Annotated in this window: 99 protein-coding genes and 5 pseudogenes (2 of these 104 cut by a window edge); 55 read left to right on the top strand and 49 right to left on the bottom strand. The window is 42.7% G+C overall.

Annotated elements, in window-relative coordinates:
• On the top strand, positions 1-53 hold the 3' end of the coding sequence (gene nifJ, locus V7K46_RS21470; protein WP_335116614.1) for a pyruvate:ferredoxin (flavodoxin) oxidoreductase. It extends 3,577 nt beyond the left edge of the window; 53 of the gene's 3,630 nt are visible here — the last part of the coding sequence; its start codon lies off the left edge, out of view; it ends in the stop codon at positions 51-53.
• Between the two features lie 1,097 nt (positions 54-1,150).
• Complete coding sequence (locus V7K46_RS21465) at positions 1,151-3,631, top strand: beta strand repeat-containing protein (RefSeq protein WP_335116612.1); 2,481 nt, start codon at positions 1,151-1,153, stop codon at positions 3,629-3,631.
• 228 nt (positions 3,632-3,859) lie between these two features.
• On the opposite strand, the gene V7K46_RS21460 is transcribed toward V7K46_RS21465, so the two are convergent.
• On the bottom strand, positions 3,860-4,144 hold the full coding sequence (locus V7K46_RS21460) for a hypothetical protein (RefSeq protein WP_335116609.1): 285 nt from the start codon (positions 4,142-4,144) through the stop codon (positions 3,860-3,862).
• Positions 4,145-4,266: 122 nt separating this feature from the next.
• Here V7K46_RS21460 and V7K46_RS21455 point away from each other — a divergent pair, with 122 nt between their 5' ends.
• Complete coding sequence (locus V7K46_RS21455; RefSeq protein ID WP_335116607.1) at positions 4,267-4,968, top strand: DUF1003 domain-containing protein; 702 nt, start codon at positions 4,267-4,269, stop codon at positions 4,966-4,968.
• 75 nt (positions 4,969-5,043) lie between these two features.
• On the opposite strand, the pseudogene V7K46_RS32130 reads toward V7K46_RS21455, so the two are convergent.
• Both V7K46_RS32130 and V7K46_RS21450 read right to left on the bottom strand, forming a co-directional pair.
• Positions 5,044-5,175 (bottom strand): annotated as a pseudogene (locus V7K46_RS32130) (IS701 family transposase); the annotation flags it as partial.
• Positions 5,176-5,217: 42 nt separating this feature from the next.
• Complete coding sequence (locus V7K46_RS21450; protein WP_335116604.1) at positions 5,218-6,435, bottom strand: M20 family metallopeptidase; 1,218 nt, start codon at positions 6,433-6,435, stop codon at positions 5,218-5,220.
• A 169-nt stretch (positions 6,436-6,604) separates the two neighbouring features.
• On the opposite strand from V7K46_RS21450, the gene V7K46_RS21445 reads away from it, so the two are divergent.
• On the top strand, positions 6,605-8,140 hold the full coding sequence (locus tag V7K46_RS21445; RefSeq protein ID WP_335116602.1) for an FAD-dependent monooxygenase: 1,536 nt from the start codon (positions 6,605-6,607) through the stop codon (positions 8,138-8,140).
• 183 nt (positions 8,141-8,323) lie between these two features.
• Here the strand turns inward: V7K46_RS21445 and bioD are convergent, their stop codons facing one another.
• Positions 8,324-9,004 (bottom strand): dethiobiotin synthase, encoded by a 681-nt coding sequence (bioD, locus tag V7K46_RS21440; protein WP_335116600.1) that lies wholly within the window; start codon positions 9,002-9,004, stop codon positions 8,324-8,326.
• Positions 9,004-10,767: a protein kinase domain-containing protein gene (locus V7K46_RS21435; protein WP_335116598.1), complete on the bottom strand. Its 1,764-nt coding sequence runs from the start codon at positions 10,765-10,767 to the stop codon at positions 9,004-9,006. The genes bioD and V7K46_RS21435 overlap by 1 nt, the downstream gene beginning before the upstream one ends.
• A gap of 990 nt (positions 10,768-11,757) precedes the next feature.
• Here V7K46_RS21435 and V7K46_RS21430 point away from each other — a divergent pair.
• Both V7K46_RS21430 and V7K46_RS21425 read left to right on the top strand, forming a co-directional pair.
• A complete protein-coding gene (locus tag V7K46_RS21430) occupies positions 11,758-12,774 on the top strand; it encodes a ribose-phosphate pyrophosphokinase (protein ID WP_335116596.1) in 1,017 nt (338 codons plus the stop codon).
• A 206-nt stretch (positions 12,775-12,980) separates the two neighbouring features.
• The gene (locus tag V7K46_RS21425; protein ID WP_335116594.1) at positions 12,981-13,289 is read left to right on the top strand and encodes a hypothetical protein; all 309 of its coding nucleotides are present in this window, start codon (positions 12,981-12,983) and stop codon (positions 13,287-13,289) included.
• A 134-nt stretch (positions 13,290-13,423) separates the two neighbouring features.
• On the opposite strand, the gene V7K46_RS21420 is transcribed toward V7K46_RS21425, so the two are convergent.
• The 4 genes from V7K46_RS21420 to rsmI all read right to left on the bottom strand — a co-directional run bounded on the left by V7K46_RS21420 (position 13,424) and on the right by rsmI (position 20,819).
• Positions 13,424-17,065, bottom strand: a complete 3,642-nt coding sequence (locus V7K46_RS21420; RefSeq protein ID WP_335116592.1) for a response regulator — start codon at positions 17,063-17,065, stop codon at positions 13,424-13,426.
• 1,197 nt (positions 17,066-18,262) lie between these two features.
• On the bottom strand, positions 18,263-19,174 hold the full coding sequence (locus tag V7K46_RS21415; RefSeq protein WP_335116590.1) for a general stress protein: 912 nt from the start codon (positions 19,172-19,174) through the stop codon (positions 18,263-18,265).
• A 72-nt stretch (positions 19,175-19,246) separates the two neighbouring features.
• On the bottom strand, positions 19,247-19,528 hold the full coding sequence (locus V7K46_RS21410) for a GlsB/YeaQ/YmgE family stress response membrane protein (RefSeq protein ID WP_335116588.1): 282 nt from the start codon (positions 19,526-19,528) through the stop codon (positions 19,247-19,249).
• Between the two features lie 430 nt (positions 19,529-19,958).
• A complete protein-coding gene (gene rsmI, locus V7K46_RS21405) occupies positions 19,959-20,819 on the bottom strand; it encodes a 16S rRNA (cytidine(1402)-2'-O)-methyltransferase (RefSeq protein WP_335116586.1) in 861 nt (286 codons plus the stop codon).
• An 85-nt stretch (positions 20,820-20,904) separates the two neighbouring features.
• Between rsmI and V7K46_RS21400 the strand changes: the two genes are divergently transcribed.
• The 6 genes from V7K46_RS21400 to V7K46_RS21375 all read left to right on the top strand — a co-directional run bounded on the left by V7K46_RS21400 (position 20,905) and on the right by V7K46_RS21375 (position 28,480).
• Positions 20,905-21,798 (top strand): sugar kinase, encoded by an 894-nt coding sequence (locus V7K46_RS21400; protein ID WP_335116584.1) that lies wholly within the window; start codon positions 20,905-20,907, stop codon positions 21,796-21,798.
• Positions 21,799-22,151: 353 nt separating this feature from the next.
• Positions 22,152-23,012: a 3'(2'),5'-bisphosphate nucleotidase CysQ family protein gene (locus tag V7K46_RS21395; RefSeq protein ID WP_335116582.1), complete on the top strand. Its 861-nt coding sequence runs from the start codon at positions 22,152-22,154 to the stop codon at positions 23,010-23,012.
• Between the two features lie 196 nt (positions 23,013-23,208).
• The gene (gene rpsU / locus V7K46_RS21390) at positions 23,209-23,403 is read left to right on the top strand and encodes a 30S ribosomal protein S21 (RefSeq protein ID WP_335116580.1); all 195 of its coding nucleotides are present in this window, start codon (positions 23,209-23,211) and stop codon (positions 23,401-23,403) included.
• Between the two features lie 624 nt (positions 23,404-24,027).
• On the top strand, positions 24,028-25,092 hold the full coding sequence (locus tag V7K46_RS21385) for an alpha/beta hydrolase (protein ID WP_335116578.1): 1,065 nt from the start codon (positions 24,028-24,030) through the stop codon (positions 25,090-25,092).
• 231 nt (positions 25,093-25,323) lie between these two features.
• Positions 25,324-27,441: a catalase gene (locus tag V7K46_RS21380; RefSeq protein ID WP_335116576.1), complete on the top strand. Its 2,118-nt coding sequence runs from the start codon at positions 25,324-25,326 to the stop codon at positions 27,439-27,441.
• Between the two features lie 319 nt (positions 27,442-27,760).
• Positions 27,761-28,480, top strand: a complete 720-nt coding sequence (locus V7K46_RS21375; RefSeq protein WP_335116574.1) for a hypothetical protein — start codon at positions 27,761-27,763, stop codon at positions 28,478-28,480.
• A 112-nt stretch (positions 28,481-28,592) separates the two neighbouring features.
• On the opposite strand, the gene V7K46_RS21370 is transcribed toward V7K46_RS21375, so the two are convergent.
• The 3 genes from V7K46_RS21370 to psbA all read right to left on the bottom strand — a co-directional run bounded on the left by V7K46_RS21370 (position 28,593) and on the right by psbA (position 31,397).
• The gene (locus V7K46_RS21370; RefSeq protein ID WP_335116572.1) at positions 28,593-29,480 is read right to left on the bottom strand and encodes a hypothetical protein; all 888 of its coding nucleotides are present in this window, start codon (positions 29,478-29,480) and stop codon (positions 28,593-28,595) included.
• Between the two features lie 49 nt (positions 29,481-29,529).
• The gene (locus tag V7K46_RS21365; protein WP_335116570.1) at positions 29,530-30,039 is read right to left on the bottom strand and encodes a hypothetical protein; all 510 of its coding nucleotides are present in this window, start codon (positions 30,037-30,039) and stop codon (positions 29,530-29,532) included.
• A gap of 275 nt (positions 30,040-30,314) precedes the next feature.
• A complete protein-coding gene (psbA, locus tag V7K46_RS21360) occupies positions 30,315-31,397 on the bottom strand; it encodes a photosystem II q(b) protein (protein ID WP_335111128.1) in 1,083 nt (360 codons plus the stop codon).
• A gap of 252 nt (positions 31,398-31,649) precedes the next feature.
• Here psbA and V7K46_RS21355 point away from each other — a divergent pair, with 252 nt between their 5' ends.
• Positions 31,650-32,015 (top strand): VOC family protein, encoded by a 366-nt coding sequence (locus V7K46_RS21355; RefSeq protein ID WP_335116568.1) that lies wholly within the window; start codon positions 31,650-31,652, stop codon positions 32,013-32,015.
• 23 nt (positions 32,016-32,038) lie between these two features.
• Here V7K46_RS21355 and V7K46_RS21350 read toward each other — a convergent pair whose 3' ends face one another.
• Together V7K46_RS21350 and murG are read right to left on the bottom strand one after the other, a co-directional pair.
• Entirely contained in the window at positions 32,039-33,355 is a 1,317-nt protein-coding gene (locus V7K46_RS21350) for a hypothetical protein (protein WP_335116566.1), read from the bottom strand.
• Positions 33,356-33,393: 38 nt separating this feature from the next.
• Positions 33,394-34,467, bottom strand: a complete 1,074-nt coding sequence (gene murG, locus V7K46_RS21345; RefSeq protein WP_335116564.1) for an undecaprenyldiphospho-muramoylpentapeptide beta-N-acetylglucosaminyltransferase — start codon at positions 34,465-34,467, stop codon at positions 33,394-33,396.
• An 84-nt stretch (positions 34,468-34,551) separates the two neighbouring features.
• On the opposite strand from murG, the gene V7K46_RS21340 reads away from it, so the two are divergent.
• From V7K46_RS21340 to V7K46_RS21320, 5 genes are all read left to right on the top strand, one after another.
• Entirely contained in the window at positions 34,552-35,391 is an 840-nt protein-coding gene (locus tag V7K46_RS21340; RefSeq protein WP_335116562.1) for a nuclear transport factor 2 family protein, read from the top strand.
• Positions 35,392-35,543: 152 nt separating this feature from the next.
• Entirely contained in the window at positions 35,544-35,813 is a 270-nt protein-coding gene (locus V7K46_RS21335) for a hypothetical protein (RefSeq protein WP_335116560.1), read from the top strand.
• On the top strand, positions 35,806-36,225 hold the full coding sequence (locus V7K46_RS21330; protein ID WP_335116558.1) for a retroviral-like aspartic protease: 420 nt from the start codon (positions 35,806-35,808) through the stop codon (positions 36,223-36,225). The genes V7K46_RS21335 and V7K46_RS21330 overlap by 8 nt, the downstream gene beginning before the upstream one ends.
• A gap of 68 nt (positions 36,226-36,293) precedes the next feature.
• Positions 36,294-36,629, top strand: coding sequence for a hypothetical protein (locus V7K46_RS21325; RefSeq protein ID WP_335116556.1), 336 nt, complete (start codon positions 36,294-36,296; stop codon positions 36,627-36,629).
• A gap of 113 nt (positions 36,630-36,742) precedes the next feature.
• A complete protein-coding gene (locus tag V7K46_RS21320) occupies positions 36,743-37,516 on the top strand; it encodes an SDR family oxidoreductase (RefSeq protein ID WP_335116554.1) in 774 nt (257 codons plus the stop codon).
• A gap of 42 nt (positions 37,517-37,558) precedes the next feature.
• Here the strand turns inward: V7K46_RS21320 and V7K46_RS21315 are convergent, their stop codons facing one another.
• The 4 genes from V7K46_RS21315 to V7K46_RS21300 form a co-directional block, all read right to left on the bottom strand.
• On the bottom strand, positions 37,559-38,164 hold the full coding sequence (locus tag V7K46_RS21315; RefSeq protein ID WP_335116552.1) for a Uma2 family endonuclease: 606 nt from the start codon (positions 38,162-38,164) through the stop codon (positions 37,559-37,561).
• A gap of 33 nt (positions 38,165-38,197) precedes the next feature.
• Complete coding sequence (locus V7K46_RS21310; RefSeq protein ID WP_335116550.1) at positions 38,198-40,144, bottom strand: amino acid transporter; 1,947 nt, start codon at positions 40,142-40,144, stop codon at positions 38,198-38,200.
• Positions 40,145-40,685: 541 nt separating this feature from the next.
• Positions 40,686-40,811, bottom strand: a complete 126-nt coding sequence (locus V7K46_RS21305) for a hypothetical protein (protein WP_335116548.1) — start codon at positions 40,809-40,811, stop codon at positions 40,686-40,688.
• A gap of 52 nt (positions 40,812-40,863) precedes the next feature.
• Positions 40,864-42,450 (bottom strand): glycosyltransferase family 39 protein, encoded by a 1,587-nt coding sequence (locus V7K46_RS21300; RefSeq protein WP_335116546.1) that lies wholly within the window; start codon positions 42,448-42,450, stop codon positions 40,864-40,866.
• A gap of 324 nt (positions 42,451-42,774) precedes the next feature.
• On the opposite strand from V7K46_RS21300, the gene V7K46_RS21295 reads away from it, so the two are divergent.
• The 7 genes and pseudogenes from V7K46_RS21295 (at position 42,775) to V7K46_RS21265 (ending at position 48,833) form a co-directional block, all read left to right on the top strand.
• Positions 42,775-43,125 carry a histidine triad nucleotide-binding protein gene (locus V7K46_RS21295; RefSeq protein WP_298912072.1) on the top strand — a complete coding sequence of 117 codons (351 nt, stop codon included), beginning with the start codon at positions 42,775-42,777 and terminating at the stop codon, positions 43,123-43,125.
• 406 nt (positions 43,126-43,531) lie between these two features.
• Positions 43,532-43,655, top strand: a pseudogene (locus V7K46_RS21290) (photosystem II q(b) protein); the annotation flags it as partial.
• 284 nt (positions 43,656-43,939) lie between these two features.
• Entirely contained in the window at positions 43,940-45,028 is a 1,089-nt protein-coding gene (aroC, locus tag V7K46_RS21285; protein WP_335116544.1) for a chorismate synthase, read from the top strand.
• Between the two features lie 1,190 nt (positions 45,029-46,218).
• Positions 46,219-46,416: a hypothetical protein gene (locus V7K46_RS21280; RefSeq protein ID WP_335116542.1), complete on the top strand. Its 198-nt coding sequence runs from the start codon at positions 46,219-46,221 to the stop codon at positions 46,414-46,416.
• A gap of 89 nt (positions 46,417-46,505) precedes the next feature.
• Positions 46,506-46,874, top strand: coding sequence for a hypothetical protein (locus tag V7K46_RS21275; protein ID WP_335116540.1), 369 nt, complete (start codon positions 46,506-46,508; stop codon positions 46,872-46,874).
• Positions 46,826-47,362 carry a sensor histidine kinase gene (locus V7K46_RS21270; protein WP_335116538.1) on the top strand — a complete coding sequence of 179 codons (537 nt, stop codon included), beginning with the start codon at positions 46,826-46,828 and terminating at the stop codon, positions 47,360-47,362. Before V7K46_RS21275 ends, V7K46_RS21270 begins: the two co-directional genes overlap by 49 nt.
• A gap of 34 nt (positions 47,363-47,396) precedes the next feature.
• Positions 47,397-48,833 (top strand): hybrid sensor histidine kinase/response regulator, encoded by a 1,437-nt coding sequence (locus V7K46_RS21265; RefSeq protein WP_335116536.1) that lies wholly within the window; start codon positions 47,397-47,399, stop codon positions 48,831-48,833.
• A gap of 158 nt (positions 48,834-48,991) precedes the next feature.
• On the opposite strand, the gene V7K46_RS21260 is transcribed toward V7K46_RS21265, so the two are convergent.
• Complete coding sequence (locus V7K46_RS21260; protein ID WP_335116643.1) at positions 48,992-49,288, bottom strand: DUF3288 family protein; 297 nt, start codon at positions 49,286-49,288, stop codon at positions 48,992-48,994.
• 370 nt (positions 49,289-49,658) lie between these two features.
• Between V7K46_RS21260 and V7K46_RS21255 the strand changes: the two genes are divergently transcribed.
• A complete protein-coding gene (locus tag V7K46_RS21255; RefSeq protein ID WP_335116534.1) occupies positions 49,659-52,112 on the top strand; it encodes an ATP-dependent Clp protease ATP-binding subunit in 2,454 nt (817 codons plus the stop codon).
• Positions 52,113-52,311: 199 nt separating this feature from the next.
• Here V7K46_RS21255 and V7K46_RS21250 read toward each other — a convergent pair whose 3' ends face one another.
• The 5 genes from V7K46_RS21250 to V7K46_RS21230 form a co-directional block, all read right to left on the bottom strand.
• On the bottom strand, positions 52,312-53,412 hold the full coding sequence (locus V7K46_RS21250; protein ID WP_335116641.1) for an AI-2E family transporter: 1,101 nt from the start codon (positions 53,410-53,412) through the stop codon (positions 52,312-52,314).
• 119 nt (positions 53,413-53,531) lie between these two features.
• Positions 53,532-54,965: a bifunctional orotidine-5'-phosphate decarboxylase/orotate phosphoribosyltransferase gene (locus V7K46_RS21245; protein ID WP_335116533.1), complete on the bottom strand. Its 1,434-nt coding sequence runs from the start codon at positions 54,963-54,965 to the stop codon at positions 53,532-53,534.
• Positions 54,966-55,028: 63 nt separating this feature from the next.
• Positions 55,029-55,628 carry a cytochrome b/b6 domain-containing protein gene (locus tag V7K46_RS21240; RefSeq protein ID WP_335076965.1) on the bottom strand — a complete coding sequence of 200 codons (600 nt, stop codon included), beginning with the start codon at positions 55,626-55,628 and terminating at the stop codon, positions 55,029-55,031.
• A gap of 541 nt (positions 55,629-56,169) precedes the next feature.
• Positions 56,170-57,717 (bottom strand): PAS domain-containing sensor histidine kinase, encoded by a 1,548-nt coding sequence (locus V7K46_RS21235; RefSeq protein ID WP_335116530.1) that lies wholly within the window; start codon positions 57,715-57,717, stop codon positions 56,170-56,172.
• 502 nt (positions 57,718-58,219) lie between these two features.
• The gene (locus tag V7K46_RS21230) at positions 58,220-58,495 is read right to left on the bottom strand and encodes a hypothetical protein (protein WP_335116528.1); all 276 of its coding nucleotides are present in this window, start codon (positions 58,493-58,495) and stop codon (positions 58,220-58,222) included.
• A 296-nt stretch (positions 58,496-58,791) separates the two neighbouring features.
• Here V7K46_RS21230 and V7K46_RS21225 point away from each other — a divergent pair, with 296 nt between their 5' ends.
• Positions 58,792-59,508 (top strand): transposase, encoded by a 717-nt coding sequence (locus V7K46_RS21225; RefSeq protein ID WP_335116526.1) that lies wholly within the window; start codon positions 58,792-58,794, stop codon positions 59,506-59,508.
• Between the two features lie 127 nt (positions 59,509-59,635).
• Here the strand turns inward: V7K46_RS21225 and V7K46_RS21220 are convergent, their stop codons facing one another.
• From V7K46_RS21220 to V7K46_RS21210, 3 genes are all read right to left on the bottom strand, one after another.
• On the bottom strand, positions 59,636-61,921 hold the full coding sequence (locus V7K46_RS21220) for an FUSC family protein (RefSeq protein ID WP_335116524.1): 2,286 nt from the start codon (positions 61,919-61,921) through the stop codon (positions 59,636-59,638).
• Positions 61,922-62,228: 307 nt separating this feature from the next.
• The gene (locus V7K46_RS21215) at positions 62,229-62,771 is read right to left on the bottom strand and encodes a DoxX family protein (RefSeq protein WP_335116523.1); all 543 of its coding nucleotides are present in this window, start codon (positions 62,769-62,771) and stop codon (positions 62,229-62,231) included.
• The gene (locus tag V7K46_RS21210; RefSeq protein WP_335116521.1) at positions 62,768-63,673 is read right to left on the bottom strand and encodes an SMP-30/gluconolactonase/LRE family protein; all 906 of its coding nucleotides are present in this window, start codon (positions 63,671-63,673) and stop codon (positions 62,768-62,770) included. Before V7K46_RS21210 ends, V7K46_RS21215 begins: the two co-directional genes overlap by 4 nt.
• Positions 63,674-64,158: 485 nt before the next feature.
• On the opposite strand from V7K46_RS21210, the gene V7K46_RS21205 reads away from it, so the two are divergent.
• The 4 genes from V7K46_RS21205 to V7K46_RS21190 are packed head-to-tail and all read left to right on the top strand — an operon-like array spanning position 64,159 to position 68,027.
• Complete coding sequence (locus V7K46_RS21205) at positions 64,159-64,371, top strand: SDR family NAD(P)-dependent oxidoreductase (protein ID WP_335116519.1); 213 nt, start codon at positions 64,159-64,161, stop codon at positions 64,369-64,371.
• A gap of 36 nt (positions 64,372-64,407) precedes the next feature.
• Entirely contained in the window at positions 64,408-66,024 is a 1,617-nt protein-coding gene (locus V7K46_RS21200) for an FAD-dependent oxidoreductase (RefSeq protein ID WP_335116517.1), read from the top strand.
• A 36-nt stretch (positions 66,025-66,060) separates the two neighbouring features.
• Positions 66,061-67,650, top strand: a complete 1,590-nt coding sequence (locus V7K46_RS21195) for a GMC family oxidoreductase (RefSeq protein ID WP_335116515.1) — start codon at positions 66,061-66,063, stop codon at positions 67,648-67,650.
• Positions 67,647-68,027: a hypothetical protein gene (locus tag V7K46_RS21190; RefSeq protein ID WP_335116513.1), complete on the top strand. Its 381-nt coding sequence runs from the start codon at positions 67,647-67,649 to the stop codon at positions 68,025-68,027. The genes V7K46_RS21195 and V7K46_RS21190 overlap by 4 nt, the downstream gene beginning before the upstream one ends.
• 164 nt (positions 68,028-68,191) lie before the next feature.
• Here V7K46_RS21190 and glgX read toward each other — a convergent pair whose 3' ends face one another.
• Positions 68,192-70,318 (bottom strand): glycogen debranching protein GlgX, encoded by a 2,127-nt coding sequence (glgX, locus tag V7K46_RS21185; RefSeq protein ID WP_335116511.1) that lies wholly within the window; start codon positions 70,316-70,318, stop codon positions 68,192-68,194.
• A gap of 670 nt (positions 70,319-70,988) precedes the next feature.
• On the opposite strand from glgX, the gene V7K46_RS21180 reads away from it, so the two are divergent.
• Both V7K46_RS21180 and V7K46_RS21175 read left to right on the top strand, forming a co-directional pair.
• Positions 70,989-72,329 (top strand): hemolysin family protein, encoded by a 1,341-nt coding sequence (locus V7K46_RS21180; protein ID WP_335116509.1) that lies wholly within the window; start codon positions 70,989-70,991, stop codon positions 72,327-72,329.
• 129 nt (positions 72,330-72,458) lie between these two features.
• Entirely contained in the window at positions 72,459-72,611 is a 153-nt protein-coding gene (locus V7K46_RS21175) for a lmo0937 family membrane protein (protein WP_335116507.1), read from the top strand.
• Positions 72,612-73,000: 389 nt separating this feature from the next.
• Here the strand turns inward: V7K46_RS21175 and V7K46_RS21170 are convergent, their stop codons facing one another.
• The 6 genes from V7K46_RS21170 to V7K46_RS21145 all read right to left on the bottom strand — a co-directional run bounded on the left by V7K46_RS21170 (position 73,001) and on the right by V7K46_RS21145 (position 78,792).
• The gene (locus tag V7K46_RS21170) at positions 73,001-73,993 is read right to left on the bottom strand and encodes an ABC transporter substrate-binding protein (protein ID WP_335116505.1); all 993 of its coding nucleotides are present in this window, start codon (positions 73,991-73,993) and stop codon (positions 73,001-73,003) included.
• A gap of 25 nt (positions 73,994-74,018) precedes the next feature.
• Positions 74,019-74,612, bottom strand: coding sequence for an HD domain-containing protein (locus tag V7K46_RS21165; protein WP_335116503.1), 594 nt, complete (start codon positions 74,610-74,612; stop codon positions 74,019-74,021).
• A 408-nt stretch (positions 74,613-75,020) separates the two neighbouring features.
• Positions 75,021-75,662, bottom strand: coding sequence for an HAD family hydrolase (locus tag V7K46_RS21160; protein ID WP_335116501.1), 642 nt, complete (start codon positions 75,660-75,662; stop codon positions 75,021-75,023).
• Positions 75,663-76,039: 377 nt separating this feature from the next.
• Positions 76,040-77,050, bottom strand: a complete 1,011-nt coding sequence (locus V7K46_RS21155) for an aldo/keto reductase (RefSeq protein WP_273764200.1) — start codon at positions 77,048-77,050, stop codon at positions 76,040-76,042.
• A complete protein-coding gene (locus V7K46_RS21150) occupies positions 77,047-78,444 on the bottom strand; it encodes a tetratricopeptide repeat protein (protein ID WP_335116499.1) in 1,398 nt (465 codons plus the stop codon). Before V7K46_RS21150 ends, V7K46_RS21155 begins: the two co-directional genes overlap by 4 nt.
• A 216-nt stretch (positions 78,445-78,660) precedes the next feature.
• Positions 78,661-78,792 carry a hypothetical protein gene (locus V7K46_RS21145; protein WP_335116497.1) on the bottom strand — a complete coding sequence of 44 codons (132 nt, stop codon included), beginning with the start codon at positions 78,790-78,792 and terminating at the stop codon, positions 78,661-78,663.
• A 367-nt stretch (positions 78,793-79,159) separates the two neighbouring features.
• Between V7K46_RS21145 and V7K46_RS21140 the strand changes: the two are divergent.
• Positions 79,160-79,732: pseudogene (locus V7K46_RS21140) on the top strand (ABC transporter permease).
• A 122-nt stretch (positions 79,733-79,854) separates the two neighbouring features.
• Here the strand turns inward: V7K46_RS21140 and V7K46_RS21135 are convergent.
• The 7 genes from V7K46_RS21135 to V7K46_RS21105 all read right to left on the bottom strand — a co-directional run bounded on the left by V7K46_RS21135 (position 79,855) and on the right by V7K46_RS21105 (position 85,434).
• Complete coding sequence (locus tag V7K46_RS21135; protein ID WP_335116495.1) at positions 79,855-81,174, bottom strand: MFS transporter; 1,320 nt, start codon at positions 81,172-81,174, stop codon at positions 79,855-79,857.
• Between the two features lie 603 nt (positions 81,175-81,777).
• The gene (gene namA, locus V7K46_RS21130; protein WP_335116493.1) at positions 81,778-82,845 is read right to left on the bottom strand and encodes an NADPH dehydrogenase NamA; all 1,068 of its coding nucleotides are present in this window, start codon (positions 82,843-82,845) and stop codon (positions 81,778-81,780) included.
• 71 nt (positions 82,846-82,916) lie between these two features.
• A complete protein-coding gene (locus V7K46_RS21125; protein ID WP_335116491.1) occupies positions 82,917-83,198 on the bottom strand; it encodes a hypothetical protein in 282 nt (93 codons plus the stop codon).
• 59 nt (positions 83,199-83,257) lie between these two features.
• On the bottom strand, positions 83,258-83,476 hold the full coding sequence (locus V7K46_RS21120; protein WP_335116489.1) for a hypothetical protein: 219 nt from the start codon (positions 83,474-83,476) through the stop codon (positions 83,258-83,260).
• Positions 83,477-83,526: 50 nt separating this feature from the next.
• The gene (locus tag V7K46_RS21115; protein ID WP_334722940.1) at positions 83,527-83,733 is read right to left on the bottom strand and encodes a hypothetical protein; all 207 of its coding nucleotides are present in this window, start codon (positions 83,731-83,733) and stop codon (positions 83,527-83,529) included.
• A gap of 128 nt (positions 83,734-83,861) precedes the next feature.
• Entirely contained in the window at positions 83,862-84,608 is a 747-nt protein-coding gene (locus tag V7K46_RS21110) for a MetQ/NlpA family ABC transporter substrate-binding protein (RefSeq protein WP_335116487.1), read from the bottom strand.
• A gap of 610 nt (positions 84,609-85,218) precedes the next feature.
• Entirely contained in the window at positions 85,219-85,434 is a 216-nt protein-coding gene (locus tag V7K46_RS21105) for an NIL domain-containing protein (protein WP_335116485.1), read from the bottom strand.
• Between the two features lie 15 nt (positions 85,435-85,449).
• On the opposite strand from V7K46_RS21105, the gene V7K46_RS21100 reads away from it, so the two are divergent.
• Positions 85,450-86,307: a DUF72 domain-containing protein gene (locus tag V7K46_RS21100; RefSeq protein ID WP_335116483.1), complete on the top strand. Its 858-nt coding sequence runs from the start codon at positions 85,450-85,452 to the stop codon at positions 86,305-86,307.
• 300 nt (positions 86,308-86,607) lie between these two features.
• On the top strand, positions 86,608-87,054 hold the full coding sequence (locus V7K46_RS21095) for a hypothetical protein (RefSeq protein WP_335116481.1): 447 nt from the start codon (positions 86,608-86,610) through the stop codon (positions 87,052-87,054).
• Between the two features lie 1,254 nt (positions 87,055-88,308).
• Here V7K46_RS21095 and V7K46_RS21090 read toward each other — a convergent pair.
• Positions 88,309-88,503 (bottom strand): hypothetical protein, encoded by a 195-nt coding sequence (locus V7K46_RS21090; RefSeq protein WP_335116479.1) that lies wholly within the window; start codon positions 88,501-88,503, stop codon positions 88,309-88,311.
• Between the two features lie 227 nt (positions 88,504-88,730).
• Between V7K46_RS21090 and nifH the strand changes: the two genes are divergently transcribed.
• Both nifH and V7K46_RS21080 read left to right on the top strand, forming a co-directional pair.
• Positions 88,731-89,621 (top strand): nitrogenase iron protein, encoded by an 891-nt coding sequence (gene nifH / locus V7K46_RS21085; protein ID WP_334817217.1) that lies wholly within the window; start codon positions 88,731-88,733, stop codon positions 89,619-89,621.
• A 119-nt stretch (positions 89,622-89,740) separates the two neighbouring features.
• Positions 89,741-89,958: pseudogene (locus tag V7K46_RS21080) on the top strand (hypothetical protein); the annotation flags it as partial.
• Positions 89,959-90,308: 350 nt separating this feature from the next.
• Here V7K46_RS21080 and V7K46_RS21075 read toward each other — a convergent pair.
• Positions 90,309-90,499: pseudogene (locus V7K46_RS21075) on the bottom strand (CRISPR-associated endonuclease Cas2); the annotation flags it as partial.
• A 144-nt stretch (positions 90,500-90,643) separates the two neighbouring features.
• Here V7K46_RS21075 and der point away from each other — a divergent pair.
• The 3 genes from der (at position 90,644) to V7K46_RS21060 (ending at position 94,773) form a co-directional block, all read left to right on the top strand.
• Positions 90,644-92,014, top strand: coding sequence for a ribosome biogenesis GTPase Der (gene der, locus V7K46_RS21070; RefSeq protein ID WP_335116477.1), 1,371 nt, complete (start codon positions 90,644-90,646; stop codon positions 92,012-92,014).
• Between the two features lie 175 nt (positions 92,015-92,189).
• Positions 92,190-93,110: an energy-coupling factor transporter transmembrane component T family protein gene (locus V7K46_RS21065; protein WP_335116475.1), complete on the top strand. Its 921-nt coding sequence runs from the start codon at positions 92,190-92,192 to the stop codon at positions 93,108-93,110.
• Between the two features lie 124 nt (positions 93,111-93,234).
• Entirely contained in the window at positions 93,235-94,773 is a 1,539-nt protein-coding gene (locus V7K46_RS21060) for an anthranilate synthase component I (protein WP_335116473.1), read from the top strand.
• A 238-nt stretch (positions 94,774-95,011) separates the two neighbouring features.
• On the opposite strand, the gene V7K46_RS21055 is transcribed toward V7K46_RS21060, so the two are convergent.
• Positions 95,012-95,137 carry a hypothetical protein gene (locus V7K46_RS21055; RefSeq protein WP_334793841.1) on the bottom strand — a complete coding sequence of 42 codons (126 nt, stop codon included), beginning with the start codon at positions 95,135-95,137 and terminating at the stop codon, positions 95,012-95,014.
• Positions 95,138-95,230: 93 nt separating this feature from the next.
• Here V7K46_RS21055 and pipX point away from each other — a divergent pair, with 93 nt between their 5' ends.
• From pipX to V7K46_RS21030, 5 genes are all read left to right on the top strand, one after another.
• Entirely contained in the window at positions 95,231-95,509 is a 279-nt protein-coding gene (gene pipX / locus V7K46_RS21050; protein ID WP_109010971.1) for a transcriptional coactivator PipX, read from the top strand.
• On the top strand, positions 95,506-96,174 hold the full coding sequence (locus V7K46_RS21045) for a YggS family pyridoxal phosphate-dependent enzyme (RefSeq protein ID WP_335116471.1): 669 nt from the start codon (positions 95,506-95,508) through the stop codon (positions 96,172-96,174). Before pipX ends, V7K46_RS21045 begins: the two co-directional genes overlap by 4 nt.
• 384 nt (positions 96,175-96,558) lie before the next feature.
• On the top strand, positions 96,559-97,161 hold the full coding sequence (locus tag V7K46_RS21040; protein ID WP_335116469.1) for a cell division protein SepF: 603 nt from the start codon (positions 96,559-96,561) through the stop codon (positions 97,159-97,161).
• Positions 97,162-97,427: 266 nt separating this feature from the next.
• Positions 97,428-98,276 (top strand): pyrroline-5-carboxylate reductase, encoded by an 849-nt coding sequence (gene proC, locus V7K46_RS21035; protein ID WP_335116467.1) that lies wholly within the window; start codon positions 97,428-97,430, stop codon positions 98,274-98,276.
• Between the two features lie 134 nt (positions 98,277-98,410).
• Positions 98,411-101,086, top strand: a complete 2,676-nt coding sequence (locus V7K46_RS21030; protein ID WP_335116465.1) for a DEAD/DEAH box helicase — start codon at positions 98,411-98,413, stop codon at positions 101,084-101,086.
• 278 nt (positions 101,087-101,364) lie between these two features.
• On the opposite strand, the gene V7K46_RS21025 is transcribed toward V7K46_RS21030, so the two are convergent.
• Positions 101,365-101,748 carry a hypothetical protein gene (locus V7K46_RS21025; protein ID WP_335116463.1) on the bottom strand — a complete coding sequence of 128 codons (384 nt, stop codon included), beginning with the start codon at positions 101,746-101,748 and terminating at the stop codon, positions 101,365-101,367.
• A 757-nt stretch (positions 101,749-102,505) separates the two neighbouring features.
• Between V7K46_RS21025 and V7K46_RS21020 the strand changes: the two genes are divergently transcribed.
• The 7 genes from V7K46_RS21020 (at position 102,506) to V7K46_RS20990 (ending at position 108,662) form a co-directional block, all read left to right on the top strand.
• The gene (locus V7K46_RS21020; protein WP_335116461.1) at positions 102,506-104,491 is read left to right on the top strand and encodes a heavy metal translocating P-type ATPase; all 1,986 of its coding nucleotides are present in this window, start codon (positions 102,506-102,508) and stop codon (positions 104,489-104,491) included.
• Positions 104,492-104,606: 115 nt separating this feature from the next.
• A complete protein-coding gene (locus tag V7K46_RS21015) occupies positions 104,607-105,311 on the top strand; it encodes a hypothetical protein (RefSeq protein WP_335116459.1) in 705 nt (234 codons plus the stop codon).
• Positions 105,312-105,617: 306 nt separating this feature from the next.
• Positions 105,618-105,761 (top strand): hypothetical protein, encoded by a 144-nt coding sequence (locus V7K46_RS21010; RefSeq protein WP_335116457.1) that lies wholly within the window; start codon positions 105,618-105,620, stop codon positions 105,759-105,761.
• 97 nt (positions 105,762-105,858) lie between these two features.
• Complete coding sequence (locus V7K46_RS21005; protein WP_335116455.1) at positions 105,859-106,053, top strand: hypothetical protein; 195 nt, start codon at positions 105,859-105,861, stop codon at positions 106,051-106,053.
• Between the two features lie 173 nt (positions 106,054-106,226).
• The gene (locus V7K46_RS21000) at positions 106,227-107,417 is read left to right on the top strand and encodes a sensor histidine kinase (protein ID WP_335116453.1); all 1,191 of its coding nucleotides are present in this window, start codon (positions 106,227-106,229) and stop codon (positions 107,415-107,417) included.
• A gap of 200 nt (positions 107,418-107,617) precedes the next feature.
• On the top strand, positions 107,618-107,929 hold the full coding sequence (locus V7K46_RS20995; protein ID WP_335116451.1) for a caspase family protein: 312 nt from the start codon (positions 107,618-107,620) through the stop codon (positions 107,927-107,929).
• Complete coding sequence (locus V7K46_RS20990; protein WP_335116449.1) at positions 107,898-108,662, top strand: caspase family protein; 765 nt, start codon at positions 107,898-107,900, stop codon at positions 108,660-108,662. The genes V7K46_RS20995 and V7K46_RS20990 overlap by 32 nt, the downstream gene beginning before the upstream one ends.
• Before the next feature lie 356 nt (positions 108,663-109,018).
• Here the strand turns inward: V7K46_RS20990 and V7K46_RS20985 are convergent, their stop codons facing one another.
• A complete protein-coding gene (locus tag V7K46_RS20985; protein WP_335116447.1) occupies positions 109,019-110,107 on the bottom strand; it encodes an aromatic ring-hydroxylating dioxygenase subunit alpha in 1,089 nt (362 codons plus the stop codon).
• A 321-nt stretch (positions 110,108-110,428) separates the two neighbouring features.
• Here V7K46_RS20985 and V7K46_RS20980 point away from each other — a divergent pair, with 321 nt between their 5' ends.
• Positions 110,429-110,854 (top strand): heavy metal-responsive transcriptional regulator, encoded by a 426-nt coding sequence (locus V7K46_RS20980; protein WP_335116445.1) that lies wholly within the window; start codon positions 110,429-110,431, stop codon positions 110,852-110,854.
• Between the two features lie 291 nt (positions 110,855-111,145).
• Here the strand turns inward: V7K46_RS20980 and V7K46_RS20975 are convergent, their stop codons facing one another.
• The 3 genes from V7K46_RS20975 to V7K46_RS20965 are packed head-to-tail and all read right to left on the bottom strand — an operon-like array spanning position 111,146 to position 113,928.
• Positions 111,146-111,373 (bottom strand): hypothetical protein, encoded by a 228-nt coding sequence (locus tag V7K46_RS20975; protein WP_335116443.1) that lies wholly within the window; start codon positions 111,371-111,373, stop codon positions 111,146-111,148.
• A gap of 19 nt (positions 111,374-111,392) precedes the next feature.
• Positions 111,393-113,690, bottom strand: coding sequence for a heavy metal translocating P-type ATPase (locus V7K46_RS20970; RefSeq protein ID WP_335116441.1), 2,298 nt, complete (start codon positions 113,688-113,690; stop codon positions 111,393-111,395).
• 43 nt (positions 113,691-113,733) lie between these two features.
• Positions 113,734-113,928 (bottom strand): heavy-metal-associated domain-containing protein, encoded by a 195-nt coding sequence (locus tag V7K46_RS20965; RefSeq protein ID WP_273764231.1) that lies wholly within the window; start codon positions 113,926-113,928, stop codon positions 113,734-113,736.
• Between the two features lie 387 nt (positions 113,929-114,315).
• On the opposite strand from V7K46_RS20965, the gene V7K46_RS20960 reads away from it, so the two are divergent.
• A protein-coding gene (locus tag V7K46_RS20960) for an RtcB family protein (RefSeq protein WP_335116439.1) crosses the window boundary here: on the top strand, positions 114,316-115,343 show its 5' portion. It continues 412 nt past the right edge of the window; only the first 1,028 of its 1,440 coding nucleotides appear in the window; the start codon lies at positions 114,316-114,318; its stop codon lies off the right edge, out of view.

Here is a 115,343-nt window from a genome sequence, read left to right as displayed (position 1 = left end):
AAGTAGATGCACGTTGGCAAATGTATCAATATTTGGCAAAGCGCGACATCTGAACATCTACTCTGGTTTTGGTGACAAACATCGCGATGTTTGTCACCAATATTGCAATTTTCCTTACTAAATACAGCATTTCATTAATTCGTATTAAATTAGCTAATACCTTACAATGCCAATGCGTCGGCTGCAATGTTAATGCATCGCTTTACAATGCCAATGCGTCGGCTGCAATGTTAATGCATCGCTTTACAATGCCAATGCGTTGGCTGCAATGTTAATGCATCGCTTTACAATGCCAATGCGTCGGCTGCAATGTTAATGTGTTTCTCTTCACTAAAAACGCTACGTTTTTACGCAAAACTGTACTAAGGCTGTAGTTTAAATTGTGTAGAACGCAAACTTTAGCCAACAAACCCACAGCAGCAAGAAGGGTTTTGGTGCTAACCTCAACCTCTCCACCCTTAATAGCACTAACGGTTTTGCCACCAACGGCATCAATGCATTTGACTATTCATGCACCTCTTTTGGCAGTGCAGGAGACATCAACGGCAATGGTTTTGACGATGATTTTGTGTTGCAAGCGTAGTTGTCCAAAAAACTGAGTTCCAAGCTTGGAACACGAAAATTAATCCTTATTGTAAGCTTTGTAATTCGTGATTGAATTTTCTAATTACAAGTTACGAATTATGAATTATGAAATTTCGCGCATCAAAGAAAATAAGTAAGTGAGAAAATTTTAATAAATATGTAGTTCAATTTTAAAAGAGAGCAGGAGCGACGCCGAATAGCCCGTCGTAAACATCGCCCGCTCTACAACGCAGTCAGCGATTAGTAATCTAATGGTAGTGCCGGGGAGGCTGAGGGAGCAAATTAGATTAGGATTTTTGTGAAAAATTCTGACCGAGTAGCTTGATATTCATCCTCCTAGTACAGTGGGCGCGTAAATATGCCACCCATTTGAAATCTCTAAAACCCTTAGGCGATCGTAATTACAAATTATGAATTACGCCTTGCGGCATTAGTGTCTTTGCTAATGACTAACGACAACAGGACTTACGCAAAAACTCTCTGAAACTCCTATTCCTCCGTGTCCTCTGCGACCTCTGTGGTTCGATTTTCCGTTACCTTTGCGTAAGTCCTGGACAAGTAACTCATGAAAACTAACACCGGAAAAATGATGGCAAAATCAACTTTTAACCTTTCGGATCTCAATGGCGCTAACGGCTTTGCCATCAACGGCATCAATGCATCTGACTTTTCAGGCAATGTCAGCAGTGCCGGAGATATCAACTCAGATGGCATCGACGACCTGATTATCGGCACCTCATCAGAGCAGAGCTACGTAGTGTTTGGCAGCAAAGGAGGTTTTGGTGCCCAACTAAACCTCTCGACTCTCAAGGGCAGTAATGGCTTTGCCATCAACGGCATCATCAATTCAAGCGCATCTGTGAGCAGTGCCGGAGACATCAACTCAGACGGCATCGACGACCTGATTATCGGGGCATTGGGTGCCTCCCCCAACGGTATCGTCGAATCAGGGCAGAGTTACGTGGTGTTTGGCAGCAAGGGGGGTTTTGCTGCTCAACTAAACGTCTCCACACTCAACGGCAGTAATGGCTTTGCCATCAACGGCATCAATACATATGACAGATCAGGCATCTCTGTGAGCAGTACGGGAGATATCAACTCAGACGGCATCGACGACCTGATTATCGGCACCTTATCAGGGCCGAGCTACGTGGTGTTTGGCAGCAAGGGGGGTTTTAGTGCCCAATTTAACCTCTCCACCCTCAATGGCAGTAATGGCTTTGCCATCAACGGCGGCGGCAATCCTGTCAGCAGTGCCGGAGATATCAACTCAGACGGCATCGACGACCTGATTATCGGGGCATTCGGTGACAAGCGCGGCTACGTGGTGTTTGGCAGCAAGGGGGGTTTTGGTGCCCAATTCAACCTCTCCACCCTCAACGGCAGTAATGGCTTTGCCATCAACAGCATCAATCCATATCAGTTAGGAAGTTCTGTCAGCAGTGCAGGAGATATCAACGGCGACGGCATTGACGACCTGATTATCGCCGGGGCACCTTATGCCGAACCCAACTCCAATGTTTCAGGGCAGAGCTACGTGGTGTTTGGCAGCAAGGGGGGTTTTAATTCCCAATTCAACCTCTCTACCCTTAACGGCACTAACGGCTTTGCCATCAACAGTATCATTGATGGATCTGTCGGTTTAGGCAACTCTGTCAGCAGTGCGGGAGATATCAACGGCGATGGCATCGGCGACCTGATTATTGGGGCACCTTATGCCGAACCCAACGGCTTTAGTTCAGGGCAGAGCTACGTGCTGTTTGGTAGCAAGGGAGGTTTTGCTGCTCAATTCAACCTTTCCACCCTCAACGGCAGTAATGGCTTTGCCATCAACGGGATTAATGAATTTGATCAATCAGGCACGTCTGTCAGCAGTGCAGGAGATATTAACGACGACGGCATCGACGACCTGATTATTGGGGCACCTTTTGCCTCCCCCAACGGCAACAGTTCAGGGCAGAGCTACGTGCTGTTTGGTGGAAAAAATATCGGCAGTGGCACCACCCCGATTTTAACGGGAACAGCTGGTACAGATACTCTTTTCGGCACAATTAGCAACAATATCATCGATGGCAAAGCTGGTAATGATATCCTCACGGGTAACGGTGGTCAAGATAAGTTTATTATTCGCTCTGGCGATGGCAATGATATCATCACCGATTTTAGTGGCGTAGGAGGTAAAGGCTCAAATCCTTCAGCAGCAGTGATTGCCAATGTTGATACACTGCAATTTATCGGTTCGGGACTAACTGCCCGAAATTTGCAACTAACTGAAAATGGCAACAACTTGGAAGTCACCTTTGAAAATGTGGCATCCACCAAAGTAACTCTGCAAAACTTCAAATTACCAAACCTGGATAACCTGCCAGCAAGTTCTTCAACACCTGCACTCGGCAATATAGAGTTTGATGGGCAAAGCAGCATCACCGACAGCTTTGATGTGATTACTGCCAACTCCACTCAAACTAACATTTTTAATAAAAACACTGTCACCTTCTTGAATGACTTAAACAATAACATCGCTGGTTTTGACAACTCCAATGATGTGATTAATGGTCAAGGGGGTAACGACATTATTAATGGCAACAGTGGCAATGACCTGTTGCGGGGCGGGTCAGGCGATGATATTCTCATCGGTGGAGAAGGTAATGATACTCTTGTGGGTGGATTCGGCAATGATGTTCTCGTTAGTGGTGTAGGTGCTGACAGATTCCTTTACAACACCGATGCAGCCTTTGACCTGACTGCTGTTGGTGTAGATGCCATTAGTGACTTCAATAGTTCTGAAGGTGACAAGATTATCCTAGATAAAACTACCTTTAATGCAATTACTTCAGCTGCGGGAACTAGTTTTAGTAACAAGAGTGATTTTCAAATCACGAATTCAGCAGGGACTAGCACGGCGAAAATTGTGTACGATCCTGTGAGTGGGCAGTTGTTCTACAACCCTAATGGCAGCACGACTGGTTTTGGCAGTGGTGGTCTATTTGCGACTCTAACTGGTGCGCCAACTCTCACGGCATCTGATTTTGTGTTGCAAGCATAATTCGTCCAAAACACAGAGTTTCAAGCTTGGAACACGAAACTTCAAGCTTGAAACACTGGTTTTGGCAGGGGTAGTCAATTTGCAACTTTATCTCTGTGCCTCTGCGATTCGTAATTCCGTAACTTGTGCGTAAGTCCTATATTTTTTGGAACACTTTAAGATAATCAACCAATGACTTGGGCATCTGGACAAAAGTTACACCGCGATCAGATAGGTAGTAGGCTACGTCTACGCAAAAGTTAGTTTTAAAGTCGCATTTGTTGCTTTTGCAACTCCAAAAGTTAATTTTAAAGTCGCATTTGTTGCTTTTGCGACTCCAAAAGTTAATTTTAAAGTCGCATTTGTTGCTTTTGCGACTCCAAAAGTTAGTTTTAAAGTCACATTTGTTGCTTTTGCGACTCCAAAAGTTAGTTTTAAAGTCACATTTGTTGCTTTTGCGACTTCAATAGTTAGTTTAGCAGTAGCCAGAAGACCGTAAATAAACTCCAAAAACCTTGTTTGATTCAGTAGCAATAGCAATCTGCTAAAATCTATCTGTAGGTACTTTCATGCATTTTTTCTTTTTTCAAGTATCGCCTTCCAGTCAAAATTGAAGTTAGTCAGTTGAAGGAATCATTCATAACGTTAGACTACCAATGCAAACCAACAATCAACCAAATCCAAGTGATTCACCCTCCGGGTTCGGCAGTTCGGACTCGACGGGAGACGCCAAGGGCGATGGCGTCTCCCCTTGGGAGAAGACTCCGACTGCCTCACCGCAAGCATCGCAAAAAATTCTGCCCACTGCCCCATTACCAGAATCTATTAGTCAAAATATCGAGACTATCATCGCATTGCACAGACGTTCTGAAAAAAATGTCCCAAAACACCAGCGCTTTGTAGAAACGATAACCATCTTTTTTGGTCGTCCTATATTCCTGTATAGCATTGTGCTTGGGATTATTCTCTGGGTAACACCCAATGCCTTACCACGACGTTTAGGTGTACCTAAATTTGAGGAAGTTCCATTTCCTTGGTTACAATTTTCACTGACTGCGGGTTCATTGTTGGTGACAACAGGGGTATTGATTAAACAAGAGCGACAAGAAAAGTTAGCAGAGCAACGGGCGCAACTTAGTCTTCAACTCAACCTACTCTCTGAGCAGAAAATCGCCAAACTCATCGCTTTGATTGAGGAATTACGCCAAGATCTTCCCAATGTCAAAAATCGCTCTGACCCGGAGGCTGAAATAATGAAGTCCCCTACTGATGCACACGCAATTGTAGACTTATTGGAAGAAACCTTAGCATCAGAGTTAGAAAATTTATCGCAGCAAGAAATATCAACTCAGGAGTAACAAAGTAAGCGTAGTCAGGACTTACGCAACTGTCACAAGCGATGGCGCGGTGCAGATGCGCCATGTGCCAAACAACTAGGCGAGTAACATGGGAATAGCCGAACCTTTTAGTTGCTGAACTAAATAATTTGATAACAATCTATGCTTAATTTGATAGATTGTTAGCCCAGTTTGATCAGCTAAATCTTTGAGCCTAAGCCAGAGTAAAAAATTGTAATTATTAAAAACAGCTAATTTACACCCATTCAATTAATTTAAAAAGTTCTCCACGCATCTGACAAATATTTCCACACCCATTCCCAACGCCGTTTCATCAAAATCAAAGCGGGGATGATGATGAGGATAGGCCAAGTCTTTCTCAGGGTTAGCAGAACCTAAGAAGAAATAGCAACCAGGAACCTCTTGCAAGAAAAATGACATATCCTCAGCAGCCATCGTTTGGCATTCTGGCACAATACCCATCGGGGTTTCTACCACTTCTTCTGCTACAGTTCGCACCAATTCTGCCATCTCAATATCATTAATTACTGGTGGATAAAGTGACCAGTATTCTAAGTCATAACTCGCACCATGACTTTGACAAATTCCAGCAATAATCTGCTCGACACGCTGGTTGAAAAAGCCTTTCAAACTAGGATTAAAATACCTGACAGTGGCACTCATTCTCGCTGTATCAGCAATCACATTCCGCTTGGTTCCAGCATGAAGTTCGCCTACTGTCACCACAGCTGAATCAATGGGATTAACATTCCGAGCGACAATGGTTTGCAAAGCATTCACAATTTGAGCAGCAACTACAACAGAGTCAACAGTTTGATGGGGTAGTGCGCCGTGTCCACCTTTACCCAAAATTGTGCAGTTAAAGCACTCCACAGCTGCCATCAACGCCCCAGCCCGCACACCCACTGTTCCCAAGGGCAAATTATTCCATAAGTGCAAACCAATAATCGCGTCAACATCAGGATTTTTCAGAACTCCAGCTTCAATCATCGGCTTTGCGCCTCCTGGTGATTCTTCCGCTGGCTGAAAGATAATTTTCACGGTACCGGAGAAATCTTGGCGATGCTGCTGGAGATAATAAGCTGTACCTAAAGCGATCGCTGTATGTCCATCATGTCCACAAGCGTGCATCACTCCATCATGCTGCGATTTATACGGCACTTCGTTGAGTTCTTGGATTGGCAAAGCATCCATATCTGCCCGAATCGCTAAAACTTTCTCTGTGCCTAATTTGTTACCCTTGATGGTAGCAACAATACCAGTGTGAGCAATGCCAGTTTGATGCTCAATTCCCCATTCTTGTAACTTTTGTGATACAAACTCGGCGGTCAGTTTTTCTTTAAAACCTAACTCTGGTTGTTGATGCAATCGCCGCCGCCACTCGATCAATTGTGGTTGCAATGAGCGGATTGAAAGTCGGATGCGAGATAGGTCAACAGAAGAGGGATTGGGAAAGGTAGAAACCATTATGAAGACAAGCTAGTTTAAGTACAGCTAACTTAGTTTATCGTAGGGAATGGCGAAGAATCATTATTAGAATTCTTCTTCAGGACTTATGCAACTGGCACAAGCAATGGCTTATGAGGGAACGCAAGTCATCTCTGCCGACCAATAAGTGGTAAAAATGGAAACACTGATGAATAACAATAAAAATCAATCAGTTTACGATGTAATCATTTCTGGGGCTGGCCCAGTAGGACTTTTCCTAGCCTGTGAACTGGCCTTGACCAAATGTTCAGTCCTAATACTGGAAAAGGCGGAGAATCCGCACTCGCCATTGAAGCAGCTTCCTTTCGGGATACGGGGGCTTTCTGCGCTTTCTGTTGAAGCACTTTACCGCCGTGGGTTGCTAAAAGAACTTGAGGTACCAAAACGCCTTAAAGACCCCCATAGCAACCCAATCAAAGTGCAAGGGCCACAACCCCAACGTCAGGGAGGGCACTTCGCCGGCATTCCATTTCATTACGACAATATTGACACCTCACAGTGGAGGTATCGCCTGCCAAGCTCGACCGACACCAATTTGTTGTCTGAAATGGAGGAGCTTGAATCTGTGCTGGCCCGCCGCGCAGAAGCCTTGGGCGTAGAAATCAAGCGCGGGCTTGCCATTACTGACTTTCATCAAACCGAGGACGGGGTAACTGTTCAGTCAGGTGATCAATCTTTTCAAAGTAAATGGCTCGTGGGTTGCGATGGAAGCCGTAGTGTTGTTCGCAAGGGGGGCGGTTTTGAATTCGCCGGTACGGAGCCAGAATTTACCGGCTACTCTGCTCAGGTTGACATCGCCAACCCGGAGAAGCTCAGTCCGGGCCGAAACGTTACACCAACAGGCATGTACTTGCAATCGCAACCAGGTTACCTAATAATGCAGGATTTTGATGGCGGGGCATTTCATAATGCAGAAAAGCCAATCACGCTTGAACACGTGCAGGAGGTTCTACGCCGCATCTCGAACACCGACGTTACCATCAGCGCCCTGCATATCGCAACCACGTGGACTGACCGAGCACGGCAGGCTACAACCTACCGCAACGGACGTGTACTTTTAGCCGGCGATGCCGCGCACATTCATTCGCCGTTGGGAGGCCAAGGGCTTAACCTTGGACTGGGCGATGCCATGAACTTGGGCTGGAAGCTCGCCGCAACCATCCATAATATTGCGCCGGAAGGCTTGTTGGAGAGTTATCATACTGAACGACACCCAATTGGTGCACAGATTCTGGATTGGTCACGCGCCCAGGTTGCAATCATGAGACCAGTCCCACATGCCCGCGCGCTGAATGCAATTATCCGCGACCTTATGAATACGCGCGATGGTGCCACCTATATTGCAGGAAGGGTGTGGGGCGTTTTCACACATTACAATCTCGGTGGCGACCACCCTTTAGTAGGCCACAGCGTTCCCAACTTTGAGTTCAAAGACGATACAAGGATTGGCGAGCTAATGCACGATGGCCACGGGATACTGCTTGATTTCGATATGAATGCTTCACTTAAAACTTTGGCGAGTGAATACGGCGACCGAATGAAGTATGTTTCGGGCCGGGCGAAAGAACAATTAGGTTTGAGTACTGTACTGATACGTCCTGATGGGATTATCGCCTGGGCTTCTTACAGCGAACCTGATAAGCAATCAATCAGACAAGCGGTTGCTCTCTGGTTTGCTCGATAGCCTGGAGTTCCAATATCATCTAACCGCGCATCATCCGGTTCAAATTGTGCTAACGGGAAAATCAACTTTGGTGCAGATGCTCCATAAGTTGCTCAGACAGGAAGGCTTGACTGCATCAGTTGTAAACAGGGATTGAACGTTCACTACGATCAGTTACTCAAGTCTTTTTCTCCAATGCCCTATTTAAAGTGTCAGTGTTTCCCAATCTAAATCTGATGCTACTTGAGCAAGTTTATCTAAATCAGTCAGGTTATCTAAATAAGGCAAGCAGCCTAAAACTGGCGTGTTAGTGAGTGATTGAATCAATTGGTGTGGTGTCCAGTCGGCTATTTCTGCATCCGTTCGAGGTTGTACGCAGTTTAGAACAATGCCTTTGAGATTGATGCGCGATTGTCTAGCTAATGCTACGTTCGCCACTGCTTGAGCGATCGCACCCAATCTAACTGGCACTACCAATACCGTTGGTAAACGCCATTCCCCGGCTAAATCGGCTACCGTTAATTCCTCACTTACTGGCGAACCTAACCCTCCCAAAGCTTCTACAAGCACAAAATCACGATGCGATCGCAATTTAGACAAAGCTTGCCACACAACTGCTAAATCTACTCGGCGATTTTCCCGTGCTGCTGCTATGGGAGGGGCTAAAGGTGCTTGAAAGTACAAAGGTGTAATTTCTTCAGCAGATTGTTCTAGTGCAAATAGCTTTTGATACCACTCGCGATCGCCAATTCCCGATTGAATCGGTTTCATAATTCCCCAGCTACGCTGCGGGTAATATTTTTGCCAATAGGCTGCTAATGCTGTTGTTAAAACAGTTTTACCAGCTTCTGTATCAGTTCCAGTAATCAGTAGTGTGTTTAACATTAATTTCTTTGGCCAGAAAATGGTTGTGTTCCATCAGCCGGCGGAAAAGTTGGCGTTTCACCAGTTGTAGGAAATGGGTTAGGTGTTTCTGTCGGAATTGGCAAGGGTGTCTCTGTCGGAAATGGCAGGGGTGTTTGTGTTGGAATTGGCAGGGGTGTCTCTGTCGGAATTGGCAGGGGTGTCTCTGTCGGAATTGGGTTAGGTGTTTCTGTCGGAATTGGGTTAGGTGTTTCTGTCGGAATTGGCAGAGGTGTCTCTGTAGGTGTTGGTTTTACTGGTTTTTCTAATGCAACATTCAGGTTGTAATTGCTTTCGGCAACTCCTGAAAGCAGTGTTAATTCAATAGTATATCTACCACTAACCAGCAATGTACCTGCATAAGATGTTACTTGCTGGATATTCGGATCAATTGGTTGTTGATTGGGACTGAAGACTGTTAGCAAAACGCTGCTTCCTGGGTCAAGAAAAGCAGTTAACTTGTCACCTTCCTGCCCAAAAAAAGTGTAGCGGATTATTTGATTTGTTTTGAGAGTATCTTTAACCGTGGCTGTGTTATTTGCTTCTAGATTGAGCCGCCTACTAGATACAACAGGTTGATCGTTGGTGGGTGTGGATGTGAATGTACTACCACCAGAAATCACTGGTGAAGGGAAATTTTGTGGAAGTGTCTCACTTGGTGATGGTTTTGACTGACTGCGGATGGAACTTACTAATGCCCAAGAACCAAATCCGGCGATGATCACTACAGCAATGGCAATTGCTGCGATCGCTAACGGATTATCCAAGATTGAGCTAGTATTACTTGGTGGAATCACAGGAGTGGGTTGTTTCTTCTTGGGGGAAGCTGCTGATGATACTAAGTTAGGCCGGCGACCAACAGCCATTGTTTGCAAGTTCGATACATTATTAGGGCTAGGGACACTGGGTTGAGCCAATTGCAGTGCTTGGGATACATTAGCAGCACTTTGGTAGCGATCGCTCGGTATATGATTCAACATTCGATTTAAAACCTGAGCAAATCGTGGATTCACTCTTACCCACCGCTGCCAATTCCAAGTTAGTTGGTTTTCGTCAAATAGATCCCTTGGTTCTTTACCAGTCAGCAAAACAATCGCACTCACCGCTAATGCATACAAGTCACTACTAGGATAAGCTCCCCCTGTTTGCATTTGTTCACTAGGAGAGTAGCCTAATTTTCCCACAGTGGTTGCTGGCATTGGGCTATTTGGCGATCGTAAACGCTCTGCCAGTTCTTTTACCACCCCAAAGTCAATTAGCACAGGTTTAGCGTCACTATCTCGCAAAATAATATTTTCTGGGGAGATATCTCGGTGAATAATCCCTCGACTGTGAATATGCTCTAAAACAGGCAACAACAACTGTATTAGCTGCAATACTTCAGCCTCTGTAAAGGTTTTACCCACAGCTTGACGTTCAGCCAGTAGAGTTCGGTACGTCTGACCTGCAACGTAGTCCTCCACCAAAAATAAGCGTTGGTCTTGCTCAAATCTTTCCCGGAATTTAGGCACTTGTGGGTGTTCGATTTGATATAAAATGGCAGCTTCTCGGTTAAAAAGCTCTTGTGCCTTCTTCCAAGCCAAAGCCTCCGTTGCTGTTGAAATCAATTCCTTGATCGCGCAAAGTTCGTTAAAGCGCCTCTGGTCTTCTGCCAAATAGGTTCTACCAAATCCTCCTTGTCCCAGAATTTGAATTATGCGGTAACGGTTTTGCAAAACAGTGCCAACTTTAATCGGTGGTTGCATGATCGATTGATTGAGTGTACTAGCAACTGAGGAGGAAGTCACCCACAAAGATTAAGTCCAAGAGGCGACACAGTTACATGCAGCGATATTTTACCTTACATAATAGTTAGGAGTATACGCAAAGTCACACTTCAAGTGTCTTATGCAACTCTCTTAACTGTCTACAGTAATTTATGTATGGGGTCTTCTCCCCTGCCCCCTGGCCCTTTTCTTCTTTTCTGAACGCTTGGAACTGCTGTCAGCCCTGCGCCAGAACCCACGCAAGTGAGATGTTAATACCAATTCTATGTGAGCCTACATAGAATAGTCCCTTTATCTAGCAAGGATTTCATAAAAAATTGGTATAAATACCAATGTGATCTGAGAATTTATTGGGTTAATTAAAACTAAAAATTAAGTCTGCTAGTTTATTTATTTACCGCTAGTATCATAGAATATAAACCTTATCTATGTTGAGAACTGTAGTTTTTGCCCTCACCCTAAATCCCTCTCCCAAGTAGGGAGAGGGACTTATTTTTGGCTCCCCTTCTCCCAATATTGGGAGAAGGGGCTGGGGGATGAGGGTTTTTTCTGTTAATCCGGAAAGAACTACAGTTTTCAAGGTGGACGCGGTTTAATCAGATACCTGTTTAACACTTAGTCGCAAGTGTTCTGTTGTCTAAAAACAAAGTTCAATATTACTTAAGTTGTAAATGCTTTACTGTCAGTTATAAATGAGGTAGTTAGAAGAAGCAATCTATCACACCAATCTTTAGAAAGTATTAGGGTCATTTACCTCAACCTAAAAAACTTGAAGTATAGACCTAGTGGACGGACTTGATGTCCGTTAAGCTATCAATAGTTTGCTTGCCAAGAAAATTAGACAGTTAGCAAATGATAATTGTATGGAAAAATGTTTAAATTTTGTATGAAATCTTCAACAAAACTCACAAATGTTTTTTTAGGCGATTTCCTGATTAAATCTACTAAATCTCTAATGATAATATTGCTATGAATGCACATAGAGGATCTGCTGTGCTCAGTTCTGCAACTTTCAAAATGCAACCATCTGCAACAGGACTGACTGATAATCATCGCCTGCGGTTGTTTTCTGGCTCTGCCAATGTACAACTGTCTCAAGAAGTCGCTCGTTATCTGGGCATGGACTTGGGGCCAATGATTCGCAAAAGATTTGCGGATGGAGAACTTTACATTCAAATCCAAGAATCAATTCGGGGTTGTGATGTCTATTTAATCCAGCCATCTTGTCAACCCGTAAACGATCATTTGATGGAATTACTGATTATGGTTGACGCCTGTCGTCGAGCTTCTGCGCGACAGGTGACGGCAGTAATTCCCTACTATGGCTATGCCCGTGCCGATCGCAAAACGGCAGGACGAGAGTCAATAACCGCCAAGCTGGTTGCTAACTTGGTTACCGAAGCAGGTGCCAACCGCGTTCTAGCAATGGATTTACACTCGGCTCAAATTCAAGGCTATTTCGATATCCCCTTTGACCATGTTTACGGTTCGCCAGTATTGCTGGATTATCTAACAAGCAAAGAACTGCCCGATCTTGTGGTTGTTTCCCCTGATGTTGGCGGTGTAGCACGAGCCAGAGCATTTGCAAAAAAACTGAATGATGCTCCACTGGCAATTATTGACAAACGTCGTCAGGCACATAATGTTGCAGAAGTGTTAAATGTCATCGGCGATGTTAAAGGCAAAACGGCAGTGTTGGTGGATGACATGATCGACACTGGGGGGACGATCGCTGAAGGAGCGCGATTACTGCGTGAAGAAGGAGCGCGTCAGGTATACGCCTGTGCAACTCATGCAGTGTTCTCTCCACCAGCGATGGAGCGGTTGTCCAGTGGCTTGTTTGAGGAAGTCATTGTCACCAATACGATTCCCATACCAGAAAACAATCGTTTTCCACAACTAGTGGTGCTGTCAGTAGCTAATCTCTTAGGAGAAACTATCTGGCGGATTCATGAAGATACTTCAGTCAGTAGTATGTTCCGCTAACCGATAAAAGACTGTCATTTGTCTTATAGGCATAAATTACCCACACTCACCCCTTCATCGGGTAAAGTGTGGGTTTTTAGCATCTCTAAAATTTCTATACTGAGATTACAACATAAACAGTTCGAGCTTCCAAACTGGGTTATAGAAAACTTTTTCTCCCCTTGCCCCCTACGAGACTTTCCTTGTTCTCATAATAATTTAAAAATATGAAAGCTAAAAAAGTTAAAATTAAGACTAGACCTGGGATCACTGATGAGCTTATTCATGATTATCTTACGCAGTTCGGTTTAATAGAAAATCATTATATTTGCGGTACACCCAAATTAAACATTGGGATAATATATTATTTATCATATGATAATAAAATTGTCATGTTTATAGTTGAAGATGATCAACTTAATGGAATATACATAAGGTATCTTGAAAAAATGGGAGTTCCTGTTTTTGAGAATTCTTTAGAATCTGATGAGTATGGAAAAGCCCTCTTGGAAAAGACCAATAAAAAAGATGACTAAGAGTATTCAAGATCGGTTAAAGCAATTCGCCAAGTTTCCTTAATAACTTTTAATTAAATTTAATTAAATTAGCCTCAGCTATTCTAATCAGCCGTTCCCATGCAGAGCATGGGAACGAGAGACTCCCTACTACCTTAGCGATACAGCCAAACCCGGAGTAATGAAAGCAGTTGCTCAGTATCTACAGGTTTGGTGATGTAGTCAGAGGCTCCAGCCTCAATGCACTTTTCGCGATCGCCTGGCATGGCTTTAGCAGTTAAAGCAATTATTGGTAGTGAGCGAAACTGTTGTTGCTGGTGGATGGCGCGGGTGGTTTCGTAACCATCCATTTCTGGCATCATGATATCCATCAAAACTATATTAATGTCAGGATTAGCTTGCAGCTTCTCTATGCCATCTCTGCCATTTTCGGCAAACAGCACTTGCATTTGATAGCTTTCTAAAAAGCTGGTGAGGGCAAAAATATTTCGCAGGTCATCATCCACAATCAAAATTTTCCGATTAGCTAGCACCGGATCAGTTTGGTGTAGTTGCTCTAGCATTTGACGCTTTGGTGGGGGCAAATTTGCTTGCACCCGATGCAAAAACAGAGCCGTTTCGTCTAACAACCGCTCTGGCGATCGCACATTTTTAATGATAATTGTCTCTGCTAGTCCCCGCAGTTGGGTTTCTTCTCGTCGGCTGAGTTCTTTGCCGGTGTAGATAATGATCGGCAGTTTCAAAAGTCTGGGTTCAAGCTTTATCTGCTCAATTAGTGCAAACCCGCTCATATCGGGCAGACCGAGATCCAGTACCATACAATCAAAGTGATGCGATCGCAAAATCAAAAGTGCTTCTGCCCCCGTACCCACTGCTGTACTCTGGACATCACTATTACCAATCAGTTCGATAATGCTTTGGGCTTGTACGGGGTCATCTTCTACAATTAGGAGATTTTTTACCTGACGCTCAATAAAGCCTTTAATCTCGGTCAATACCTGAGTTAGCGCTTCTGGAGAGACGGGTTTTTGGAGATAGGTAATCGCTCCTAGCTGTAATCCCCGTTGCTGTCTTTCATCAACAGAAAGGATATGTACTGGGATGTGTCTGGTGTCTGGCTTATGTTTCAGACGATCCAGCACCGTCCAACCATCCATCTCTGGCATATGGATATCTAGCATAATCGCATCGGGCTTAAACTGTTGCGCTAGTGCTAGCCCTTGTTTGCTCTGTAAAGCAACAATGGTTTTAAAGCCCTGCTCACGGGCCATATCTAGTAAGATGCGGGCAAATTTATCGTCATCTTCAATAATCAACAAAATGCGATCGCCCGGTTGAATTATTTCCCGGTCATCTGGGATTTCGTTAGCAAAGGTGGTAAGTACTTTCGCGGATGGAGAAGTGTCCACAGTCGATCTGTTTTCGACCATTGGCACTTCTTTTATGGTCGATGCTGTGCGGATAGAGGGGGTTGGCTCAGAGGGTGCTGTGGTGAGAGGATTTTTATCATTATTTTCCTGTCGCTTGGGTAAGTAAAGCGTGAAGGTGCTTCCCTGTCCTGGTTGGCTGACTAGTTCAATTCTCCCCCCCAAAAGTTGAGCCAGTTCGCGGCTGATGGACAAGCCCAAGCCAGTTCCCCCGTACTTGCGGCTGGTTGTGCCATCTGCCTGCTGAAAGGCCTCGAAAACAATCTTCTGCTTCTCGACTGGAATGCCTATGCCCGTGTCACTAACTACAAAAGCAATCATCGGATTATCAAATTGAGCTGCCTCAGAAGACATACTAATTTGTAACTTCACGCCTCCCTTTTCAGTAAATTTAAAGGCGTTAGCCAGGAGATTTTTCAGCACTTGTTGCAGACGTTTGGAGTCGTTAGAAATTGTCGGGGGTAACTTGTTATCCAGTTCAATAGTAAAACTGAGTTCTTTATTGTGGGCAACTTGCCGAAAAGTGTGCTCTATAGATGTCTCTAAATCTGCAAAAGCAATTTGCTCAATATCGAGTACCATAGTACCCGACTCAATTTTTGCCAAATCTAGAATGTCATTGATCAACACCAGCAAATCAGTTCCAGCCGAGTAAATAGTCCGGCTGTACTCTACCTGTTTGTCGGTCAAGTTGCTAAGAGAGTTATCTGCTAACAGCCTTGCTAAAATTAACAGGCTATTTAGCGGTGTCCGTAGCTCGTGGGACATATTTGCGAGAAATTCAGACTTATATTTGGAAGACAACGCCAGTTGTTCAGCTTTTTCTTCCAAAGACTGCCTCGCCCGCTCAACTTCCTGGTTCTTACGGGCAACTTCCCTATTTTGAACTTCTAACAATTCTGCCTTTCCTTCTAACTCCTCATTTAGTTGTTTTAATTCCTCGTTAGACTGCTTGACAATAAATTGTGATTCTTCCAACTCGTGCGCCTGCTCTTCCAGGCGTTGATTGCTCTGCTGTAGTTCTTCTTGCTGGCTTTGCAGTTCCTCTGTTAAAGTAACAGACTCTTCAAGTAGTTGCTGAGTTTGCAATTGTGAGGCGATGTTATTCAAAAATACACCCAGATTTTCACTCAATTGCTCTAGAAATCTCAGATGCAACTCGTTAAAAGGCCCAAAAGAGGCAAGTTCAATTACAGCACTCACCTGCGTCTCAAACAGTATAGGCAACACAATAATATTTAGCGGTGGCGCTTCTCCCAAGCCGGAAGTGATGCGGATATAGTCACTAGGAACTTCCGTTAGAAGGATTCTTTGTTTTTCTAGGGCAGATTGTCCTACCAGTCCCTCACCCAAACGAAACTGATTTGCCAGATTTTTACGCTCTTTATAAGCATAACTACTCAACAACTTCAATACAGGCTCGTCGTCTATTGAGTCCATAAAATAAAAAACGCCCTGCGATGCCCCAACCATTGGTGCTAAATTCGACAAGATCAGGCGAGACACACTTTCTAGATTTCGATGCCCTTGGAGCATCTGGGTAAATTCAGCCAAATTAGACTTTAGCCAATTTTGCTCGTCATTTTTTCGAGTTGTGTTTCGCAGATTAACGATCATCTGGTTGAAGGTGCGCGTCAACACGCCAATCTCATCCTGGCGATCGCTATGTGGTAAACTTACCGATAAATCCCCATCCGCTAACTTTTCTGCCGATACCGAAACTCGCTTCAGCGGTACTGAGATATGTCTTGTGAGGATAAATCCGATCAAAACCAAGATCAAAGAAAATAGGGGAATACTATAGACAATGCCAGCGAGTGTTTTTTTAGCAGCTGCTTGTGCCCTTTGAGAGCGCTGCTTCAGGAGTACATTCTCCTCATTTTCCATTGCCAAGATGACTTTGCGGATTTCACCCATCAATTGCTTACCCTGGTCTGTCAGCACAACCTTCTGGGAAGCTTCAAAGCTTTGATTTTGGCGCAAGTCAATGGTTTCTTTAAGTTCAGCTAGCTTTTTAGCGATTAATGGCTGTAAAACATCCAGTCGCCGCTGCTGGTTGGGGTTATCTTCCGTTAATCTCTGAAGTTCGTTGACTTTTTGATCCAATACATTAATGGCAGCATTATAAGGTTCCAGATAGCTCTGTTTTCCAGTAATTACGTAACCACGTTGGCCAGTCTCAGCATTGGTCAGTTGCAAGTTCAGGTCTTCGAGTTGACTTAGCACCTGGTAAGTATGGTTTTCATTGACCGAAGTTTCAATTAGGTCATTGGTGCTTTGGTAGGAGATTAGACCAATGGTGGTGAGAGTTGCCAAACTCAGGGCAAAACTTACTCCAATCTTGGTTCCAATCTTCAAACGGTTAAACATTATTCCAGGCAGTTATTCCAATTATTTATATTTTTGGCACTCTTCGGATTATGTTTTAGTTATAGAAATTTATAATATTTCGTTAACGTGGTATATGTCTAATTTTTTACACGTTAAACAATATTAATTGTATCCTAAACCTGATCTATGTTGAGAACCGTAGTTTTTGCCCTCACCCTAAATCCCTCTCCCAGTAAGGAGAGGGACTTTTTTCCGGCTCCGCTTCTGGCAATATTGGGAGAAGGGGCTGGGGGATGAGGGTTTTTTCTTTTCATACAGAAAGAACTACAGTTTTCAAGGTGGACGCGGTTTATATCATTTAATAACATTTTGATATCTTTAGCAGTCTTAAATCAAACACGCAGAATTTAAAATTATTGCGACCCCAATCCCACACCAGATGCAACATAGAGTGGCTCGCCGGATGACGCCAGTCGCTCACGGGAAGCTACTGCGGTGGACGGGTTCTCCGTCATAAAGGAGCCAGCGCTGTGGTGTTAGCGCAGCGAAAAGCCTGCGGCATGGCAACTCTTAGAGAGGCTTTTGCGTTCGCTTAGAGCGACGTAGGAGCGTCGGCAGTCCGGTCTTCTCCCTACAGCCCTTTGGGCATCCTACGGCAGGCGCTAGCCTCTCCCAATGTGAGAAGGGGAGACGATGCCGCGCATAGCGCAGCGTTAGCGAGGTACGAGCGTCTGGGGATTTCCCCCAGGAGGAACTGCCGTGCATGGTTTCCCGACTTGAGGTGACTGGCGTCAAGTCGGGAAACCTCCTAGACCGCACTGGCTCCCCAAAGCATCGGGGGGTGAATTTTCCTATAACTATATTTAAGATTGCTATAGCTGAAGATCAAACTTTGAAACAGGATGACTTTTTTCATTCAAAAAAAGTAGTCACTTGGTTTTTTAATTGAATCTGGCAGTGGATAATTGATTAATAAATTAGAAATTTAACAACAGACTTTAACTAAAAAATAGTGATTTTTATGAGTGCAATAATTAGCCTAGCAAGACCAAAATTCTGCACAAGGTAAGTTATCACAAGTAGTATTTTAGTGGTGAGTTAAGGTTACAAAAGGTAATCTATATCTATAAAAATATGTAATTTATAAAACAATAAATATACTTATACTATAAACTTTCCGAAATATCCACAATCACAATATGCCATCAAACCTTTTGAGATTAACTTGAGGTTTAACTAGAAGTTAGTAGTAATCTGGCGATCGCTTCTAGCTCCATCAAGCTCAGATTGGCTATAGATACTAAAATCTTGGATGTTGTTACTCTCTAAAATAGCTCTTGCACCTGCTATATAAATATCAGTGCCTTTTATAACTACTACGTAATGGCTAAGGGACACCTGATGCTCATAATATTTGGCTAGCTCATCAGAAATTCCTAAAGTGGTGTAGTTATCTTGAAAACCGCTGATATTTACTTCCAAAATATCACTTAAGTTGCTTGTATTTTTAGCAACTATAGATATTTGACTCATCGGAAAGCCAGCTGATCTTAGTTCAGTAAGCGCTTTTTGTGCATCTTGGCGCGTATAAAAAACACCAACTGCTTGTTTATAGCGACTATTTGGGGTCGAGTATGGCTGATAAACACCCCACTGTTGAATATCACGGCGATTAAAAATCCTTTTAGCAAGACGAATTTCTATATCTATACCGGTTACTATCACCAAATAGTAACCTTTACAGACAAGATCGCTGTAACCCTGTGCTTGCTCTTTAGGAATTCCTAAACTTAGCAAGATACCAGGCAAACCACCAACTAAAGTGGTAGCGATCGCTGTTGCTTCTGCTCCGGCTAAGATGACTCGGCCTATACCAGGAATTACCCAGAGGACTAAACCGACTAATAAGCCAGTAAGACCGCTTAAAGCACTACCAGTAATGGCTTTAGTAGCATCTTTTGAGGATATATTGCCAGTGCGCTCTTTAACTTCAACACCAGCAATATCACTTTGTTCTTCTGCATTCCGTGCAATAACAGAAACATTATGCATTGGAAAATTAGAAGCTTTTAGTTCTTGAAGTGCCAATTGTGCATCGGAACATTTAGCGAAAACTCCTATGGTTCTTCGCTCATTTTCTAATGTCATTTTATCGGTTGATTGCAACTAGAAGTGATTCCCAAAACTGTTTACTAATTTGATGTGATAGACATCAGGTAATTACACAGCTCGACGAGTAAATAAACCCCAAAGGAAAATTAGTAACATCGCACCAAGAACAGCAAATAAAATGCTTCCAAAGGAAAAAGCTCCTACAGATGCGGCGGCTGCCGAACTACTTCCTAGCAAAGTTTGACCCAAATAACCGCCGACTACAGCTCCAAGGATTCCTAAGACAATGGTGGAGAGAATACCGCCACCTTGGGTTCCAGGATAAAATAACTTAGCTAAAGCACCTGCAATTAAACCCAAAACCAGCCAAGCAATAATGTTAGTAATCATATAATTTTTCCTTCGGAAGAATGTGGTTCGTTTGCTCTTGACTATTCAATCTTAAAGTTTTTCGACAAATTTTCTAATCTATCTAGAGAACTAATTATTAAAAATCTTTAGATATCATTTGTATATTCACCAGGTAGCCTTTGAGGATTAATGTAAAAATTAGTAACAATAATGTATTTGGTATAGTATTCATACTTTCTTTACTTTAACTATATAATCCAAATTTTGGTGCTTTGTAATCGTTAATTCAGGCGATGCCTGGGTTTTTGCTAGCCTATACATATGAAAATTTGACTAGAAGTTACGCACAACCATAACTTCTAGTCGGAAGCATCTTAACCTTTGCAAATATTGTGATTTTCTCAAAGCGATAAGTAGGGAAACATAATCACATATTATATTTATTTACACCCATCCACTTATTAGCTGTTCAAGACTCAGGAGTAAGGACTATAGAAAGAGCTAGTTGATAGAGTTGGCGACGGGGAAGGAAAGTGGCTTTTGCTAACTGACGGCTAGCTTGCGATCGCGATATTCCCTGACTAATTAACTGTTTCAATTCGGCTTTCAATTGCTCTTCTGTCAATTGGGGCTGACTGGGTGGAATTCCTGCCACTACTAATGTATATTCACCTTGGGGTTCTCGTTCCCTGTAGTGAGCGATCGCTTCAGCAATTGTCCCCCGCCAAAATTCCTCATACAATTTAGTTAACTCCCGCCCTAGCACGATTTGGCGATCGCTTCCCCAAACGTCTGCTAAGTCTTGCAAAGTTTCTCGTAAGCGGTGGGGCGATTCGTAGAAAATCAATGTGCGAGATTCTGTTTGCAGAGATTCTAAATGTTCTTGTCTGTGTTGACTTTTCGCTGGCAGAAAGCCTTCAAAGACAAACCGATCCGTTGGTAATCCAGCTGCACTCAAAGCAGTAATTGCTGCACTAGCACCAGGAATAGGAACTACTGGAATTCCTGCCTCAATACAGGCTTTTACCAGTTCATATCCAGGATCGGAAATACCTGGCATCCCAGCATCGCTCACAAGGGCGATCGCTTTATTGTTAACTAAATGCTCTAATAATTCTGAGATGCGGCTAGTACGATTATGTTCGTGGTAACTCACCTGGGGTGTTTTAACTTGAAAATGCTGTAGCAGTTTCCCTGTGTGACGCGTGTCTTCCGCCGCAATGATATCCACGGTTTGCAAAATTCGCACCGCCCGAAAGGTAATATCTTCTAGATTGCCAATTGGTGTGCCGACGACGTAAAGTGTTCCTGGTTTTGGATCGGTTTGCATGAGTAAAAGAGACGCGATTAATCGCGTCTGTACAGTTAGGAGTTAAAAATAATAATTTATGTACCTATACGAAAATATATGATAAATGGATAATCTAAAATCCGAAGTCCAAAATTCAAAATCGGCTCGTGGGTTATTTGTAGGTTTAGTAACCTTGGATTTGATTTACCTTGCTGATGCCCCTAAGAATAATCAGAAGATTGTTGCTACTGACTATACTGTAGCAGCAGGTGGCCCAGCCACAAACGCGGCTGTGACTTTCAATTATTTAGGAAATCAGGCTACAGTCTTGAGTGTAGTAGGTTCTCATCCCATGACGCAGCTAATTCGAGGTGATTTGGCAAATTACAAAGTTGCGATCGCAGACCTTGAGCCTACCACTGATTTCGCACCGCCTGTCTCTTCGATCATTGTCACCCAAGCCACGGGTGAACGAGCTGTAGTTTCTATCAATGCTGTCAAAACTCAAGCCAGCAGCGCATCTATCCCGCCAGATATTTTGCAAAATGTCGATATAGTACTGATTGATGGACATCAGATGGCGGTTAGTTATTCCATAGCCCAAATGGCTAAAGCCAAGAATATCCCAATAGTAATTGATGGTGGTAGTTGGAAAGCAGGATTTGAGCAAGTTCTGCCATTTGTAGATTATGCCATTTGTTCAGCTAATTTTTATCCCCCCAATTGCCAGACTGGAGAAGAGGTTTTCGCCTATCTGGGCGGATTTTACATTCGTGACATCGCCATTACCCACGGACAAAAACCAATTGAATACTTAAGTTGCACTAAAACTGGTTTCGTAGATGTGCCACAGGTGCAAGCGGTTGATACATTAGGGGCTGGAGATATTTTTCACGGAGCCTTTTGTGATTATATTTTAAGGGAAAGTTTTACTGATGCCCTGGCACTGGCGGCTAATATTGCTGCTGATTCGTGCAAATTTTTTGGTAGTCGGCGCTGGATGGATTTAAAGGGCTGAGTAGTTGGCTTAATACAGCATTTCATTAATTCGTAGCGAATTAAATTTGGTAATTCGTTGCAATGCCAATGTATGCCGATGCATTCTGAATGCGTCCCCTGACAACGCCAATGCATCGCCTGCATTGTGAATGCGTCCCGATACAATGTTAATGCGTTCCTCTGCATTGTTAATGCGTCCCCTGACAACGCCAATGTATGCCGATGCATTGTGAATGCGTCCCGATACAATGTTAATGCGTCCCCTGACAATGCCAATGCATCCCGATGCAATGTTAATGCCTTCCTCTGCATTAAAAACACTACGCTTTTACGCAAAACTGTACTTAGTAAAGTTATATCAGGTCAAATTTAATGAAAGACTTACAAGAAATATTAGCGATCGCTCGTGAGGTAGGTTGGGGCGCAGCAGATATCCTGCGATCGTATTACCACGGTACTGCAAAAGACCCTAACTTAGAAGTACAATATAAACAGAATGAGCCTGTTACCGTTGCCGATATAGCTGTGAGTCAATACATTTTGCAGAGGCTACAAGCAACTTTGGGTAATGAAGATTTTGCTTACATCAGCGAAGAAACCTATCAATCGCCAAGTACGGGCGCACACCCTTCTCCCCCTTGGGTATGGATAATTGACCCTTTGGATGGCACACGAGACTTTATCAAAAAAACTGGGGACTATGCGGTTCACATTGCTTTAGTCAAGGAAACACGCCCAGTGTTGGCAGTGGTGGCAGTACCAGAGGCTCAAAAGTTATATTACGCGATCAAAGGTGGGGGTACATTTGTAGAAACCCGTGATCGATCTATTCCTTTACAAGTGTCGTCAGGCAAACGAGTTGAGGATTTAACCTTAGTCGTTACTCGCTCTCACCGTAACCAACGCTTAGATTACTTACTACAAAACTTACCCTGTCAAAACCAGAAAGCTGTGGGTAGTGTAGGCTGCAAAATCGCCACCATTGTCGAGCAACAGGCAGATATCTACATTTCACTTTCCGGTAAGTCTGCGCCCAAAGACTGGGATATGGCAGCACCAGAACTGATTTTAACAGAAGCTGGTGGTAAATTTACCCACTTCGACGGCACTGCATTGCAGTATAACACCGGTGATATCAATCAATGGGGAGGTTTGCTGGCTAGTAACGGTGAATATCACGAGGTACTGTGTCAGGAAGCAGAAAGGATTTTAGTACAGTTTGAGCATAGCTAATGGGGCGAGGATGAATATTTTTTAATTTGCTTTTAAAACACTCAGTCATGGTATAATTAGCCCCACTACCAATAATAATCTTTACTCCTTAGTCCACAGCTTAATTTTCAAAACACTAAATAACTTAGCGATCACTAGTTAATACCGATTTGCTTTTAAACCTTAAACTATTCATTCACATTAAAGAGGAATGAGAATGACACAAGTAGTTTTAGGGCAAAATAAAGGTATTGAATCAGCCTTGAGAAGATTTAAGCGGGAAGTTTCTAAAGCCGGAATTTTCCAAGATATGAGAAAAAAGCGTCACTTCGAGACACCGATAGAAAAACAGAAGCGGAAAGCAATTGCTAGGCACAAGCAACGTCGTAATCAACATTCTCGCTTCAGTTAACAAGTCCAAGCAAATTTGCCTTTCAATTTGACATCTAGCCAGCATCTCTTCATTGTTGCCATCCCTCCAGCAAGCCATAAGTAATTAGACATACATAAATAAACAACATTGTTCGTAGTAACGCTGTATTTGTTTTCAGCCCTACTAGCCGTATATATTTTTAATTACGTAAGGATTATTATACCAAAGGCGTATGTAATTATTTTCTAACATTTGAGTGAAATTAATAGCCAAGCAGCCAAAACAGAGCAAATACCATGTTGCTTCAATGCCAACGCTTCGCTTAACTCTTTTGTATTCATAATCACATCTGCATTTAGCAGTAGTTTATTCCGGTTGAATAACTTAGGCATTACTGACCAACGCTAGAGGCAGGATTGTTTCTAGCTTTTTAAGATTAATACTGATGAGGTACTTTTAGAGGTTGAGTAAGTCTCTTCAATGCCATCCAGAAGTAAGCTTACTGCGATCTGAGCCACTTATATCAGACGGGCAATAATGCAGTACTTCAGATGATGTCGCCAGCGATGTCTACGACGGGCTATTCGGCGTCGCGTGGAATTGGATAGAAAAACCAGTCAGACTTAAATAGTACTTCTGCTGTGGTACTTTTTTGAGGAGTTTATGAATCAAAAGATATCAAGAAGAGAGTTTGCGACACTGGCTGGGTCGGGGGTGGTGGCGATCGCCTTAAGTAGCCCACTTTTGGCAAAGTCAGCAGGAACTGTATCTACACCTGATACCCAGATGAAAGCCGTGTTAGATGAACTTACCTCTTTTAACGCACCGCCCATTGAAAAATTGTCGCCCATGAATGCTCGCAACACCCCGACTGTGGCAGATGCAGTCATGGGCGTGCTTGCCAAACGTCGCAAAGCTGCGGTGGAAATGGTCGGGGATGTCAACCATCAACTTATACCAGGTCCGGGGGGCGATCTTCTAGCGCGTATTTATCTACCAAAGGGAAAGGGGCCCTTCCCTGTGCTGGTCTACTTCCACGGTGGCGGCTGGGTAATCGCCAATTTAGATACCTATGATTCATCATGCCGCGCTTTGACTAATGCAGCTAACTGTATAGTTGTATCTGTCGCCTATCGCCAAGCCCCAGAACATAAGTTTCCCGCAGCGGCGGAAGATGCTTATGCTGCAACTCAATGGGTTATGGCGAATGCTGCCCGAATCAACGGCGACCCCAAGCAGGTTGCAGTCGGCGGCGAGAGCGCAGGTGGCAACTTGGCAACTGTCACCTGCTTAATGGCGCGTGACAGAGGTGGTAAGATACCTGTACATCAGATGCTAATCTACCCTGTTACCAATTACGCCTTTGACACACCCTCCTACCAGGAGAATGCCAACGCCAAACCGCTTAACAAAGCAATGATGATGTGGTTCTGGAGGCAATATCTAAACAGTGAATCTGATGGGAGTAATCCCTATGCTTCACCACTGCGAGCAGAAAACCTGCGTGGTCTGCCACCTGCGACCGTAATTACGGCAGAAATTGACCCACTGCGTAGTGAAGGAGAAGCCTACGCCAAGCGTTTGCGTGAGGCGGGTTCCTCTGTAAAGGCAACCAACTATAACGGCGTGACTCATGAATTCTTTGGCACTGGAGCAGTTGTAGATAAGGGGAAGCAGGCGGTTAGTGAAGCAGCAGCCGGACTGCGCTCTGGATCTACAGGAAAGTAATCCACTTCGCAACTAGCAAATGAGATAGGCACCGCTTCTCTCCGTCTTGAGTGAGAGGAACTATTGTACTATATTGTTTAAAATAGTAGAGTCGCTTTTAATGACTCGCCCAAAAAGGGATCAGGAGCGGCGACGACCTATCCCGGCAGACTCATTTACCTGCTAAACAAAATTAATTAATTTGGGTAGCGCATTAATTCAACTATTAAATAGCACTTCACAGCACCAAACATGAGTGAACACAATCCGATCGACGAGCAAAGCAAGCAGAAGGATCTAGACTCTTTTCGTCAAGAAGCTGGGGAATATCTGACCACCAATCAGGGAGTGCGGGTTAACAGCACAAATGATTCGCTCAAAGCTGGATCGCGTGGCCCCACATTGATAGAAGACTTTCACTTCCGTGAGAAACTGGCACACTTTGACCGAGAGCGCATTCCAGAGAGGGTGGTTCATGCGCGAGGAGCAGGTGTTCATGGGTACTTCCAGCCTTACGAATCCCTGGCAGAGTATACAAAGGCAAAATTTCTCCAAGATCCCTCCGTTAAAACTCCCGTCTTCGTTCGATTTTCAACGGTTGCTGGATTCCGGGGTTCAGCTGATACCGCCCGCGATGTGCGCGGATTTGCTGTCAGATTCTACACAGAAGATGGCAACTACGATATAGTCGGCAACAATATTCCGGTGTTTTTTATCCAAGATGCGATCAAGTTTCCTGACTTGATTCATGCCGTGAAACCCGAACCGCACAACGAGATGCCCCAAGCGGGAACCGCTCATGATAACTTCTGGGACTTCATCTCGTTGATGCCGGAATCAATGCACATGATTATGTGGATACTGTCCGATCGCACCCTTCCCAGAAGTTACCGGATGATGCAAGGGTTTGGTATTCATACTTTCCGTTTTGTCAATGAACAAGGCAAAGCAAGGTTTGTGAAATTTCACTGGAAGCCGATTCTGGGCGTGCATTCAATAGTATGGGATGAGGCGCAGAAAGCAGGCGGAAAAGACCCTGATTTTCATCGCCGCGATTTAGGGGACGCGATCGAAATGGGCGATTATCCTGAATTTGAACTCGGTGTGCAGATTATTGAGGAAGAGGACGAATTTAAATTTGATTTTGATATCCTTGATTCCACCAAGCTGATTCCTGAAGAACTGGTTCCGGTGAAGCCAATCGGCAAGATGGTACTCAACCGCAACCCAGACAACTACTTTGCCGAAACCGAACAAGTTGCTTTTCAACCTGCCAATATTGTACCAGGCATTGACTTCTCGGATGACCCACTACTGCAAGGTCGGATCTTCTCCTACGCTGATACGCAAGTACACCGTTTGGGAAGTGCAAATTATACCAATCTACCAATTAACCGCCCCGTTTGTCCGTTCGATAATAACCAACGGGACGGCGTTATGCAGTACAACATTCCCACTTCAAAGGTAAACTACTTCCCGAATTCCCTCGGTAATGGTTGCCCGATGACGGCTCCAGAAAATCTCGGCGGCTTTGTCAGCTATAAAGAGCGGATGGAAGGTAATAAAATCCGAGAACGCAGCCCCAGTTTCCAAGACCACTTCAGTCAGGCGACCTTATTCTGGAACAGTTTGTCTGAACCGGAGAAAGAACACTTAGTCAAAGCCGCACATTTTGAGTTGGGCAAAGTGATGAACCCCACCGTCAAAGAGCGGGTGCTGGAGTTATTTAACTCTGTGGATCATCAGTTAGTAACCCGCATTGCTGAGGGACTTGGCTTACCTGTTCCTACAGAAGTCAAACCAAATCATGGGCAAAAATCTCCGGCGCTCAGTATCCAAACTATGCTAGAGAAAATGCCAGAAAAAACGATTAAGAGTCGCAAGATTGCAATTCTAGCGACGGATGGTGTAAATGCTCAGGAACTTAGCACACTCCAGCAAGCACTAATCCAAGAAGGCGCTCAAGCGAAAATCGTTGCGACTCATGGCGGTAAAATAAAAGGCGATGATGGTCAGGAAATCCCAGTTGAGATGACCTTTGTCACAGCTGCTTCTGTGATGTTTGATGCGGTGTATGTACCTGGTGGAGCGCAGAGCATCAAGACGCTCAAGCAGGAGGAAGAAGCAATTAACTTCATCAATGAGGCATTCAAGCACTATAAAACAATTGCCGCGACCAGCGAAGGAGTTGAACTCCTATCGGTGGCTGATATTGCAGGCGTGAAGTTATCGCAAAATGGCGCGCGCTCTGACAAAGGTGTGGTGACTTCTAGTGAATCTGACTTGAAGTCTGTAGCTAATGATTTTATCGGTGCGATCGCTCAACATCGCCATTGGATGAGATTTCAAAAGGAAATGGTGCCTGCATAGCCACTTGCTTGACTTTGTGAACGGTAACTAATCCTAAATGGGACAGAAGCAGGGTAAACCTAACTTCTGTCCTTTTCATTTTTACAGCCGACAATATATATTCTTATTTAGAAAAGTTTATTGATATTAAGTTAAATAGCCGTATGTTTAATGCACCGCTGTGCGCCCCTATCTTCTACCTCATTCCACAAAGAAACGCTATAGTTTGTTGAGTTCCATTTGCTGAACTCGCAGCAATATAAATTTATTCTTCCTCTATACCCATAAAGTATTGTAAATATCGTTAGTCTGCAATCCTTGGCTCTGGATTTTCTAGAAAATGTTACGACTTTATCATTTATTATTAGGTTCTATTTTGCTGGTGTTAATACCACTAGGAGCAAAATTTTTTCTCCCCCAATTTTCTCCACCCAAAGTGGTAAAACCCCCTCTCGTTGCGAAACTTCCCAACCCTAATGAGGGAAATATCTGGCAGAAAATCCTGGGAAATGCTGCTACTCCAACTAACTGGCAAGTTGCTGCTTGTAAGGGAAATACACCTTTATTGTGTGTCTCGTCCAAAGGGGAACTTTTGGGTACAGTTGAGATTAACGTTTACCCATTAGCAAACAACGAGGATTTCCAAAAGAAACTTATAGCAGCTGGTATTCCATCTGGTTCCCAAGTGGACTACCAAAGTTCCAAATACCAAACCCAGGTATTATCAGTACTCAAGGTTTGGGTTGAAGATAACTACGCTGCTTTTGCGAAAGACCGTCAGGGTAAATATGGAAAACAGATTACTTTCTTAGCTTACCCACCGCAACCAGTACCTGTTGGTAAGCTTCAGGGAATCCGCTATGGGTTTGCCGGACTTAAGCAAAAAGGTGGAGTACAAGAACAACATATCAATCATGTTGCCTTTGATGGCACTAAACTTTACGTAATTACCACTGCCTTTGACCCAGGTACGCAAACAGGTAAGTTTGAGAAACTGGAAAACTTGGCTATTTTTCAACCTTACTTATATGCGATCGCAGCAGATTTACGTTTACCGTAATAGGCATGGGGCATGAGGCATTGGGCAATTCAATTTTGGATTTTAGATTGAAATTTAATCTAAAATCCAAAATCTAAAATATAAAATTCCCACTCCCCAGCCCCCAATCAACCTAAATCTCAGCCACCGCTCGTTCAATCAAGCGACGTGCTAAAGTTTGCGTGCCGGTGTGTTCATAATAATTTGTTGCTACATCTAGGAACGCTGCAAGGTAGTCCAATTTGTCATCGGCAATATCGACAAAACTTTGCAAGTTGCCAACTACCTTTTGTGGCGTTAAATTATTGGCGCTGACAATATCACTCATCCAACCTTTAACTGAGTCAAAGCTTTCGCCGATAAAATTGAGTTTACTACCAGCATTGTCCCCTGGAATCACATCTTTGATGTTGTGGAAAGTCGAGTTTTTTTCTAACTCCTGTGGATTTGTTTGATTAAGCCCGGATATTGCTTTGCTGATGAAGTCTGGCCCCAGAGGTATCAAACCATCAACACAAACTAATGCCACCATGCGGATGAGCGACTCACCACTATACTCTCCTAAAGAGGCGACAAAATCCCCAATACTGTCTCCAGGAATGCCGTTAATTTGACAAAAGGCTACCAACTCAGCAACTAATTTCAATGTCAAATCGATGGTTTGGGCTTTATCAGGTTTAGGAGTGACAGAATTTAAAAAACCCAATAAAGGAATTTTTTCGCCAACTTTGTTAGCTAAAGCTGCTGCACCAAGCGCTTTATCTGTACCATCAACGGTTTGATATAGCCACAAAGCTGTTTGGTATCCTTGGGATTTGTCGTTGAATAGATAAATCGCTCTTTCACCAATTTGCTGAATTAAATCTTCGTCGTCTTCGCCAGTAACGGTCTTAATAGTATTGACAAAACCGACAGTATTTTGCCACTGGCCACGAGCAACAAAATCGAGGGAATTCAACATAGAAATGGTCAAGCCGCTAGTTGGCAATTGATCAACCAACTCAAAAATCGATTTGCTCACAAAAATCTCCTTATTTAGGTTTTGTTATCTTTAATGTCGGTAATGCGGCTCATTTCAGGCTAGCTAGACGACTAAGATTAAACTTCTCTAGCCAATCTGCGCGATCGCTAGCTGTAAATGACGAATCGCGAGAAAGTGCTTTTACTTGGTACTTTCCTACCAAAATTGCAGTTTGCGTCTTACCAACTTCGACTGCGGGATAACCGGCAATTTTTTTAGTGCTTTTCGAGAACTTGGCTGCTGTACTTGGTGTACTGGTGGTATCAGAAATAGACAGCAACGCTACTTCTTTACCGCCTTTTTTCAACTTCGCTTCCGCAAAGCCTTTTTTCTCTTGGGTATAGACGCGCTGGTAGCCATCACTTGCATTAGGGAAAAGTTTATTAAATTCGCTACCCTGAGTTGCGGTCTTAGTCACCGCTTGACCCTTTCTTTGTTGAGTACTTTCTTTTTGCACCTGATCAAAACGTCCAGGTGCTTTTGCAGTACAGGCTGTTGTCAGTAGTACCACTGACAGCAACAAAGCAGCTACCACTTTCCGCCCACGGTGTAAAATCATTCTTGGCTTCTCCTTATATCTTGAGCTTTGAGGCAATTATCTGCGCTGCTAGCAATTATTACCCGTAAAATTTACTTTTTGATCATTATTGCCTAAGTTCTGAACTATAGGGGTCTAGTTTTGGTGCAACACCGATCAATATTTTTGCACTTCAAAAAAGTGTCCAACCAATGCCATGCTTAATGTCCCAATTAACCCAATGCAAAAACGCCCCCCCTTTCGGGAGAGCGTCTTTTACTTATAGATAAGTGTGAAGAGCGGATATCAGATTATGATTAACCGTTGATAGCAGGAGCGGTAAGAGCTACAGGAGCAAAGTCACCAGCAGCTAAATCTAAGGGGAAGTTGTGAGCATTGCGCTCGTGCATCACTTCCATACCCAGGTTAGCCCGGTTGATTACATCTGCCCAAGTCGCAATCACTCGACCTTCAGAATCAATGATTGATTGGTTGAAGTTGAAACCGTTCAAGTTGAACGCCATTGTGCTTACACCCAAGGCGGTGAACCAGATGCCGATTACAGGCCATGCTGCTAGGAAGAAGTGCAGTGAACGGCTGTTGTTGAAAGAAGCGTATTGGAAAATTAGACGACCGAAGTAGCCGTGGGCTGCAACGATGTTGTAGGTTTCTTCTTCTTGACCGAACTTGTAACCGTAGTTCTGTGATTCGGTTTCGGTGGTTTCACGAACCAAAGAAGATGTTACCAAACTTCCGTGCATTGCAGAGAACAAGCTTCCACCGAATACACCTGCTACACCTAATTGGTGGAAGGGGTGCATCAAGATATTGTGTTCTGCTTGGAAGACAATCATGAAGTTGAATGTTCCACTTATACCCAAGGGCATACCATCAGAGAAGGAACCTTGTCCGATTGGGTATACCAAGAATACTGCACTTGCTGCTGCTACTGGAGCAGAATAGGCTATAGCAATCCAAGGACGCATTCCTAAGCGGTAGGATAGTTCCCATTCACGTCCCATGTAGCAGAATATGCCAATCAGGAAGTGGAAAACTACTAGTTGGTAAGGACCGCCGTTGTACAACCACTCATCTAAGGATGCTGCTTCCCAAATTGGGTAGAAGTGCAAACCGATGGCGTTGGAGGAAGGTACTACTGCACCAGAGATGATGTTGTTTCCGTAGATTAATGAACCTGCCACGGGTTCACGGATACCATCGATGTCTACTGGAGGTGCGGCGATGAAGGCGATTACGAAGCAAGCGGTGGCGGCTAGCAGGGTGGGGATCATGACTACGCCGAACCAACCGATGTAGATCCGGTTGTTGGTGCTGGTGATCCACTCACAGAATCGATCCCATACGTTGGCGCTTTCGCGACGTTGAATGGTTGTTGTCATTGTTTGATAAGTGCGGTTAGTTGTTTATGAATCAGACGGTTTTGTTTTCGCCTGTAAATACACTTTACACTGCTTTACAATTTTTTATCAACTATCTTGCTTTTGTAAAGCTGATATAACTCATTAGTTTTTATTATATAATTTTATGCTGGTATCAGCGCTGAAAAGATAAAATAGAAAGAAGCATTGTTGTTATCGACTCTGAATAGAGAGTTGATATGGATTATTACCTAAATTAGGAGGGCGTGTGAGATGACAATTACTCTAAATCACACCATAGTGCCTGCACATGACAAGGAAGCATCGGCAAGGTTCTTTGCAAAAATTTTTGGTTTAGGGGTTGATGTTCCCGTTGGTCACTTCGCTGCTGTACATATAAATGATGCATTGACGCTCGACTTCGCTGATGCTGAAGGGTTTGAGCAGCATCATTATGCGTTCCATGTGAGTGATGAAGAATTTGATGCAATTTTTGCCCGCGTGAAAGAGGCAGGTATTGAATACAGTAGCGACCCCATGCATCAAAATAAAGGGCAAATTAATCACTGGAATAAGGGTCGTGGGTTTTATTTCTATGACTCCAATGGTCACAATTTAGAATTGTTGACCCGTGCATAGATTTTTGACATTAAGTTAATGCATTACTTCTTTACTAAAAAATATGCTGTAGCATACTCCGGCAATTGCGTAATATGTTGCCCAAATTCTTTTTTATTCTTAAATATACCAGCCAAAAAGTCGATCTGATAAAGATTGGGTAAAAATGCTCCACCTGTATCGGCAATGACTCCCATTTGCAGGTGTTTGCGACCACCTATAGTATGCTCAATCACAACCACTTTACCTAAACCGATATTTAAAACATCTCCAGCAAAAGTGACTCCAGGTTTGATAGAGATTTTTGCATCTATTTTGTATCCATAGCCTTTAATAGCATCAACTTCTCTAAAATACCAATAACGCTTTTGTGCTGTTGCCTTCAATCCTCGAATATAAGACATTCCATTATTTCTATCTACATTAAAAAATGCCTTATAACCATCTGTAAAATTAATCAGGATTGTTCCTTCCATAATTGCTTCTTCTAACCCATTTCTGGTCAGATAAGCGAGACTTGTAACTTTTCCAAATTCTCTACCACCTGGTTCATAAATACCAGACAAAACATCTTGCTTTGTGTATCTAGTGTAAAACTTATCGTTATTAGAGTTTTCTTTTAAGCTATAAATGGGTGTATTAAAAGTCGAGGTTTTCTTGCGAGAACCGGAGTGAGTAAAGACAGCATATTTGGTAATTCGTAATTGTTTTTGCTGTTTATTATTTGGGTTGTAGGCAGACCATTTAATGACTCGAAAATTAGTATTAATAAATTTAGGGTCTTGTAAACGAGTAGTTCGATTATTAGCAATATCCTCCTTCAGGACAACAATCATAAAATCTAAAGTTTTGATAACATCTTGCACAGTAACCCCTTGAGTGGCAAGTATTCCTGTACGCAGAATATCTGGGTCTTCTGAAGAGTAGTCTTGAAAATATTTTCTAGTATTAACGAGAACGGTTAGTAAATCTCCTTGAGGGAAGTTAACCTTACTACTTGGTAATTTAACTGGATTAAGAACCTGGCTACCATTAATCCTAAATTTATATTTTTTGAACTCATCCACAACTGGATAGGGTGCAGATGCTGCGATCAAATCCTGCTGAGATGAAAAAGTATTTTGCTTCCCAATAATTTCACTGGATGTTTGTTGAGCAACAAAAGCATTTTTAAATTTTGAGGTGAGGGAAATTTGTGATTGAAGTGGGGCAAAATTTTCTTGCTGAGTAAAGGACTGATCTTGTTGAGTTAGCTGTTTAGTTTTTAACTGAGTATATAAATAGTTACTGGCTAAACTGACAAGTAATAAAGCAGCACAACCTACTGTCAAGTGAAATTTTTGGTTGAATAGGATCTTCATAGCTTGGAAAATCAATTTCTAATGCTAAATAATCAACGTTATGTTTCTATCACCTCACGCACTAATTGCGCCAACTTTTCGGCACTATCGGGAACTGCGATCGCATGAGCTTTTTCCCCCATCTTTGCTAACTCTTGCGGTGACTGCAACAAATTTAATACATTACTTTGCAATGCTTGTGTTGTCAATTCCGATTGCTTCAGTGTTAACGCCGCACCAGCTGAAGTAAATACGTCTGCATTGTAAGATTGATGGTCTTCTGCGGCAAAGGGGTAAGGAATCAAAATCGCTGGCGTTCCACACACTGCCAATTCTGTCAAGCTACCTGCGCCAGAACGACTAATAGCAAGAGTTGCTCGTTGCAACAACGCCGCCATATTGTTGTAAAAAGGTAAGGCTATGTACTGTGGATGTTTGAGACTATCGGCTTCTGGATCGCGATCGCCAGTTAAGTGTACTACATAGACACCAGCATCAAACCAAGCGTTTGCAGATTCGCGCACCAACTTATTAACCGCAACTGCACCTTGGCTACCACCAAATACGACAATTAAGGGAACACCTTCAGGAATGGCTAAATCCAAGGGTGCATCAATTGCCCCATCGAGAAATTGCGATCGCACAGGAGTGCCAACACAGACATTTTTTGCACGGGGTAAATACTTAGCAGCTACTTCAAATCCCAAGGCTACCGCACTACACCAAGGGCCAAAAAAGCGAGTTACTTTACCAGGCATTGCGTTAGATTCGTGGAAAACCACGGGTAAACCGAGGGAACGCGCCGCAATGACTCCTGGCCCGGCAATGTAACCTCCTGTGGTAAACACCCCTTGAAAATTTCCCTGTTTGAGAATTCGTCTAACTTCCAGAATTGAAAGGGCGAGTTTACCCAAAGTGCGAACCGAGGAGAGTCCAAACCCTTGCTGAAACCCTTCAACTGCAATAGTATTCAAGGGATACTGTTTGGGGACAAGTTCAGTTTCTAGTCGATTGGGTACTCCCAGCCATTCTATTTGATAATCTGGAAGTTTTTCTGCCAGTGCGATCGCTGGAAACAAGTGTCCACCAGTCCCACTGGCAGCTATTAATAATCGTGTCGGTGCGTTTGCCATCAAACCTCTACCGTTTAGCGCCTAGTTTAACTAAGATAAAACAATTTCCTTACTTTCTCTCATCAAATCAGTAAACTCTTACCAATGACTAACATTATTACCGCCTTAGTGAGACGCCAACTCAGATTTCCAGCAAATATCTGGCTGGTTTCCTTCCTGCTAACCCTTGGTTTGACAAGTGGTTGGGAACGCACTCAAGCGACGACACCACAGCAATTAGTCCAAGCCACTACAGCCCAAAATGCGCCAGCCGATCTAAAAAACCTGTTGACGCAAGTTGATGCAGCCGCCAACCGGGGCGATGTCAAAGGGGTGTTGCAATACTACAGCCCCAATTTCACTCATGGGGATGGATTAAACCTCCAAACTCTGCAAAAGTCTTTGATTTCACTTTGGCAACGATATCCCAAATTGCAATACAGCACGAAACTGCTATCTTCAAAATCTGAAGGCAATGGGATTATTGCTGAAACAGAAACGAAGATAACTGGTTTACCCTCCGGTAACAGCAATAATTTGGCTCTCAATGCCACGATTAAATCGCGTCAGCGCATTGTAGGTGGAAAAATCGTCCGCCAAGACATTTTGGCAGAACGCACCCTACTTACCTCTGGCAGCAAGCCGCCTCAAATTGATATTAAATTACCACAGCAGGTACTAGTTGGTCAGAAGTATAATTTTGATGCGATCATCCAAGAACCACTTGGTGATGATTTTCTACTAGGAACGGCGCTAGAGGAATCTATCCAACCAGAGAAATTTCTCAACCCCACACCCGTGGATTTGGAATTACTGACATCTGGCGGACTGTTTAAAACGGGACAAGCACCATCTACCCCTGGTAGCCAATGGGTTTCTGCTGTCATCCTGCGGGGTAATGGGATGACGATGGTAACTCAGCGCCTGCAAGTGGTGAAGAAGTAGAGACGCGATTAATCGCGTCTGTACAGGAGTTAGGAGTTAGTGCGCTACGCTACCGCTAGCGTACTAAAAATCTGGATGGTGCGTTACCTTTAATCTATGATATTTCCGTTTAATAAGCTGGAGTTATATTAAAGCCTTTCACGAGTAGCGATATGTCTCTAAATCAACTGCTACCTGCTGTCAGTCAACTATCACACCAAGACAAGTTACGCCTCATCCATTTTCTCCTGCTAGCAGTAGCGAAGGAAGAGGGCTGTAATTTAGAGTCTACAGAGTCTATAAATATTATAAATCCAGAAGATTTACTGCTCAAGGAACTGGCATCAACTGAAGCGGTTGTATGGTCTCCCTACGAGGCGTATGAAGCTGCCCAAACATTATCAAACCTTCTTGAGGCAGCGAGAAAAGAGGGCGATGCTTGACGGTAAGAGATTTCCTTTCATTGAGCGAAGCAATAGCTTTGGTCTTTCTAGTACCATGCCGTATCTACCACTGAGGTTAACCTACAGAACTCTCTCTGTGCAAGTTATGGCTTTGTTAGATACAGGTGCAAGCGTCAATGTTTTGCCTTACGAAGTTGGTCTGCAACTGGGAGCAGTCTGGGAAGAACAGACAATCCCAGTCCAGTTAAGCGGAAATTTGGCTTGTCTGGAAGCGCGCGGCTTAGTTCTATCAGTTACAGTTGCTGAATTTTCACCCGTCCTTCTCGCGTTTGCATGGACAGAATCAACAGAAGCTCCTTTAATTCTCGGACAGATGAATTTTTTTGCCGAATTTGATGTATGCTTTTACCGCTTCGATTTAGCTTTTGAGTTACGTCCAAGAAAAAAATAAATATTAATAGCTGATAAAATATGTCTGTACTTTGTCAGATTGCATTGGTTGATGATGAAAAAAAATTTATGAACTTTGTAAACCACTATCATCATCCGCCTAGTGGTTTTGGTGGTTGGGGACGATTTTACAATGAAGTACCTGCAATTGGTACAACACTACAGATCGATTGGGGTGATTATGAGCTAATAAATAATTTGCCATTTCCTGAAAATCATGAAAGTGATCGCCAAAGAGCATCAGACTACTTTAGAGTAATTCATCATCATCGACATCTTGTTCCAAAACCTGAGTATTACAGTATATCTGACACTGACATTCAACGTGGGTTAAATGTGGGGCATTACACAGTTTATCAATGCACTGTTTACGTCGTAAAAGCAAGCGCTGACATTTACGTTTAACTTTGCAACTCGGCAACTCTCCCTGATGCGATCTCGGACATGATGTCAGTGAAATTCGCGTGAGTTCCAAATTATTGGACAATTGACACTGGACTTTTGATTTTTGACTAACAATGACTTCTCTACAAAATCAAATCATTTTGCTCAGTGGTGCAAGTAGTGGTATTGGTACTGCTTGTGCAAAAACCTTTGCTGGTGCGGGTGCGAAACTGATTTTAGCGGCACGACGGTTAGAACGTTTGCAGCAGCTAGCAGATACTCTCAGTAAAGATTTTAGTACTGAAATTCATTTGTTACAGCTAGATGTGCGCGATCGCAACGCTGTTGAATCTGCTATTTCTACTCTCCCCTCTGCCTGGTCTGAAATCGACATTCTGATTAACAATGCTGGTCTAAGTCGTGGTTTAGACAAGTTGCACGAAGGCAGCTTTCAAGACTGGGAAGACATGATTGATACTAACGTTAAGGGTTTACTTTACCTTTCCCGTTATGTCGTTCCCGGAATGGTGAGTCGCGATCGCGGTCATGTGGTAAATTTAGGTTCCATTGCCGGACATCAAACCTATCCCGGAGGCAATGTCTACTGTGCTACCAAAGCAGCTGTGAGAGCAATTTCTGAAGGTTTAAAACAAGACCTGTTGGGAACGCGAGTCCGTGTAACTTCCGTTGACCCTGGTATGGTAGAAACGGAATTTAGCGAGGTGCGCTTTCACGGAGATACTGAACGCGCCAACAAAGTTTACCAGGGAGTTACACCCCTGACAGCAGATGATGTGGCTGATGTAATATTTTTCTGCGTGACGCGATCGCCCCATGTCAATATTAATGAAGTTGTGCTGATGCCTGTTGACCAAGCTAGCGCTACCCTAGTTAATCGGCGAACATAAAGCTAATATTCTGCGTTTGCTTACCATTACACTCTGCAACACTTACAGAGGAAGGATATCATCTAGGCAAAGTTGGAGACGGGGCAAAAGCGGTGAGTTAATTGATTGGTTCAGCCGATATTTTTGTTGAGTATAGGTGTCTTCAACCAATTGACAGACAGTAAAGGTAGGTTGTTTGGGTTTACCAATAAATGCCACACCGCCTAATCCTCGATAATCCACAATCCAATATTCAGGAATGCCTAAGAGGGCATATTCCTCAACCTTACGAGCATAGTCAGTTTCCCAGTTGGTGCTAACAACTTCAACCACCAGTTTAATGGATCGCCCCAGTGTAATTACAGGTTCTCGTTCCCAAAGGGGTTCACGGTTGAGAACAGTTTCATCAAGAACTACGACATCAGGACGACGAGCTGTAGCTGCATCTGCAAAGGGGTAGATTAAACAAGTGCGAGGAATAAACCAGGGGAGTTGTTCTGCAACAAGGTAGATACCAATTTGGGTTGCAAGTTTACCACTCACCGTTTCGTGCGGGCCAGTGGGTTCCATGTCAATTAGTTCTCCATCTGCCAGCTCATAGCGGGGATTATCTCGGTATTGAGACAAAAAATCTTCAAAGGTAAGGGTTTTTGCAAAGATATATGTCATTGAGTCAATGCCCTCTTCAATCAACCATTATAATTACCCCCCGACATGAACGCCAGGACGCCTGTGGGGATTCTTTTCAGCCCGACGGAGTACTTCACGGGTGACCACAGCAATATCACCCTCCCCAAACAAGATAAAACGCAGTAAGTATTGTATGGGGTTGCCCTCAACCCAGCCAAAGTAGGCATGGGGAATCTTACCTGTTTGGTCACGAATATAGAGCAGTAAAGCTGCGATCGCATTAGGTACTGCTGCACTTTCAGCCCGGAGGATGTGGTAATCACCAACTTGCACCCCTTTTACTGTGATCACATCCGCAAATTCCGAAGCATCGGATACCTTAATTTCTAGAAACAGAATTGGATCGTTGGGTGGAATATGGTTGTCCTCCCGCACCTCTTTCTCTTTCATAAAATACTCTAGGACATCGCCCTTATTCAACCGATTTGCAATCAGCCGGATTGCTCCCTGGCTCTCTTCGGCAAGGAATTGGCCAGCAAGTTCGTCAACTTCGATCCGCTCTGTTCGCAGTTCCGTTGAACGCCAAACACGAGAAACCAGGGAGGTAAAAATGATCGCCCCGATGAAAAACCCAGCTATCCTAATCCCTTCTGGTCTTTCGATGATATTGACAACAGTAGTATATATAAACAACAGTGTGATGATTGCAAAGAGGACTCTTGCCCGCTTCTCTCTGTGACGGTGGGCTGATAGGGTGACGGCAAAGGCAGCTGAGGTAATCAATACAAGCACACCAGTTGCGTAAGCCCCACCTTGGGCTTCCACATTTGCTCTGAAGATAATTGTGACCACAAAAGCGATCGCTGTGTAGACTAACACTAAAGGTCGCGTTACTCGGGCCCAATTGGGTGCCATACCATAGCGTGGTAGGTAGCGAGGCACAATATTCAGCAGCCCTGCCATTGCAGATGCACCTGCAAACCACAAAATGGAAATAGTACTTAGATCGTAAATTGTGCCAAAAACATTACCTAAGTGCTGATGTGCTAAATAAGCAAGGGCGCGTCCGTTGGCTTTGCCCCCAGATGCAAATTGTGCGGCGGGAATCAGGAGAGTGGTTATAAAGCTAGTGGTGAGCAAAAAGAAGCTCATAATCACAGCAGCAGTGGTGAGCAGCTTGCGTGTATTCCGAAGCCGCCCTTTGGAATGCTCTTGAGTGTCAGTGCTGCTCCCTTTTACCAGACCCATAACGGTCACGCCAGTCTCAAAGCCTGATAATCCCAGTGCTAGCTTAGGGAATATCAAAAGAGCGATACCGATTAGGATCAAAGGGTTGGAATGGCTGGCAAAAAGTGCAGTCTGCCAATTAGTGATCGCTTCAGGGTGAGTTAGAATCTGATACAGACCGACGCTAACGACAATGAAGTTTAACACCAGATAAACTCCCACCAAAATTACTGCAATACCAATTGCTTCTCGGAAACCTTTGAGGAAAACTGCACCTAGTAATGCAACTAATATCAGGGTGATTGCGATCGTCTGATTGTGAAGCCAATTTGGAGCCAGCGGATTTTCGATGATATGGGCTGTAGCATCAGCAGCCGACAAGGTAATGGTAATAATGAAGTCGGTTGCCACAAAGCCGAGTAGGCACAGCACAAGTAATTTACCTTGCCACCAGGGGAGCAAACGCTCTAACATTGCGATCGACCCTTCACCATGAGGGCTTTCGGCAGCAATGCGGCGATAGATTGGCAATGCTCCAAAGAGCGTTAGCAAAACCAGAACCAGGGTAGCCACAGGAGAAAGAGCGCCAGCTGCCAGTGCTGCAATCCCAGGTTGATAGCCAAGAGTCGAGAAATAATCTACACCAGTCAAGCACATCACCTGCCACCAAGGATGCTGGCGATGTATTTCTTGCTTGCGGTGAGGTCTTTCCTTCCCTCGTCGGTCTTCTTGAAGCAACCAGCGGATTAACTGTCTGCTGAGGCGTTTTGTTGAAACAATTGATTTAGCCATCAAATACGGTTGTGTTGCAAAAGTCGGCTTTGTGATATTTTTAAGCTTTCGTAGTTTATTAAAATTTGGAACTACAAATATATAGCACTATTATTGTATGTTAAGCATCCTGTCCAATTTACAAAATATATAGTAGCTGCTAGTAATTGTCTGACGGATTAAGATAAATAGCAAATTATGGTATGGGAAGAATCAATCTTGTATCTGTATATTTTCGGATGAAACCTTTCGCACCCTTAGCATCTTCAAGCTGCATCAGTTCTAAAAAAGGCGCTGCTAAATAAGTCAGGTATGCAATTAACAAATCTGCCCTAAGTGGATGTTTGAAAAGTCTATACTATAAACCCCGCTTCCATTCCTCTCTTCCATAGGGAGGGAGGCTTTGAAACCCCCATTCCCGCACATCATGCCGCTGCGCGAATGTAGGGAAGGCTTGCTCGGAGGGTTAAGTTTGGGAGGCTTTGATGTTACAAAAAGTACTTTTAAAACACTTAGGGGAGTAGCGAAGCGAAACATCGGTATCAATCCCCACCCAAGCATTTCAGGTGTGGGACATAGCCATTACTGTATTCGGCCCTGCTTTCGCTCTCCCTACCTCTTCATTGACCTGTGCTTTCGCCACATCCCACTTACCACAGCGATCGCGCCATTCACAAAAATGGAGCAAGTCGAGCTGATGAGGCTCTATGTTTACAAGGCATATACTATTGTGCTTTCTTCTATTTCTTCCTTGTGAATCGATATATTTTCATATAAGGCCAATCAACCTCTTCTTCCAAGCTATATAAATCACTCATTTCTCTTTTAAAAACATCTTTGAATTCCCAATAAAATTCGCGATTATTTATCACAAAAACTGAATCGGCATTTTTGGTTATTGTACTAACTTTTTCTGCAAGATTTTTACCATTCGTTGTTCTGAGAATATATTTTGGTGCATAAAAAGTCGATGAATCTCCATAATATTGGAGTAATCTAGGCTGTCCAAAAAACAATACAGATTTGGCTGATTTATCTCGATGTTGTAAAAGGTAGTGAACAGCCGAGCGGTAGTCGTCTTTCCCATAAGCTGGATTTGAATAGTATTGAAAATTTGAATAAACATTCATAACTACCAAACAAACAGTAGCTAACTTGGCAAATTGAGGCAATATATCAAGTTTATTCTGACGGTAAGAGTTATGTAGAAACGCTGATGGTATCAAAATAAAAGCTGGTATACATAGATAAAAAGAGTGGCGCGGTAGCCAATTAATTTTGGTCATCAGAGCAAAGATAAAAGCTATTAAAAATGATGTAACTAAAAGAGATGTAAATAAGTAATCAGCCTGTTGATATTTTTTTATCTTGTGCTGTCTCAATAAATTTGTTACTAAAGCTATAAAAATTATACTAATCACAATAATAAAGATTAGGAAATGGGGCCAGTAACTAAGTAAAACCTTTATCTTTTCCTCACCCCGTAATTGCTCCAGTGGCGGCCCATAGGATGTGCCAACTAATATACCGTAGATCACAAAAAGAATATTTTGAACTATGGGTAATCCAGTCCGAGTAACTACAGTAGCTGTCGGATCAGATACAGCAGGTGAAGACAAGTAGAACCAAATCATTGGAAAAGAAAAAATTACCGCAGGTATCCACCATTTGATCCATTCTTTGAAGTTTTTATAAACAATAGCATGAGATAAACTAAGGGAAAAACTAAAGATTATTGTCAGAATACTGCCAAAACTTCCTATGGCAGTAAAAATTCCAAAAAGCACTTGTGAAATAATCTTATTACTCTTATCTACTTTAATTGAATAACTAAAAAAATATATCTGAAGTGTGGTTATAAATATTAATAATGCATAAGGTCTGGCATCTTGGCTGTAGAACACGCTGAAAGAACTAACAGCAAGGAGCATAGACGACCATAAGGCATGTTTTTTTCCATAAACACGTAGGCTAGTAAAGAATATGGCAATTACTGAGCCGACTCCCAGCAAAGCTGAGAGCGATCGAATGGCAAATTCACTATCTCCAAAAGCTGAACGCCAATAGAACAAGACCAAATAATAAAGCGGTTGGTATTTGTCACCAGCTTCTCGATTTATAATTCCGGAGAGATTTTCTTGAAAGGTTTTACCATCAGATAAAGCTAGACTCCAACCTTCATCAAACCAAAGACTTTGATTTTGCAACAAACAGAAACGCAGAAAGATGCTAATTATGATAATAAAAAAAACAAAAAAATAGTATTTTGACTGTCTCATATCAATTTCCAAAGCACTAATATACGAAATATGCAACTTTTTAAGCATGAAAATCCCACCCTATAGTTGAGTGAGAGATTGTAATTCTTATATCTATGGTGGGGTGGGACGAATTTTATCTACAGAAGACTTTATCACAGGAAGGAGTATTTTGTTGTATGGATGATCTAGTCACTACAGCAAACCTTTAATATCATGTCCTCTTAAAGACTTATCATTTAGACTGACGCCCTGAGTTGTCTGAGTGCCAGCTTCCGGCGTTGGCGCAGCCCGTCGCAGGCATCAGAACTTAGAGGAACGTAAAGACATTTTAATGAGAAATGATTTGCCGGACTAATATAAAATCTCTAGCAGATGAGTAGGTAGATTGGCATGAGTGAAGCTACAGAAACGATTTTCAGCAAAATCATTCGTCGGGAAATTCCCGCTGATATTGTTTATGAGGATAATTTGGCCCTGGCATTCAAAGATATCCATCCCCAAGCACCCGTTCACATCCTCGTCATTCCCAAAAAACCCATTGCGACACTAGCTGATGCTCAATCTGAGGATCATGCTCTGTTGGGGCATCTTTTCTTAACCGCCAAACGTGTTGCCGAAGAAGCTGGACTGAAAAATGGTTATCGAGTTGTCATCAACACTGGTGATGACGGCGGCCAAACAGTCGATCACTTACATGTGCATATTTTGGGAGGACGGCAGTTGAGCTGGCCCCCTGGTTGATAAAACCAGATGAATTGCGTCTTTAGACGCGGTTCATCACTAAAAAAATCACTGTTATAATCAATACCGATGTAATATTTCTTTACAAATCTCAATTTTGCTTCTAATTCTTAGCAGCGTAGCCTGTAATAGGCATCTGGTTCACCACCTTGGGTGTGAGCATAATGGCGTTCAACTTGAACGGTTTCAACTTTAACCAAGGGACTTCCAAGAAATAAATTATCCAAAAAAACGAACCACTCCAGACACAGAGAAGCCAGTGCGCCCTTCTCCCAAAGGGAGACGCCAAGGGCGATGCGGTTAAGAGACTTGTCCCTTGCGCGTCTCCCTTAGGAGAAGCAACTGGCGCGACACAGAGAGAGGAAAAATGAGAGGGTTTTTGCGTCAGTTTTGGGACATTTTTTTATTTGGAAGTCTCCAATCAATCATTGATTCACAAGGTCGTGTGATTGACTTGGGCAGATATAATCAACCGGGTTAACTTGGGTATGGAAGTAATGCACGAGCGCAATGCTCACAACTTCCCCTAAGATTTAGCTGCTGGTGATTTTGCTCCTGTGGTTCTTACTGCTCCTGCTATCAACGGTTAAATAGTAAAGATTAGCTAAATCAAAAAGCGCTCTCCCAAATTGGGAGGGCGCTTTTAATTTAAGTTAGCAACAGATGAGGTATTTACCAATATAGAGTTGGATAAGAATTCAGAGACGCTGTTGGATAAATACTAAAAAATAGCGAAAAATTATACAAGAGCAAAAACAAATTTTTGCAAGAACTCTAGGTAGAATACATAAGCCTCACCTTTTTCCTCAAAATCATGGGCAACACTTTTGGTCATCTATTTCGCATCAGTACTTTTGGCGAGTCTCACGGCGGCGGTGTGGGGGTTGTGATTGATGGTTGTCCTCCACAACTAGAAATTTCGGCAGAAGAAATTCAAGCAGAACTAGATAGAAGGCGTCCTGGACAAAGTAAAATTACGACCCCTCGCAAAGAAGCGGATACCTGCGAGATTTTATCGGGGGTATTTGAAGGCAAAACACTAGGAACGCCTATAGCAATTTTGGTACGTAATCAAGATACTCGTCCCCAAGATTACGACGAGATGGCCGAGAAGTATCGGCCTTCTCACGCGGATGCAACTTATGATGCAAAATATGGCATTCGCAATTGGCAAGGTGGAGGTAGGTCATCAGCGCGTGAGACAATTGGAAGAGTAGCAGCAGGTGCGATCGCTAAAAAAATTCTCCGTCAAGTCGCCAATGTTGAAATTATCGCTTACGTTAAGCGCATCAAAGACTTGGAAGGTGTAGTTGATCCAAATACTGTCACCTTAGAACAAGTGGAAAGCAATATCGTCCGCTGTCCCGATTCGGAATGCAGCGATCGCATGATTGAATTAATTGAGCAAATAGGTAGACAAGGTGATTCTATCGGCGGTGTAGTAGAATGTGTGGCACGAAATCTGCCGAAAGGGTTGGGCGAACCAGTATTTGATAAATTAGAAGCTGATATCGCTAAGGGTGTCATGTCTCTTCCTGCTAGCAAAGGTTTTGAAATTGGTTCCGGTTTTGGGGGAACGCTGCTAACGGGAATTGAGCATAACGACGAATTTTATATTGATCAAAATGGTGAAATCCGCACACTAACAAACCGTTCTGGTGGTATTCAAGGGGGAATTTCCAACGGGGAAAATATCATTTTGCGAGTTGCATTTAAGCCGACAGCAACAATTAGAAAAGAGCAGAAGACTGTAACTCGTGAGGGTGAAGAAACGCTATTAGCAGCGAAAGGACGCCATGATCCTTGTGTATTACCGCGTGCAGTTCCAATGGTTGAGGCAATGGTGGCCTTGGTACTGTGTGACCATTTGTTACGGTATTATGGGCAGTGTAAGGTCTTGTAGGCACTACACTTTGACCATATTTGTCAACTTAAGGTCAAAGCCAGTCTAGAACCAGCTTTTAGAGATTGTCTCAAAAATAAGTCTCTGACTGGGAATGAGTAATGAGGGGGCTGCTGCCTCAAGACTTGCGGCAGAGCCGCTATGAGGTACATTTCCAGCCAGAGGCTGGAAACGAGGTTTGAAAGCCGTTTTAGCTTAAGTTGACACCAATGCACTTTGACGTACCAAGTATAGTGTGGGCTTCTTTATTCATAAGTAAATTCATAAGTGAGTGCCTAAGCTTAGACTTTTGTCCGAGCTTTTCTTCGAGATTTCGATATAAGAGGGGACATCGCATATACCAGCGCACAGACAGTAGAATAATCTTGCATTGGAAGTGTCGCCATTTGAATAGCGATATCCTTTGGCTTCTGCACTTTTACCAGACCGGCACTGGTTTTTGCAATACAACCGTATTTTCAAGTCCATCTGCAAAATAGTAGGTTGTTTAACCAGATATGTTCTTAACTCGACTTTATCCATTTTTTTCGTAAGGCGATCGCTTCCAGTATTTGACCTACTTGTTAATATGCTCTGGCAAGGTATGTGTGGATATTTATTTCCTTAGCAGAATGACTATTACGCTGTTGATTGGAGGAGAGGGCTGTTTGCCAAGACTGATTGCCCCTTGAATATCGCCAGCTTGATATAGCTCAAGTCCTTGCTGCAATGGCTGTGTTAAAGCCGACGATTTAGCTGTTGCTATCTCTGCAATTCCTTTATGCCCAATTGTTAGAGAAGGATGCGCTAACCACAAACATAAGGTTAGCGTTATGAGGAAGAGAACTGCCCAAATGCGACGAACACGGTATGGTAAGCGTTGTATAATGGCACAAAGTAATACTTTAACAAGTGAATTTCTTACTTAATCAGCGATCGCTTTAGGCAATGCACAGCCTCAGTGTTGCGATCGCATAACTAAATACAGTATTCCATAAATCCGTTAGAAATTACGCACTGTACAAATAGATGGTAGTATGCATCAGTGCCGCTTGTAGAGTTAAGAAGTTTTCCCTGACTCCGATTAATCCTCTCTGATTTCTCAATGATTAACTATTGAACCGATGGGAGCGATCGTAGCGATCGCTTTCAGCATAGGGGAAAATAATTAATCTTGGTAATAATTAGTGCCTTATTGCGGTTTAAGTAGAATGTATCGACTTACAATGGCAATGTATCGACTTACAATGGCAATGTATCGACTTACAATGGCAATGTATCGACCTACAATGGCAATGTACCGACTTACAATGGCAATGTATCGACTTACAATGGCAATGTATCGACCTACAATGGCAATGTATCGACTTACAATGGCAATGTATCGACCTACAATGGCAATGCCTTGAGGCGAAATTTTGTGAAAAGGCTTTAGACGACACCCGTTTTTCCGAGCAGCCTGATGATCAAATGAGTGGCTTTGGGCGCTATCTGGTGCGTGTTTGACCCTATCGCTTCTTTTTGGGTCAAGCGATCGCAATATGGCCCAGTTATGCGTATTTTAAGCGATCGCACCGATCTGGCACATTTATATTGCTCGAAGCTGGTTCTCTGCTATCTTTTCCAAGATTTCCCGCAAGCCGCAGCCAATGCCCAAGAGTTAGAAAAGTATCTAAATGGAGTAGTAGGAACCATAATCGTACCACTTTTCAATTTCTACGATTCTCTGACGGTCTTAGCTTTATATTCTGATGCTCTCCCATTAGCACAAGCGGGCTTATTAGAAAAACTAACAGTCAATCAAGCCCAAATGCAGAAATGGGCACACCACGCTCCGGCGAATTGGTGCAAAGCTTCAAGCAAGTAGCTGTGGATCAGACTAGTTTGGAACAGCGGACATTTGTAGTCAAGCAGTATTTGGAAGAAATTGTCTCCACTTTAACTCTCAAACTTAAACAAGCTTCCCATACCCTGACTGTGACAGGCCATGAAACTGTAACGAGTAACAGCTATCCTGGGGCTTTGGCACAAATTCTCACCAACTTAGTCATGAATTCCCTAAATCATGCCTATCAACCTCACGAATCGGGGCAGTTGCGTATTGAGGTGAAGCAACAAGGCAATCGCGTTGTGATTCAATATAGCGACGATGGTTGCGGCATTCCGCCAGAAAACTTAAACAAAATTTTTGAGCCTTTCTTTACCACCGCTAGACAGCAGGGAGGCGGTGGTTTAGGTCTGCACATTGTCTACAACTTGGTCACTCAAAAGCTACAAGGGACTATTGATGTTAACAGCGCAGTAGAAAAGGGAACCCTATTTATAGTGACACTATCTCTGTCTACGAACCATTAAGTTTTCTTGTTCTTTTTAACAAAGTTGGTTGACAATGCTTAACGATCCCCATATATCTCTCTCACTAACAGACGATGAAGTATTCGTGTTTGAAGATGATGAAGAGCCGATAAGTAATAAAACTCAATTAACTCCGTTGGAGGTAGTCCCTCAGGCACAAGAGACTTCTGAAGGGTGGAAAATGATGATTGTGGACGATGATTTTGAAGTCCACCAGGCGACTAAGCTAGCTTTGAGAAGTTTTACCTTTGAAGACAAACCTTTAACTTTCCTTTCTGCTTTTTCGGGAACAGAAGCCAAAAAGCTGATTGCAGTCCACCCAGATACCGCATTTATTTTATTAGATGTGGTTATGGAAACCAATGATGCTGGGTTAAGGGTAATTCAGTACATTCGGGAGGAGTTAAAAAATCAGATTGTGCGGGTGATCCTACGCACAGGACAACCAGGAGATGCGCCAGAGGAATCGGTGATTTTGAACTATGACATCAATGATTATAAGCTGAAGGTAGAACTGACTCGCCAAAAGTTAATTACAAGTGTGATCGCTGCTTTAAGGTCATACCGCGATTTAATCACCATAGAACAACAAGCAACACAATTAGCTCAAGCATTGCACGACCTGCAACAGATACAATACAGTCTCGTGCAAAAGGAAAAAATGTCAGCACTGGGTAATCTCGTTACAGCTATTGCCCACGAGATTAATAACCCGATTAACTTTATTGCAGGCAATATGAAACCTGCTCAAGAATATATTCACGACTTGTTGGCACTAATCGACCTTTATCGGCAAACCTTTCCTGATCCGGGAGGAGAAATAGAGGAAGCGATCGCCACAATCGATTTAGACTATCTCCAAGAAGATTTGCCTAAACTCATCTCTTCCCTAAAAGAAGGTAGCGATCGCATCCGTGGTATTAGCGCCAGTCTTCGCACCTTCTCCAGGGGAGACAGCGATCACAAAGTTCCTTTTAATATTCATGAAGGCATTGAAAGTACATTACTCATCCTGAAGCACCGATTAAAAGCCAATGAGCATTATCCTGCCATTGATATAGTCAAAGATTACGGGGAAATACCTCAATTAGAATGCTTCCCTGGACAACTCAACCAAGTGTTTATGAATCTGATTGCCAACGCCATTGATGCTTTGGAAGAATCTAACAAGGAGCGTAGTTTAGAACAAATCACAGACAATCCCAATCGCATCACAATTGTTACCACACTATCTGAAGATCGGCATCATGTTTTGATCCGAATTCAAGACAATGGCATGGGAATGTCTGAAAATGTCAAGCAAAAACTGTTTGGTTACTTATTCACCACCAAGGGAGTAGGGAAAGGTACAGGTTTGGGATTAACGATTTCCCGCCAGATTGTGGAAGAAAAACATGGTGGACAACTCACAGTGACATCGGAATTAGGTAAAGGCACAGAATTAGCGATCGCCATTCCACTGGCAAGTTAGGAGAGACGCGATTAATCGCGTCTGTACAAAAGTTAGGAGTGCAAGGGAATAATTAATGCCCAATACAACTCTTGGAGAGGTTGCGCCCTAAGCGCAGTCGTTGGCGCAGCCTCTCGAAGAGAAGCAAGCCGAGATGCTCAGTATAAGTGCCCAATGCCCTAATTCCAATCTTGCTCGTCCTTTTTACCGCGACTTTTGTAAATTCCCCCCAAATCGTGAATTTTGCGAGTTTTCTCAAAAAGCTCGACTTCGGTCAAACCCCACTGCTGCAACACTTTATCTAGGTCTTTTTGGATATCTCTCGCCCCTGGAAACCCTTGATAACGCATTTGTAGTCTAGCTAATTCTGCTAAGTTATAGTCTGTGGCCTGTTGAGCGAGTAAGATATCAATAAGAGGGCGATCGCGGTTATAAAGAGGATGTTGTTGGTCTTTACCTCCCGTTGCTTCAGTCATCATGAGTCCTAAGTGTCGTTAGCGGATACCTATGGTTTAGCCCGTGCTAAACTCCTGAATTTTAGTTTAGCCCAGAGCAGAGGAGTATAGAAGGCAAAGGTAAATCACTAAACACAGAAAGTTTAATTGTTATATATACGACTGCTCACTTCCTAACTACTCTACTCAGCACGGGCTAAACGCCCCGCTATCGCTAACAGCACTCAAAACTGTTACAGACGGCAACTACACCTGAGGTCTTACGGCTCTCACCACTGCCACTTAACTTTAAATAAAGTTACATTAGTCCTTAAGAAAATACAAAAAACTTTAGATGAGGGTGAATTTGATCTCACCCAAAATCCAAGCAGCGAGGGAGCAAGAACCCATTATGTTTGAACACTTCACTTCCGAAGCCATTAGAGTAATTATGTTAGCTCAGGAGGAAGCACGTCGCCTGGGACACAACTTCGTAGGAACTGAACAAATTCTCCTGGGTTTGATGGGAGAAGGAACTGGGGTTGCTGCTAAAGTGCTGGCCGAGTTAGGCGTTACCCTCAAAGACGCACGTCGCGAGGTAGAAAAAATTATTGGTAGGGGTTCTGGCTTTGTACCACCAGAAATCCCTTTTACCCCCAAGGTGAAAAGCCTGTTTGAGCAATCGTTTAAAGAAGCTCATAGTCTGGGACAGAATTACATTAATACTGAACACTTACTCTTAGGATTGACCGAAGCTGGTGAAGGTGTCGCCGCCAAAGTACTGCAAAATCTAGGGGTTGACTTCAAGAGTGTCCGCACTGCCATAGTTCGCCGTTTGGGTGAAAATGCACCAGCTTTCGCTGGTAGTGGTAATCAAAAGCGCACCCAACCGCTAACGATGGAAGAGTTTGGTAGAAATTTGACCAAACTAGCCCAAGAAGGCAAACTCGACCCCGTAGTTGGGCGCGAGAAGGAAATTGAGCGGGCGATCCAAATTCTCGGTCGCCGCACTAAGAATAACCCAGTGTTGATTGGAGAACCAGGAGTTGGTAAAACTGCGATCGCAGAAGGTCTAGCTCAACGGATTATCAACCAGGATGTTCCGGAAAGTTTACAAGACAAGCAAGTTATCAGCCTCGATATGGGGTCATTGGTAGCTGGAACTCGCTTCCGTGGCGATTTTGAAGAACGCATCAAAAAAGTCGTGGAAGAAGTCCGGACTGTAGGCAACATCATCTTGGTGATTGACGAAATTCACACCTTGGTTGGCGCTGGTGGTACAGAAGGTGGCTTGGATGCAGCTAACATCCTCAAACCTGCCTTAGCACGAGGTGAACTCCAGTGCATCGGCGCAACTACCCTTGATGAGTATCGTAAGCATATCGAGCGCGATGCCGCCCTAGAGCGTCGTTTCCAACCGATTATGGTCGGGGAACCCTCAGTAGAGGAAACCGTACAAATTCTCTACGGCTTGCGCGGCGCTTACGAACAGCACCACAAAGTCACAATTTTAGATGCGGCACTTGTAGCAGCAGCACAATTATCAGACCGCTATATTAGCGATCGCTTCTTGCCCGACAAGGCAATAGACTTAATTGATGAAGCTGGTTCTCGCGTTCGTCTGCGGAACTCTCAGAGTTCTCCGAATAAAGAATTGAAGCGTGAACTCGCTGGCGTTACCAAAGCTAAAGAAGCAGCAGTCAGAGTCCAAGATTTTGACAAAGCTGGAAACCTGCGTGACCAAGAGTTAGAACTGGCAGAACAACTGCAAGCAACATTTACACAAAACGATCAACCTGTCAACTCCACCGTTGTTGACGAAGAAGACATCGCCCAAATCGTTGCCTCTTGGACTGGCGTACCAGTCAACAAGCTTACTGAATCTGAGTCCGAGTTGCTGCTGCACCTAGAAGACACTTTGCATCAACGGCTCATCGGTCAAGAGCAAGCAGTTTCGGCTGTATCTCGCGGTATCCGTCGCGCCCGCGTCGGCTTGAAAAATCCCAATCGTCCCATTGCTAGCTTTATCTTCTCTGGGCCCACTGGAGTTGGTAAAACAGAATTGGCGAAGGCACTAGCTGCCTATTTCTTCGGTGCGGAAGACTCGATGATTCGCCTAGATATGTCCGAATACATGGAAAGCCACACCGTCGCCAAGCTAATTGGTTCGCCTCCTGGTTATGTGGGATATGACGAAGGCGGACAATTAACAGAAGCCGTGCGGCGGAAACCTTACACAGTGTTGCTATTCGACGAAATCGAAAAAGCTCACCCCGATATATTCAATATGCTGCTGCAAATCTTGGATGACGGTCATCTTACCGATGCTAAAGGTCGGAAAGTTGACTTCAAGAACACGCTGATCATTTTGACTTCCAACATCGGTTCCAAGGTGATTGAAAAAGGTGGTAGTGGTTTAGGCTTTGACTTCGACACTCAAGCTGATGCTAGTTATAACCGCATCCGCACCCTGGTAAATGAGGAATTGAAAGCTTACTTCCGTCCAGAGTTCCTTAACCGTCTCGATGAAATTATCGTCTTCACCCAGCTTTCTAAGGATGAAGTTAAGCAAATCGCTGAGATTATGCTTCGTGAAGTTTCTAAGCGCTTGACAGAAAAGGGAATTATCTTAGAAGTTAGCGATCGCTTCAAAGAGCTTGTAGTACAAGAAGGCTATAACCCCAGCTACGGCGCTAGGCCATTACGTCGGGCAATTATGCGCCTTTTAGAAGATTCTCTCGCCGAAGCACTGCTGTCTGGTGAAATTACAGATGGAGACACAGCGATTATCGATGTTGATGATGACTCTCAGGTGAGAGTACAAAAATCAGAAAAACGAGAATTGCTCTTGGCAAATGTTGGCTAATTTTATACCTGATCACTTTTTGCTGTAATATTTGAGAAACACTTCAGCCTCTTATCTAAGTAGAGGCGTAAGCAGGAGCATCTCCGACAAACATCAAGTGAAATGGTATTATATCTTTCACCCCTGGTATTTCTACCAGGGGCTTTTTTGTAGCTACAATTATCTGCCTCGTTCAGACACATCCCATTCCTGCATAAACTTATTGCGATATTGATTCCTCTGCCAACAATTCTGATGCTAATTCACTCTTAACTACATTTTCAGAATCACCAGATTTAGAAAAACCATCTGCTACATCTTTGATAAAACCAGCTACAGGTACCGCGACTAGTAAACCCAAAACTCCGCCAACATTGGTTCCTACAAGCAAAGCAATTAACACCCATACTGGTCTAATGCCAGTAAATTTGCCTAAAAGACGTGGTGCGATCGCCTGATCAATTAACTGATCAATGACAACAGCTACCGCAGCAATCTTCACTGCTAGCCAAAAGTCGTGTGTGGCTATTATTAAGGTTATTACAACAAGACTAATGACATCACCAAAGGGAATTAAGCTCAAAACCCCAACTGCCAAACCAAAGAGTAAACCAAACTGGACTTGAAAACTTAAAAACAATAATGTTATAGAAACTCCCATCAGCAAAGCCAAAGTTCCCTGACCAATCAAGTAATTTTGGAAGTTTTGCTGAATAGACTGGCTTATCTCCTGGGCAAAATTTCCAGGTAACTTCTTAAATATTACCTGCCAAATTCTTGGTCCATCTAACAACAGATAAAAAGTCACGACTACTGTGATTAATGACTCAGAAACACTGTCAATAGTATCTATAATAATGCTTAAAAGTTTATCTGAGAAAAACTCTAATTCATTAGGCAATTTGTTAGTTATTTGTGTTAATAACTGACTTAAATTGACATTTAATTTGTGTCTAGAAAACCAATCATTTACAATCTGAAGTTTTTCTTCGCTAGAATCAATCCATTGGGGAAGGATTTTAACCATCTCATGAAATTGATCTAAAACAATGGGAACCAAAGTGATACCCAGAGCAACGACAATTAACAATGCTAATATAAAAACTAATGCTACTGCATTGCTACGTTTAACTCCCCGTTGTTGGAGAACCGAAACAGGATAGTTCAAAACGAATGCAAGCAAAGTAGCCAAGACAAGAATTGTAACAACTGGTTGAAAACTTTTAACAAGCAAAAATGCTAGCCAACCATTGAGAAAGACTAGAGGAAATAGCAGTGTCAAAATTAACCATTTAACTAGTTGATTGAGTGAAAAATTCATCATCAATTTAAAAATCAAAATTATTCTAGTTACTAGATTGAAGCTGAAAATTAAATATGCTTAAGGAGAAGTAGAGGAGAAAAATCTTTCACCATTCTCAATTTTCGGTTATTTGAGGACTAAATTTCAGCAAAAGCTAAAAATTGCTCCTCATTTATCCGCCCTGCTTGATACAGAGTATTAGTAATTTCAGAAATAGTTAAAACCGCATGACCATGATAACCATTTTGCTGTAACTTATCTTTCACCCCTTGTTCATGGTCGATAAATACCACAATATCATTAACATTTAATCCTGCTGATTCCAACTTCTCTGCTCCTTCCATGACACTTTTACCGCTAATGAGAATATCGTCAACTACCACAACTGTTTCACCAGGATGAAAGTTACCCTCAATTACTCTCCGAGTTCCGTGTGCCTTTACTTCTTTACGCGGGAAAATCATCGGACAATTAAGACGCAAAGATAAACCAGTAGCAGTTGGTAAAGAACCATAGGGAATACCTGCTAACCTATCAAAATTCAGGTTCTTCAAAATATCTTCATAGGCAGTAATAACTTGATTAAAAACTTGGGGATTGGAAATAATTTTGCGTAAGTCAATGTAATAAGGAAATATAGCTCCTGATGCTTGGACAAAGCTGCCAAACATAATACAGTCAATATCATAAAGTTGTAAAATCAAATCCTGTTGGGGATGCTGATTTAGCAAACAAACATCAGGAAACCACACAGAACAAGTGGAATTTTCATAAATAATTTCAGTTTTTATTTGATTAATTTCTGCGCGTAAAGACTGGATTTCCTGAGATAATTTGGGTTTTCCCAACATATCTTGAGGAACAGGAATTAGTAAACCATCACCGTTAGTATTCAAGCCCGCTTCTAAAATTTGCTTCAGATTTAGTCCCTCCGCCCAGATGCTACGCGCCATAATAATTCGTTCCGGCGCGATCGCTCGAATAAGTGCTAAAACTTCAGGTTTTGTAGTTCCCACTTCCAAACCCAATTGTTCTGGAGTTCCCCAGGTTTTTGATTCTTTTACCACCTGTAAATAAAGCGGTGATTCGTTTGTAGGATATTGCTGTATAGCTTCTGCGCTTGGATTAGAAGTACAGCATAAAATAAACACAGCTTTATCAGGATATACCAAAAAAGGTGCTACATGATCTTGTCCTGTATAAGGACTAAGAGTAATTGCATCTACCTGCCATTCTGCAAACACAGTTTGGGCAAAGATGGTACTAGTATTTAAGTCACTGTGTTTGGCATCTAAAATAACTGGGATGTGGGCAGGAATAGCTGCTAAAGTTTTGTGCAATAGTTCTAAACCAGGAATACCTAATGCTTCGTAAAAGCCAAGTGTCGGTTTATAAGCACAAACGAAATCAGAAGTTTCAGCAACAATGAATTGTAACCACTTCTCTAAACTAGCGATGAGTTCGTCAGATTCATAATGCACAGGCATCATCTCTGGATTTGGATCAAGTCCTACAAACAGTAAGCTTTGATTTTGCAAGATATTACGATTCAATTTATCAAAAAGGTTCATATTTTTTGTTTAAAAAAGAGCTATTAGTTTTTGTGTCTTTGCATTTCACTTACCATAGTTACTTTACAAAAACATCGATTCTGTTAGTTGAGTGCCTCCAGCCTTACGTCCTAATAGAGAGTGAATCACTCCAAATAGAATAACCATCGGTACTGAGCTAAAGTGGACAATTCGCAATGCTTGCCAACTGCCAAACAGATCCACAATCCAGGGAAATTGAGCAGGTTTATACATTCCTATTCCTGTAAATAACGCCAGCAGCAAGATAGGAATAATTGCTGTATAGGCAATACGGTGCCAGGCATAAATTAGGCGCTGGGAATTTTTACTTTTTTGTAATGCTTTGAAGTCATTGGCACTTACAAACCGATGTCGCCAGCGTCGGGTAATTAAAACATAAATTCCATACCATAGGAGATTCAGGGAGAATAGCCACATTGCTGCAAAATGCCAGTGTCTACCTCCTGCAAGCCAACCTCCTAAAGTAAATATCGGAGGAATGTGCAAACCTGCACGTCCACCAAAAACAGGGTTAGCGTTGTAAATTTGTAGTCCACTGGTGAGCATGATAAACAGACTAATGATGTTACAGGAGTGGAAAATTTTGGCTCCTATTGCTTGAGTGGGTGGCTTTCGAGTTTGAGAAGAAACAGTCGAAGTCATAGATTTTGACTGATAAAATTTGGTGTTTATCTGTCTTGGGTGAATAACCCAGCTAGCTTGGGGTGGGCATTACTCACTTTTATTTTCCCATCCGATGATTCAGTATTCTGACATTGATGGTCTACCATCTTCTGTTTTAAATGTCAGTTATAGATATGGTTAGGGTTTTTCTAAGAGGATGTCTGAAAAAAAGATATTTTATCCAGTGTATCCCTAATGGTGATCAACCAATTAGACTGATATGAAGGAAACTTAGTCATTATCTACGCTCACCAATGGCTGAAGCGTTTTTCGTCGGTTCAACCATTGCAGCAGTATACACTGATAATTAGTGCGATGCCTACGGCGGGCTATGCCTATGCGGTGATTATGGTAAAAAGTATACTGATGGCTTGTGCTGTAATTTAAGTATGAAAAAGAGAAGACCAAATTTATCAAACTCAGGTATTGTTAATGCATTGACTTGCATTGTGAATACGACAGCCGCCTTGTTAATGCATCGGCTTGCAAAAATTAATACCTTGTGCCCAAGGTTAATTAGTTAAAAGCTGGCGTGTTTTCTAATCACGGCATAGTGTCTGGCTGTGGTATTCATTTCAATGACTAACTCTGTGCCTTCACCTAATTGAGAATTACACTTAAGTTTACCTTGATGTTTTTCAACTATAATTTCCCGACTGATTGATAGTCCCAGTCCCTTCCCTTTACCGATTGGTTTTGTTGTGAAAAATGGTTCAAATATCTGTCTTTGGATATGGGGAAGTATGCCTTTGCCATTATCAGAAATACGAATGATAACTTTGTGTTTTTTTCCTAGTCGTTTGTCTACCCAAAGTTCATTACTATTTACTAATGATAAATGATTGCTAATAATTTCTGTATGAATAAAAAGAGTGGGAGTAAAGGAATAATCATGTTTTATCCTTTCTTCTAAGGCGTCAATGGCGTTAGTCAGGATGTTCATGAATACCTGATTTAGATCACCAGGGTAACACTCGATTAAGGGCAATTCCCCAAAGTTTTTAATTACTTCAATCCTTGGTCTATCAGGCTGTTCTTTCAGACGATGTTGCAAAATCCTCAGAACACTATCAAGTCCTTCATGCAGGTCAACCTTTTTCATTTGACCTTCGTCAGAGGTTGAAAAATTCCGCAAGGCGAATACAATTTCTTTAACGCGCTCAGATCCGGCTCGCATTGACCACAGCAATTTCAAAAAGTCTGTCTTCACAAAACCAAGGTCGAGGCGTTGCAAATGTAAGGCGATGACTGGGGTCGGTGTGGGATAGTAATGTTGGTAAAGTTCAATGACTCTGATTAAGTCCTGAGCATATTGACTCGCAGGATGGAGATTGCCGTAGATGAAGCTAACGGGGTTATTAATTTCGTTAGCCATATCCGCCACCAGTTGGCCGAGATTAGCCATTTTCTGGTTCTGCAATAACTGCTTTTGAGTATATCTGAGTTCTACGAGGGTAGTTTCTAGCTGCTGTGATTTTTCCCTAACTTGGTCTTCGGTAGACTGGCGTTGGACAATTTCTCTTTGGAGTTGTTCAAATAGTTGATATTGTTGAGTTGCGATCGCCTTATCCTGACTAATATCCTTGTGCGTCCCCGCCATCCGCACTGGTTTACCGAATTCATCCCACTGAAATACTTTCCCACAAGCCAGAATCCACTTCCACTCGCCGGATTTAGTCAACATTCTGAATTCGACTTCAAATACGGGTGTGCATCCTTCGAGATAATCGTGCAATACCTGATGAATTCCTGGTAAATCCTGTGGATGTACAAGTTGCTCAAAGGATTTATGGTCGTGATCGATTTCGTCTACTTCATACCCCAGAATGCGCTTCCAACGGGGATCATAATAGGTTTTATTGGTGCTCAGATTCCAATCCCACAATCCCAAGCCATTGGCTATTAATGCCATTTGTAAGGCGACTTGGGAGCATTGACAAGGATCTAAATTTTCTTGAGATAAGTCTTTTTGTCCTTTTTGCAGTGGCTGTGATTCTGGGAAACTCTGGGAATCTTCTACTGAAAGTGGAGCTTCCGGTTCATGGGTAGTGGGTTCTTCGATATGCATAGCTGCTGGTACGATGAGGAAGATATCCTGTAGCTCTCTCTACGCTGTCTTAGCACCCTGACGATCCAGTTATGGACAAATCGTCTACTTGGTTGATTAGGCTGTAACTTAGGTCAGAGATGTATCAGCGCATATCATCAATTTGGATGGAATTTAGAAAAAGGTAAACAGACGAATGTAATCGCTGTTGCGATCGCCGTGGCCATTTTTTAGAAAAAATAGCTACATTGTGTGCATCTACATTCTAAGATATGTCTAAAAAAAGTAGTTCAAATCACATATAATCACCTAAAAACTCAAATGTGAATTATATCGTTTATATTTCCGACAATATCTGAAAACAAGTGCTGAGGATTCTAATTGTAATTCAACAGCAACTTTCGACAGAAAGTTGAGACGCGAAAAGGGATTTGATTTATTTGAGTAATGCTCATCTCTAAACCAGGCGATCGCTTGTAGATTTACACTTCTTTTCTAAAGCGATGTCTCCGACGGGCTACGCCTACGCAAGCTTTCGGCTCAATGATATACCAAAATGAATGCGTGAATTACTCAAATGAGTAAGCAAAAGCTGCTTTTGAGAAAGTAAAAGCTCATTTTGCTTGCGGAAAACACCAAAATGAGTCAGCAAAAGCTGCTTTTGAGAAAGGAAAAGCTGCTTTTGCTTGCGGAAAACACCAAAATGAGTCAGCAAAAGCTGCTTTTGAGAAAGGAAAAGCTGCTTTTGCTTGCGGAAAACACCAAAATGAGAAAGTAAAAGCTGCTTTTGAGAAAGCAAGAGCTTCTTTTGAGTAAATAATCAGGCATTTTTATTTAGTTCAATATGAATTTTAGTCTAGGCGATCGCTTTAATTTTTCTGCCTGTTCTAAACTTGTAGTGAATTTATCCAAATCCAGGGAATATGATCGCCCCTAGTAAAACAGATATTGTAAACAGGCCGGAAATGCGATCGCTTTTTTGAGCGCCGTGATTGATCCCGTCTTTACATAGTAGAAATAATTCCGAGTTTTTTGGGTTGGCAATTACATAAATGCAAGGCAATACTTGCATAAGTTTTTGTATCAATCAAAGTAATGATGAATAATTACGATCCTCAACCAAAAAACAACAAACCTAAATACAAACCTAAATACAAAGGTAAATATCGAATTGATTCAACACGTTTACTAGCATGGAGTTATGCTAGCAATGCTGGATATTTCCTTACTATTTGCACGGATGGTAAGAAATGCTTTTTTGGTGAGGTTGTGCAGGGTAAAATGCAGCTATCACCAATTGGAGAAATTGCTCATAAATTGTGGTACGAGATTCCTAATCATTTTTCTAATTGCCAGATAGATTCGTTTTGCGTCATGCCTAATCATATTCACGGGATTCTGATTATTAATCAAACACAAGAGAATCTTGTTGCAGAGGAGGTTGTTGGTAAAGAAGATGTGGGTGATTTGACTGGTTTAATGGAAGGAGACGCGATGAATCCGGAAGAAGACGCGATGAATCCGGAAGAAGAAGACGCGATGAATCGCGTCTCTACAGGGGGGGATCGTCAACGGGGTGGGGTTACTGGGTTATTTAACCCGATGTTGTCTAAAAATTCCCTTTCTAAAATTGTTAGATGGTACAAAGGACGATGTACATTTGAAATTAATCAAGTTTATCAAGGTTTTGGATGGCAAGAAAGGTTTCATGACAACATGATTCGTAACGAATTCGCCCTTGATAAAATTAGACAATATATTATCAATAACCCAATCAATTGGGAACGCGATCGCCAACAACCACCCGATTAACCCTTGTAGAGACGCGATTCATCGCGTCTTATACTTGTGGGTTTTATGCGTTTTGTAAATTTATCCAAATCCAGTTAAAAATATTCGCAGGTTGAGTTGAGCCTTTGCAAAACCCTAGTCAAGAAAATTATTCTTGCAGACGAGCAATTACACAATGCATAACTTTAATTTCATTAACAATTCGATCCAATTCTGTAGATAGAGGAGTTTGTTCTCGAACGGCTTGTAATGTGGGAGTTAAACTGTGGGAATTTGTGGCAATCTCTAATAAACGAGCAGTATGTAACTGTTCAATTTGGTTGTGAATTGCTTCAAGATAGCTATCCAGCGCTGGTAACGATTGGGGTGGCTGTCCTTGCTGAAGGGCATCTGCTAAGTTTTCCAAAACTTGGACAATGGTATCAGTAAGCCGCTTCAGTTCTACAAATTGGTACTCGCCGCTAAATTCCCGCAGATGTTCTGCCAAAGTTGTCACCGAACTGAAAAAGCCCCGAATGTATGCCATCAGCGTCATTACAGGTTCAATTTCTCCCTGAATGTGACGAGGTTCGCTGAACAATCGTTGAGCGGCGGCGTTAGCGTTGACGTTCTCTAGTGCTGCTTGATGGCGTAGCATATTGATAGAATCAACAGATGCATTCTGTTCGGGATGCATATAGTTAGCTATTACTTGCTGATAGTAGGCAAGATTAGCTCTAATTGTCTTTTCCAGTTGTGCAGGAAGTTGCTGTCGTTCCCAACGGGGGAAAAGCAAATAGCTGCCAAGCAGTGCTAAACCACCCCCAGCCAAGCTATCGAAAATCCGCAATACTCCAACCTTCCAGCCACCTGCACTAATAATGTTGAGTAACAAGATGATCGCGGAAGTGAGCAGTATAGTGAATATGCTGTAGCTTAACGATCGCACCGACATAGCAACAAACACCAACAGCAAGAAACAGACTGCGATCGCCAATTGATTCTTAACTAGTAAAATCAAAGTAATACCAATAATTCCCCCCAAAATAGTACCGATGACTCTTTGTACTGTTGTCTCGGACGTTCCACCAAAGTTGGGCTTGAGTGCAACTAGAACTGTGAGCGTGATCCAGTAGCCTCTAGGTAGTTGCAATAACGACGCAAGTAATTCAGCAAAAGTTGTGATCAATGCTAGGCGCAACGCATGACGAAAAAGGATTGAATCAAAAGTGAAGTTATTTCGCAGTGTATCAATAATTGCAGTCCGCTCTGGTTGGGCTGGGGGGGAAATGTCTCGCTGGGCAATGCTAGGCTGTTTTCCCTGGATTAAATCTGTAACAATATCCGCATCAGTATGAATTTGCTGTGCCAGCTTTCTAAGACTGGCTGTAATCTTCTCAAGGTTGACTAGATCAGAATAGCTATCTGGCTGAACATTTATCGTTTTATTCAGGACTTGAGAGCGCAAAACTTGCCGATGGTGTTCCAGTGCTTCAAGACTCCGATCCAGATCCCCCAAGTGAGGTGAGTTTTTTCCTTTGGCGATCGCTTGTGACAACATTTGCAGAGCAATTGCTAACTGTTCGATCACTTGCTGAATTTCTTTCTGTAATCGAGAAAATAGTTGATGTTCGGATGCGATCGCTAACAGTTCGCTCAGTGCTACAACAGAATTGACAATTTGATTTACATCCTCGATTAACACCAGTAAGTAATTTCCCCGCAGGTTAGCTCCTTTTTGTCTAGTCCATATAGTTGTCCAGACGCTACGGGCAGCTGTCAAATCCTGGATAATGGTATCCTGAGCTTGCAAAAATTGCTGTGCCCACTGCTGACGAGCCTTTGGATTTAATGTTCTCTGGCCTTCCAAATCTACGAATTTGCTCAACGAGAGATAACAGTTAGCAACTACTTGCATTGCAGGTACATCAGGACGCACCACCCACAGTCCTAATAAGAGCGCGGTTGTCCATGTTCCACCAGCCAGACATAGCGCAGATTGCTGGATAAGAGTAGACAAATTGGAATATGAAGCGAATCTAGCAAGCGAAATCACAAACATGATCGAAGTAACTAAGCTGACAGATGCAGCCACGTTGCCATAGAGACTTGCTAAACCTGCTATAAATATCACCAAGAATGTTGTCGGCACAGCTAACCAGAGATGACTGCTAACCAGACTGGCGATGACGAACATCAAAGTTACCCCAATCGTAGCTGCGATCATCGCAGTCGCTCTCTGGCGATAGGCTCCGTCAACATTTACCATGCCAACGAACCAAGCCGCCATAGTGGCGATCGCACTTGCAGCCGCGTGACCAGAAATGATTCCAACTCCAATCGGGACACCCAGTATAAAAAGGCTACGCAATCCTGAGAAAATGGCGGGCTTACCTGGTTTGAGTTGAAACTGCTGAAACAACCAACTGAGAGGACGTTTATCTGTAGATTGCATTATTAGGATTGCTATATAACAAAGCAGATCGCCTATTACAGCATTTTAGCCACATATCTATATCTAATATCAATTCACAAAAACCCTGATACATATAGATTTATCGTTGGGGCATGGCAATGCCCATTAGTGTCAAGTTAAGCGCAAACCTTTTTAAAACCTCGTTTCCAGCCTCTGGCTGGAAATCTCCTTTCATTGCGGTGCCGTTAATTTTGAGGCGGAGCCTCTGATTAGGCATTCCCAGTCAGAAACTGGGAACGAGACACAAATGGTTGGAGGATAACTATAATATGCCTTCGGCTAATTTTCACCGGACAAAAATTAGAGCATCTAGCGAATATGCTCCAGGGCCTAAAACGGCGATCGCAATCAGCATGACACAATACATAAACGCTTTTTCCCAACTTGGCGGTTCGCCTTTTCCTAAAGGGCCTTTATATTGGTCTTCTGGAATTAAGTATGGATCTTGGGCTACAAAAGGTTTACTTCCAGAGACTTCTAAATATATTGCAAAAATCATTGAGCCGAGAATGGGCAATGTCGCTAAGAGTGTCAGGAATCCCACAATCAGAAAAATTCCGCCACCTAACATGGATGCAGCTGATAAAAAGCAAAGAAAGACAGGCATTTTTACAGACTCAGCCCACTGTTGAAGATGCGTTATCTTTGGATAGCCGTGGAGGATGAATAACCAGCCAAGGCTAACTCTTAGTAGTAAAAGTGCTAATCCGGGGAATCCGTCAGGATACAGATGATAAAGTGAACTTAATAGGTATGGCCCTAGCTGCGGGAAATTAAATGCTCCTAGAAAAAAGGCGATCGCTACACCACGGGCAAATTTATAAATCATTGCTGTACACCACGGGTATTAAGGTCGATAGCATATAAGGAATGACCCGCTGTGATGAACAAGCGATCGCCTTCCTTCCCACCGAAAGTTAGGTTAGTGGATGTCTCCGGTAAGAGAATTTTTCCTAACTGAGTGCCGTCAGGGGCGTATATCTGCACGCTATCCTGGGAACTAGTAAAAACATTGCCATGTTCGTCAACCCGAAATCCATCAGGTTGTCCTGGATCGATGACACAGAATACACGGCCATTCTTCACATGGCCATCGTCCATAACCTCATACACGCGAATATGATGAGGTCCTCCAGGTATATTAAACGCGGCTGTATCTGAAACATACAGCAGGCTCTCGTCTGGGCTGAAAGCCAGCCCATTAGGGCGCACCATGTCTGTTACTATAGGAGAAATTTCACCAGTAGCAGGGTCAAAGCGATACACGTAACTTCCGGGTTGTTCTTGTTCGCCGCCGTAACCTTGATTTGGCTCGGTGATCCCATAAGGCGGATCGGTAAACCAAATTGTGCCGTCGCTTTTCACTACTAAATCATTTGGACTGTTGAGGCGTTTGCCTTGGTAGCGATCAACTAAAACCTTCCATTCACCATCGTCTTCGCGTCGGATAATGGCACGCAAACCGGAGGAACACGCAACTAGACGACCCTCCAAGTCTCGGTAATTACCGCTTTGGTAATCAGATGGATCTCGGAGGACGCTCACGTTTTCAGTAGCACTCCAGTGTAATAAACGGTTGCCGTGAGCATCGCTCCATATAATACTGTCGTCTTCATGGAAGTAAAGAGGACCTTCGCTATGGACTGCACCGTTTGCAAGCTTTTGGAGTGAAGCATCTGGAGGTATAATAGCACGCAGGCGATCGTCATAAATCTCAATGGCTTCAGTCATAGGAATCTCCTGTTATTTAACTTGCTTACTGATAATAAATAGCAGGTTAAAGTTAATATCAATTTAAAAACTAATAGGTTATAAAATTTATCCGCACTTTTTTTTATAGATATCAAATATGCTTGACTTACATAATATATAAATAAAAGTCAAATTAAAATGAAATTTTAGCATCTCTTTAGGCATAAATCAAAATTAAGCCATTGGGTAGAATCTAAAATTATAGATTGATAATACCTTTGTTGCTCTGGGTTATGCCAATCCATCTCTAGCCAAAAATTTTCCCAATTCTCAGTTACAAATCTTAGTTAAAACAATTTTTTTCATAGTTTTCCTATGTCTAAAGGCTGAATTTATGATTTTAGATATAAACTATTGATAAATTGAAAAATTCAGACTTTGTGATATAAAGAAAAGCGTGCAAGCAAAAAATATCTGAATATTTCTTAATTTGGCACAAATTGTTCACAATGAAGAAATAGCTTATGGATAAAGGTAAAGTAGCTGTAATTACTGGAGGTGATTCCGGTATTGGAAAAGCGACAGCTAAATTGCTCACTGATGAAGGTGCAAAGGTTACAATTTATGCAAGTTCTTTGTTGTTAGATCAATTCGTAATAAAGGGGTGTAAGTCTTGCGCTCGGACTCAGATTGCATCAGTTTTTTCGGGTTTTAATCTGTTGCAGGATTTGAAATAATTGATATAACTATTATTATTAATTTAAGAGTTGATTATGAAACAGATAGAAGCAGTTGTTGCCAATATAAATGATCTAAATGATGGGGAAATGCGACAGGTAGCTGTCGGCGAGACAGAAATTTTACTGACCCGATTAGATGGAAAGTTTCATGCCGTCGGCGCACACTGCTCTCATTATAAAGCGCCATTGGCAGAGGGGGTGCTGAGTGGACATCATGTTGTTTGCCCCTGGCACAATGCCTATTTTGACGTGACGAGTGGGGATCAACTAGAACCACCTGGCTTGGATTCTTTAGCCTGTTATCAGGTACGGATTGAAGGTGAAAACGTCATTGTCAGCGTCCCAGAGAAAACAACGGGATTACGATCGCCTGCAATGGCGCAATTTAACCCCGACGCTGATAAACGCACATTTGTGATCTTAGGCGCAGGGGCGGCGGGTGTCCATGCCGCAGAAACTTTGCGAGTAGCTGGATATCAAGGGCGAATTGTCATGATCACTCAGGATGACAGGCTACCCTACGATCGCACCAAGCTGAGTAAAGACTATTTCATTGGTGAAACATCCTTAGAGGAAATGCCCCTGCGATCGCCAGATTTCTACAAAGAACACGCCATTGAAGTACTGTTGAATAAGCGAGTTGAACAGGTGCAAACAACGGCAAAAGTGATCACCTTTAGCGATAGCGACGCAGGAGCGTCTGGTGATTCGTTAACCTATGATGCCTTGCTGGTAGCAACAGGAGGAAAACCACTCCAGCTAGATATTCCCGGTGCAGACTTGCAAAATATTCTCACATTACGCAGTTTTGATGATACTGACCGCATTTTGACACTGAGCAAGCAAAAAGGACAAGCAGTAGTCATTGGCTCCAGTTTTATCGGCATGGAAACAGCAGCTGGGCTGAGTCAACACGGCTTACAAGTAACTGTTGTTTCACCGGATTCTGTACCTTTTAAGAAAACCCTTGGTGAGGAAATTGGCAAAATATTTCAGCAAGTTCATGAGGAAAACGGTGTTTCCTTTAAGTTTGGTAGGAAAGCGGTTCAATTTGAAGGTAGTGACAAGGTAGAAGCTGTAATTTTAGATAATGGCGATCGCCTCAAAGCAGATATAGTAATTGTCGGAATTGGTGTACAGCCTGCAACAGACTTTCTTGAGGGGATCGATTTGCATCCCAAAGATGGCAGTGTTGTTGTTGATGAATACTTGCGTGCAGCTGATAGCATCTATGCCGCAGGCGATATTGCCCGTTATCCCGATTGGCGCACAAATGAACCACTTCGGGTTGAACATTGGCGAGTTGCAGCACAGCAGGGGCGAATTGCAGCTCATAACATGGCAGGGAAAGCAGTTAAATTTAGAGGGCTTCCTTTGTTTTGGACGATGCAATTCAAGTTTCCCTTGCGCTACATCGGCCACGCCGAAAGTTGGGATGAGATAATTGTAGATGGGGATTTGCAAAAACCGGAATTTATTGCTTTCTACGTCAAAAACAATCAAGTCTTGGCAGTTGCAACCAGCCAGAAAGATACGGAAACAGCAGCTATCTCAGAATTGATGCGCTTGAACCAAACGTTAACTGTTGAGGAATTACGGCGTGGTACAGTTGATTTGATTCAAAGGCAGCCAGTTAATAACAAGCAATAGGTTTGAGACAAGAGTAATTTTGCATCTCCTGCATATATGACAAACATCACTGAACACTACGACATCATCATTATCGGTACGGGAGCAGGTGGAGGGACACTGGCTCACCGCCTCGCACCTACAGGTAAAAAAATTCTAGTGCTGGAACGAGGCGACTTTTTACCGAGAGAGAAAGCTAACTGGAGTCCAGGGGAAGTTTATCAAAAACATCGCTACCACGCAGATGAGGAATGGTATAACAAGGAAGGCAAAACCTTTAAACCGCAGACAGGCTACTGGGTTGGCGGCAATACCAAACTCTACGGTGCAGCCTTGATTAGATTACGCGAGCGAGATTTTGAAAGGGTAATTCACAAGGGAGGAATTTCTCCAGAATGGCCACTCAAGTACTCAAACTTTGAGCCGTACTATACCCAGGCAGAAAAGCTGTATGATGTGCATGGCAAGCAAGGGGAAGACCCAACCGAACCACCTCGTAGTGAACCATATCCCTATGAGCCAGTGAGTCATGAGCCGGATATGCAGGAATTGGCTGATGGCATCCGCGAACTAGGTTACTACCCATTTCATCTACCACTGGGATTAAAACTCAATGAAAGCGATCGCACTAAAAGTCCCTGTATTCGCTGCGATACTTTTGATGGATACCCCTGTCTGGTAGATGCAAAAGCCGATGCTGATGTTAATGCCATTCGTCCCACCCGCGAAATGTATGCTAATTTCACCCTTTTAACTAATGCCAAAGTCTTACGGCTGCATACCAGTGAGTCGGGGCGAGAGGTTACGAGTGTAGAAACTGAAATTGCCGGAGAGTCACATTGGTTTGCAAGTGATATTGTAGTTGTTGCTTGTGGCTCTATTAACTCGGCTCTGTTGCTTTTACGCTCTGCTAATGACAAACATCCCAATGGATTAGCAAACAGTTCCGATCAGGTGGGACGCAATTATATGAAACAGTTGGAAACTGCGATCGTTTCCATACATCTAAATGTAAATCGTGCCAACTTTCAGAAAACGATCGCCGTCAACGATTTTTATTGGGGAGAGCCGGATTTTCCTTATCCAATGGGGATGGTGCAAAATACTGGCAACGTCCTAACTGATATGATTCCCGGCGAGGCTCCGCCGCTGATGGCTCCGTTTATTAAACTGATTCCTGAGTTTGAGCTACATCTAGTTGCCGAGCGTTCAGTGGGCTGGTGGTTGCAAACAGAAGATTTACCAGACCCGAATAATCGAATTCGAGTGGTGGGTGAGAAGACTTACATTGACTATACACTCAACAATACCGAAGCAGGCGATCGCTTAATCCATCGTTGGACATCTGTACTCAAGTCAATTCCTAACTCCGCTAAACACGTCCTACCATTTAGTATTTATCCCCGCACTACTATACCAGAACAAGCAGTTGCCCATCAATGCGGTACTTGCCGATTTGGCACAGATCCTAAAACCTCAGTCCTTGACATCAATTGCCGTACCCATGATGTCGATAATCTCTATGTGGTTGATAGTAGTTTCTTTCCGTCAAATTCAGGTGCTAACCCGACATTAACAATTATGGCGAATGCATTGCGGGTTGGCGACCGCATAGCTGAACGCTTGAAATCAAAAGGAGGAACATGATGACAAACGATGAACAGCAAATTAAACAACAACAATCACAGATTGAATCTCAACAAATTGCCTCAGATGCAACGGATTCTCATCCTATAGTTACAAGTTTAGGAGCTGTGGGGGGTGGCGTAGCAGGAGCCGCACTGGGTCGCTCAATTGCGGGTAAACTAGGTGCTGCGATCGGTGGGGTTGCAGGAGCGATCGCTGGTGGCGTTGCAGGTAATCAGCTAGTAGCGTACACTGAGGAATTCATTGAAGAACTCCAGCCGATTACTGGATTGCGATTAGGAGCTGATCACAAACCAATTGAACTACCCACTCACTACACTTGGGAAGAACTACAGGCGCTGTCAAAATCCCAAGGTGGAGAAATCCAAGTTACCTAAGCTAAAATGGTATAAAGCACCGTCCAAAAGCTTTAGTGCGTTTGGATTAATCTCCATAACGCACCCTACATATATATAGTTATATTTTTTCACAAAATTAAATCAGATTGCTACTATATTGCCCCCAACTGAGAACCACTATAACTCCTGAGATTTTTGTGCTACTAAGAAAGACGACGTAACACCATCAGAGAGCGGTCTGTAACTGGCACAGTTTGCTCACCCATAATCAATTTTCCTGAGTTAAGAAAGCGAGATTCGTTGGTGTCAATAATTATTTCCCATTCTCTGTCCTGGAAAACATTGGGTAAGGCAAACTCAATCGTTTCGTAGTGAGCATTAAAAAACAGCAGAAAGCTCTCATCAATAATACGTTCACCGCGAGGGCCAGGAGTAACAATGCCCTCGCCATTCAAGAAGATTTCCATAGCTTTGGCATAACTAACTAGCCACTGCTTTTCTGTCATTTCACTACCATCGGCATTAAACCAACCAATATCACTAATACCCAAACCGTAAATCGGACGGGCTTGAAACCACTTACGCCGTCGAAATGCTGGATGCTGATGACGAAAATTAATCAGTTGGCGGGTAAAGTCTAATAGTTCAGCATTAGACTTTTGTAAACTCCAATCACGCCAGGAAATTTCATTGTCTTGGCAGTAGACATTGTTGTTACCCTTCTGACTAAAACCAATTTCATCTCCTCCTAATAGCATGGGTATGCCTTGAGATAGCATTAAAGTTGCTAAAAAGTTGCGCCGCTGACGTTCCCGTAAGCGAATCACGTCTGGCTCAAGGGTTTCTCCTTCTACACCGCAATTCCAAGATCGGTTATGACTTTCCCCATCCCGGTTATCTTCGCCATTGGCCTGATTATCCTTTTGGTTGTAACTTACCAAATCATTGAGCGTGAACCCATCATGAGCAGTGATGAAATTAATACTGGCACTGGGATTGCGCCCGTTTGCTTGGTAAAGATCAGGGCTACCAGTAAAACAGTAAGCAAATTGTCCGAGGCTATCATCCTCACCACGCCAAAAATCCCGCACAGTATCACGATACCTGCCATTCCATTCAGACCAACGTAAAGGAAAATTGCCAACTTGATAACCGCCTTCTCCTAAATCCCAAGGTTCAGCAATCAGCTTCACATCTGCCAGAACTGGATCTTGATGAATAATATCAAAAAAAGCTGCGAGATTATCTACTTCATATAGTTCTCGCGCTAATGCCGAAGCTAAATCAAAGCGAAAGCCATCAACATGCATTTCTGTTACCCAATAGCGCAGACTATCCATGATTAACTTCAGAACTTGGGCATGACGCACATTCAGAGAGTTGCCGCAACCTGTGAAGTCCATGTGGTAACGAGAGTTATCTTTGATCAAGCGGTAGTACACACTATTATCGATGCCTCGCAGCGACAATGTTGGTCCTAAATGATTGCCTTCGCCAGTGTGGTTATAAACTACATCTAAAATTACTTCAATGCCAGCAAAGTGTAAGTCCTTTACCATCTGCTTAAACTCGGTCACTTGTTCTCCGAGTGAGCCACTAGCACTGTAACCGGAGTGGGGTGTGAAATAATTAATGGAATCGTAACCCCAATAGTTTTTCAGTCCTTTATTCACCAGAAATCCTGGAGAAGATAAAAAGTGATGTACAGGCATCAATTCTACAGATGTGATTCCTAGTTGTTGGAGATATTGAATTGCCGCTGGATGTCCCAGCCCTGCATAAGTACCACGTAATTCTTCTGGAATATCCGGGTGTAACTTAGTAAAACCTTTAACGTGAGTTTCATAAATAATAGTTTCGTGCCACGGCCTACCAAGTGGTTTGTCGTCTCCCCAATCAAAGGACTGATCAACAACAACACACTTTGGCATAATTTGGGCATTATCTAAATCTGAAAAAGCTAGGTCTTCTTCTGGTGCATCTAAAGGATAGCCAAAAATAGCTGAACTCTCGTTAATTTCCCCATCAATTGCCTTGGCATAGGGATCAATTAGTAGTTTATTAGGGTTAAAGCGATGACCAGCTTCTGGGGCCCAATGGCCATGTACTCTAAACCCATAGCGTTGTCCGGGGCCAACTCCTGGTAAATAAGCGTGCCAAACAAAATTATTTTTTTCTGTTAAAGGTAAGCGAATTTCCTGATTATCAGCATCAAACAAACAAAGTTCTACACCTGTTGCATTTTCGGAAAATAAAGCGAAGTTCGTGCCTTTGCCATCCCAACTAGCACCCAAGGGATATACATTTCCCGGCCATACAGATACATACATAAGTGAAATACCAAAAGCTAATTTTACTGTTACTAACAAACTTGAAGATGTGTTGAATAGTAATTTCTGTAAGTTAATTTCAACATGAAAGCTAACAAATTTGAATTAAGGAAATCTTATCATAGAGCTTTTATAATTAAAAAGTCTTATCAGCAGATGACAAGGATTGGTTTTCACTTCCAGCTAGAAGATAATTTTTGGTATTGTCAATTGATAATATCAATATTGAGAAGGCCATTATTACTACTTGACTCATACTTGACTCATAAATTTGCTAAGAAGTTTATTTGCCAAATATTTCAATTCTAATAGTTCTCTCAAAAATAGCGGACATTTACATCTACCAAAATGACGTAATTTATCTCAGTCAACGTGTAGATTTACTTAAAACATCTTTTGTGCATCTTTAATGTCAATTTTTGGATTGACTCATATAGTATTTGCTTAATGTATCTGTTAATACTAATAAAAAGGCACATTGAAACGAATGTTGCTAGGCGGTTGTATAGCACTAGGAGTGATAACTATAAAATTAAAGCATGAGTGGCGATTGACGGTGGCAAGTATTAGAGACATCGCACTTACTGATTACATCTACTTTGCCACGCTCAATCTAATTAATTAGAGTTAAATATATTTAATAGTCTGTCAACAAAACTTGAAATTATTTATGAACAGCCAACTTAATTTGCTTACAGCAAGCAAGTTACTAGCCCTAATTTTCTTGGTACTAGCCAACGGCTTTTTTGTGGCAGCAGAATTTGCCTTAGTCGTTTTACGTCGTAGTCGTGTCGAGCAGCTAGTTGCTGAAGAACATCCTCGGGCAAAGGCTTTACAACGTGCAGTCAACAACTTGGATTCTTATCTAGCAGCAACTCAACTTGGCGTTACTATGTCTTCTCTGGGCTTAGGTTGGATTGGAGAACCAGCACTAGCTGTAATCGTTGAGCCTGCTTTCCACTGGCTGCCGAAATCCTTGGCCTTGTTGAGCGCCCATACCCTATCAGTGATTGTAGCATTCATAATCATTACCTGTCTCCATATCGTTTTGGGAGAATTAGCTCCTAAAAGTCTGGCACTTCAACGTACAGAAGGCACTGCCTTCGCTGTGATTAATCTGTTAGAACTATACTTAGCTATATTTCGCCCAGCTGTCGAGGGTTTGAATAATATCGGAAATTTCGTTCTCAAACTTATCGGCTTGCAACCAGGAAATGCCGAACAATTATTTCATTCTACTGAAGAATTGAAACTTTTAGTCGCAGCTAGTCATGAAGCAGGTTTATTGGGGTCAGCCGAACAAGATGTAGTGGAGCGAGTGTTTAGTATTGGCGATCGACGAGTTAGTGCGTTTATGACACCACGTACAGAGATGGAATGGCTTGACATTGATCAGCCGCTTGAAATAGTCCGCCATCAAGTCATCAAAAGTATGCATTATTTCTTTCCTGTTGGACAGGATAGCGTTGATAATTTATTAGGTGTTGTACAAACCAAAGAATTTTTAGCTCATAATCCAACTCAACCGATTGAATTGCAAGCCTTATTAAAACCAATCTTGTATGTGCCAGAAAGTATGAATGCTTTGAAACTCCTGGATTTGTTTAAGAAATCTGGGACTCACATTGCCTTAATCGTGGATGAGTATGGTGTGACACAAGGTTTGGTTACACTCACTGACATTATAGAAGCGATTGTGGGTGATATCCCGTCGAGTGAAGACCTAACTGACCCTGAGATTGTACAACGCGAGGATGGATCTTGGTTGTTAGATGGACTATTGCCCATTGACGAGTTGAAAGAAATTCTCGACCTCAAAAAGTTACCACCACAGGCAGGAATCAATTATCAAACTTTAGGGGGTTTTATTGTGAACCAGCTTGGGCATATTCCCTCTACTGCTGAATATTTTGAGTGGGTGGGACTACGTTTTGAAGTAATTGATATGGATGGTAACCGAGTTGATAAAGTGCTGGTTGCTCGTGTAAGCACTCATTCAAAGGCTGTCTGATTTTTAATTTTTTATTTCCAAAGGAAGATGATTTGAATTCGGATATCTGTCTTAAGATAAATAGAATTTAACTGAGGTAACCATTAAAATGTCTGAGTTAGAAAAAATCACCTGACTCAGAGCAAAAATATGTTGGGTATACTTTGGGGAATTGTAGTAGTACTATTTGCTTTTTGGGCATTAGGACTCGCACTTCATATCGCTGGAAATTTAATTCATATATTGTTAATTGTAGCCATAGGGCTTGCTATCTATAATTTTGCTAAAAGCCGTGCTATGTAGATGAATAAATGATCATACGTTCATGACTTTTAACTCAGTTAGCTGCATAAGAAGCTACATAGCCCAATAGTAGTTTTGTTAATAAGGTGATTATTGGTTGTGGAGCACCAGCGACTGTCCTTCATCCAGTCTCGAATGGCGATCGCCTTTGACAAGACTTAAAGCTTTCAGATGTTACACTCTCTAAGAGCGATCGCACCCCTCCTAAAATACCAAGAGCTTACCTTTGTGGCTTCACCCAACCAGAATTAATTAATCTGATTTCTTACTGTATTGCGTCGTGATCGCCTGTTTCGCCTTTGTTTAAGTCTGCAACAGACAGGTACTTGTCCCCCAACTGTCACTTGACGGCAAGTTAAACCAGATAGCCGAATTTTGACTAAATGGCGTCATTTCGTCCAAATATTTTGGTTAGCGATGGAACGCACCTCGATCCGTGTAGGCAGGATTTCGTCCTGGTAGGAACGATCAGCCACGGTTTGCAATGCACGGATATCGTCATCGCTGACCGGGCGTAGCTCTCGCGCTCCGCGCTGGGTAATGGATTTGGAGGTATTCAGTGGCAAGCGCGACAGTTTCGCGTAAACCTGAGCATAGGCGTCTGGATTCGCGATCGCCCAATCATTGGCTTTGTTCAACCGCTTTAAAAAATCAGCGATCGCCGCCCGCTTGCCCGGATCGGCCAGGGCATCGTCGCTTGCAGTGATTAACGACAATCCACTGTTGATGCCCTTACCGTCGCGCAGCACCCGCCCACCACTTTCCTGCGCCACGTAGAAGTAGGGATCAAAGGTCGCCCACACTTCGATCCTCTTGGATAAAAAAGCCGCAGCCGCATCGGTCGGCAGCACAAATTTAACCGTTACGTCAGTGCGTTTAAGACCAGCCTCTTCGAGCGCACCGTAGAGTTGGTATTGCGAGACACTGCCCCGCGCCGAGGATACTACCACAGTCTTACCCTTCAGGTCAGCTACGCCTTTGATGGGAGAATCAGCCTGAACGATGATGCCAAGTCCTTCGCCCTTGCTGACCCTGGTTGCAAGGATCTTCAGTGGTGTCTGACCTACGGCTGCGGCCAAAACTGGAAGATCGCCGGCGGGCGCGGTATCGACTGCACCCACACGCAGCGCCTCAAACAAAGGTGCTGCCCCCTGGAAGCTTGCCCATTTGTATTTATACGGTACACCTTCAAGTGCATTGGCGGCTTCAACAAGGGCCCGCGTGCCACCGACTTGATCGCCTAGCACCACAGTGACTTGCGACAGATCAACAGTTGCCGTTTTTTGCGGGCTGGCTACCTGCCCACACCCATACAGTCCTAGCAAAGGGAGGAATGCAGCAAACAGCATAAGTGTTTTGTTGGCATGGTTGAATTGAATCATGTTTGACTTCTACACTCCGATACTTTTATAATTCCTGTTTTGTATGTTGACCCCAAGGTTCACGAGCGAAGATCCGATGTACCATCGGCTCAAAGAAAGTCAGTGGCAGAGTATCATAGTTTGGATCAAATGATTCTTGATCCCACTTATGGCAGAACTCAGTGGTGCAATCAAAGTAAGGATGACCTCGAAACTTTTCTCTAGCATGGCGATCGCGTCCTGTATGATGCCAGAAATAATAGCCTTGGAAAATCCCATGATGTTCAACTATCCAATGGGTAGCTGGACTTACATAAGGTTTGAGGATGGCTGCTGCTAGCTGGGCGTGATTTACGGGTGCTAGTAAATCTCCAATATCGTGAAGCAACGCAGCCACCACGACCTCTTCTTGTGCCTCATCCCGAAAAGCCCGTGTTGCCGTTTGTAGCGAATGCTGATAGCGATCAATTAGATTTCCTGGATAACTCTCTTGTAAGCCAACTAAAAGTGTCAAGGCGCGATCTCCAACCTGATTCAACAAAGGCTTAGAGTGTTCCTGTAACAGCAAATAATCCTCCTTTGTTCCATCTGCCATTCTTGTATAGGTGGCAATAGGTCTTTCTGTAAATGAGTTTGACATTACATTCCTCCTGATGTAAACCTCAAAATTCTTTGTTTATCCAATGCGAGTTATTTTTTGCAACTTAGTACAGCATTTAATTAATTTGTAGTGAATTAAATTTGACAATATCTTACAGTTTCAATGCGTCTTGATGCAATGTTAATGCGTCCCTCTACAATGCCAATGTATCTTGATGCAATGTTAATGTGTCTCATTACAATGCCAATGCATCTTGATGCAATGTTAATGTGTCTCTTACAATGCCAATGTATCTTGATGCAATGTTAATGTGTCCTCTTACAATGCCAATGTATCTTGATGCAATGCTAATGCGTCCCTCTATAATAAAAACGCTACGCTTTTACGCAAAAGTGTACTTAGTTAAGCGAGCTGGGTTAAATTTTCTTACATTACTCAACCTATAAACTAATGGTGTGACAGCAAACAAGGCAGTTTGCACATAGAGTGAAAGACAGTTACTCCAAATGACTCTAATAGAGTAGCCTCACTCTGATTGGTATACCTTAAAACTTTCATATTAGCGGCCACACCTGCACGCACACCCAAAACACTATCTTCTACAACAGTGCAAGATGAAGGCTGAACTCCCATATTTTTGGCTGCATATAAGAATAAGTCAGGTGCTGGCTTCCAGCTTCCAATTTCATAGGAGCTAAAGATACGTCCTTCAAATCGAGGTAGTAAGTTAGTCACACGTAGAGCTAACTTAATTTTTTCCAGTGGCCCACTGGAAGCAACGCAGATAGGTAGATTGATTTCGTCTAAAGCCGCCTCTATCCCAACCACCGGAAGCAGTTCACGCTCGAATGCTTCGGCAGTGCGGGCACGAAGCTGAGTCACAAAATCTTGCGGCAATTTCTGCTCAAGCCTTTGCTCAATGACAGCAACACAATCAGCCATTTTGCAACCCTTGAATAATAAAATGGCTTCTTCAAGCTCCAACGCGAGTCCGAATTCTGCGACAAATTGGACAAGAACGCGATTGCCCAATGTCTCGCTGTCTACTAATACTCCGTCACAGTCAAAAATAACCAGTTCTGTCGGCACTCGTATTATTGATTTTTGGTCAACTATAGTAATCCTATTTGAGTTAATAAAAATTATCGTAGACGCGCAGCGGCTTGCCGCAGGCTACCGCCCTTCGGGTTCACCAGTCGCCAAAAGCGCCAAGGGATAAACAGAAAAGTTCATAAATCTAGGACTAGCTTTTTCAAGGTGATTTGTAAAATCTCTTTTTTCTCTTTGCGTTCTTTGCGTCTGTGCGGTTAAAAAGTCTTTTGTTTAACCACAGAGAACACAGAGTCAACAGGTTAAATAGGAGTTTCTTGAGCTAAATTTTTACCCACCTTGAAAGGGCTAGTCCTAAATCTGTTCCCTATCATCTGTTACCTATTCCCTTACTTCTTCCCCAGTACCAGATATTGCTATGGGCGACTGGCAGAGGCGGTTGGGTACTGATGTCCTAAGATGGGATGGGGTGTGTAAGGTTCTTCAAGGAACTTGCGTTCTTCATCGGAAAGCTTCAAATCCACCGCCTCCACTGCTTCTTTGAGATGCTCTATCTTACTAGCACCAACAATCGGAGCCGTTACACCCGGTTGATGCAACAACCAAGCCAAGGCAATTTGTGTTGGTTTAACACCGCGTTTTTGGGCTAACTCTACGACGCGATCGACTATTTGGAAATCCGAATCTTGATAGTAGAGATTGTGAGCAAATTCATCGGTTTTAGCCCGCACAGTTTCCCCATAGCTTTGCTTGCTGCGATTTCCCGCCAGAAAGCCTCGTGCTAGAGGACTCCAGGGAATGATCCCAATTCCTTGATCTAGAGATAAAGGTATCACCTCTCTCTCTTCTTCTCGATAAACCAAATTGTAGTGATTTTGAATAGATATAAAGCGAGTCCAGCCGTGTTTGTCAGCCGTGTAAAGGGCTTTGGCGAACTGCCATGCGTAAACACTTGAGATTCCTAAGTAACGAACTTTACCTGATTTGACTACATCATGCAGTGCCTCTAGGGTTTCCTCAATGGGCGTTTCGTAATCCCAGCGGTGAATTTGGTACAAATCGACGTAATCTGTTTGTAGCCGCTGTAATGAGGCATCAATGCTATCAAAAATATGTTTGCGAGATAGACCTTGATCATTAGGTCCATCACCGATTTTATTAAAGACTTTGGTAGCAATGACAACTTGATCTCTTTTCGCAAAATCCTTAAGCGCCCGTCCTAAGATTTCTTCGCTGGCACCTAAAGAGTAAACATCGGCGGTGTCAAAGAAGTTAATCCCCAATTCCAAAGCTAGTTTAATAAACGGGCGACTCTCTTCTTCTTCTAGTACCCATTCTCGCCATTTCCGAGAACCGTAAGTCATAGTACCTAGAGTAAGGCGTGATACTTTCAGTCCACTTTTTCCCAGATTTACGTATGTCGTCATACTGTTTGCTCTACTTTTTGATAACGTTGTGATAGTTCTAAAGCAAGTTGAGAAGCTTGATTTGCTTCATCGATGTGTCCTAGCTGGCTGTAAGTATTAGCTAATTCCCGCTGAATCACTGGAATATTGCCACGGGCAGCATTGCGCTTTTCCAGGACATTCAAGGCTTTGTGATACTGCCGATCGCGAATCAGTGCATCAAGATAAATTTGCTCAAATAAATCTCGTTGAGCATGAGATCCACCTGTGGAGTATAAATCTGGTAACACTGGCTCTAGTTGAGCGATCGCCCTCTCCCAATCTCCACGAGCATGAGCAATCATCCCCGTAGCAGCTGGTACTCCTACCTCTAGCCAAGTACGCCGCACGTAGGGTAAGACTTTCTCTCCATGAGTTTGCATACTCTCTAACATCTGTGCCGCCCAGTCATCTTTACCGCCCCGCACCAGTGCATAGATGTATTGTAAATCTAGGAAGGCGAGGACGTGTTCGTGTAGCCGTGGTTGCAGGTAAGCAGCAAGTTCCTGCCAGCGCGAACCGACATCTACACCGCGTAACTCTAGCCGCAACAATAATGCGATCGCATTAATCTGTTCGCGTCTATTGTCTTTTTCGGCACGTCCCCAAATGTTTCGGTCATAAATTTCTACTACCTTGGCAAAATTCTCTGCATCCAGGTAGTAAAGGGATGTGTGCCACCAAAGATGTCCGTAAAACACTGGGCTACCATATTCCCAGGTATCGCTGAGACTTTCCATTAAGGCGATCCCTTCATCTAAGCGCCCTTGAGTTTCTAACACATGAGCAAGGGCGTGGTGTGCCCAACGGTTATCTCGTTTCAGGGCGATCGCTTGCCTGGCATATGTTTCTGCTTCTGCTAAACGATGACACTCTTCTAGCCCGAAGGCCAACATTCCGTAGATATACGGGTTGTGACGATTGGCGGCGAAAACTTTTTCGGCAATTCGCAGCATCCCTTGACTGTTACCGGAATTTCTATAGTGGTATTGTGCAACATGCAACGAGGCTAAATCGCGGGGATAGCTATCAGCGATCGCTTCATGGTGAGCGATCGCTTGGGCAATATCTCGGTTTGCCCATGCTTCAATTGCAGCAACATAAAGTTTTTCGCGATCATTAGCGTGGGTGAGGTTTGCTTTTGCCACATTGAGATAAGATGTCGCCTGAGTTAAGGCAACAGAGCCACCAGCAAACAGATAAAAGGCGGCAGCTTGAGCATTGGCGATCGCACAGGCTGGATCTGCCTCAACTGCTTTGAGAATAACTTGGGCATCGTTACCAACACCCAATAATTGATCGACAAAGCTATCGATGGCATTTACTGCTGCTGATGAGTCGGTAGTAATTTCGAGTTCAAATGCATCTTTTACCATTGGTTTCCCAGAGCATTGCACTGCTACAAGCATAACTTTGCAAAAGCTAGGCTATAGACTACTGTATCTCAATCGTGTTACCGGAGTTAATAATGATTTGATTAAGAATTTCGTACAAATGCTCATGTGATGGCGATCGCTATTCTCAAAATTAAGCAGTTTAGGAGTTGCGATCGCCTCTGAAAACGCCAAGACACACAACTACTTTTGTTGGTGTTAGTTTTTTCCAGAAGTTATTTTTTCACCTTCGTAAGCGAGAGCCTGATCACCTGCTTGGGCAAATGTGTGGGCGAGTTCAACTAGCTGTTGTCGCTCTTGCTCATCAAAAATACCAGCTGGAGGAGGCATCCGTTTCTCTTTGATTTGGTGCACAGTTTCGTGCCGTAAAGAGAGTGCCTGATTGGGATAACTCAGGATTAATAAGGGATTTTGCTTACTGGCATTGTCAGGACTGTGGCAGACAACACAAGCATTCTGCCGCAGTTTTACTTCAAACGCACGATAAGCAGCATCAAATTTGGCGATATGTGGGTTCGATGGAGCAATTTTTTGCGGTCTATTGATTTTTTGGCAATTGTATGTTTGGATTACCCAAGTTCCCGCCTTACTGATTCCTGGCCCAATAGCAGTCCTAGAAGTACTGTGGCGCGACTTATTAAGTCAAAAACTGCTGCAAGCTACACTCAGTATTTTATCGGTGTTTTGTATTGTTGGTATGGTCTTGGGTGTGATTGTAGGTAAGGCTTTAGCAGCTTTCGCCAAAGTTTCTCGTTTTGGTCAAGATTTGCTAATTGTGATGAGTTCAATGCTGTATCCCTTACCTGCGATCGCTATTTTACCCCTAGTGATCATTTGGTTTGGGTTAACTTCTGTTTCTCTAATCGTAGTTACTGCCCATGCTACAACTTGGCCTATTGCCCTGAATACAGAAATGGGACTAAGTACCATAAACCCAACGGTTCTGATGGTGGGGAAAAACCTCGGTCTAAATGGTTTCAGACTGATTCGATAAATTATGCTCCCTGCTGCATTGCTTCACATTTTAACAGGCTTGAGAACTGCTTGGGCTTTTGGTTGGCGCACTGTAATTGCATCTGAGTTAGTCTTTGGTTCAGGGGGTGCTACTAGCGGTTTGGGATGGCAGATTAATAACAGTCGCTACTTCCTCCAAACCGATCGCGTATTTGCCGGATTAGTGGTGATTGCAATTTTGGGTTTAGCTGTCGATTATATTTTTCGATTAATTGAAATCAAAACTGTAGAAAAATGGGGTATGAAACGTAGTTAAACTTGGGTTTGGATGAAGTATTAAAGGCGGTTGTTGTTGTTGTAATGTCGAGTTGAGAGAATTAGGCGTAGGCGTAGCCCGTCGTAGACATCGCTTCCAAACAAGATCCAATCAAAGCGGATTTAGCCTTTATTTGACTGTGGAAGTAAGCCCAACTCTGCATAAATTGGATGCACTATCTTTCTTATTTGGGGTAGTTGTCTACTAAAGAAATATGCTCCTAAAATGCAACAAATTCCGCCAAATAATAAAGCATTGGTAACACCCAGATGACCTGCCAATGCCCCGAAAAATAAATTACCAAAAGGCAAGATTCCTAAAAAACCAGTTGTAAATAGACTAGTTACTCTACCTCTTTTATCTTCATCCAGAAGAATCGATTGCATAAAGTTATTAATAGAAGCCAGAGTTAGAGTATTATTCATACCTATAATAAACATGAATACTAGACAAATCTCTAAATTGGTTAAGCGAGAAAAAACTATTAAACCTAAACCGAGAATTGCGGCAGAACTTGCTATAATTTTTCCCAATCCGATGACATTTTTTCTGGAGATCAGATAAATACCTGAAACTATGGAACCCAGTGCCGAAGCTGTCATCAAAAATCCCATAGTCTCAGCGTTACCCTTCAAAACTTCTTGAGCAAAAATGGGCACTAAATTGACATGAGTCATTCCCATAAAACAGATAATAATTTGTAATATCAATAAATATTTAATTGGCAAAAATTCGTATGCGTAAACAAATCCTTCTTTGAGGTTTTCCCAAATTTGGGATTTTTGAGTCAAGGAATTATTTATGATTGGGTTTACTTTGACAGTTAAGATTGCAGATAGAAAAGGTAGATAACTAATACTATCTACTAAAAAACAAGAAGCTGTACCAGATCGAGCAATTAGTAAACCCCCAATCATCGGACTAACAAACTTCGCTGTATTAATCAAGAATGAATGGCAAGCCATCGCACTATAAGTATCTGATTTTTTATCCAAAAGTCTGGGAATAATTACCTGACGTGCTGGTAAATCGAAAGCTTTTACCGTTCCCTGAAGCGTACCGATGACAATAATCCATGCAACATTGATGTTCCCACTAAGAGTTAGAAATGTTAGTGTAGAAGATAGTATAATAGATACTAGCTGAGTAGTTAATAGGACATATCGTAAGTTCCAGCGATCTAGTAATACTCCTATCAAAGGAGTAATAATCAAGCCCATAGCTTGATTTGTAAATCCAGCCACACCAACTAATACAGCCGAATTAGTTATTTGATAAACTAGCCATACCAAAGCAATTTGAGTCATCCAAGACCCAAAAAAAGATAAGCTTTCTCCAATAACGAAACAAGAAAAATTAACGGATTTCAACGCAGACGGAAGTTCAAAATAAACAAAATTTAGCTTGTTTTTTTGGAAGTTTCCTCTATTACTTGGTATCATGAATGTTTCCCTGGTTAAAAATTGTTCCAGCCCTGTTTTTTCAAAATAGATTTCAATTGAAAATATTAATTAGTGGTTTGTAATGAGTGATTGCTCGCTAAATTTCAAGGGCTATAGCTGAATGGCATTAAGTTAAAATACAGCCTTTGCCCTGACTGGTTAAGAGCCTCAAGGCTCTTAACCAGTCAGGGAGGCAGAGCCTCTCGGAATACATTCCCAGTCTTAAGACTGGGAACGAGGCGACGAGGCGACACAAGCCTTTGGGCTTTTCCTTTAACCCATTACGCTTGGAGAAGATAATTTGCACGGACGAGGACATTAGTAGAGACATTGCATTGCAACGTCTCTACTATTTTTTTGATGGAGTTTTAGCAGACTTACATATTACCAGCCCTGAAAGAGTATTAGCAAAGCTTAATGTTTGTAACACAGAAAGTTTGTATGCTTAGTATTACAACAAGAAAATAGCACAATATGATTACAATATGTATTATACCATGTCTGGTCGAATACCCATAATTCTTACAAATCAACCCCCAACCCCTACCGCCAAGCAGCAAAGGTTTGGGGTGGTTGATCCTCAATTAAGCACAGGTGAGAAGATCATAGCCAAGCTCGGTCGTATTGAACAGGCCAGAGTTTATCGTGTCCCAGTTGTTTGGCTGCCAGATGTGGCCAGTAAGGATTGCGGAGTAGTTCACGTCCTAACAGCACTATATCAGCTACTTCTGTGCGAATAATCTCGTCAGCTTGCTCAGGGGATGTAATTAAGCCCACGGCTCCTGTATGGATATTGGCTTCGCGGCGGATGCGTTCGGCAAACTCAGTCTGATAACCAGGTTTGATTGGTATATTAATGCCCGGTATAATACCGCCCGATGAAGTATCGATGAGATCAACTCCTAGAGACTTAAGTTTGTCACTTAAAGCGATACTTTGCTCGATGTCCCAACCCTTATCTACCCAATCGGTGGCAGAAATACGTACCCACAGTGGATATGTCTCAGGCCAAACCTCTCGGACTGCTTGAACAACTTCTCTAAGCAGACGAGTCCGGTTTTCAAAGCTGCCACCATAATCATCTTGCCGTTGGTTAGAAAGAGGTGAGAGAAACTGGTGCAGTAGATAACCGTGGGCAGCATGGATTTCAACTACCTTGAAACCAGCTTCCAGAGAACGTTTGGTAGCTTCGACAAAGGCTTCAATAACTCCCTGAATTCCCTGAAGACTTAGGGCTTCTGGAACTGGGCTATCTTTGCTAAAGGCGATCGCACTACTCGAAACCAAGGGACGCCAACCTTCCTGAGATTCATCTAGCGCTTTTCCTCCCTTACTGGGTTTAGCAGTGCTGGCTTTTCTACCTGCATGAGCAAGTTGAATACCTGCAACAGCTCCGAAGTTATGAATCAATGCCACAGTTTTGGCTAAAGTTTCAATATGTGCATCTGACCAGATTCCCAAATCTTGGGGGCTAATGCGTCCGCGAGGTTCTACAGCTGCTGCTTCTGCTATCACTATACCTGCACCGCCAACTGCGCGAGAAGCTAGATGAATAACGTGCCAATCATTAGCATATCCATTTGTACTGGAATATTGACACATCGGTGAAACAGCGATGCGGTTGCGAAAGGTAACTTCACGAATCTTGAATGGTTCAAACAGGTGTGCCATTAATATTAATTCCTTCTCTTGTTAGGTGAAAGAAATTGGGGACGAATTTGCAGCATGAACTCGAATTTGCATTAAACAGTTGGAGATTTTGTGTTACATACACTGAAATGAGCGATAAACGCCACAGCCAACAAAAAGAATCCCAATGCACAAACGCCGTTCCACTGCCACAATCCCCAGGTATAAGTACCGATAAAAGAGCCGAGTGCGCCGCCAGTGTAGTTAGTGACCATGTACACTGTATTCAAACGGCTCTCAGCATTTGGAACTAAGTTATAGACGCGGATTTGGTTTGAAACGTAACCAGTGTGCATTCCCAAATCAAGAATAAGCACTCCTAATATATGACCCATTAAATGAGTTCCACCAGCTATCCAAAGGATGACAAAAGCTGATAGAGATAGAACAACAGCTATTCGCCCAAAGGAACTAACAACAGTAGCCCCACTGCATAGCCAGTTTGGGTGAGAGTGGGAATAAATCCCACCTGTTGGACAGAGATATTCAAGCTACGTCCCATATCAGCCAGTAGTGGCTGATTATAGTAGACATTAGCCATTGCTAAACCACGAGCGATCGCTAAAGTTAAAACGGTACTTCGCTGCGTCAGCGAATTTTTATCAGTGGTCAAAATGTGCTGCTTTTAACTCGTTATTATGCACCCAAATATGGAATAGTAGCTTAAATACTTGTTGAATGACTAGAGTCCTCATCAGGACTTGGATGAATAGGCTGATCATCAGGCTTTTGGCTCTGCAATTCCCAGATATCGTCTTTTCCTAGTTCTTGATCCACTAATAACTGTAGATGATCTGGTAATTTAGTTGTTTGCCAAATTGACCAAATTTCTCCACAACATAATTCATTTTCAATTTTTCCGAAATACATGGGTTTATTCTCCAAGTAATGTGACAATTTAAGTTTAGTAACTGGTAATTTAGTAAAGATGAAGTATAAAATTTTCATCTTTGATTCTTTCACCATCTTTAAAATACAGGTACTATTCGCCCCTGATACTACTTGTTAATAAAATCTCTAACTTGTGGAGCGTTAAGAAGTTTGTTTAGCTTCTGAATTTTTGGCTCATTTTCTCGACCCTGTAATATGACTAATGCCAAGGCATACTTTTTATCTTTAGCTGTCTCCCGTCCCATAGATTGCGGTGTTATTCCTGCTAGAGCAACAATTTGAGCCGAGGAAACAATAAAGTCTACATCATTAATAGCTCGAACTACTTGGACTCCTTCTACTTCCTTGATTCGCAAGTTTTTAGGATTCTCGGCTATATCTCTTTGAGTTACAAATTTTTTAGTATTTTCCTTAAGTTTTATTAAGCCATTATTTGCCAGTAACCTCAGTCCTCGATCATTATTTATTACATCATTGGCAATTGTGACAGTGGCATTTTGAGGAACCTCATTCACAGATTTGAGGCTTTTTAAGAAAAGACGGAGTGTGCTTAAAGAAACTAGATTTAATGGGATTAAATTGATTTTGAGTTCCTTGACAGCATTATTCATGAAAGGTCGATGTTGAAAAAAATTGGCATCGATTACTTTGTCTCTTAAAGGTATATTCGGTTGTATCCAGTCATTAAAAGTCACAACTTTTACTTCTAATCCTTCCTGAGGTGCTAGTTGAGTATCTACAAACTTCAAAATATTTTCAGATATGATTCCCGTCACCCCGACTTGAATGACTTCTTTTTGTGCAGTTGCTTGGGCTGTACCACTGTTACCTGCTATTGGACAATTTAATTGCATATTACGGTAAGTTTATAGGTTTAACGTAGTATTGACTATAAGATTTGCATAGATGAAGAGAAAAAACAAGGGTAGAGGCATACAGTTCCAAGCCTCTACAGCCAATTTATGTGGGAGAACGGGTTGCCGCCTGCGACAACGGGCTATCGGGATAATCTGCTGGACTAGTACCGCAAGGCGGAAGTCACTCATTCAAAAGTCAAAAGTATTACGGAATGGGCTTTTTAAGGTTTTTAAATGATTGCTCTATTTACGCCGTGTTGTACTAATGATCGCAGCACCTGTTTTAAAAAAAGTAGTGTCAATTGCAGTCATAAACCGCGTCCACCTTGAAAACTGTAGTTCTTTCCATATGAAAAGAAAAACCCTCATCCCCCAGCCCCTTCTCCCAATATTGGGAGAAAGGGAGCCGGAAAAAAGTCCCTGTCCTTACTGGGAGAGGGATTTAGGGTGAGGGCAAAAACTACGGTTCTCAACATAGATGAGGTTTAGTTTGGTATAATCTTTAATTTAAATTTGGTAATTGACTCTTTCCATCAACAAATAATTACAAATTACGAATTACGGATTGTTAATGCACTTCCACTTCAAACCCTGATTCGTGTAAATATTACAAGGCTTGAGTCACATTTGCTGCCTCTAGTTCGATGTGAAACTGACCAACGCGGCGATCGCCTACGGTTTCGATGCTACCGCTGAGGATATTAATATCAACATGAAAACGACGTGCTAAAGTGGCGAAAATCGGCTGACTTGCTTGTTCTCCCGCAAAGGCGATCGTTGCTAGCACTACGCCAAAACGTGCTATAGCTTTTATTAGTGCCATTCACTTTTAGATACTGTGAACTTTTTTATCGGTTGTGCTGTTTGGGCATATAAAGGTTGGGTGGGCGAACTCTATCCCCAAGGCATTCGCACTGCCGATTTTCTCCATCTCTACAGTCGTCGCTTCACGACTGTAGAAGGTAACACCACCTTTTATGCGATGCCTAACCAAGAAACTGTAACCCGTTGGGCTGCCGAAACACCAACAGGTTTTGAATTTTGTCTGAAATTACCGCGAGATATTACCCATCAAGGGTTGCTACAACCTTATATTCCGGCTGCTTTAAAATTTCTGGAAGGAATGCGCCCTTTAGAGAAGCGTCTTGGCCCAATGTTTGCCCAGTTACCACCCAGTTATGCACCTGCATTGCTTGACGATTTGACCAACTTTCTCGAAGCTTGGCCGCGTACAGAAGCACCCCTAGCGCTGGAAGTTCGGCATCGCGACTGGTTCAGGGAACCCCATGCTAGTAATTTAACGGTGCTTTTAGAAAAGCTAGGTGTGGGACGGGTACTCTTAGACTCGCGCCCCATCTACACTGGAGATGATGACCCCCAGTTACAATCGGAACGGCGTAAACCTAAATTACCCTTGCAATTGAGTGTGACAGCACCTTTTACTCTGATTCGGTTTATTTCTCATCCAAATTTATCAGTGAATCAGCCGTTTATGGAAGAGTGGGTAAGGCAGATTCAGCAATGGTTGCAGACGGGAGTGCGAATTTATTTCTTTGTCCATTGTCCAATAGAAGCGCGATCGCCTAGCATAGCCCGTCACTTCCAACAGCTATTAGAACAGAACGATACACCAGTTCCACCCCTACCTTGGAATAATCTTGAGCATCCCCCCAATCAGCTCAGTTTATGGTCTTGAAAAGCAGGGTGCAGGGGGAGTAGGGGAGTAGTCCCACAGAATGAAATTTATAATTTTTTAACTTTTAGAAGATATCTAATGTTTAGTAATTAAAAAAAGAGCGATAATTAGTTTTACGATACTTTTCTGTTAAAGCTTCATATTCCTTTCTCCTTGACAAAAGGGGTAATAGCCCCATTTGTTAAATCGTGATGAGGGTTTAAGTGATGCATAAATATATTTAACAGAAAAGCATTGATTTTTAATGTATATGTGATTTCAGCGATTTTTTTGAGAGCAGTTACATCAAAGGAGGTTGAGATGAATCGTCTTCTTTATGAAAGTTCAGTCTCATATAAAGGATATCTTATCATTCCATTTCTTTTTGGGCGAGCTGATAATTACGATATTTATTCGTATAAATTGCTATCTGAGATTGGGCACAGAAACCAATTTCATAAAGCAGAAAACCCAGCCGGAATCTATGGAAGTTGCGTTAGTAATATCGTTGATATTGCTAAAGAACATATTGATATTGCTCAAAATTCCGAATTTATTCATCGGGGCGATAGTTTTAAGTCTCGCTACATTTATCGAAACAATTTGATTATCATCTTCCAAGAAGGAGATAAATGTTTTTATGACCATTACCCACCAGAGTTATTGAATAATATTGCAGCTCCCAAATTATTCAAATCCGAATATGAATGTCTGAGTTGGATTAAGCAAGGGCTTAATGGGCAACATGTGTGGCAAAGAACTATTTGAATAAGGCAGGAGTTATCCAATTTTAGATTTTGAATTTTGAATTTTGGATTGAAGAGAAATCTAAAATTGGTAGAGTTACGAATAAAACAAGCTTAATATCTTGTTTTCACCTCGTTCCCAGTTTCCGACTGGGAACGCCTATTTTGGGGCTGCCGTCTCCCTGACTCGCGGCAGAGCCGCAATTGATTTGCATTTCCAGCCAGAGGCTGGAAACGAGGTTTTCTGGGGACTTTAGCTTAAGTTGACACGGATGAGCATTGGTGTGCCCCTACCAATGTATTTATATGATTATTAAAGTGAAACGGTGTCATCTCTGTCCGGTGAAAGTTTTATCATTAAAACCGTAGGGGGCAGGGGGAGTTTTGAATTATAGGTAATTAAGCCAACTTGATATTATCGAATGAAATTGTGTGAGTCATTTAATCTACTTTCATGACGAAATTTTTGAGCGGAAAAATAAGAAATTTTGTTTTTGTTGTAGAATATTACTTTTAAATACTTTTCTAAAATACCCAAAAGTATCTAACTGCACATCTTGGCTATGATAAATAATTTTACTAACTGGCAACCTGTGAGCGTGTAACTTATGACTATTAAAGATCCTAAGGATAATCTTCTGGTGAGTAGATAAATAATTTGATATTCAAAAAATAAATTAGTGAGATGTATGTTATGGTTTTTATAGGAATCAAAAAAGTGAAAACACAAAAAGACTTCAAGACAAGTTTGAGGCAAGCTCAAGAAAGTTTTTTTGCTCTGGTAAGTCCACTTCAATTCGCTACATCTTTTTGCCACAAAAATCTAAAACTAGATTGAGTAGGATAGTAGCCTTTGTAACAACTTGAAGTCAATCAAAATTTATCTGGGTATGAGCCAATAAGAGTTGGCTAACCTAGCTAGAGCATTACCCGTTAAAGGCAATTACTCTTGGAGTCTGGGAAGAAAGACTCTTAGTACAGCCTGACAAATCCATAAAAATACAGAATATTTACGAACTTAATCTTGCGGAAACAAACATTTTCAACCGCGAACTAAGTTGAAGCAGTTGCTGACTTTTGGAAGGAAAACTTCAAGCAGAATGGTGTAGTTCCAGAATTTTCAGGAATTTAACCATACTGTCAAAAGTCACCAAGATATTATCTAAGCCAGAGTATTAGGGGTTGCCTGTGCAGGCTTTATAGTACTGCACCTGTAGCTACCTACCACTTTTGGGCTGGAATTTATCCTGCTGCATCAATCACTAAACGAGAAGCGCTATTGAAGTTCTTGGCGACTGACATCAGCAAAATCAGAGAAGTTGTGGCGACCATTTAAGAGTGGATTGCAATTTGGTTGGTTGTGTGGTTCAGAGAACAAATCTGCGTTCATTTGAATTCCTGCTGCAACCACTCTTGAGGCTTGAGCAACCATTTGGGATTCTGTGACAACAACTGACAATGCTGAAGTCAAAGTTTTAAAGGCTTCGTTATTACGAGATAGAGATTTCTCTATCCCTTAAGGCATCGCTTCGTGGGTAAATATATTCTGATTTTAACTGTTTTTGTCAGGGTGCGATGTTTAGCGACAAGTTCCTACACGTCTACGCCAATAGGCTCTACTTCCCAACACCACCAAGGGTGAATGTCTCACATCAAGCTTCCGACCCATCAGCTAAATCATTTTAGGAAAACACAACCATGACTGAAGAAAAGATTAGACAAATAGCTTTCTATGGTAAAGGTGGTATTGGTAAATCTACCACCTCTCAAAATACCCTAGCAGCAATGGCTGAAATCGGTCAACGCATTCTTATTGTTGGTTGCGACCCCAAAGCTGACTCTACCCGTTTGATGCTACATAGCAAAGCTCAAACAACCGTTCTTCACCTCGCTGCTGAACGTGGTGCAGTAGAAGATATAGAACTCCATGAAGTGATGCTCAAGGGTTTCCGTGACGTTCTTTGCGTAGAATCTGGTGGTCCAGAACCCGGTGTAGGTTGTGCAGGTCGTGGTATCATCACCGCCATCAACTTCTTAGAAGAAAACGGTGCTTACCAAGACTTAGACTTCGTATCTTACGACGTGTTAGGTGACGTTGTGTGCGGTGGTTTTGCTATGCCTATTCGTGAAGGTAAAGCACAAGAAATCTACATCGTCACATCTGGTGAAATGATGGCGATGTATGCTGCTAACAACATTGCTCGTGGTGTTCTCAAGTATGCTCACACTGGTGGCGTGCGTTTGGGTGGTCTGATTTGTAATAGCCGTAATACTGACCGGGAAATCGACCTAATCGAAACCTTGGCAAAACGGTTGAACACCCAAATGATTCACTACGTACCTCGTGACAACATCGTTCAACACGCAGAATTGCGCCGGATGACTGTTAACGAGTATGCACCTGACAGCAACCAAGCTAATGAATATCGGACATTGGCTAACAAGATCATCAACAACACACACCTGTCTATTCCTACACCCATCGAAATGGAAGAACTAGAAGAATTGTTGATTGAATTCGGTATTCTCGAAAGCGATGAAAATACCGCAATGCTGGTTGGCAAAAGTGCTACTGAAGCACCTGTATAAAGTACTATTAAGTAAATAATGGTTTAGGGTGGGCAAGCAGCCCACCCTTTTTTTGGTTAAAATTTGATTTTATAGCAATGAAATAATAAAGTTATGACAGTAGAAGATTAGGTAATTTTGTGAGTTTTGATAATTTATGTAAGATTTTAGCTGAAAAATATCCAACAGATTTTGAGCATTGGTTGCTAACGGTCGATGCTAGAGAAATTAAAGTTTAAAAACTGAATTAAGTATCGAATCAATTCGCGCAGATTATGTTACATTTTTACAAATAGAGAATAGAATTATGCATATTGAATTTCAAACAACAACTTCAATCCCTAATAGGGGTTTTGATGAATTGCAATATAACTATCAATGCTTCTAAATTATCAGGTTCAGCTTTCAATCCCTAATAGGGATTTTGATGAATTGCGATCACAGGAGTCTGAAATCCAAGCTATATTTAGTTTTCAAGGTGCTGTTGCGCGATTCAAGAGCAATCATAAACATTAGAGAATTTGTTTGGAAAGAGTGCCAAGAAAGTTTAAAGTCTAAAACCCTTTTTTGATAAGCATTTCAGAAATTGTGTGGATGATGATTAGGCGAATAATGGGTTGAAAGCCTTACTGGAGTAGGGATAGAAGCGCTTTTTTGAGACTGTGGAATTTGTCCGCCTACCCTTGGACGCATTTGATATACAGGAACCTAGCCAGAAGGGGACTCAGCAAAGAAAATTGTTTCGTCCCGTGACTGTTCTTTGCCAATACGTTCAACTTTTCGCTGACAACAGCCACAGAGAAAATAAAAGCGAACGTTGTCAGTGTCGGGTTTAATCAATTTAGCTAAACGCGATCGCAGCTTTAATACTGAGTGGAAATGATATCGCACTCAAGGACTTGAGCGTCTCTGCTGAAGCGCTGGGTAGCACGGTAGTTCCCATTGTTCAGATCCAAATACTGGGGAAATTATTAAAATTTCAAGTTTAAAGTGAGTAAAATGTAAGTACGTGATATACTACGTCTCTGACTTACCCTGGTTTTATGGCACTGCCAATTGTTGCAATTATCGGACGCCCAAATGTGGGCAAATCCACCCTGGTTAATCGACTCGCCGGGGAACAAACGGCGATTGTCCATGATGAACCGGGAGTGACACGCGATCGCACTTACATGCCAGCTTTCTGGAATGGTCGCGAATTTTTAGTCGTAGACACTGGTGGTTTAGTCTTTAATGATGATACCGAATTTTTACCACTAATTCGCCAGCAGGCAATGACAGCGCTTGCAGAAGCATGTGCCGCTATTTTTGTAGTAGATGGTAAAACAGGCCCCACATTGGCAGATTTAGAAATCGCCGAATGGATGCGCCAACAACGCGTACCTGTGCTACTAACTGTAAATAAATGTGAATCCCCAGAACAAGGCTTAATCCAAGCTGCCGAATTTTGGGAATTGGGATTGGGCGAACCTTACGCCATTTCCGCGATTCATGGCAGTGGTACAGGAGAGTTACTCGATGAGTTAATTAATCACATACCTGCTATTGAAGATATCCCAGAAACTAATGAAATCAAAGTAGCAATTGTGGGACGCCCAAATGTGGGCAAATCGAGCTTACTCAATTCTTTTGTCGGGGAAGAGAGGGCAATTGTTAGCCCAATTTCTGGCACCACCCGCGATGCTATTGATACTTTTATTGAACGAGACGGACAAAGCTACCGCTTGATTGACACCGCTGGCATTCGCAAAAAGAAACACATAGAATACGGCACAGAATTCTTTAGTATTAACCGTGCTTTTAAAGCGATTCGCCGCGCTGACGTGGTTTTATTAGTACTAGATGCTGTAGATGGAGTAACTGAGCAAGACCAAAAATTAGCTGGGCGGATTATCGAAGAAGGTCGAGCTTGCATCATCGTCGTTAATAAGTGGGATGCTGTCGAAAAAGACTCTTACACAATCTACGATTACGAAAAAACTCTGCAATCACGGTTACATTTTACCGAATGGGCAGAAACAATCTTTGTGAGTGCCTTGTCAGGACAACGGGTAGAAAAAATTCTAGAGTTGGTGAAAACGGCGGCTGAATCACACAAACGCCGTGTCAGCACATCAGTTATTAACGAAGTCTTAACAGATGCCGTCAGTTGGCATTCACCGCCAGCATCCCGTGGTGGGCGTCAGGGCAAGATTTATTATGGTACACAAGTAAGTAGTCAACCACCAACGATCGCCTTATTTGTCAATGATTCCAAACGCTTCAACGATAACTACCGCCGCTACATTGAACGCCAATTCCGGCAACAGCTAGGATTCAAGGGCACGCCAATGATTATACTGTGGCGGAGTAAAAAAGTCCGTGATGCCGAAACTGGTAATGTTAATAGAGCAACTCGCGTTAAATTAAGTTAGGAGTACAGACGCGATTAATCGCGTCTGTACAGGAGTTATGAGTTAAAGTCAGAATTGCTTGCTCACTATAGAACCCTATCGACTTGAGTTTGATAGCGGTACAAGGTGAAAGTTATGAGAGTTAAAGTTAAAACTCCTAACTCCTCACTCCTAACTCTTAACTCTTAACTTTAAAATGGATTTATTGCGATCGCTGCCACTTGGACTTTATTTAGAACAACCCCAAACTTGGCTGCATAAAATCGATCCGCGAGTCAAGTTCGCCTGGTTGATGAGCTTTTTAACAAGCTATATTTTGGCCAACAGTTCTTGGCGGCTGCTGCTGGTGGTAGTATTAATTATTGCCACCTTGATTGCCAGGATTCCTCGACGAGTATGGCAGCAGCAAATGGGTTGGCTGTTAATCCTATCGTTTTTTGTCTTAGCGATCGGAGCGATCAGTCCTGATGGAATGGGTGTAGATTATCAGCCACGCCTGCCAGCTAATGAACAAATATTAACCCAGCCATCAAACTCCAATAATATTGTTCAACAGCAAGTAGTTGAGAAAAAAAAATACAGCTACGTGCTATTTCACAAAGGCCCAGTGAAAGTAACTCGCTATTCTTTGGATTTGGCAGTACGCCTGAGTACACTTATATTTACCGTGATTTACAGCACCAACCTGTATCTGCTGACAACCGCACCAGAAGAAATCACATCTGGCATAGAAAGCCTGATGCAACCCCTGCGACGCCTGAAGTTGCCTGTCACAGAAATTACTTTAACTTTAACCTTGTCCTTGCGCTTTATTCCCCTGGTATTAGAAGAAGTACAAAACTTATTTCGCTCCGTGATGACAAGGGCAATTAATTGGAAAAAGCTGGGATTGAAAGGAGGATTCAAAGTTTGGATGACAGTTGCAGAGAGACTGTTAGAAAATCTGCTCTTACGAGCCGATCAAATGGCGAATGCAATGATGGTGAGGGGTTTTACCAGTCCCAATGAGCATCGAGTGCAGTGGCACGACTTAAGATTAAAAGGGCGTGACTGGCTTGCTATTGCAACTTTAATTTTATTCTGGGGAATACGGCTAGCTATTGGAACTCAGGTCTAATTTTGCCCTGAGAAAATGGTAATAGGTAATAGATAATTGCATTTTGTCAAGGGTCAGTAGTCGTAGTTATTTGTACTCACTGCTGAAAACTGTTAACTAACTATTGACAACGCTTCTAAACAGTATGACCAAGCCTTGGTATTGGCGATCGCTACCCTTAGAAAAGCGCACAGGTTCGGAAGTTTTTGCTGCTCTTTTTCGCCGCACTGCCGCCCCGGGAATTGCTACCCTACTAGAAAGTCCCTATCCAACGCCAATCGATCATCCCCAACTCAACCAATATTCTATCTGTACAGGCGCTCCTCGCATAGTAGATGGCATCCCACAGATGTGGACACCAGAAGTAGGAGAGGTTTTTCCCTTCCTAAAAAAGTTGTTACAGCAAGGAGTAGCGGGAGATGAGGAGGAATTTACTCCCCCTGCTTCCCATCTTCCCTTTACTGGCGGTTGGTTGGGTTGGCTAGGCTACGATGTGGCATGGGAAATTGAACAGTTACCCCATAATAAAATTGATCCCCTCCCCTTTCCCATAGCTTTTTGGTACGAACCAGATTGTTTTGCCGTTTTGGATCATGCACAACAAATTCTTTGGCTAGCCGCCAGTGATGCAAGTGGACTTGATGAGTTAGAAAAGAAGTTAGCAAAGAAAGACGCGGGGAAAGAATTCTCCGTGTCTCCCTGTCCCTGCATCCCCGTGTCCTCTTCGCTCCCCCTATTTTTGACATCTCAGGCAGATTATGAAACAGCTGTCAACCAGGTGAAAAAATATATTCAAGCCGGAGACATCTTTCAGGCAAATCTTTCATTGCGATTTCAAGCGTCTACATCGGCTTCTGGTTGGGAAATTTATCAAGCCTTGCAAAAAATCAATCCTTCTCCTTTTGCCAGCTATTGGCAAACGCCTTGGGGGGAACTGATCAGTTGTTCGCCGGAACGGTTAGTAATGTTGCAAAATCGGCAAGCCGAAACCAGACCGATCGCCGGAACGCGATCGCGTGGTGTCACTCCAGAACAAGATATGCAACTGGCCCAAGATTTACTCAGCAACACTAAAGAACGTGCAGAACACATCATGCTAGTGGATTTGGAACGCAATGATTTAGGGCGAGTTTGTGAATGGGGAACGGTTGCTGTTGATGAATTGCTGACAATTGAGCGATATAGCCATGTGATGCATCTTGTCAGCAACATCAAAGGTACTTTAAAAGGCGAATGTACTACCATTGATTTGATTCGCGCCACGTTCCCAGGTGGCACAATTACAGGTTGTCCTAAAGTCCGTTGCATGGAAATTATTGAAGAATTAGAACCCGTGCGGCGCAGCTTGTTCTACGGTTCTTGTGGCTATTTAGATTGGCGTGGTCATTTAGATTTAAATATCTTAATCCGCACCCTGCTATTAGCTCCCGCGTTTCAAGAAGGTAGGGGAGCAGAGGAGGCAGGGGAGGCAGGGGAGGCAGGGGGAGTAAATTTTTCTTCATCTTCCTCATCTCTCTCATCTCCCCACTCAAGACTCATCCCCCAGCACTCAGCACTCAACATTGTCTGGGGACAAGTTGGTGCAGGAATTGTCGCAGACAGCGATCCTGAGAAAGAATGGTATGAATCTCTGCACAAAGCTCAGGCACAACTTGCAGCGCTGAAAATGCTAGATAATCAATAGAAGATAGTTTTCTTTGCTGTCCCCACTCTCCACTCCCTTATTCTGTTAGCTATTTTGTGCCATTGGGCGACAGTTGTGGCAGTATAGAAAGAAGTTGAAAAGTTCGCTGTTACCGTTGGGAACTTCAAAGGGTGTTTTTCCTGGCAACGCCGAACTTCGACAACAGGATCAGGACTATTTTGTGCCTTATCCCTACAGATTGGTAAATTGAAATCACCAAAGCAGATGGTGATGTTTATCAACCAGCCTCTACTCTGTAGAATCTACGCTTTGCGGCTTCTGTTGTACCATTTCGCTTCACTACCACTAGCTTCATCTGCCCATTAGGAACTAGATCAAGGTCTTCGTAACCGCAGTTTTGCATTTTAAACAAATATTCAGGCGAATGTTGGTATTATCGTCTGAATGTTTGGAATTCACTGCGAAAAGATATACATACTCCCACCTTGACTCTTAAATGAATCCAGAAAACGCAGAAACTTACATAAACCATCCAACTTGGGGTTTACTCTACAAAATCTGTATGGTTGACGAGAACCAGGATTTGTTCACCACACTTTATGCCCAGCGCTTATTTTTTTTGGTAGCAAATGACGTTAAAGGTGTTAAATTCCAGTCTTTAGGACGGACTGAGGCTAGAATGATGTTGGAAAATCGCTTACGTACCCTGCGTCGCAGTGGACAATCTCAGGAGTACGATCAGCTTCAGAGTGTTTTCCAACGCACCTTCCAATGAGCAGTTCGATTTCCGAACGTATTGTTTCCATTCGCTCCTCACTGCCAACTTCAGTCCGATTGATTGCTGTTAGCAAGCAAGTTTCTGCCCAGGCCATTCGGTCTGCCTATGCCGCAGGAATTCGTGATTTTGCGGAGAGTCGTATCCAAGAAGCCGCCAGCAAACAAGCCGAGTTGCAAGACTTACCGGATATTACCTGGCACTTCATTGGACATTTGCAAAGCAATAAAGCTAAAAAAGCCATCGAGCAATTCTTTTGGATTCACTCCGTCGATAACTTGAAGCTGGCACAGCGCTTAGATCAATTGGCGCAACAGCTAGGAGTGAGTCCCCAGGTTTGCCTGCAAGTGAAAATTCTCCCCGATCCCAACAAGTCCGGTTGGAATGTGCCAGAACTTTTAGCTGATTTACCCACACTCAATCAATACAAAAGTTTACAAATTCAAGGTTTGATGACAATTCCGCCTTCAGGATTAAATGCTGCGGAAATTTTGAATGTGTTTAATCTCAATCGTGAGCTAGCAAAGGAAATCCAGGAGCAAAACTGGTCACACATTAAAATGCAGCAACTATCTATGGGTATGTCAGGCGACTACGAACTGGCAGTGCAAGCAGGTGCAACGATGGTACGATTAGGAACAATATTGTTTGGCGATCGCTCTTAGCCTGTTGATCATCAGCCTTGGAGGTCAGTATTAATAGAGATCAGGATTTGATGACAAGAATTTTGTAACAGACTGGTGCAATTGGAAACAAAGGATATAGTATTGACAAGAGCAATCGCCAAGGAAAAATGGGGTATAAAGAACTTACCTTCGGACAAACCTTAGGATATAATCTTGACTCATTATTATGTTTAGGCGATGCACAGACCTTTCCAATAAGTGTCAGTTCATCGCCAAAACCCGTAGTATAAACTACAAATAGCAAAACACTTGCTGAAATATCCACCGATGTAGCGTAGTTTACCGCCGTTGGCATCGCTCCTAGTTCAATCAATCCTAAGCCAAGTTAAAACAGGCTATTCGCACCAGGAAAGTACACACACAATGAACAACATCTTTTCCAAACTCAGAGACTTTGTGGGTCTAAATGAGCAAGTGGAATACGAGTATTACGAAGAAGAACCAGAAACAGATAATAATAATTACCAAAATCTGTATCAGCAAGAAAATCCCCAACCACCACCACAAGAGAGCGCAACCGCTCAAAATCGACGCTGGCGGGAACCAGTGCCTACAATGGGAGATGATATAGCAGCAGGTTCAAAGCCAATGGGGAATGTGATTGGTATGCCAGGAGCAATTAACGGAATTTCGGAAGTTTTAGTCCTCGAACCACGCACCTTTGAAGAAATGCCCCAGGCAATTCAAGCGCTGCGAGAACGCAAGTCAGTAGTATTAAATCTGACAATTATGGACCCAGATCAAGCTCAACGAGCAGTAGATTTTGTTGCAGGTGGTACTTACGCACTAGATGGACATCAAGAGCGCATCGGTGAGAGCATCTTCTTGTTTACGCCAAGCTGTGTCCAAGTTAGCACCCAGGGTGGCGTTCTTCATGAAGTACCACAACCGCCAGCCCGTCCCTCTCGTCCTACAGGTTCTCCAAATCAAACCTGGGGCAACGAAACTAACCGGATGGCACAATAAAGTTAAATTAGTTGTTAGTCCTTTGTCCTTTGTCATTTGTCGTGGGTTTTGATCATAATGACAAATGACAAACGACTAATGACTAATGACCCTTACGGGTGACGCTACGCACAGTCACTAATGCTACCGCAACTCTTAGAGACGCTGCGTTAACGCTAACGCCACTCACTCATGGGGAGCTACTGCGGTGGACGGGTTCCCCGGCTTAAAGCAAGTGGCGTGGAAACCCCCAGTAAGAGCGTTGGCTCACTAATGACTAATGATCAATGACTATAAAATTTGGCTTAATTGGTGGTGGGGTGATGGGAGAAGCGCTGTTATCCCGCCTGCTTGTGCGTGGAATTTATCAATCATCAGAAGTCATAGTTAGCGAACCGCTACCTTCACGCCTAGATTTTTTAAAACAGCAATATGATGTTGCTGTGACGACAGATAATAGCCAGGTTTTCACCCAAGCAAAAGAAGTTGTCTTTTTGGCAGTGAAACCGCAGGTGTTCAGCGCGCTTGCTCAAGAAATAGCACATATTAATATTCAGAATCAAGAATTAGCAAATATTAATCTTCTGAATAGAGAACACTCACCGCTGATCATTTCCATCTTGGCGGGTGTGCCTTTAAGCCAGCTAGAAGCTGCATTTGTGCAATTGCCAGTTATTAGAGCAATGCCCAACACCCCAGCAACTGTAGGGGCGGGAATTACTGCGATTTGTTTAGGTGCATACACCAGCCCCAAGCACCACCAAATAGCACAGCAAGTTTTTTCTGCTGTCGGGGAAGTCGTGGAAGTATCAGAAGGGCTGATGGATGCAGTCACAGGGCTATCTGGTAGCGGCCCGGCTTACGTGGCGCTCTTGGTAGAAGCACTTGCTGATGGCGGAGTAGCCGCAGGTTTACCTAGAACAATTGCCAATCAACTAGCCTTGCAAACCGTATTGGGCACAGCGAAACTGTTGGAGTCAACCAAACTGCACCCAGCAGAACTCAAAGATCGGGTTACCAGTCCTGGTGGTACAACCATTGCGGGGATTGCCAAGCTAGAACAGGCAGGATTTCGTTCAGCTTTAATTGAAGCAGTAAAAGCTGCCACAGAGCGATCGCAAGAACTGGGAAAATAAAGTTATGAGTAGACGCGATTAATCGCGTCTGTACAGGAGTTATGAATTTTAACTTCTAACTCCTAACTCATAGCCTAACGAAGTTGACAAAGACTCGTTAGTATAGTAATCAATCTGGTTGCAAATGTGATTGAGTGAATTATCCTGCGCCGTCTCCAGAACTTGACTTAGGGTCTATATTTCCCTTTGAACTGGATCAGTTTCAAAAAGAAGCGATCGCGTCCCTGAACGCCGGACGCTCCGTAGTCGTGTGTGCCCCCACAGGTTCGGGCAAAACATTAGTCGGGGAATACGCCATTTATCGCGCCCTGTCGCGAGGAAAACGTGTATTTTATACTACTCCCCTAAAGGCGCTATCGAATCAAAAATTACGTGACTTTCGAGAAAAATTTGGGTTTGATCAAGTCGGACTGTTAACTGGAGATGCTTCCATTAACAGGGATGCACCGATTTTGGTGATGACTACAGAAATTTTCCGAAATATGCTATATGGCACACCCATTGGGCAAATTGGCATCTCATTAGTAGACGTTGACGCCGTGATCCTTGATGAGTGCCACTACATGAACGATCGCCAGCGCGGTACAGTTTGGGAAGAATCAATCATCTATTGTCCTCGGGAAGTGCAACTGGCAGCCCTCTCAGCAACTGTTGCCAACAGCGATCAACTCACCGACTGGCTAAATCGCGTTCACGGCCCAACAGACCTGATTTACTCCGATTTTCGCCCAGTCCCCTTAGAATTTCACTTTTGCAATCCCAAAGGGTTATTTCCCCTGCTGAATGATAGCAAAACCAAAATTAACCCCCGCCTTCAGAAGAAGAAGGGGAGAGGGGGAGAAAGAGAGAAGGGGAGAAGTGGTAGACCTGAGGCTCCTGGCATCATTTATACCTTGAGCCAGTTAGAGCAACGGGATATGCTACCAGCGATTTACTTTATCTTCAGCCGCCGGGGATGTGATAAAGCGGTGGCAGAAGTGGGTGATTTATGGCTGGTAAATAATGAAGAGTCCCAGATTTTGCGCCAACAGATTGATGACTTTTTAGTCCGCAATCCCGAAGCAGGGCGTTCTGGACAAATTGCACCCCTATACCGAGGAATTGCCGCCCACCACGCCGGAATTTTGCCTGCTTGGAAAGCATTGGTAGAAGAACTATTTCAGCAGGGGCTGATAAAAGTAGTATTCGCCACCGAGACACTAGCAGCAGGAATTAATATGCCTGCCCGGACAACGGTAATTTCTACCCTTTCCAAGCGTACCGACACTGGACACCGCCTGTTGAATGCTTCCGAATTCTTGCAAATGGCGGGACGGGCAGGCCGCCGGGGGATGGATAAACAAGGTCATGTGGTGACAGTCCAAACTCCCTTTGAAGGAGCCAAAGAAGCCGCGTATTTGGGAACATCCAAGCCAGACCCTTTAGTAAGCCAGTTTACGCCCAGTTATGGCATGGTACTCAATTTGCTGCAAACCCACACCCTAGAGCAAACCAGGGAACTCATAGAACGCAGCTTTGGGCAGTACATGGCCACCTTGCATTTAAGACCAGAATACGATGAGATTGCCGAACTACAAACACAATTAGCTCAACTTCATGAGCAAATCGCCGCAGTTGATGAAAATGAACTGGCTGTTTACGAGAAATTGCGGCAACGCCTAAAAGTGGAACGCCAGATATTGAAAACCCTGCAAGAGCAAGCGCAGGATGATAGACAACAAGAATTGGGGATGATGTTGGGCTTTGCAGTCTCAGGAACTCTGTTGAGTCTTAAAGGCAAAAATATCACAGTGCCTTCACCTGTAACCGCAATCTTAGTGGGAAAATCGCCTAGTTCTGGTCAAGCTCCTTACTTGGTATGCTTGGGACACGATAACCGCTGGTATGTAGCAACAACAGGGGATGTAGTCGATTTGTATGCCGAACTGCCGCGAGTTGAGGTGCCACCTGATGTACTACCACCGCCAGAGATGCCCTTGAAACCAGGACAGTCGCGCCGTGGTAGTCAAGAAACCTTTGCGATCGCTGGACGTATTCCCAATCCGATAGAATCTTTGTATCTGGCACCAGAAGTAACAGAACAACTCAGTCGCACTGCCGCCATCCAAGAGCAATTAGAAGCTCATCCCTTACATCAATCAGGCAATGCTGCCACGCTTTTCAAGCGTCGCGCCCGCTATGTGGAACTAGAAGCCGAACTCGAACAGTTGCAAGAGCAAGTAGAGCAACAGTCACAACGTCATTGGGAAGAATTTCTCAATTTAATTTCAATTCTGCAACACTTTGGCGCTTTAGATAACTTAGTCCCCACAGAATTAGGGCGAATCGCTGCCGCCATTCGAGGGGAGAATGAATTGTGGTTGGGTTTAGTATTCGCTAATGGTGAATTGGACAACTTAGATCCACACCATTTAGCCGCTGCCGCCGCCGCTTTGGTGATGGAAACGCCTCGTCCAGATAGCAAGGTTAACTTTGAGCTTAGTAATGAAGTGGCAGAAGCCTTGAAAAAATTGCGGGGAATTCGTCACCAAATGTTCCACCGACAACGGCGGTATAACGTAGCGCTGCCTATATGGTTGGAATTTGAGTTAATTGCCATAGTGGAACAATGGGCGCTAGGAATGGAGTGGACAGAACTCTGCGAGAACACCACCTTGGATGAAGGCGATGTAGTGAGAATTTTACGGCGGACGTTGGATTTATTATCGCAAATACCCCACGTTCCCCATTTGCCACACTCTTTCCAGCGTAATGCCCATCGGGCGATGCAGTTGATTGATAGATTCCCTGTGAATGAGGTGGTTGAATGAACAGAACGCTCTTACGCACAGAGAGTATCTGATAATTTCTTTGCGTAAAAGCTTCTGTCCATCTTTGCCTCTTTTTCTCTATGTCCGTCCTCTTCATCAACATTAATTTGAGGTCTTTGAAGTAGTGCTACAAACTGCCCCAACAATGAATTTAAATTTGACCAAAAAATAGTAGTGGTAAGTGGTTAAAAGTGCTTTTTTGGTTTCGTATATGTTTTATACGTAATTAATCACGTGTAAATAACAGAAGTTATAATCCCTGTCAACGCTTTTCAATCCTAATAAACCAGGTTTCCAGTACCCTGCAACTGACGTAAAGAATTTATACACAATGGACAATCGCATCCAAATAACTGAATTGCCCGATCGCTTTCCGCATCAGTAAAATTCAACATGGCAATATTCTGATCTGATACTGATGTGACAATTGTTGAGGAACGTGTAGATGAGGTATACGGTTGCTTTCTCTCTGAATCTCGAATGCACACAAAATCTTTTGCCCCATGTGGGTTAGTGATACAGGTACGACCGTCTTGTGTGTGCATTAATTTCTGTGTAATACTAGTACTAGCATGGGCAGGATGAAATACCGCCAGCGTAGACATCATCGATACAAAAATAGAGGAACTGGAAAGCAAATTCAGGATAATTTTTTTGTTCATAGATTTCCTTGAGAAAATTGTCTACTAGTTTAGGGTATTATATTCACTTTCAAACTTCAAGTGAATTTTCCCTAAGAATAGCTAGCTTGACACTTTTTACTCAAGAAAGTTCCATATCTACCCAGTTTGAGCATAAAGTAGTTGCTACAGCAGAATTCACAAGGCAAACAGGCTTTATGTCTAAATTTGATACCTAACCTAAGTTGTGTACTTCACAAAATTTCAATCTGCTGTATATTCCTTACAGTTCTATTTCGTTATATACATAAACCGTCTATAACTCAAGTTCCAGTCTAATAACTAAAGTCCGTTTTAACGGACTATAACCTTTTCTCAGTCGTCTTTAAACGACTTTCACTATTAAACTGATGAATTCATTTTGAAGTGAGCTAGATAAGAATGAAATAGCTCTGATATTCCCAAGATAGTGATTGTTTGCTTGATGTAAGTATAAGGGCTTAATTAAATTGAAACTCGTAGTCAGTGGCTCTAGCCCTTTAAAATCTTATGCAAAGCGATAAATCGCTGACTACAAACAAAAACTATATCTGATATTATTCTATACAATTGCAAACTAATATGGCTATCTTTACAAAATTAAAAATATTGATTTTAACCAAAAGATAGGACAAATATTTAATAATAAATCTGATATAGATTCTCATTCTTAAATTATCAACTTGTAAAAACTTCTTTTTTTGATTACATTTGGAAAAAGGCTCATATATCAAGTAATTTACTAGCCTCAACAGAAAAAATGAAGCAGAAAGTACATTTAGAATCATCAGGTTGTTCCAACTGTGAACATGACCATCACGAGAATCATAACCATGTTCATAATCATCATGATGAGAATCATAACCATGATCACGACCACGGTGGAGAATTCAATCTGAAAAATGAGGTATTACCTTTGGTAGTGATTTTAAGTTTATATGCACCTGGTGTAATTTTTGAAAATCAATTACATAATACATTCTACTCAATAGGTGAATATTTACTTTTCATCCCTGCTTATTTATTAAGTGGATGGAGTGTTTTAAAAACTGCTGGGCGCAATATACTCAAAGGTAGAGTATTTGATGAAACATTTTTGATGGCAGTAGCGACATTAGGGGCGATCGCAATTCATAAATTACCCGAAGCTGTCGGAGTCATGCTATTTTATAAAATTGGGGAATTGTTTCAAGATATTGCCGTTAGTCGTTCTCGTAATTCTATTAAAGCTTTATTAGAAGTCCGCCCAGACTATGCCAATATCCAAATAGACGGAGAACTCAAGAAAGTATCGCCAGAAACAGTAAAGATTGGGGATATTATCGTTGTCAAGCCGGGAGAAAAAATTCCCTTAGATGGTGAGATTATAGATGGTAATTCGCAAGTTGATACATCTGCATTAACTGGAGAATCTGTGCCGCGAACGGTGAGGCTATCCGAGACAGTTTTGGCTGGGATGATCAATAAAATGGGTGTTCTCAGCATTAAAGTAACAAAACTTTTTGATGAATCTTCCATTGCTAAGATTTTAGACTTGGTACAAAATGCCAAAAGTAAAAAAGCAGAAACAGAGAAATTTATTACTAAATTTGCCCGATATTATACGCCAATAGTAGTTTTTACATCTTTAGCAGTTGCTTTGTTACCTCCTTTATTCATTTCTGGTGCAACTTCTTCAGAATGGGTTTATCGGGCCTTAATTTTATTAGTTATTTCCTGTCCGTGTGGACTAGTTATCAGTATTCCATTAGGTTACTTCGGAGGTGTGGGAGGTGCTGCTAAACGTGGTATTTTGGTTAAAGGCTCTACATTTTTAGATAGTTTAAATGCAGTCAATACAGTTGTTTTTGATAAAACCGGAACGTTAACTAAAGGAGTATTTCAAGTATCAAAAATAGTACCGCAAAATGGCTTTAATGAACAAGAATTGTTGCAATTGGCAGTCAAAGTCGAATCGCATTCAAATCATCCTATTGCCCAATCTATCCGCAATGCTTCTGATGAAAAAATCGATGCATTAGATGTGAGAGATTATGAAGAAATAGCAGGTTATGGAATTAGGGCCAAGGTTAAAAATCAAGTAGTAATAGCGGGAAGCGATCGCCTATTGCATAGAGAGAATATTGCTCATGATAATTGCCAGTTAGAGGGAACAGTTATTCATCTAGCAGTGGATAATATTTACGCTGGGTATATTGTTATTGCTGATGAACTCAAAGAAGATGCGAAACACGCTATTCAAGCACTCAAGCGAATGGGTGTAGAGAAAACAGTAATGTTGACAGGAGATAATCAAGCGATCGCCTCCCGGATTGCTCAACAGCTTGGCATAGATACTTACGAAGCAGAGTTATTACCTGAAGAAAAAGTCAATGCCATTGAGAAGTTACTCAGCAGCGCCGGCAAGCATGGTAAAGTTGCCTTCATTGGGGATGGTATTAATGATGCGCCAGTGATTGCTAGAGCAGATGTTGGCATGGCAATGGGTGGGTTAGGCTCAGATGCGGCAATAGAAACTGCTGATATTGTGATCATGACAGATGCACCATCAAAAGTGGCAGAAGCAATACAAATTGCTAGAAAAACAAGGCAAATTGTTTGGCAAAATATTGGGTTTGCTTTAGCAATTAAAGCTATATTTATTGGACTGGGTATTTTCGGGATAGCGACAATGTGGGAAGCTGTCTTTGCTGATGTCGGAGTAGCTTTGCTTGCAATTTTCAATGCAACTAGAGCGATGAAATAAAATTATTGGGAAATCAGGAATTCCTAATTGGGAAATTGTAGAAGTTAAAACTAAAGAGTAAGGAGTTATTTATTTAACGCTTCTCACTCATATTCTACTACCCCAAATGGAACCCATGAATTCATCAATCAAAGGCATTGCTACAGCTACTTTAGCTTTACTGCTAAACTATTCAGCAAACCCAGCCTTTGCACTACCCCAGAAAATCAATCATCCAGTGACTGTTGCTAAATCGCAACCATTAACAGACACCTTGATTGTTCCTGGGGAAAGAGTGGGGCCGATTACACGCAAAACCACCAAGCAAGATTTAGTGAAGCTGTTTGGTGCATCCCATCTCATTGATAAAACTATTTCTGGTGCTGAAGGAATGGGTAGTTTTGCAGCTACGCAGGTAAATCTAAATCAGGGGCGATGTCTAACGACAAGCTGCTCCGCATCTACGCTCTTGGTAGTCTGGAGTGATAATACTCGTACTCAACCTCTAGATGTGCGTAACCTGGGTTCAGCTTGGAAAACCCGCGAAGGTATCGGTGTCGGAATCCCTTTGAGCGAGTTACGCAAGAAATTAGGTAATTTTAAACTTTATGGATTGGCGTGGGATTACGGCGGCACGATTTTGTTGGATAGTAGTAAATTATCCAGCTATCAGGGCAAACTAATTTTACAAGTAGATGCTGCTCCTAATGCTTACGAAAAGTTCCCCAATGACTACCAAGCGGTGTCTGGGGACAGTACTTTTTCCTCCACCAATCCCCACTGGAAACCTCTGGGAATCAGGCTAGCAGAAATTATTGTTGTACTGAACCCAAGTGAGTAGTGGTATGCTAAACATTTGTTTTCTTGCTAGGGCGTAGAAGGACTATGGAGACGGCGTTCTTATACTAAGTCTGGAACTGGTAAATTACTGACACAAGAAATTGCATAAGTGACATCTAATGTCGCAATGATGTTTCAGCTATTGAAATCAAATACAGTAAACCAGATTGCTAGATCGATAATCTGGCTATTCGTGTTGAGTAAAGATTATTGACTCAAAAAGTACCTGCATGTCTTCTGAGCAGCATCTACAGAACAAACGCCATGCATTACAAGAACATTACTCGTAGCCCAGAAGGTAAAAAGGTTGCGTCGCGATTATGCGATTGCAGCAGATACTCTCATTCGCTTGCAATTAGAAAAGCAAATTGAACAAACTGAAGCTGAACTAAACGAATTGGCTCAACAGCTTGATGATCTCGAACGAGCTTTATTAAGACTTATTAAGTAGGAGCCTTTCTAATTCACATCAGATACTGACGCAACTTTAAGCGCGTCTATTCTGTTTTTTACTACAAACCCCTTGTTTTCTCGCTTATCAACGCTCAATGGCAGAGAACAAAGAACATAATAATGCCCAAAACCTGTTTGGTGTGCATCAGATTCCAAGCGATAAGCGTATCCGAGAATTTGCTCAACGAGGTAGAACCATCTCAGATATTTCCGATGTTTTGGGAGATTTTCAGAGTGTTGGAGCAAACGGATCACTTATCAGGTTTTCGGTGATTAGAGATATGATTTAAAGTTAGATCCCGAAAGGGTTTTACAGTTTTCTGTTATCTATTTTGCGGCACAGTTGCCGAAACCTTTGTGCCAGTTGCGTGAGTCCTGCCTCACTTGCCAATATTAGCTTAAACGGCCTAAGCTAGCTTTAGCCAAAGGGACTTCCCGCTTAGTGTCTTGGATTGAGCATAAGATGGATTTTAGTCAAACTCTAAGTCACAAAAGTGATGTCATTGTTGAACAATGGGTAAAAGCAGTTTACCAAGATGAACAAATCGAAGCTACTAAAGAGCTAACTTTTAAAGCTGTACAAGATAGCTTACCGCGCATTTTGAAAGCATTAGCAACAGTACTTTCTGAATCAGTAACCAGCGATTTACAGACGGTAGTGGATGCAAGCCTGGAACACGGCACACTTCGTGCTGAACAAGGATTTGAGCCAGCAGAAATTGCACGAGAGTATCATTTACTTAGACTTGTGATTTTTTCTTATTTAGAAGAAGATTTATTAAATGCGTCTCCGCAAGAGGTATTACGGGCGGTTCGCCTGATTGATATGATAATTGATGAAGCGATCGCCCGTTGTTTTCACAGTTACACTCAAGGGCGAATACAAGAGTTTAAACAACTGCAAAGTCAGTTGCAGTTGACTAACCAAGAACTAACTCGTTTAGTTCGTGCCGGTAAAGAAGGTTTATCTCACTTGGCTCACGAACTGAAAACGCCCCTAACTTCAATTATTGGTTACGCAGACTTATTTTTACGTCAGCAGCGTCAACAACCAGAACTTAAGGATTCTTATACAAATCTTGAAAGTATCGAGCGAGTCCTCAAGAATGGTAGGCTTCTTGTCCGTTTAATCAACGATACTCTAGAAATTTCGCGTTATGATACCGGGCAAATGATATTGCAGCCAACTCTCACTGATGTACATGATTTAATCAACTTAGTTATAGAGATGATTGAACCGCTAGCGCAGGCCAAAGAACTATCTTTAGTAGTTGATTATGATTGCGCTCCCAAGCAAGTTACTACAGATCCACTCCGGCTTCAGCAAATTGTTACCAATTTGCTGAGTAATGCAATTCGCTATACACAAACAGGTTCAATTCTTTTAAAGTGCTGGATGGAATCTCAACAGCAGTGGGCTATCTCTGTTACTGATAGTGGTATTGGTATTTCCCCAGAGGCTCAAACACAAATCTTCAATCCCTATTTTCGTGCTGTAACTCATCCCCAAGTACAAAGTATTGATGGTACAGGATTAGGTTTAGCAATAGTCTCTCAATTTGTCCAGTTAATGCATGGCGAGATTAAAGTAAATTCACAGCTAGGAAAAGGTTCTACATTTACAGTCATTTTGCCATCAGAACTGAGCGCTTAGATATAATACTAATTCGTAATTCGTAATTAAGATTTAGCAATTTAAATCATTCGGAAAAATAAATTATACATAAATAGTAACCGTTCAGGGGAGTGCGCCTGCGGCGCACTCCCCTGTAACCAGTTCTGTCAAAGGGGATGCGATCGCACCTCTCCACAAGTTATAGAGTATAAAAGGCGATCGCATTCCTCACCCACCGCATGACAAATCAAACTTTTACCAACGGTTATGCATTACTTATTGGCGTAGGTGCAGATTTACCTGTCACTGTACTAGATGCAACTGCCCTAAAAGATATACTGATTGACCCAAGTCGCGCCGCCTATCCACCAGAACAAGTCACACTGCTAACCGAAACCTCTGCAACTCGGCAAAATATCCTCGCAGCCTTTGACGAAATCATCGCCCAAGTCAATCAAAATCCTGATGCAACTGTCATCATTTACTACTCTGGTCATGGTGGACGCATCCAGCGCACCAATGAATACTTCCTTGTACCGTTCGGCTATTGACCCCAGCCAACGCGCAGACACAGCTATCTCAGGTGTAGAATTTACCCAAAAGATTGAAGCAATTACAGCGCGTAAACTTGTAGTTTTATTAGATTGCTGTCATGCTGGTGGCGTTCCAGCTTTGAAGGAACCAGGAGAAACCTTTGTAAAATCACCTTTACCCCCGGAACTGTTAAATGTGCTAGGAACAGGAAGCGGTCGAGTTGTGGTTGCTTCTTCGCGAGAAGACGAATATTCTTACACGGGTCAACCCTACAGTGCTTTCACAGATTGCTTATTGTCAGCCTTGCAAGGGAAAGCAGCGGTGAATAAGGATGGCTATGCACGTATTCTTGATATTTTAGTTTACTTGTTTGACCAAGTGCCAAAAAGAGCATCAGGGCCGCAGCACCCGTTTGTAAATAAAGTACTGGATTTAGGCGATAATTTTCCCTTTTGCTATTACGCAGGTGGAAGTAAATTTTTGCCTGGTGAAGCGGCAACTATTGAAACTAGCCCATCTGCTACTAGCTTAACTCCTGGAGGGCGACGGCGATCGCAACAAAAACTAGACGCACTTCAAGCAGAATTTGACATCCGCAGCGAGAAGTTTAAGCAGATGAAAAAAGCTGTAGCAATTGAGGCTGGTACCGCCGTTAAGTTTCAATTAGAACAGCAGCTTCTTGATGAAGAGGCAAAACTGGCACATCTTGGCGATGAACTGGATAAAATTGAGTCTGCATTGCAATTATGAGACTTATGTAAATATACAGTTATTTGGCAAATGCAAATCAGGATTTCCCCACGTAGAAAACAAGGAAAATAGAGATATTCAGTTAATTGGTGTTTGTTTATACTATTTCAATTTTTTGTAGTGGTTATACTCATGACTTAGGTTCTACCTGGGAATTAGGAAGTGGCTTTGCCACTTCTTTTATTAATCTGGTAGCCCAGGAAAAAAATAAATTAAAAGTTAAAAGTAATTTGTTGAACTTTTAACTTTTATTCGTTGTTATATCATGTGCGTTTAATTGACCATAAAATAATTAGCCTGTTAAGCTACAGTTTTGTATCCAGGTCTGACAAAATTCTGGTCATATAGACATGATATTAGTCATTACTCATTGTATCTTGCCATCTCTCACGCTTAGGCTTGCTCTCCACATCGCGCGATCGCGCTTCTTGCCAAGTCCCCCACATTAGGGATTGCTGTTTTTCAACATAGTTAATAAACTGCATGATTGACTGATCTGCTTTGATGGGAGTTTTCAAATCAAACTGAATTGTTTGGACAATCTTAATGTCACCCATAAGAAAGTACTTACCTGCAATGTTAGTCAGCCATAGCGCAACTTGATTGTATAACCAACCAAAAATCCCCTTACCTTTCTTAGTAATTAACAGGATCTGACCTTCAGCTTTACCTCCTTCAAGGAGACGCAAGGTAAACATACTATGAACATGGAAAAAGTCTGGCCCAATTGTCACTATGCCAGTGCTGCCGTACCAATAGCAAACACTGTAAGTTATGGCCTTTTTGTAAAATGGACGGATGAGCTTGATAAAAAATAAATTTTCGTTGAGCGGTGTAGTGTTGCTAAAGATAATAGCATTCTCATTCAGCTCCTGCCTTTCAAAGATAATTTCTATTGGCAGTTTGTGAACTGTATTGAGGTGTTGAGCATCGATTGCATTAATCATTACCACATTCGGGTGACAGTTCATCACAAAATGGGAAGTAATAGCAACATCACATTCTTTTTCTTCTAACTCTGGAACAAAAGGTAGAGGTTGCTGTGGTATTTCTCCAGTCCAAATCCAAATCATCCCGTACTTCTCAGCAGTGGGCCAAGTTTGTAACTTTAAGGAAAATGGTGTATCTAAACATGGGATATCAATACACATCCCTTCAGCGTCAAACTTCCAGTGGTGGAAAAAACAACGTAGTGCATTACCCTCAACTTTGCCTTCAGCAAGGTGAGCGCCCATATGCGGACAGTAGGCATCAAAGGTAACTACTCTTTTGTCTTTACCACGGTAAATTGCTAATTCTCTGCCCAAAATAGTGACAGGTTTTACTTCACCTACCCGCAGATTTTGAGAGGGTATTACCCAATACCATCCCTCAATAAAACGCTCTGGATTATTGAAATTTTTAGGTTTACGGGTTGAGCTAAAAGTCTGCGAGTTGAGATTCATTTTTATAGTTTCACTTGAGGTGAAGCAGTTGATCTAGAAATAACATACAAACTTAAAAAAAACAGTTACTTTCAGTACCATGACAAACAGTTACCCTATCAATGGATAAAATTAAAGAGGTAAAATATTGAGTTAAATTTATTCAGTAAAAATGTTAAAATTAAGTAAATCAGCGGAAATTATTAAAGGTTTGTAGTGAATTAGTAAAATCTTTAATTAGATAAAAATTCCAACTGCTGATGCCAACATTTTGCTAAATCAAATGAGTTAATAAATTAGGAAAATATGTAATAATAATTACAATATTTGGGAAAATATGCCGTGTTAACTCAGGAGACAAAACTGCTTTTGATTGGTCAGGTAACAGATATAAGCGGAATCCCCATCAGGACAATTCGCTATTATGAGAGTTTAGGTTTACTCAAATCATCAAGACGAACAGAGGGAGGCTTTCGCCAGTTTTCATTGGATGTACTGACTCGTCTAGCTTTCATTAAAAGGGCACAAAATCTTGGTCTTAGTTTAGAGGAGATTGGAAATATTCTTCAGGTTTATGACCAAGGACAAGCTCCCTGTGGTGAAATTAAAGAAAAGCTCGAAAACAAGCTCTTAGAAATTGATCACCAAATCGATCAGTTGTTAACTTTACGGTCTGAAATAGATGGATTACTGTCAGGCTGGAAGAATAATGGCAGCCAGCATAAAGACACAATTTGTCCCATTATCCAAAACACCCCTCACTGCTGATATTAATTTTTTGTGAAACTGCACCAAATCAAGCTTGGTCAGACTTGGGGCAAAATCCCCAAGTTCTGGAGCAACGGCAGCATCTCAATTTCCTATCAAAGAATGATTAATAAAAGCCTGAAACCTTACTCCCCTTCCCTTGCAGGGAAGGGGTTGGGGGTTAGGTCTGTATTCCATGCAATTGAGAAACGCTATATTCAGAACTTTGAACTCCGGTTCTCCCCTTTTTTAGGAGGGCTAGGGGGATCTAAAAGTTTTTGATACATCACTAACGACTTTTAAGAAATCCTTTCACGACTCAGAATTTTTATAGACAAGGAACCACCACAACTCTAATCCAATTAAGGCTAAACCACCGATCGCAACACCGACTTTCAAGCCCAAAGGTTGCTCAATACGATGAAATTGGCTGGTTTGCTCTGACGAGTGGGCTGGCATTTCTGCTAATGTTACATCTGATGTTCCAGTGAGAAATACTAAAGCTGTAAAGCTTCCCCAAAGCATTTTTTTACTGAACATTTCCTAAATTATCCTGAAATTATGAGGTAGCTTTTGGTTGAAAGTTACGCAATCTGAGGGCATTGCTAACAACAGAAAGCGAAGAAAGAGCCATCGCAGCTCCGGCGATAATTGGATTGAGTAACCAACCAGAGATGGGGAATAGAATTCCTGCCGCAATAGGAATGCCAATGACGTTGTAAATAAAGGCAAAGAAGAGATTTTGCCTGATATTGTTGATAGTGGCACGACTAAGTTGAATTGCTGTGACAATTCCTTGCAAATCTCCAGAAATTAAGGTGATATCGCTAGCTGCGATCGCCACATCTGTTCCCGTACCAATAGCAATTCCCACATCAGCCTGTGCTAAGGCTGGCGCATCATTTATGCCATCACCGACCATTGCTACAATTTTGGATTTTAGATTTGGGATTTTGGATTTGGGAAATCTCTCTATCTCCCCTTGCAGAGATTGGATAATCGCCGCTTTTTGATCTGGACGCACTTCGGCAAAGATTCGCTGGATGCCAACTTGCAGAGCGATCGCATCAGCAGTTTTACGATTGTCTCCGGTCAACATTACTACTTCTAAACCTAACTTCTGTAAAGCTTTCACTACTGCTGCTGATGAAGGTTTGAGGGCATCAGCAATACCCATTATTCCTTGTAGTTTGCCATCTACTGCAATCAAAATGACTGTTTTACCAACCGCTTCCCATGCATCTTTATACTGCTGGAGAGTGATGGTGTTAATTCCAAGTTCTGTTAACCAGCGTTGTGTACCAATTTGCACTAGCTGATTTGAAACAACTGCTTGCACACCACTACCTGCGATCGCCTGAAAGTTCTTTGCCTCTATTAAACTCACTTCTTGAGACTGGGCATATTTCACCACTGCTGATGCTAAAGGATGCTCAGAATTGTGTTCCACGGTTGCTGCTAACTGTAAAAGCTTGATTTCATTACCATTAGCTGTGCCATTGACAGTCACAAAGTCTGTAACAGTGGGTTTACCTTGAGTCAAAGTGCCGGTTTTATCTAGAACGATGGTTTGAATTTTGTGTGCTAGTTCTAAGCTGTCTGCACCCTTAATCAAGATGCCATTTTCTGCACCTTTGCCCGTCCCCACCATTACAGAAGTGGGGGTAGCTAAACCCAAAGCACAAGGACAAGCGATAATCAATACACCCACCGTTGTCATTGTTGCTAGGGTAAGGTTGCCTGTGAAGTTAAACCAAATGACGAAAGTGGCGATCGCGATCGCAATCACAGCTGGGACAAACCATCCTGTCACTTGATCTGCCAAGCGCTGAATTGGGGCTTTAGAACCTTGGGCTTGTTGCACTAGTTTGACGATTTGAGCCAAAAACGTATCATTTCCGACTCGTGTCACCCGAAATTGAAATGCACCCGCACCGTTAATCGTTGCCCCAATCACCTCATCTCCTGGCTGCTTTTTAACTGGCAAACTTTCACCCGTCACCATCGCTTCATCTACCGTCGAAGCGCCCGTAATCACTTCGCCATCTACCGGAATTTTTTCACCAGGACGTACCAAAATTACATCGTTGATTCTGACTTCAGCGATGGGAACATCAATTTCCCTACCATCACGGATAACTCTGGCATCTCTAGCTTGTAGTCCAATCAGTTTGCGGATGGCTTCAGAAGTTTGTCCCCTAGCGCGATTTTCCAATAACCGCCCTAACAAAATTAAGGTAATGACAATCGCGGCAACTTCATAATAAATATGAGGTATCAAGCCCTGAGCAATAAAAAATTTTGGGAAAACAGTGACAAACAAAGAATATAAATACGCTGCACTTGTACCCAAAGCAATCAGCGTGTCCATTGTCGCCGTATGGCGCTTGAGGGTTTTCCAGCCATTTCGGTAAAAAGATCCACCACACCAGAACACGACGGGTGTTGTCAGCACTAACTCTACCCAAGGATTTTGAAGAAATCCAGGAATTAAGGGCAAGTTCAGCCCAGTCATCATGGGCAACGACCCCAAAAGTAGGAAAATGCTGATCACACCTCCCACTACTACCTTGAGGGAGAGTTCGCGTTGTAATGCTTGCCTACTCGCAATCTCAGCATCATCTTCTTCAGAGAGCATTTCTTCCTGGAGTGAGTAGGAAGAGTATCCCGCAGCATCTATAGCAGCTTGGATTTTCTCCAAATTGGCTAGAGAGCGATCATAATTGATAGCGGCTTGTTCGGCTCCAAAGTTAACGTTGCAGTCAATCACCCCAGGAACAGAGCGAATTGCCTTCTCGATGTTGTTGGCGCAAGCGGCGCAACTCATGCCTCGAAGTTTGAGTGTGAGAGTATCCATAACTAAATGAACCGCCGTGATTGATGTGGGAGGATTTTAAAGATTAAGCAACTGGATAGCCAGCAGCAGCCAACGCTTCCTTAATTGCTGTTTCTGATGCTTGAGTTTCTACACTGACAAGCTTGGTTGTAGGATCAGCCTGAATGCTGGCGTTGGCATCGACTGCCTGAAGTGCTTTGGTGATGGTGCCTGCACAAGCAGAACAAGCCATATTGGGAACTGTGAGTTGGAGAGTCATAGATTTACGGGATAAAATGAACAACCTAGCCAGATCAAACTAGATAACTGAGGGACAACCATCAACAGTCAGAAATAACTGCAAACAAAGTCGCCTTGAATTCATCCTAGACTCTCTAGCCGGCTGGAGAGTCTAGAGAATTTTAAAAGTTTTTAGCTAAACTTCAAATTTCTTTACAGACGTAGTATATAAATCGCTAAAAATACAAAATACTACAAAACACTTGTCTTCCGATGCAAGTCTGTGTTATTAAGGCTATATAACCTGTTGTTTTCCCACAGTTCTGGAAAATGACCCTCCGCACCACTTGAGACGCGGCTGCTGAACCCAAGTCTCCTCATCTCTTCACAACAAAGAGTCTTTTTTAAGGCTCTATTTGGAGTTTTCATGCAGCCAAAAAATCTGAAACGTCTCCTGCGTGCTTTAGAGCGGCAGGGTTTGGATGTAAGTTACAACAATCGCATTTATTCTGTCCGTTTAGTTAATTCTCCTGATGTCCCTGTAGCAGAAGTGCTACTGCCAGAAGATTTCCCCGTAGAAGCTAAGGCACTTAAGCAGTTAGCGAATTTGGCAAGCGTTCGCCACCCGTCCGGTGGATGCGTTTGTCGTGCCTGTGCTACGCCTGACTTTCACCCAGGTGATGCGGGTGTTGCCATTGGTTCAGTTGTGGAAACTGTGGGTCAGATCATCCCTGGCGCTGTCGGTTCTGATATTAACTGTGGGATGCGCCTGCATGTTGTTGATTTGACAATCGAGGAATTTCTGGCAAAACGTGACCAATTCGTAGAACGGATGAAGGGGGATTACTTCTTCGGTACACGTGATGTGACGATGACTGCTGACGCAATGCGATCGCTATTTCAGTACGGAGTTCCCGGTTGGCTGGATGCCATGCTAGAGCAGCCTACGGGGAGTGTAGTCAAGTCTGATTTGCAACAACTTGCCCAAGAGAGTGATCGCATCTTCTTAGGTGGTTCAATGGATGGTGACTGGAAACTTGCGCCTGAAGAATTGGTTCCCGATGCTGGACTAGTACGCGATGGCGGACTAGCAACCATTGGCGGCGGCAACCATTTTGTAGAAGTGCAACGGGTTGATAAAGTCGAAAATCGCCCACTTGCCCACGCCTGGGGAGTGCGCGAGGGACAGCTAGCTTTTATGATTCACTCTGGTTCTCGAAACGTGGGTAAATATATTGGGGGAATATGGCGAGATAAAGCTAAGGCGATTTGGCAAAAAGGTCTAAAGTACCCTGATTCGCAGATTTTTCCTCTCTCTACCCATTCTCACCCCGAACTAGTCGCTAGTTACCTGCAAGCTGAGGCCACTGCTGCTAACTATGCCTTTGTGAATCGCCTGCTATTAGCGGAACTGCTACGTCTGCGTTTACGGGAAGTATACAAAGATGTGGAAGC

The organism is Nostoc sp. (genome assembly GCF_036917395.1).
GTDB lineage: Bacteria > Cyanobacteriota > Cyanobacteriia > Cyanobacteriales > Nostocaceae > Nostoc.
The sequence above is the reverse complement of the archived record's forward strand: the minus strand, read 5'-3'. Positions and strand labels throughout refer to the sequence as shown.

What these genes read in the sequence shown, in the direction of transcription:
- V7K46_RS21465 (WP_335116612.1), top strand. Translation starts at nt 1,151, where the DNA reads ATGAAAACTAACACCGGAAAAATGATGGCAAAATCAACTTTTAACCTT.
- V7K46_RS21455 (WP_335116607.1), top strand. Translation starts at nt 4,267, where the DNA reads ATGCAAACCAACAATCAACCAAATCCAAGTGATTCACCCTCCGGGTTC.
- V7K46_RS21450 (WP_335116604.1), bottom strand. Translation starts at nt 6,435, where the DNA reads ATGGTTTCTACCTTTCCCAATCCCTCTTCTGTTGACCTATCTCGCATC.
- V7K46_RS21445 (WP_335116602.1), top strand. Translation starts at nt 6,605, where the DNA reads ATGAATAACAATAAAAATCAATCAGTTTACGATGTAATCATTTCTGGG.
- bioD (WP_335116600.1), bottom strand. Translation starts at nt 9,004, where the DNA reads ATGTTAAACACACTACTGATTACTGGAACTGATACAGAAGCTGGTAAA.
- V7K46_RS21435 (WP_335116598.1), bottom strand. Translation starts at nt 10,767, where the DNA reads ATGCAACCACCGATTAAAGTTGGCACTGTTTTGCAAAACCGTTACCGC.
- V7K46_RS21430 (WP_335116596.1), top strand. Translation starts at nt 11,758, where the DNA reads ATGAATGCACATAGAGGATCTGCTGTGCTCAGTTCTGCAACTTTCAAA.
- V7K46_RS21425 (WP_335116594.1), top strand. Translation starts at nt 12,981, where the DNA reads ATGAAAGCTAAAAAAGTTAAAATTAAGACTAGACCTGGGATCACTGAT.
- V7K46_RS21420 (WP_335116592.1), bottom strand. Translation starts at nt 17,065, where the DNA reads ATGTTTAACCGTTTGAAGATTGGAACCAAGATTGGAGTAAGTTTTGCC.
- V7K46_RS21415 (WP_335116590.1), bottom strand. Translation starts at nt 19,174, where the DNA reads ATGACATTAGAAAATGAGCGAAGAACCATAGGAGTTTTCGCTAAATGT.
- V7K46_RS21410 (WP_335116588.1), bottom strand. Translation starts at nt 19,528, where the DNA reads ATGATTACTAACATTATTGCTTGGCTGGTTTTGGGTTTAATTGCAGGT.
- rsmI (WP_335116586.1), bottom strand. Translation starts at nt 20,819, where the DNA reads ATGCAAACCGATCCAAAACCAGGAACACTTTACGTCGTCGGCACACCA.
- V7K46_RS21400 (WP_335116584.1), top strand. Translation starts at nt 20,905, where the DNA reads ATGGATAATCTAAAATCCGAAGTCCAAAATTCAAAATCGGCTCGTGGG.
- V7K46_RS21395 (WP_335116582.1), top strand. Translation starts at nt 22,152, where the DNA reads ATGAAAGACTTACAAGAAATATTAGCGATCGCTCGTGAGGTAGGTTGG.
- rpsU (WP_335116580.1), top strand. Translation starts at nt 23,209, where the DNA reads ATGACACAAGTAGTTTTAGGGCAAAATAAAGGTATTGAATCAGCCTTG.
- V7K46_RS21385 (WP_335116578.1), top strand. Translation starts at nt 24,028, where the DNA reads ATGAATCAAAAGATATCAAGAAGAGAGTTTGCGACACTGGCTGGGTCG.
- V7K46_RS21380 (WP_335116576.1), top strand. Translation starts at nt 25,324, where the DNA reads ATGAGTGAACACAATCCGATCGACGAGCAAAGCAAGCAGAAGGATCTA.
- V7K46_RS21375 (WP_335116574.1), top strand. Translation starts at nt 27,761, where the DNA reads ATGTTACGACTTTATCATTTATTATTAGGTTCTATTTTGCTGGTGTTA.
- V7K46_RS21365 (WP_335116570.1), bottom strand. Translation starts at nt 30,039, where the DNA reads ATGATTTTACACCGTGGGCGGAAAGTGGTAGCTGCTTTGTTGCTGTCA.
- psbA (WP_335111128.1), bottom strand. Translation starts at nt 31,397, where the DNA reads ATGACAACAACCATTCAACGTCGCGAAAGCGCCAACGTATGGGATCGA.
- V7K46_RS21355 (WP_335116568.1), top strand. Translation starts at nt 31,650, where the DNA reads ATGACAATTACTCTAAATCACACCATAGTGCCTGCACATGACAAGGAA.
- V7K46_RS21350 (WP_335116566.1), bottom strand. Translation starts at nt 33,355, where the DNA reads ATGAAGATCCTATTCAACCAAAAATTTCACTTGACAGTAGGTTGTGCT.
- murG (WP_335116564.1), bottom strand. Translation starts at nt 34,467, where the DNA reads ATGGCAAACGCACCGACACGATTATTAATAGCTGCCAGTGGGACTGGT.
- V7K46_RS21340 (WP_335116562.1), top strand. Translation starts at nt 34,552, where the DNA reads ATGACTAACATTATTACCGCCTTAGTGAGACGCCAACTCAGATTTCCA.
- V7K46_RS21335 (WP_335116560.1), top strand. Translation starts at nt 35,544, where the DNA reads ATGTCTCTAAATCAACTGCTACCTGCTGTCAGTCAACTATCACACCAA.
- V7K46_RS21330 (WP_335116558.1), top strand. Translation starts at nt 35,806, where the DNA reads ATGCTTGACGGTAAGAGATTTCCTTTCATTGAGCGAAGCAATAGCTTT.
- V7K46_RS21325 (WP_335116556.1), top strand. Translation starts at nt 36,294, where the DNA reads ATGAACTTTGTAAACCACTATCATCATCCGCCTAGTGGTTTTGGTGGT.
- V7K46_RS21320 (WP_335116554.1), top strand. Translation starts at nt 36,743, where the DNA reads ATGACTTCTCTACAAAATCAAATCATTTTGCTCAGTGGTGCAAGTAGT.
- V7K46_RS21315 (WP_335116552.1), bottom strand. Translation starts at nt 38,164, where the DNA reads ATGACATATATCTTTGCAAAAACCCTTACCTTTGAAGATTTTTTGTCT.
- V7K46_RS21310 (WP_335116550.1), bottom strand. Translation starts at nt 40,144, where the DNA reads ATGGCTAAATCAATTGTTTCAACAAAACGCCTCAGCAGACAGTTAATC.
- V7K46_RS21300 (WP_335116546.1), bottom strand. Translation starts at nt 42,450, where the DNA reads ATGCTTAAAAAGTTGCATATTTCGTATATTAGTGCTTTGGAAATTGAT.
- V7K46_RS21295 (WP_298912072.1), top strand. Translation starts at nt 42,775, where the DNA reads ATGAGTGAAGCTACAGAAACGATTTTCAGCAAAATCATTCGTCGGGAA.
- aroC (WP_335116544.1), top strand. Translation starts at nt 43,940, where the DNA reads ATGGGCAACACTTTTGGTCATCTATTTCGCATCAGTACTTTTGGCGAG.
- V7K46_RS21280 (WP_335116542.1), top strand. Translation starts at nt 46,219, where the DNA reads ATGTATCGACTTACAATGGCAATGTATCGACTTACAATGGCAATGTAT.
- V7K46_RS21270 (WP_335116538.1), top strand. Translation starts at nt 46,826, where the DNA reads ATGGGCACACCACGCTCCGGCGAATTGGTGCAAAGCTTCAAGCAAGTA.
- V7K46_RS21265 (WP_335116536.1), top strand. Translation starts at nt 47,397, where the DNA reads ATGCTTAACGATCCCCATATATCTCTCTCACTAACAGACGATGAAGTA.
- V7K46_RS21260 (WP_335116643.1), bottom strand. Translation starts at nt 49,288, where the DNA reads ATGACTGAAGCAACGGGAGGTAAAGACCAACAACATCCTCTTTATAAC.
- V7K46_RS21255 (WP_335116534.1), top strand. Translation starts at nt 49,659, where the DNA reads ATGTTTGAACACTTCACTTCCGAAGCCATTAGAGTAATTATGTTAGCT.
- V7K46_RS21250 (WP_335116641.1), bottom strand. Translation starts at nt 53,412, where the DNA reads ATGAATTTTTCACTCAATCAACTAGTTAAATGGTTAATTTTGACACTG.
- V7K46_RS21245 (WP_335116533.1), bottom strand. Translation starts at nt 54,965, where the DNA reads ATGAACCTTTTTGATAAATTGAATCGTAATATCTTGCAAAATCAAAGC.
- V7K46_RS21240 (WP_335076965.1), bottom strand. Translation starts at nt 55,628, where the DNA reads ATGACTTCGACTGTTTCTTCTCAAACTCGAAAGCCACCCACTCAAGCA.
- V7K46_RS21235 (WP_335116530.1), bottom strand. Translation starts at nt 57,717, where the DNA reads ATGCATATCGAAGAACCCACTACCCATGAACCGGAAGCTCCACTTTCA.
- V7K46_RS21225 (WP_335116526.1), top strand. Translation starts at nt 58,792, where the DNA reads ATGATGAATAATTACGATCCTCAACCAAAAAACAACAAACCTAAATAC.
- V7K46_RS21220 (WP_335116524.1), bottom strand. Translation starts at nt 61,921, where the DNA reads ATGCAATCTACAGATAAACGTCCTCTCAGTTGGTTGTTTCAGCAGTTT.
- V7K46_RS21215 (WP_335116523.1), bottom strand. Translation starts at nt 62,771, where the DNA reads ATGATTTATAAATTTGCCCGTGGTGTAGCGATCGCCTTTTTTCTAGGA.
- V7K46_RS21210 (WP_335116521.1), bottom strand. Translation starts at nt 63,673, where the DNA reads ATGACTGAAGCCATTGAGATTTATGACGATCGCCTGCGTGCTATTATA.
- V7K46_RS21205 (WP_335116519.1), top strand. Translation starts at nt 64,159, where the DNA reads ATGGATAAAGGTAAAGTAGCTGTAATTACTGGAGGTGATTCCGGTATT.
- V7K46_RS21200 (WP_335116517.1), top strand. Translation starts at nt 64,408, where the DNA reads ATGAAACAGATAGAAGCAGTTGTTGCCAATATAAATGATCTAAATGAT.
- V7K46_RS21195 (WP_335116515.1), top strand. Translation starts at nt 66,061, where the DNA reads ATGACAAACATCACTGAACACTACGACATCATCATTATCGGTACGGGA.
- V7K46_RS21190 (WP_335116513.1), top strand. Translation starts at nt 67,647, where the DNA reads ATGATGACAAACGATGAACAGCAAATTAAACAACAACAATCACAGATT.
- glgX (WP_335116511.1), bottom strand. Translation starts at nt 70,318, where the DNA reads ATGTATGTATCTGTATGGCCGGGAAATGTATATCCCTTGGGTGCTAGT.
- V7K46_RS21180 (WP_335116509.1), top strand. Translation starts at nt 70,989, where the DNA reads ATGAACAGCCAACTTAATTTGCTTACAGCAAGCAAGTTACTAGCCCTA.
- V7K46_RS21175 (WP_335116507.1), top strand. Translation starts at nt 72,459, where the DNA reads ATGTTGGGTATACTTTGGGGAATTGTAGTAGTACTATTTGCTTTTTGG.
- V7K46_RS21170 (WP_335116505.1), bottom strand. Translation starts at nt 73,993, where the DNA reads ATGATTCAATTCAACCATGCCAACAAAACACTTATGCTGTTTGCTGCA.
- V7K46_RS21165 (WP_335116503.1), bottom strand. Translation starts at nt 74,612, where the DNA reads ATGTCAAACTCATTTACAGAAAGACCTATTGCCACCTATACAAGAATG.
- V7K46_RS21155 (WP_273764200.1), bottom strand. Translation starts at nt 77,050, where the DNA reads ATGACGACATACGTAAATCTGGGAAAAAGTGGACTGAAAGTATCACGC.
- V7K46_RS21150 (WP_335116499.1), bottom strand. Translation starts at nt 78,444, where the DNA reads ATGGTAAAAGATGCATTTGAACTCGAAATTACTACCGACTCATCAGCA.
- V7K46_RS21145 (WP_335116497.1), bottom strand. Translation starts at nt 78,792, where the DNA reads ATGCCTCCTCCAGCTGGTATTTTTGATGAGCAAGAGCGACAACAGCTA.
- V7K46_RS21135 (WP_335116495.1), bottom strand. Translation starts at nt 81,174, where the DNA reads ATGATACCAAGTAATAGAGGAAACTTCCAAAAAAACAAGCTAAATTTT.
- namA (WP_335116493.1), bottom strand. Translation starts at nt 82,845, where the DNA reads ATGGCACACCTGTTTGAACCATTCAAGATTCGTGAAGTTACCTTTCGC.
- V7K46_RS21125 (WP_335116491.1), bottom strand. Translation starts at nt 83,198, where the DNA reads ATGGGTCATATATTAGGAGTGCTTATTCTTGATTTGGGAATGCACACT.
- V7K46_RS21115 (WP_334722940.1), bottom strand. Translation starts at nt 83,733, where the DNA reads ATGTATTTCGGAAAAATTGAAAATGAATTATGTTGTGGAGAAATTTGG.
- V7K46_RS21110 (WP_335116487.1), bottom strand. Translation starts at nt 84,608, where the DNA reads ATGCAATTAAATTGTCCAATAGCAGGTAACAGTGGTACAGCCCAAGCA.
- V7K46_RS21105 (WP_335116485.1), bottom strand. Translation starts at nt 85,434, where the DNA reads ATGGCACTAATAAAAGCTATAGCACGTTTTGGCGTAGTGCTAGCAACG.
- V7K46_RS21095 (WP_335116481.1), top strand. Translation starts at nt 86,608, where the DNA reads ATGAATCGTCTTCTTTATGAAAGTTCAGTCTCATATAAAGGATATCTT.
- nifH (WP_334817217.1), top strand. Translation starts at nt 88,731, where the DNA reads ATGACTGAAGAAAAGATTAGACAAATAGCTTTCTATGGTAAAGGTGGT.
- der (WP_335116477.1), top strand. Translation starts at nt 90,644, where the DNA reads ATGGCACTGCCAATTGTTGCAATTATCGGACGCCCAAATGTGGGCAAA.
- V7K46_RS21065 (WP_335116475.1), top strand. Translation starts at nt 92,190, where the DNA reads ATGGATTTATTGCGATCGCTGCCACTTGGACTTTATTTAGAACAACCC.
- V7K46_RS21060 (WP_335116473.1), top strand. Translation starts at nt 93,235, where the DNA reads ATGACCAAGCCTTGGTATTGGCGATCGCTACCCTTAGAAAAGCGCACA.
- V7K46_RS21055 (WP_334793841.1), bottom strand. Translation starts at nt 95,137, where the DNA reads ATGCAAAACTGCGGTTACGAAGACCTTGATCTAGTTCCTAATGGGCAG.
- pipX (WP_109010971.1), top strand. Translation starts at nt 95,231, where the DNA reads ATGAATCCAGAAAACGCAGAAACTTACATAAACCATCCAACTTGGGGT.
- V7K46_RS21045 (WP_335116471.1), top strand. Translation starts at nt 95,506, where the DNA reads ATGAGCAGTTCGATTTCCGAACGTATTGTTTCCATTCGCTCCTCACTG.
- V7K46_RS21040 (WP_335116469.1), top strand. Translation starts at nt 96,559, where the DNA reads ATGAACAACATCTTTTCCAAACTCAGAGACTTTGTGGGTCTAAATGAG.
- proC (WP_335116467.1), top strand. Translation starts at nt 97,428, where the DNA reads ATGACTATAAAATTTGGCTTAATTGGTGGTGGGGTGATGGGAGAAGCG.
- V7K46_RS21025 (WP_335116463.1), bottom strand. Translation starts at nt 101,748, where the DNA reads ATGAACAAAAAAATTATCCTGAATTTGCTTTCCAGTTCCTCTATTTTT.
- V7K46_RS21020 (WP_335116461.1), top strand. Translation starts at nt 102,506, where the DNA reads ATGAAGCAGAAAGTACATTTAGAATCATCAGGTTGTTCCAACTGTGAA.
- V7K46_RS21015 (WP_335116459.1), top strand. Translation starts at nt 104,607, where the DNA reads ATGAATTCATCAATCAAAGGCATTGCTACAGCTACTTTAGCTTTACTG.
- V7K46_RS21005 (WP_335116455.1), top strand. Translation starts at nt 105,859, where the DNA reads ATGGCAGAGAACAAAGAACATAATAATGCCCAAAACCTGTTTGGTGTG.
- V7K46_RS21000 (WP_335116453.1), top strand. Translation starts at nt 106,227, where the DNA reads ATGGATTTTAGTCAAACTCTAAGTCACAAAAGTGATGTCATTGTTGAA.
- V7K46_RS20995 (WP_335116451.1), top strand. Translation starts at nt 107,618, where the DNA reads ATGACAAATCAAACTTTTACCAACGGTTATGCATTACTTATTGGCGTA.
- V7K46_RS20990 (WP_335116449.1), top strand. Translation starts at nt 107,898, where the DNA reads ATGAATACTTCCTTGTACCGTTCGGCTATTGACCCCAGCCAACGCGCA.
- V7K46_RS20985 (WP_335116447.1), bottom strand. Translation starts at nt 110,107, where the DNA reads ATGAATCTCAACTCGCAGACTTTTAGCTCAACCCGTAAACCTAAAAAT.
- V7K46_RS20975 (WP_335116443.1), bottom strand. Translation starts at nt 111,373, where the DNA reads ATGTTCAGTAAAAAAATGCTTTGGGGAAGCTTTACAGCTTTAGTATTT.
- V7K46_RS20970 (WP_335116441.1), bottom strand. Translation starts at nt 113,690, where the DNA reads ATGGATACTCTCACACTCAAACTTCGAGGCATGAGTTGCGCCGCTTGC.
- V7K46_RS20965 (WP_273764231.1), bottom strand. Translation starts at nt 113,928, where the DNA reads ATGACTCTCCAACTCACAGTTCCCAATATGGCTTGTTCTGCTTGTGCA.